74 protein-coding genes and 1 pseudogene are annotated in these 89863 nt (G+C 66.6%); 45 read left to right on the top strand and 30 right to left on the bottom strand.

Features of this window, described 5'->3' with window-relative positions; translation table 11 throughout:
* Positions 1-580 precede the first annotated feature (580 nt).
* The gene (locus WKB25_RS15265) at positions 581-1768 is read left to right on the top strand and encodes a benzoate/H(+) symporter BenE family transporter (protein WP_340571601.1); all 1188 of its coding nucleotides are present in this window, start codon (positions 581-583) and stop codon (positions 1766-1768) included.
* Between the two features lie 5 nt (positions 1769-1773).
* Here the strand turns inward: WKB25_RS15265 and WKB25_RS15260 are convergent, their stop codons facing one another.
* The 4 genes from WKB25_RS15260 to egtB form a co-directional block, all read right to left on the bottom strand.
* The gene (locus WKB25_RS15260) at positions 1774-2550 is read right to left on the bottom strand and encodes a GYF domain-containing protein (RefSeq protein ID WP_340571599.1); all 777 of its coding nucleotides are present in this window, start codon (positions 2548-2550) and stop codon (positions 1774-1776) included.
* Between the two features lie 31 nt (positions 2551-2581).
* Positions 2582-4717: a lytic murein transglycosylase gene (locus tag WKB25_RS15255; protein ID WP_340571603.1), complete on the bottom strand. Its 2136-nt coding sequence runs from the start codon at positions 4715-4717 to the stop codon at positions 2582-2584.
* A gap of 137 nt (positions 4718-4854) precedes the next feature.
* Positions 4855-5832, bottom strand: a complete 978-nt coding sequence (gene egtD / locus WKB25_RS15250) for an L-histidine N(alpha)-methyltransferase (RefSeq protein ID WP_340571597.1) — start codon at positions 5830-5832, stop codon at positions 4855-4857.
* Positions 5829-7100, bottom strand: a complete 1272-nt coding sequence (egtB, locus tag WKB25_RS15245; protein ID WP_340571595.1) for an ergothioneine biosynthesis protein EgtB — start codon at positions 7098-7100, stop codon at positions 5829-5831. The genes egtD and egtB overlap by 4 nt, the downstream gene beginning before the upstream one ends.
* Positions 7101-7243: 143 nt before the next feature.
* On the opposite strand from egtB, the gene WKB25_RS15240 reads away from it, so the two are divergent.
* Positions 7244-8545 (top strand): GGDEF domain-containing protein, encoded by a 1302-nt coding sequence (locus WKB25_RS15240; RefSeq protein ID WP_340571592.1) that lies wholly within the window; start codon positions 7244-7246, stop codon positions 8543-8545.
* On the opposite strand, the gene WKB25_RS15235 is transcribed toward WKB25_RS15240, so the two are convergent.
* Entirely contained in the window at positions 8527-8919 is a 393-nt protein-coding gene (locus tag WKB25_RS15235) for a YchJ family metal-binding protein (protein ID WP_340571590.1), read from the bottom strand. The genes WKB25_RS15240 and WKB25_RS15235 overlap by 19 nt on opposite strands.
* A 72-nt stretch (positions 8920-8991) precedes the next feature.
* Between WKB25_RS15235 and WKB25_RS15230 the strand changes: the two genes are divergently transcribed.
* Positions 8992-9771, top strand: a complete 780-nt coding sequence (locus WKB25_RS15230; RefSeq protein WP_099821649.1) for a TSUP family transporter — start codon at positions 8992-8994, stop codon at positions 9769-9771.
* A gap of 156 nt (positions 9772-9927) precedes the next feature.
* On the opposite strand, the gene WKB25_RS15225 is transcribed toward WKB25_RS15230, so the two are convergent.
* The 4 genes from WKB25_RS15225 to folE all read right to left on the bottom strand — a co-directional run bounded on the left by WKB25_RS15225 (position 9928) and on the right by folE (position 16203).
* Positions 9928-13308, bottom strand: a complete 3381-nt coding sequence (locus tag WKB25_RS15225) for an ATP-binding protein (protein WP_340571588.1) — start codon at positions 13306-13308, stop codon at positions 9928-9930.
* Positions 13309-13324: 16 nt separating this feature from the next.
* Positions 13325-14026: a DUF4194 domain-containing protein gene (locus WKB25_RS15220; protein WP_108264912.1), complete on the bottom strand. Its 702-nt coding sequence runs from the start codon at positions 14024-14026 to the stop codon at positions 13325-13327.
* Positions 14013-15482 carry a DUF3375 domain-containing protein gene (locus tag WKB25_RS15215; protein WP_099821647.1) on the bottom strand — a complete coding sequence of 490 codons (1470 nt, stop codon included), beginning with the start codon at positions 15480-15482 and terminating at the stop codon, positions 14013-14015. The genes WKB25_RS15220 and WKB25_RS15215 overlap by 14 nt, the downstream gene beginning before the upstream one ends.
* A gap of 109 nt (positions 15483-15591) precedes the next feature.
* The gene (gene folE / locus WKB25_RS15210; protein ID WP_025875657.1) at positions 15592-16203 is read right to left on the bottom strand and encodes a GTP cyclohydrolase I FolE; all 612 of its coding nucleotides are present in this window, start codon (positions 16201-16203) and stop codon (positions 15592-15594) included.
* Positions 16204-16813: 610 nt separating this feature from the next.
* On the opposite strand from folE, the gene WKB25_RS15205 reads away from it, so the two are divergent.
* The 6 genes from WKB25_RS15205 (at position 16814) to WKB25_RS15180 (ending at position 22490) form a co-directional block, all read left to right on the top strand.
* Entirely contained in the window at positions 16814-17269 is a 456-nt protein-coding gene (locus WKB25_RS15205; RefSeq protein ID WP_025875653.1) for a MarR family transcriptional regulator, read from the top strand.
* Between the two features lie 108 nt (positions 17270-17377).
* Positions 17378-17587: a DUF1656 domain-containing protein gene (locus WKB25_RS15200; protein WP_340571582.1), complete on the top strand. Its 210-nt coding sequence runs from the start codon at positions 17378-17380 to the stop codon at positions 17585-17587.
* Entirely contained in the window at positions 17584-18501 is a 918-nt protein-coding gene (locus tag WKB25_RS15195) for an efflux RND transporter periplasmic adaptor subunit (RefSeq protein ID WP_340571580.1), read from the top strand. The genes WKB25_RS15200 and WKB25_RS15195 overlap by 4 nt, the downstream gene beginning before the upstream one ends.
* A complete protein-coding gene (locus tag WKB25_RS15190) occupies positions 18498-19958 on the top strand; it encodes an efflux transporter outer membrane subunit (RefSeq protein ID WP_340571578.1) in 1461 nt (486 codons plus the stop codon). The genes WKB25_RS15195 and WKB25_RS15190 overlap by 4 nt, the downstream gene beginning before the upstream one ends.
* 3 nt (positions 19959-19961) lie before the next feature.
* Entirely contained in the window at positions 19962-22001 is a 2040-nt protein-coding gene (locus WKB25_RS15185) for an FUSC family protein (RefSeq protein WP_340571575.1), read from the top strand.
* 93 nt (positions 22002-22094) lie between these two features.
* A complete protein-coding gene (locus WKB25_RS15180) occupies positions 22095-22490 on the top strand; it encodes a hypothetical protein (RefSeq protein ID WP_340571572.1) in 396 nt (131 codons plus the stop codon).
* Positions 22491-22577: 87 nt separating this feature from the next.
* Here WKB25_RS15180 and recD read toward each other — a convergent pair whose 3' ends face one another.
* Genes recD through recC form a run of 3 tightly spaced genes read right to left on the bottom strand, consistent with a single transcriptional unit; the run spans position 22578 to position 31470 of the window.
* Positions 22578-24458, bottom strand: coding sequence for an exodeoxyribonuclease V subunit alpha (gene recD, locus WKB25_RS15175; RefSeq protein WP_340571571.1), 1881 nt, complete (start codon positions 24456-24458; stop codon positions 22578-22580).
* A complete protein-coding gene (recB, locus tag WKB25_RS15170) occupies positions 24455-28129 on the bottom strand; it encodes an exodeoxyribonuclease V subunit beta (protein WP_340571569.1) in 3675 nt (1224 codons plus the stop codon). Before recB ends, recD begins: the two co-directional genes overlap by 4 nt.
* The gene (gene recC, locus WKB25_RS15165; protein WP_340571567.1) at positions 28126-31470 is read right to left on the bottom strand and encodes an exodeoxyribonuclease V subunit gamma; all 3345 of its coding nucleotides are present in this window, start codon (positions 31468-31470) and stop codon (positions 28126-28128) included. The genes recB and recC overlap by 4 nt, the downstream gene beginning before the upstream one ends.
* A gap of 194 nt (positions 31471-31664) precedes the next feature.
* On the opposite strand from recC, the gene WKB25_RS15160 reads away from it, so the two are divergent.
* The 6 genes and pseudogenes from WKB25_RS15160 (at position 31665) to WKB25_RS15135 (ending at position 35748) form a co-directional block, all read left to right on the top strand.
* Positions 31665-32453 (top strand): ATP-binding cassette domain-containing protein, encoded by a 789-nt coding sequence (locus WKB25_RS15160; RefSeq protein WP_340571564.1) that lies wholly within the window; start codon positions 31665-31667, stop codon positions 32451-32453.
* Complete coding sequence (locus tag WKB25_RS15155) at positions 32453-33202, top strand: MlaE family lipid ABC transporter permease subunit (RefSeq protein WP_005414955.1); 750 nt, start codon at positions 32453-32455, stop codon at positions 33200-33202. The genes WKB25_RS15160 and WKB25_RS15155 overlap by 1 nt, the downstream gene beginning before the upstream one ends.
* A 58-nt stretch (positions 33203-33260) precedes the next feature.
* Positions 33261-33725, top strand: a pseudogene (mlaD, locus tag WKB25_RS15150) (outer membrane lipid asymmetry maintenance protein MlaD); the annotation flags it as partial.
* Between the two features lie 56 nt (positions 33726-33781).
* Positions 33782-34444 carry an ABC transporter substrate-binding protein gene (locus WKB25_RS15145; RefSeq protein WP_340571562.1) on the top strand — a complete coding sequence of 221 codons (663 nt, stop codon included), beginning with the start codon at positions 33782-33784 and terminating at the stop codon, positions 34442-34444.
* Positions 34434-34745, top strand: coding sequence for an STAS domain-containing protein (locus WKB25_RS15140; RefSeq protein WP_025875628.1), 312 nt, complete (start codon positions 34434-34436; stop codon positions 34743-34745). The genes WKB25_RS15145 and WKB25_RS15140 overlap by 11 nt, the downstream gene beginning before the upstream one ends.
* A 1-nt stretch (position 34746) precedes the next feature.
* The gene (locus WKB25_RS15135; protein ID WP_340571559.1) at positions 34747-35748 is read left to right on the top strand and encodes a VacJ family lipoprotein; all 1002 of its coding nucleotides are present in this window, start codon (positions 34747-34749) and stop codon (positions 35746-35748) included.
* 105 nt (positions 35749-35853) lie between these two features.
* Here WKB25_RS15135 and WKB25_RS15130 read toward each other — a convergent pair whose 3' ends face one another.
* The 3 genes from WKB25_RS15130 to rmuC form a co-directional block, all read right to left on the bottom strand.
* Positions 35854-36399 carry a glutathione peroxidase gene (locus WKB25_RS15130; RefSeq protein ID WP_340571558.1) on the bottom strand — a complete coding sequence of 182 codons (546 nt, stop codon included), beginning with the start codon at positions 36397-36399 and terminating at the stop codon, positions 35854-35856.
* Between the two features lie 125 nt (positions 36400-36524).
* The gene (locus tag WKB25_RS15125; protein WP_340571557.1) at positions 36525-36926 is read right to left on the bottom strand and encodes a hypothetical protein; all 402 of its coding nucleotides are present in this window, start codon (positions 36924-36926) and stop codon (positions 36525-36527) included.
* A gap of 70 nt (positions 36927-36996) precedes the next feature.
* Positions 36997-38547: a DNA recombination protein RmuC gene (gene rmuC, locus WKB25_RS15120; RefSeq protein ID WP_340571555.1), complete on the bottom strand. Its 1551-nt coding sequence runs from the start codon at positions 38545-38547 to the stop codon at positions 36997-36999.
* A gap of 45 nt (positions 38548-38592) precedes the next feature.
* On the opposite strand from rmuC, the gene WKB25_RS15115 reads away from it, so the two are divergent.
* Positions 38593-39198 (top strand): glutathione S-transferase N-terminal domain-containing protein, encoded by a 606-nt coding sequence (locus tag WKB25_RS15115; protein WP_340571553.1) that lies wholly within the window; start codon positions 38593-38595, stop codon positions 39196-39198.
* 145 nt (positions 39199-39343) lie between these two features.
* On the opposite strand, the gene WKB25_RS15110 is transcribed toward WKB25_RS15115, so the two are convergent.
* Positions 39344-40351 (bottom strand): zinc-binding alcohol dehydrogenase family protein, encoded by a 1008-nt coding sequence (locus WKB25_RS15110; RefSeq protein ID WP_340571552.1) that lies wholly within the window; start codon positions 40349-40351, stop codon positions 39344-39346.
* An 89-nt stretch (positions 40352-40440) separates the two neighbouring features.
* Between WKB25_RS15110 and WKB25_RS15105 the strand changes: the two genes are divergently transcribed.
* Positions 40441-41415, top strand: a complete 975-nt coding sequence (locus WKB25_RS15105) for a LysR family transcriptional regulator (RefSeq protein ID WP_340571551.1) — start codon at positions 40441-40443, stop codon at positions 41413-41415.
* A gap of 12 nt (positions 41416-41427) precedes the next feature.
* Positions 41428-42057, top strand: a complete 630-nt coding sequence (leuE, locus tag WKB25_RS15100) for a leucine efflux protein LeuE (RefSeq protein ID WP_340571549.1) — start codon at positions 41428-41430, stop codon at positions 42055-42057.
* On the opposite strand, the gene WKB25_RS15095 is transcribed toward leuE, so the two are convergent.
* Positions 41995-42963 (bottom strand): LysR family transcriptional regulator, encoded by a 969-nt coding sequence (locus tag WKB25_RS15095; RefSeq protein WP_265952070.1) that lies wholly within the window; start codon positions 42961-42963, stop codon positions 41995-41997. The two genes, leuE and WKB25_RS15095, sit on opposite strands and share 63 nt — an antisense overlap.
* A gap of 99 nt (positions 42964-43062) precedes the next feature.
* Between WKB25_RS15095 and WKB25_RS15090 the strand changes: the two genes are divergently transcribed.
* The 3 genes from WKB25_RS15090 to WKB25_RS15080 all read left to right on the top strand — a co-directional run bounded on the left by WKB25_RS15090 (position 43063) and on the right by WKB25_RS15080 (position 46193).
* Entirely contained in the window at positions 43063-44151 is a 1089-nt protein-coding gene (locus tag WKB25_RS15090) for an aldo/keto reductase (protein ID WP_205404600.1), read from the top strand.
* Positions 44152-44197: 46 nt separating this feature from the next.
* Positions 44198-44611: a hypothetical protein gene (locus WKB25_RS15085; protein WP_100461695.1), complete on the top strand. Its 414-nt coding sequence runs from the start codon at positions 44198-44200 to the stop codon at positions 44609-44611.
* A gap of 154 nt (positions 44612-44765) precedes the next feature.
* Positions 44766-46193 carry an amino acid permease gene (locus WKB25_RS15080; RefSeq protein WP_340571544.1) on the top strand — a complete coding sequence of 476 codons (1428 nt, stop codon included), beginning with the start codon at positions 44766-44768 and terminating at the stop codon, positions 46191-46193.
* Positions 46194-46310: 117 nt separating this feature from the next.
* Here WKB25_RS15080 and WKB25_RS15075 read toward each other — a convergent pair whose 3' ends face one another.
* Positions 46311-47552, bottom strand: coding sequence for a dipeptidase (locus tag WKB25_RS15075; protein ID WP_312705148.1), 1242 nt, complete (start codon positions 47550-47552; stop codon positions 46311-46313).
* Positions 47553-47709: 157 nt separating this feature from the next.
* On the opposite strand from WKB25_RS15075, the gene WKB25_RS15070 reads away from it, so the two are divergent.
* The gene (locus tag WKB25_RS15070) at positions 47710-48528 is read left to right on the top strand and encodes a protein klaA (protein WP_340571540.1); all 819 of its coding nucleotides are present in this window, start codon (positions 47710-47712) and stop codon (positions 48526-48528) included.
* Positions 48525-49391 carry a hypothetical protein gene (locus WKB25_RS15065; RefSeq protein WP_340571538.1) on the top strand — a complete coding sequence of 289 codons (867 nt, stop codon included), beginning with the start codon at positions 48525-48527 and terminating at the stop codon, positions 49389-49391. Before WKB25_RS15070 ends, WKB25_RS15065 begins: the two co-directional genes overlap by 4 nt.
* 72 nt (positions 49392-49463) lie before the next feature.
* Here WKB25_RS15065 and WKB25_RS15060 read toward each other — a convergent pair whose 3' ends face one another.
* Positions 49464-50633, bottom strand: a complete 1170-nt coding sequence (locus tag WKB25_RS15060; protein ID WP_340571536.1) for a class I SAM-dependent rRNA methyltransferase — start codon at positions 50631-50633, stop codon at positions 49464-49466.
* A gap of 350 nt (positions 50634-50983) precedes the next feature.
* On the opposite strand from WKB25_RS15060, the gene WKB25_RS15055 reads away from it, so the two are divergent.
* Positions 50984-51946, top strand: a complete 963-nt coding sequence (locus WKB25_RS15055) for a TerC family protein (protein WP_340571535.1) — start codon at positions 50984-50986, stop codon at positions 51944-51946.
* 107 nt (positions 51947-52053) lie between these two features.
* Positions 52054-52824: a rhomboid family intramembrane serine protease gene (locus WKB25_RS15050; RefSeq protein ID WP_089241925.1), complete on the top strand. Its 771-nt coding sequence runs from the start codon at positions 52054-52056 to the stop codon at positions 52822-52824.
* A gap of 149 nt (positions 52825-52973) precedes the next feature.
* Here WKB25_RS15050 and WKB25_RS15045 read toward each other — a convergent pair whose 3' ends face one another.
* Positions 52974-54089 carry a glycerophosphodiester phosphodiesterase gene (locus WKB25_RS15045; protein ID WP_099819416.1) on the bottom strand — a complete coding sequence of 372 codons (1116 nt, stop codon included), beginning with the start codon at positions 54087-54089 and terminating at the stop codon, positions 52974-52976.
* Between the two features lie 220 nt (positions 54090-54309).
* On the opposite strand from WKB25_RS15045, the gene WKB25_RS15040 reads away from it, so the two are divergent.
* Positions 54310-55392 carry a beta family protein gene (locus WKB25_RS15040; RefSeq protein ID WP_340571534.1) on the top strand — a complete coding sequence of 361 codons (1083 nt, stop codon included), beginning with the start codon at positions 54310-54312 and terminating at the stop codon, positions 55390-55392.
* Here WKB25_RS15040 and WKB25_RS15035 read toward each other — a convergent pair.
* From WKB25_RS15035 to rpmH, 6 genes are all read right to left on the bottom strand, one after another.
* On the bottom strand, positions 55340-55927 hold the full coding sequence (locus tag WKB25_RS15035) for a sce7726 family protein (RefSeq protein WP_340571532.1): 588 nt from the start codon (positions 55925-55927) through the stop codon (positions 55340-55342). The two genes, WKB25_RS15040 and WKB25_RS15035, sit on opposite strands and share 53 nt — an antisense overlap.
* A 69-nt stretch (positions 55928-55996) precedes the next feature.
* The gene (gene mnmE / locus WKB25_RS15030) at positions 55997-57346 is read right to left on the bottom strand and encodes a tRNA uridine-5-carboxymethylaminomethyl(34) synthesis GTPase MnmE (RefSeq protein ID WP_340571529.1); all 1350 of its coding nucleotides are present in this window, start codon (positions 57344-57346) and stop codon (positions 55997-55999) included.
* A 3-nt stretch (positions 57347-57349) separates the two neighbouring features.
* Positions 57350-60019 (bottom strand): polysaccharide deacetylase family protein, encoded by a 2670-nt coding sequence (locus tag WKB25_RS15025; protein WP_340571528.1) that lies wholly within the window; start codon positions 60017-60019, stop codon positions 57350-57352.
* Positions 60020-60149: 130 nt separating this feature from the next.
* Positions 60150-61865, bottom strand: a complete 1716-nt coding sequence (yidC, locus tag WKB25_RS15020; RefSeq protein ID WP_340571527.1) for a membrane protein insertase YidC — start codon at positions 61863-61865, stop codon at positions 60150-60152.
* Positions 61865-62359, bottom strand: a complete 495-nt coding sequence (gene rnpA, locus WKB25_RS15015; RefSeq protein WP_025875580.1) for a ribonuclease P protein component — start codon at positions 62357-62359, stop codon at positions 61865-61867. Before rnpA ends, yidC begins: the two co-directional genes overlap by 1 nt.
* Positions 62360-62364: 5 nt before the next feature.
* Complete coding sequence (gene rpmH / locus WKB25_RS15010) at positions 62365-62505, bottom strand: 50S ribosomal protein L34 (protein WP_006404565.1); 141 nt, start codon at positions 62503-62505, stop codon at positions 62365-62367.
* Positions 62506-62760: 255 nt separating this feature from the next.
* Between rpmH and dnaA the strand changes: the two genes are divergently transcribed.
* The 15 genes from dnaA to WKB25_RS14935 all read left to right on the top strand — a co-directional run bounded on the left by dnaA (position 62761) and on the right by WKB25_RS14935 (position 79608).
* Positions 62761-64092 carry a chromosomal replication initiator protein DnaA gene (dnaA, locus tag WKB25_RS15005; RefSeq protein WP_089241915.1) on the top strand — a complete coding sequence of 444 codons (1332 nt, stop codon included), beginning with the start codon at positions 62761-62763 and terminating at the stop codon, positions 64090-64092.
* A gap of 276 nt (positions 64093-64368) precedes the next feature.
* Complete coding sequence (gene dnaN, locus WKB25_RS15000) at positions 64369-65469, top strand: DNA polymerase III subunit beta (protein WP_005411731.1); 1101 nt, start codon at positions 64369-64371, stop codon at positions 65467-65469.
* 924 nt (positions 65470-66393) lie between these two features.
* A complete protein-coding gene (gene recF / locus WKB25_RS14995; RefSeq protein ID WP_340571514.1) occupies positions 66394-67488 on the top strand; it encodes a DNA replication/repair protein RecF in 1095 nt (364 codons plus the stop codon).
* Between the two features lie 112 nt (positions 67489-67600).
* Positions 67601-70060, top strand: coding sequence for a DNA topoisomerase (ATP-hydrolyzing) subunit B (gyrB, locus tag WKB25_RS14990; protein WP_340571511.1), 2460 nt, complete (start codon positions 67601-67603; stop codon positions 70058-70060).
* 67 nt (positions 70061-70127) lie between these two features.
* Positions 70128-70973 (top strand): CPBP family intramembrane glutamic endopeptidase, encoded by an 846-nt coding sequence (locus tag WKB25_RS14985; RefSeq protein ID WP_340571508.1) that lies wholly within the window; start codon positions 70128-70130, stop codon positions 70971-70973.
* Between the two features lie 72 nt (positions 70974-71045).
* A complete protein-coding gene (locus WKB25_RS14980; protein ID WP_340571507.1) occupies positions 71046-71852 on the top strand; it encodes a M48 family metallopeptidase in 807 nt (268 codons plus the stop codon).
* 131 nt (positions 71853-71983) lie between these two features.
* Positions 71984-73171 (top strand): tetratricopeptide repeat protein, encoded by a 1188-nt coding sequence (locus tag WKB25_RS14975; RefSeq protein WP_176019172.1) that lies wholly within the window; start codon positions 71984-71986, stop codon positions 73169-73171.
* A gap of 254 nt (positions 73172-73425) precedes the next feature.
* Positions 73426-73983 carry an energy transducer TonB gene (locus tag WKB25_RS14970; protein WP_193390920.1) on the top strand — a complete coding sequence of 186 codons (558 nt, stop codon included), beginning with the start codon at positions 73426-73428 and terminating at the stop codon, positions 73981-73983.
* 93 nt (positions 73984-74076) lie between these two features.
* Entirely contained in the window at positions 74077-74838 is a 762-nt protein-coding gene (gene exbB, locus WKB25_RS14965) for a TonB-system energizer ExbB (protein ID WP_164280584.1), read from the top strand.
* Between the two features lie 56 nt (positions 74839-74894).
* Positions 74895-75320 carry a biopolymer transporter ExbD gene (locus tag WKB25_RS14960; protein ID WP_012509603.1) on the top strand — a complete coding sequence of 142 codons (426 nt, stop codon included), beginning with the start codon at positions 74895-74897 and terminating at the stop codon, positions 75318-75320.
* Positions 75321-75323: 3 nt separating this feature from the next.
* On the top strand, positions 75324-75737 hold the full coding sequence (locus tag WKB25_RS14955) for a biopolymer transporter ExbD (protein WP_004132666.1): 414 nt from the start codon (positions 75324-75326) through the stop codon (positions 75735-75737).
* Positions 75738-75940: 203 nt separating this feature from the next.
* A complete protein-coding gene (gene cls / locus WKB25_RS14950) occupies positions 75941-77401 on the top strand; it encodes a cardiolipin synthase (protein WP_340571499.1) in 1461 nt (486 codons plus the stop codon).
* Positions 77402-77441: 40 nt separating this feature from the next.
* A complete protein-coding gene (locus tag WKB25_RS14945; protein ID WP_340571497.1) occupies positions 77442-77702 on the top strand; it encodes a hypothetical protein in 261 nt (86 codons plus the stop codon).
* Between the two features lie 9 nt (positions 77703-77711).
* Positions 77712-78455 (top strand): pyridoxine 5'-phosphate synthase, encoded by a 744-nt coding sequence (locus tag WKB25_RS14940; RefSeq protein ID WP_340571495.1) that lies wholly within the window; start codon positions 77712-77714, stop codon positions 78453-78455.
* A gap of 61 nt (positions 78456-78516) precedes the next feature.
* Positions 78517-79608 carry a PA0069 family radical SAM protein gene (locus tag WKB25_RS14935; RefSeq protein WP_340571493.1) on the top strand — a complete coding sequence of 364 codons (1092 nt, stop codon included), beginning with the start codon at positions 78517-78519 and terminating at the stop codon, positions 79606-79608.
* Positions 79609-79638: 30 nt separating this feature from the next.
* Here WKB25_RS14935 and WKB25_RS14930 read toward each other — a convergent pair whose 3' ends face one another.
* The 3 genes from WKB25_RS14930 to WKB25_RS14920 form a co-directional block, all read right to left on the bottom strand.
* Positions 79639-80349 (bottom strand): 2OG-Fe(II) oxygenase, encoded by a 711-nt coding sequence (locus tag WKB25_RS14930; RefSeq protein WP_340571491.1) that lies wholly within the window; start codon positions 80347-80349, stop codon positions 79639-79641.
* Between the two features lie 108 nt (positions 80350-80457).
* Complete coding sequence (locus WKB25_RS14925) at positions 80458-81474, bottom strand: class 1 fructose-bisphosphatase (protein WP_340571489.1); 1017 nt, start codon at positions 81472-81474, stop codon at positions 80458-80460.
* Positions 81475-81808: 334 nt separating this feature from the next.
* The gene (locus WKB25_RS14920) at positions 81809-83011 is read right to left on the bottom strand and encodes an amino acid aminotransferase (protein WP_025875527.1); all 1203 of its coding nucleotides are present in this window, start codon (positions 83009-83011) and stop codon (positions 81809-81811) included.
* A 171-nt stretch (positions 83012-83182) separates the two neighbouring features.
* Between WKB25_RS14920 and WKB25_RS14915 the strand changes: the two genes are divergently transcribed.
* The gene (locus WKB25_RS14915) at positions 83183-85300 is read left to right on the top strand and encodes a TonB-dependent receptor (protein ID WP_340571487.1); all 2118 of its coding nucleotides are present in this window, start codon (positions 83183-83185) and stop codon (positions 85298-85300) included.
* 110 nt (positions 85301-85410) lie between these two features.
* Here the strand turns inward: WKB25_RS14915 and WKB25_RS14910 are convergent, their stop codons facing one another.
* Positions 85411-85737: a hypothetical protein gene (locus WKB25_RS14910; RefSeq protein ID WP_340571605.1), complete on the bottom strand. Its 327-nt coding sequence runs from the start codon at positions 85735-85737 to the stop codon at positions 85411-85413.
* 141 nt (positions 85738-85878) lie between these two features.
* On the opposite strand from WKB25_RS14910, the gene WKB25_RS14905 reads away from it, so the two are divergent.
* The 3 genes from WKB25_RS14905 to ligD all read left to right on the top strand — a co-directional run bounded on the left by WKB25_RS14905 (position 85879) and on the right by ligD (position 89834).
* Positions 85879-86277: a hypothetical protein gene (locus WKB25_RS14905; protein ID WP_340571485.1), complete on the top strand. Its 399-nt coding sequence runs from the start codon at positions 85879-85881 to the stop codon at positions 86275-86277.
* A gap of 146 nt (positions 86278-86423) precedes the next feature.
* The gene (locus WKB25_RS14900; protein ID WP_340571483.1) at positions 86424-87353 is read left to right on the top strand and encodes a Ku protein; all 930 of its coding nucleotides are present in this window, start codon (positions 86424-86426) and stop codon (positions 87351-87353) included.
* 3 nt (positions 87354-87356) lie between these two features.
* Positions 87357-89834, top strand: a complete 2478-nt coding sequence (ligD, locus tag WKB25_RS14895) for a DNA ligase D (RefSeq protein WP_340571481.1) — start codon at positions 87357-87359, stop codon at positions 89832-89834.
* Positions 89835-89863 lie beyond the last annotated feature (29 nt).

The raw sequence follows: 89863 nt of genomic DNA, 5'->3' as shown, positions 1-89863 counted from the left end.
CTTGCTTTAAAACAATTAATAGTTGCTTGATCAAACGTCTGCAAGATGGACAATCATCCTTCCTGCAGGCGCCTTCACAAGATACCTGCGCATACTTTCAAAGATCCGGGGAAGTGGCCTCAGCGCCGTTCCCGTGTGCTGCGAAGTTTCCTTCGTAGCGAGCCGCCCATTATAGCCGGCTTTTCCGCTTCGTCAACACCTTTTTTCAAGGCTGTCTCACCGGAGTGGACGTTGTTGCCGATGCTGCTTCGTCGTTGGACCCGAGGGCCTTTCGCCGTTGCGAGCCGCCTATTATGCCGGACTTTTCAAGTCCGTCAACACCTTCGTTCGATCATCTCGTCCGGCGGTGGTGGCGTCGCTGTTCGCGTTGGTGGCTTCCGAAGAAGTCGCCGTGCTGCAGCAAGGGAGCGAATTCTAGAGATCCTGCAGAATTCGTCAACTCTTTTTTTCAGGAAGATGACAGAACAGCGCCTGCACCCTGCATGGCTGCTGCTGATACATCGCCGCGGCGTTGCCCGCGCGTTGCGCGGTCAACGCCGCAGGCGCTATCAATACATCGATGCATAGCGAAGAGAAGAGCATGGACACGAAGAAACGACAGGGATGGTGGCGGGATCTTTCGATGCCGGCGATCGTCGCCGGCTTCATCACCGTGCTGGTCGGCTTCGCCAGTTCGGCGGTGATCGTGTTCCAGGCGGCCCAGGCGGTCGGTGCCGACCAGGCGCACATCGCCTCGTGGATGTGGGCCCTTGGGCTGGGCATGGGCGTGACCTGCATCGGCCTGTCGCTGCGCTACCGCGTGCCGGTGGTCACCGCATGGTCGACGCCGGGCGCGGCGATGCTGGTCGTCGGTGCCGGTGGCGCGTCTCTATCCGAAGCCACCGGTGCGTTCCTGCTGGCGGCGGTGCTGGGCATGCTCGCGGGCTTCTCCGGGGTGTTCGCCCGGTTGATGAAACGCGTGCCCATGGCCTTGGCCGCTGGCATGCTGGCCGGTGTGCTGCTGCGCTTCGGCCTGGACGTGTTCGTGGCAATGAACACCCAGCGCGTGCTGGCGTTGGCCATGTTCGCTACCTGGCTGCTGGGACGCCGCCTGTTCCCCCGTTATGCGGTGATCGCCACCCTGCTGGTCGGCATCACCATCGCCGCCAGCCAGGGTCTACTGCACGCACAACAGGTGCACCTGCAACTGGCTGTACCGCAATGGGTCACTCCTTCGCTGTCGTGGACGGCGATGGTCGGCATCGCCCTGCCCCTGTTCGTGGTCACCATGGCCTCGCAGAACATCCCCGGTGTGGCAGTGATGCGCGCCTCCGGCTATGACGCACCGGTGTCGCCGGTGATCGGCTGGATCGGCGTGGTCAACACGCTGCTGGCGCCCTTCGGTGCCTACGCATTGAACCTGGCGGCCATCACCGCGGCGATCTGCATGGGCCGTGATGCCCACGAGGATCCAGCACGGCGCTACACGGCAGCGATGGCGGCCGGTGCCTTCTATATCGTCATCGGCCTGTTCGGGGCCACCGTAGCGGCCCTGTTCGCTGCCTTCCCCAAGGAACTGGTGGCCTGCGTGGCCGGTATCGCCCTGTTCGGCACCATCGGCAACAGCCTGGCCAGTGCATTGGCAGTGGAGCGCGACCGCGAGGCCGCGCTGGTCACCTTCCTGGTGACCGCCTCGGGGATGACACTGGCCGGTATCGGTTCTGCGTTCTGGGGCCTGGTCGCCGGGACGCTCTGCCTGTGGGTGCTGCGGCCGCGGCAGACCAGCTGAAGGGATCAGCCGGTCAACACGGCCCCGACGATGCCCAGGGTGACGGACACGGCGATGGCGATCACAGCACCAATCACGCTGGTATCGCCACGTGCTGCCAGCACGCTGCGCACCGCAACGTCATTGTCCATATTGAGCGACTGGGCGCGTGCGATCTCCCGCTGGCAATGCTGCAGGTACCAGCTGTTGGCGAAGACACCCACGGTAACGCTCAGGCCCAGGTTGATCACCAGCGACAGGGCATCCGGCACTTCGAGGAAGGCCTCGATCACGCTGGATGCCACCAGCACGCCGACCCAGATGGCGGCCATGCGGTACATCTTCCGGTACATCATCCAGATCACGCCAAACAGGAACCCCGGCCAGTGCCAGGTGCCCGCTGCGTTCGCGGTGCCCTGGTCCAGGCGCCAACGCTTGCGATAGATCGGGAAGTTGCCGCCGACAATGGCTGCATACAGACCCAACGGGCCAGGCAGTCCGGCGCCCAGTGGAATGACATCGGGCGTTGCCGCCGCGGCCGGTGCACGGTAAGGGTCATGGCTGGACGCTGCGGCGACGGCGGCCTCACTGGCAGGCGGTGCTGCCGGGCCATCGGCGACGCCGTCGGCACCCGACGCTGGCGTGGCAGTCGACTGCAGCGGCTGCCAGTCAGCCATGCCCTCGCACCAGAGCAGGGTGTGGCCGGTGATGACGCCGTCCTGCTGCAGCCTCTGCAGGCCAGCCAGGTCCACTGGACCTTCACTCTTGCCGTTACGGGCGTAGTACCACTGTGCTTCCTGCATTGAAGGTCTTCCTGTGTGGGCGTTGCGCGGTTTACAGGGACGCGCTGGATAGCGTCTGCACCAGCGTGTGGCGACTGCCGGGAGCGACGGTGATCACATCGGGCCCGGCGTTGGCGGCTTCCAGGCAGACGTAGTCGCGCCAGCCGTCACCGACATCGGCCATCTTCGCGGCAGCGTCGGCGCCAGGGTTCCATGCCACCAGCGAGCGGCTGCCTTCGGTGCGAAGGTCGATGCGGCGCTTGAGCACCGGATCGCGCAGTGCATAGTGCCCGCCGGCCTGGGTGTAGATGCGGTCGCTGCGGCCCGGATCACGCGGATCACGCAGCGACCAGGGGCCCTGCTGCCGGCGAGACTGGGCGTAGTTCTCGAACTTGTCGAGGTAGTCCAGGCCATCGACGCCGTCGACGTCGACCTTGCTGGCGTCACCGACACGGAAGTAGTTGTGCAGCGCCTGGGTGATGGTGGCCGGGGCCTTGCCGGTGTTCTCGGTAACCAGCTGCTGGCGCAGTTCACGACCGATACGGACGGTCATGGTCAGACGCAGGCCGAGGTTGTCCAACGCAGGCGGGGCCAGGGTCAGTTCGATGCTGCCATCGTCGAGGCGGCGCGCCTGCTGCAGTTCCCAGGGCAAGGTGCGCACGAAGCCATGGGCCGGCACGTCATCGCCCTGCCCCTGGCGGCCGAAGTACGGCCAGCACACCGGGCTGCCGCCACGGATGGGCGTGGGCAGTGCCGCACGCTTGGGCGAGAGCCACATCACATCGGGTTGGCCCTTGGGCACGAAGGAGAGCAGTTGACCGCCGAACACACTGATGGCGGCGCTGGCCTGCGGGGTTTCCACCAGCCAGGCATCAAGTCCCTGGAACTGGCCGCTGCTGACGCCCTTTATCTGTTGCACGCTGGATCGACTCCGGATGGCCGGCGACTGCACGGCACTGTAGTTGGCAGGAAGGCTGAAGCGGGTGGGTGTGGCCGGAACCTTCACCTGCGGTCCGCTCTGCAGCGTGCGCAGGATGCGCTGGCCGGCACGACCATCGGCGTCGGCCCAACCGAGCCGGCGCTGCTCGACCTGGATGGCACGACGGCTGGCGGTACCGATCATGCCATCGGCGGCGCCGATGTCATGGCCGCGCGCCAGCAACAGGGTCTGCAGCTGGCGGCGCTCGTCGCGGCCAAGTCCGGGATCATCGGTTGGCCAAGCGGTGACCAAGCCGTTGCCGCCACGCAGACGGTCGGCCAGGGTGGCGATGGCCAGGGCATAGCTCTCGGCCGCGTTGTAGCTGTAGATGGCGTCGTAGTTGCGGAACACCAGCAGCGCCGGACCTTTGTTGCCGGCCGGCAGCAACAGCGCGGCGCGTGCATCGGCAGGCAGGCCGGCCGGCGCCAGCGCGCTGCCGTCCAAGCCGGTCACGCCCAATGCGCGCCAGTCGGCCAGTGCCCGGCGCTGGGTGCGGCCGGCCTGGCTGGCGTTGAAGCCGGCGGGGACGCGGACTTCCATGCCCCAGGGTTCGCCGGTTCGCCAGCCGGCACGCTTCAGATAGTTGGCGGTGGAAGCCAATGCATCGGGAATGCTGCCGACCAGATCGCGGCGGCCATCGCCATCGCCATCAACGGCAATGCGTGCGTAGGTGCTGGGCATGAACTGGGTGTGGCCGAAGGCGCCGGCCCAGGAACCGGTCAGGCCCTGCGCCTGCAGGTCACCCTTGTCGATGAGCTTGACCAGCGCCAGCAGTTCGCCGCGGAAGAAAGGTTGCCGACGGCCAGCACAGGACAGCGTGGCCAGCGACTGCAGCAGCGGGCGCTTGCCGAACACGCGCCCGTAGTCGCTCTCCACACCCCATACGGCGACGATGGTGACTGGATCGACGCCGTACTGCGCCGATACGCGCTGAAGCAGATCTCGATGCTGCTGCAGCATGGCGCGGCCGTCATCCACGCGCTGGCGATCGACCAGCGCGGCCAGGTAGTCCCAGATCGGTGTGGTGAACTCCGGCTGCGCGTCGAGCAGCGGCAGCACGCTGGGATCGGGCTGCAGTCCGGCGGTGATGGCCGTGAAACGGTCAGCGGCAATGCCTTGGCTGGCGGCAGTAGCCTGCAGGCCCGCCATGCAGCGGGCGAACGCAGGGTCAACGGTTGCCGCTGCTGTCGGCGGGGCCGCCGCTGGCATGGCAAGGGCGGCGGCCAGGCCGAGCGTGGTCAGAATGGGCATGGCGTCCTCCGTGTTGCCGGTGCTGGAGCCATGGTAACGCGGAGGGAGAGCAAGGTTGGTCGAGATTGCCGCCCAGCGGCCGGCACTACCTCTGCCTAGGGTGAGGGGCGCAGGAGGCGCAGGCCATAGGCGGGATCGTCCGCGTTCCAGGATGCCGCGACCTCCAACCCTGCCTGCTGCAGCAGGAGGCCGAAGCTGGCGTCGGTGTACTTGTGGCTGTACTCCACGCGGATCGGTTCGCCCGCGCTGAAGTGGAAGGTGCGGCCGTCGAGATGGACGTCCTGCTCACGCTGGCTGACCAGGTCGGTTTCGATGCGCAGGCGCGCAGTGCTGTAACGGGCCTGGTGACGGAAGCCGTCGAGATCGAAATCGCTGCCGACCTCCCGGTTGAGACGCGCCAGCAGGTTCAGGGTGAAGGCGGCGGTGATGCCGTCGGCATCGTTGTAGGCGGCCTCGATCAGGGCAGGATCCTTGTGCAGGTCGATACCGACCAGCGCCAGGCCGTCATTGCCCATCGTCTGCCGCATCGCGCGCAGCAGCGCGATCGCGTCCTCATCAGCGAAGTTGCCCAGCGTGGAGCCCGGGAAGAACAGCAGCCGGCGCGCGGCAGGCCGGTCCGGCAAGGGAACCTGCACCGGCCGGGTGAAGTCGGCACACACAGGCAGCATTTCCACCTCCGGCAGCGCCGGTGCCAGGTGGTCGATGCTGGACAACAGCGCCGCGCGCGAGATCTCGATGGGGGTATAGGCCACCGGATCCTGCAGAGCGGCCAGCAGGCGGGCGGTCTTGCGGCCGCTGCCGCTGCCCAGTTCGACCACATGCACGCGCGGCCCCACCGCCTGCGCGATCTGCGGCAGCACACGATCCAGCAGGGCCAGCTCGGTGCGTGTGGGGTAGTACTCGCGGGTGTGGGTGATCTGCTCGAACAAGCGCGAGCCGCGCGCGTCGTAGAAGTACTTGGAAGGCAGCTGGCGTGAGGCGTGCGACAGACCTGCCACGGCGTCGGCAAGGATCTGCTGGCGGCCGGGGGTAAGGTCGGTCAGCGCCTGCAGCGCGTCCTGGACGGTGCTCATGAAAGATCCCTTGCCAGGCGCATGCCTGAGAACTGCCAACGCGCCGGTGGCATGAAGAAGTTGCGATAGCTGGCGCGTACATGGCCGCGCGGCGTGGCACAGCTGCCACCGCGCAGTACCCACTGGCCACACATGAATTTGCCGTTGTACTCGCCGAGGTTGCCGGCGAAGGGACGGAAGCCGGGGTAAGCGCCATAGGCGCTGCTGGTCCATTCCCAGACATCGCCGAACAGCTGGCGGATGCCTCTGCCCTGCCCTGCCTGCGGATGCAGCTGGTCGTCATCGGCGAAGTGGCCTTCGACCGGCCGCGTGGCGGCGGCCGCTTCCCATTCGAATTCGGTGGGCAGGCGGGCGCCAGCCCAGCGCGCGCAGGCATCGGCTTCGTAGTAGCTGAGATGACAGACCGGTGCGTGTGGATCGAGCTCGCGCCAGCCACCCAGGGTGAACTCGCGCAGCAGGTCGTCATCCCAGTACAGCGGATGCTGCCACTGCTCGGCCTCGCGCAGCGCCCAGCCTTCGCTCAGCCACCAGCGTGGATCGCGGTAACCCCCCGCGTCGATGAAGGCACGGTACTCGGCGTTGCTGAGGGGGCGTTCGGCGATGGCATGCGCAGGAAGCAGCACTCGATGCAGGGGCGATTCATTGTCATAGGCGAAGGCCGCGTGCTGCGGCCAGGCGGACGCACCGATGCTGACAATGCGTTCGCCCTGTTCGACCCAGCCCTGCGCGGTGCCGGCGCTGACGGCGACGGGCAGGTCATCGCGATACGGCGGCTGCAGCGGATTGCACCAGAAGGCGTGCTTGATGTCGGTGAGCAGCAGCTCCTGGTGCTGCTGTTCGTGGTGCAGCCCCAGCTGCAGGTGCTGCAGGGCATCGCTGCCCAGGTCGCCGTCGCGCAGTTGTGCCAGCACCTGCGCATCCACGTGCCGGCGGTAGGCGTGCACCTGCTGCAGCGAGGGTCGCGACAGCAGACCGCGCTGTGGCCGTGCGTGGGCGGGGCCGAGACTCTTGTAGTAACTGTTGAACAGGTAGTCCCAGGCCGGATCCCAGGGTGTGTAGCCGGGCTGGCTGGCCAGCACGAAGCGTTCGAAGAACCAGGTGGTGTGGGCCAGGTGCCACTTGGCCGGGCTGGCGTCGGCCATGCTCTGCAGCAGGGCGTCTTCCGGGCTGAGGGGTGCGGCCAGCTGCACGCTGCGCCCCCGCACATGGGTGAAGTGGCGGGCGAGGTCATGCTGCGGGGCAGCGACGGCGGCGGGTACGCTGTCCATGCTGCCAGCTTCGACCGGGGCCGGTGAGCGCGATGTCATGGCCCGGTGCCAAGATGTTCACACCAGGCGCGCCTTCAAGAAGAGCACCGTTGCGCCGCTAACGGCAGTGCTGCGGCCGCGTCGTGACCGCGCTGGAATTCCGTGTGGCCCATCATCCGCTCCGACAGCCTGTGCACTATCTGTTCGTGCTGCCCGCCGTGCTGGTCGCACTGGCGCTGTGGGCGAGCCTGGAAAGCGATGATGTCGGCCGCGCTGGGCAGCGCATCCTGCCGTGGTTGCTGGCCTGCCTGGGTGCAGGACTGGCGCTGCTGTACAACCAAGTGCGCACGCTGTGCCTGCTGCTGCTGGTGGCACTGGCCTTCGCGCTGCTGCACCAGGATCTGGGGCATTACCTGCGCGATGGGCAAGTAACGGCGCTGACCCCACTGCGCTTCCACGCGATCTCGACCTGGCTGCCGTTGTTGTTCGCCATCCATGCGTTGTGGCCCGAACGCGGGCGCCGCCGCCAGGACCTGCTGCTGAGGGCCACGATCAGCGGTGTTGCCGTGGCGGTTTTCATCCTGTTGGCCGCACAGCAGCCACAAGGCATGCACGACCTGCTCTCGAACCGGCACTTCCCCTGGATACCAAGCGACTGGAACGCGTTGGCGCAGCTGCCTGCCATGCTGTTCCTGCTGGCCACCGCTGCGCTGGGATGGCAGGCGTGGCGCCAGCCCCGGCCGCTGCATACGGCAATGCTGCTGGCCCTGCTGTGCCTGTGGTGGATGCTGCCGCGGATCTTCCTGCAGCCGGTGCTGCTGCCGGCGCTGAGCGTGGCGGCGCTGCTGCTGATGCTGGCCGCGACCCTGCAGGAGTCCTTCCACATGGCATTCGGCGATGAGCTGACCGGGCTGCCCGGCCGCCGTGCGTTCAACGAGACGCTCAAGCGCGCCACCGGCACCTACAGCATCGCGATGATCGACGTGGATCATTTCAAGAAGTTCAACGACGCCCACGGCCACGACACCGGCGATGACGTGCTGAAACTGGTGGCCTCCCGGTTGTCGCGGGTGGGCGATGGCGGCCGCGCGTTCCGTTATGGCGGCGAAGAATTCGCCGTGGTTTTCCTCGACCGACCGGCATCGGCCTGCGTGGACGCGGTGGAGGCGCTGCGGCAGGGCATCGAGCAGAGCCGGATGCAGCTGCGCGACCGCACCACCCGCAGCCGTGACGATACGCTCGGCCAGCAGCAGCGCGGGCGCGGCGGTGGCGGTGCTGTGGTGCAGGTGACCGTCAGCATCGGCCTGGCCGACAGTCGGGTCGATCCGCGCCCTGCCGGGGTGGTCAAAGCGGCGGACCAGGCGCTGTATGCGGCCAAGGAGGAAGGCCGCAACCGTGTATGCGCGCATGGCGGCCAGCGTGTGCTGGCCGTGCGCAGCAGCCAGGTTCAGACGGCGTCGAGGTAGTACCAGCGACCTTCGATCCGCAGGAAGCGGCTGTGCTCGGTCATTTTCACCGCGCTGCCGCCACCGACGCGGTAGCGGGCGGTGAAGCGGACCTCGGAGCTGTCGGTGCCGGTAACCTGGTGATCCTGCACGGTCAGGCCCAGCCATTGGGTGCGCTGGCCCGGGGCATCATCGAGCGACAGTTCTGCGGGACGGGTGTCCGGATGCCAGGTGGCACGCAGATAGTCCGGCAGATGGCGCACATAGGCGCTGTAACGCGAGCGCATCAGACGCTCGGCATCGGGCGCGGCGTCACCGGCATGGAAGCGACCGCAGCAGGCGGCGTAGTCGGCGGCCAGGCCACAGGGACAGGGATCGGGGGCGGTTCGGCTCATGCGGGTATTGTCGCGTGGGCGGGGGCAATGTGACAGGCGTATGCTGTCGCGCCCTCACTTCGATCGATCGCCGTGCTGGAAATGATTCCTCCTGAGTTGTGGTGGCTGGTGGCGATCGCCTTCATTGCCGGCCTGGTTGATGCGGCCGTGGGTGGCGGCGGACTGGTGCAGTTGCCGGGCCTGTTCACGGTGCTGCCGCAACAGACGCCGGCGATGCTGTTCGGCACCAACAAGTTCAGCTCGATGTTCGGTACCGGCGCTGCGGCGTGGCGCTATGCACGCAACGTGCGCTTCCCGTGGAAGCCGGTGTTGTTCGCCGCCGGTACGGCCTTCGTGTTCTCCTTCCTTGGCGCTACGGCGGTCAGCCTGTTGCCCAAGGATGCGGTGCGGCCACTGGTGCTGGTGCTGCTGGTGGCGATGCTGGCCTACACGTTGTGGAAGAAAGACTTCGGCGCATTGCACCGGCCGCAGGAGATCGGCCGCCGCGAGCTGGTGATCGCGCTGGCGATCGGTGCGGCGATCGGATTCTACGATGGCTTCTTCGGGCCCGGCACCGGCAGCTTCCTGATCTTCCTGTTCGTGCGCTTCTTCGGGCTGGACTTCCTGCGTGCGTCGGCAGCGTCGAAGGTGGTGAACTTGGCGACGAACGTGGCGGCGATCTCGTTCTTCGTCCCGACCGGCAACATCCTGTGGCTGTTCGCGCTGCCGATGGCAGCGGCCAACATCATCGGGTCGGTGGTGGGCACGCGGTTGGCGCTGAAGGGCGGCACGCCGTTCATCCGCAAGCTGTTCGTGGGCCTTGTGGTGGTGCTGATCGCGCGGATGGCGTGGGATACGTTCCGAAGTTCGTGAATGAGCGTCATGACCCTGGTAGGTGCCAACCTTGGTTGGCACGCGGTTTCCGGTCGCGGAGAGCAGCCGAGCATGGCTCGGCTCTACAGGTGCACATGATGATTCCGGCCGCAAGCGCCGCCGGGCATGGCCCGGCGCTACCGCAGGCCGAGACGGTCAGGCCTCGGCTTCTTCCGGTTCGTCGGCCTGCTGGCGGCTGCGCTCCGGCAGCTTCAGGCGCTTGCCTTCTTCGTCGTACTCGATGAGCAGGACGCCCGAATCGTGGCGGCCGCTGATCTCGACGAAGCAGGCGCCACCGATGAACGGCTCCAGCGTCATCACCGATTTCAGCGGGGTGGCGACCACCATCTGGAAACCGAAGTTGTCGAAGATGTTCATCGCCAGCGCGGTGAACTCGTTGTCGGCCTTGTCGAAGGCTTCGTCGAGCACGACCGCGGCATAACTGGGCAACTGGCTGTCGGCACCGCCGAGCTGGTAGCGCAGGGCCGCCGCCAGGCAGGTGGTGGCCAGCTTCTGCCGCTGGCCACCCGACTTGCCGGCGCCACTGCGGTAGATCTCGACCTGCTGGCGCGTTTCCACGTCCAGCTCCACGCCGATGAACTCCACGTGCAGGCGCACGTCCAGCACAATCTCGCGCCAACGCTTGTCTTCGCCTTCCTGCGAGCCCAGGCGGTTGACCAGCTGGCGCAGGACGGTGAACTGCGTTTCGGCGACGTCGCGCTGCTCGGTCTGCTGCTGCGACAGCACCTCGCGCAGCTGCTGGTGGAACTCCTGCACTTCCGGCAGGCGCCGGTCGTTCAGCTCGATGGTCAGCAGGGTGCCACGGTTGAAGGGCACCTGCTCCAGGCTGGCGTTGACTTCGTCCAGGCGCTGGCCGATCGACTTGCGGGCCTCGGCACTGTGCCGCTGCAACGCCAGCAGGTTGTTCTTGCTCTGGTTCTGCAGCAGGTCGAAGAAGCGTTCTTCGTGCTGCGGCAGGCCATCGCGTTCAAGACGTTCGAGGCGGGCGAGGAAATCCTCGGCCGAGGCCACCGACACGGTGAAGTCGCCCGATTCCTCCGGCCACTGCTGGATGAAGCGACGGAAGCAACCCAGCAGCAGGTTCTCGACGCGGTTGACTTCTTGCTGCGATGACGACAGCTGCTCGTTCAGCGCGTTGCTGACCTGGCGCATGTGCGCTTCCAGCGTTTCCAGGCTGAGCGGGCCCTGCTCCTGCAGGCGCTCGGCCAGACCGGCTTCCTGGTCTTCGGCCAGTGCCGGCAATACCAGTGCACGGCTCTGCTGGCGGGCCCGGTCCAGGCGGTCGCGTTCGCGCACCAGCTGGCCGCGCTCGACGCGGGTGTCTTCATAGGTGCGTCGTGCCTGCTCGATATCGGCGCGGGTGGCGTCGATCTGCTGGGCGATCCTGGCCAGGTCGGCATTGCCTTCGCGCAGGGCGTGCAGGCTGGCCTCGATGTCGGCCAGGCGCTGTTGCGGCGCGGCGACGTCGATTTCATTCCAGCTGATGCCGACCAGCTGGTGGCAGGCCAGGCGACGTTCGTTGTCGCGGTCACGCTGGCTGCGCAGGCGCGCGATATCGGTATCGCAGCTGGCGATACGGGCGGCCAGCTCCTGGGCTTCCTTCTCGAAGACGGCGAGCTTGTCGCGGTTGCTGAAGCCCAGCAGCCAGCGGCGGCGATCGTTCACCGCACTGCGGTCGTCCTTCTCGAAGCGGTCGCCCGGATGCTTGACCTGGCCTTCGCGGGTGATGCCGCGGTCGACGTTGCGCAGCTGCTTGGCGTCCACGCATTCGTAGTCGAAGCGCTTGCCCAGTTCGCGGCGCAGCCAGCTTTCGAACACGTGGTCGCGCAGTTCCAGCTTGTGCAGCAGCGACTTGGCGGAGGGCTCGCGAGCGAACGCCTCGTCATTGCGGCGCACGCGGTAGTAGGTGAAACGCATGCCCAGGTGAGTGCGGTTCACCCATTCGGCGACGTCGTTGTAGTGCTTGTCGTCGACCAGCAGCGATTGCGCGAAACCACCGAGCACACGCTCGATCGCGCCCTGCCAGCTCTGCTCTTCCGAGCGGACCTGGATCAGTTCGCCGACGAACGGCAAGGCCGCTTCGGAGATACCGGTTTCTTCGGCCAGGCGAGCGCGCAGCTTCTGCATCGGCGCAGGGATGCTGGAGGGCGTGCGCTGCATCGCCTCCAGTTCGCCACGCACTTCGGAGAAGCGCCGCTCGTCGTCGCGCTTGCCGCCGAGCCGTTCGCTGATGGCGTCGTCCAGAGCGCTCGAAGCGCGCTGGCGGTCTTCCAGTTCGGACTGTGCCTGTTCGACCAGTTCGGCGAAGCCATGTGCATCCTCGGGCAACGCCGTCTGCAGCTTCTGTGCGGCGTCACGAGCCTGCGCCTGCTTGGCCAGGCGGCGATCACGTTCGGCTTCGGCGCGGCCCTGCTCGCGTTCCAGTTCCTCGATGCGCTCACCACCCTGCTGGCGGCGCTGCAGTTCCAGCTCGGCCAGGCGTTCGGTGTGGTTGTCCAGCGCCGCGCGACGCTGCGCCTCTTCACCCAGCAGGCCACGATCCCGCGTGTCCATCTCGCGCAGACGCGCTTCGATCAGCAACTGGCGGCGACTTTCGCGGAAGCTGTCGATACCGAGCTTGAGCGCTTCGTCGTCGCCGCGACGGCGGCTCATCGCCTGCAGGTCGCGGTAATGTTCGCGCGCCGGCTGCAGGGTTTCGACCTGGCGCCGCGCAGTGACCACGGCCTGGTGCGCGCCATCGAGTTCGGCGAAGTCGCTGACCAGTCGTTCGGCAGCGTCGAAGGTCTTCGGCGTGTCGAGCATGAAGTCGCGCAGGAAGACGTTCAGGTCACCCAGGTTCTTCGCCGACTGCGTCTTGTGCAGCAGGCGCAGCGCCATCTCGTTGTCGATGCCGAGCAGGTGGCGGAAGCGTTCGGCGTAGCCGGAGAACGTGTCGAAGTGATGGACGTCGGCCAGCTTCTGCTTGAGCTTGCGCAGATCCAGGTCGAAGCCGCCCAGATCCTTGGCGATGTCGAACGGGCGCTCGGCGATCATGTAGTGCTTGCGCACGTCACCGGCAGAGGTGCTGCTGCCGGCGATCCAGAGCAGGCGTACCAGGCTGACCACGCGGCCATCACCGGCGCGGTACTCCAGCACCAGCGCGGTCCAGGTCGCGCCCTTGCGCAGGTACTGGGTGGCGATTTCACCGGTGCCACTGTCCTGCTGGTCGGCCCACGCGCCGCGCACGTAGGACACCAGGTTGCGGTCGCGGCCGCTGCGTTCGGCTTCTCGCGCAGCAGCGTTGAAGTCGACGATGGCCGGTGGCGTCAGCAGTGCGGACATGGCATCGAGCAGGGTCGACTTGCCCGAGCCGGAGCGGCCGACGAACAGGAAGCCGCGCTCGGCGATCGGCACTTCGGTCAGGCCGTTGAACGTGCCCCAGTTGTGCACCTGCAGGCGGCGCATGCGGAACTGCTGCAGGCGCGGGTCCGGCAGGCCGTCGTTGAACAGGGCGGGAGTGTGCTTGGAAATGGCCATGCGGTGCTCGGGTCTCTCAGGCTTCAGCGGCCGGGGTTTCGCGCAGCTGGCGGTAAACCGCCGACAGCTGGGATACGTCTTCGGCGGAGAACAGCAGCTTCAACGCCGGCGAGACTTCGTGGCGGTCTTCCTGGCCGCCGAGGCGGGTCAGGATGTGGTTGTCCTTCATCTTCTGCACCGCCGAGGCGACACGGCGGTTGAAGCCGGCGCGGTCGGTGGACAGGTTCTTCTCGTAGATGGCCAGCGCCTCGGCCATTTCAGCATCGGCGACCACGGCACGATTGCCACGTGCATCGGCTTCGCCCAGCTGCTGGCGCAGGTACAGCAGCAGCACCGAATCGATGAAGGTCAACGGCGAGGTGCGCAGCAGTACCGGCGCATCGACGTCTTCGGTGTCGGCCTGGCGGGTGAACGCCACGCCACTGTCACGGTCGAGCACCAGTTCCAGGAACAGGTCCGACAGCGCCGAACGGATGCCGGCTTCGCTGCGGATCAGTGCCGGCCACAGCTTGGCGTGACGCAGCTGGTCGATGCTGGGGCCGATCAGCAGCTGGCACAGCGCGCGGCGCGCATCCAGCGGCAGGCGGCCGGTATCGCCCATGTAGTAGACATCGTTGCCGCGCCGCGGCTGTGCCACGGTCGTCACCGGCTCGGCCTGGTAAGCGTCTTCGGCCAGGTCGGCATGCGGTGCGTCGATGGGGTCTTCATGCCAGCTCATGGCGTCTCTCCTGGGTAAACCAAACCAGCGGGATGCGGGCGCGACGGATCTGCCCGTCGCCACCACGCCATTCGGCGAGCTCCTGTTCGCCGGCGATCACGCTGCCAAAGCGCGTGCCCAGCGAGAGGTAGCCGATGACACTGCCCAGCCCCTGCGGTGCTTCGCGCTGCGACAGGGCCTGGGCGATGCTGAGTTTCGGCTGCGCATCGAGCAGGTCGTGCAGGTCGCGGCGCAGGGTACGGAAATCGATTTCCGACGACGCCACCAGGTCGCCCACGCTTTCCAGGCTGATGCTGGCCGCATCGTTGTATTCGACGTTGCCATCGACCTGGGCGCTGCGCGGGTCGTGCAGCTTCCACTGCGACCACGAGCGCAGGCGGCTGGTGGTCAGCTGCAGGTCGCGGCCGATGGCGCGCTGCGCCGGGAAGTCATCGCGCAACGCCAGTGCTTCGGATTGCGCCTGTTTCAACAGCTGGTTGAGGCGGCGCTGTTCAAGGTAGCCACGGCTCTGCACGAAGCCGCGCAGGCTGCGCGCGAAGTTCTGCAGCACGTCATGCACCTGGCCACCACGCTCGAGCATGGTGCTGGTGAAGCCGCGCAGGAAGTTGCGCTCGTTGCGGTCCAGCCGCCGGGCGAAGCCACGGGCCAGCAGCGTCTCCAGCGCAGCATCGAGCTGGGCGCTCTGTTCGGCGTCGTTGAGCAGGCGCCAGAAGGCCTGAAAACTACGGCCCGCGTCGCTCTCGCCGATCACGTCAACGCCTTCAAAGAGCTTGGACAGCACGTCGCCGCGCTCACCCTCGTCATCGATGATGCGTTCGCGGAAATCACGGTTGAGCTGTTCGAAGTCGTCGCGCACGCGGCGGAAGTCTTCGGTCAGTTCGTCGGCCAGGCCGATGATCTGCCGCGTACGTTCCAGCGCGCGCTTGCCATCCAGCGCGGTCACACGACCGGCACCGACACGGGCGATCTCGGCATCGATGCGGTCACGCTCGTCGCGCAGTGCGGACAGGCGTGCGTCCGGATCGGCCTCGGTCTGCGCGGCCAGCTGCGACAGCTGTTCGATCACCAGGGCCAGACGGCTCTCGGTGGCAGCCACGCGGGCCTGCTCCATGCTGTCGGCGAAGCGGATCGCCTGCAGCGCCTGGGTCGATAGCTCGTACTGCTCCTGGTCGGCGCCTTCGGGCAGCCGGCGTTCCAGCCAGCCCTGCGCCAACCAATGGGCGACGTAGGCCTGCGCGGTCCGCGGCAGCTCGCGCGACAGCTCGTCACCGTTGAGCTGGTCCAGCGCGCGCTGCAGGCGCTCGTTGAGGACCGATGCAGGCAACGTGCGATCGCCGTCCATCAGCAGGCCCTGCAGCAGGCCGATGATTTCCGGTGCGTGGTCGGCGGCGAGCAGCTTCCATTGCGGCTGTTCGCGCAGGTGGCGGTAACGGGTGATGCGTTCGCGGTGCTTCATGCAGCGAGATTGGTCCGAAGGGCGCGGCGGCCAGCGCGCGCGCGCAGGCGCGGCGCAGGCACGGCGAAAGCGGCGGCCACGCGGGGCCGCCACCGGGAGGCGACGGCGCTCAGCGCTTGCCGCCCACTTCGATGAAGCGCAGGAACTCGGCGCGGGTGCGGGCGTCCTCGCGGAAGCTGCCCAGCATCTTCGAGGTGACCATGCTGACGCCACGCTTGTGGATGCCGCGGGTGGTCATGCACTCATGGGCGCCTTCGACGACGACGCCGACACCGACCGGCTGCAGCACATCCTGGATGCACTGGGCGATCTGCGCGGTCATCTTTTCCTGCACCTGGAAGCGGCGGGCGTAGGCTTCGACCACACGTGCCAGCTTGCTGATGCCCACCACCTTGCCGGCCGGCAGGTAACCGACGTGCACGCGGCCGATGATCGGCGCCATGTGGTGCTCGCAGTGGCTTTCGTATTCGATGTCGCGCAGGACGATCAGTTCGTCGTAGCCGGCCACTTCCTCGAAGGTACGCTCCATGTAGGCGCGCGGGTCGTCGCGGTAGCCGCTGAACCAGTCGCCATAGGCTTCAGCCACGCGGCGCGGGGTATCCAGCAGGCCTTCGCGGGTGGGGTCCTCACCGGCCCAGCGCAGCAGGGTGCGCACGGCATCCTCGGCCTGGACCTGGGTCACTTCGCCCTGCGGGGCGGCCTTTTCGTTGTTCTTGCTCATTGCATACAGCGCCCGAACGGGGGGCGAGCATCGTACCCGACCGGGGGGTGGGTCGTCCTCTGGGGACGGTTCATCGGGGGTGACGCGCGGCGCCGGACTGCTATCGGTTTGAAGCGGGACGGGCGGCAGGGCAAGACACGCCGAAAACCCATCCCTGGGGGCTCGGTCGGCGCATCCCTGCGCCTCACGGTCCTGCCCTGCCGCCCTTCCCGCTCCCTGACAGTTCCCTGCGGGCGCGGCAGCACCGCCCGAAAGCAGGGTCAAGAGCTGGGGTTCATGGCTTCGGAAGCGGCGCGCCGCTGCCCTGGTGGGTGCGGACCGTTGGTCCGCACTGCTTCTGCACTTGCCTTTAAAGAGCCAACCCTCCGCGCTCGCGGGGTGATGGGCGGGTGGTGGAGGGCCGGGCGGGGCAGGGCCGTGAGGCGCATGGATGCGCCGATCGAGATTACAGGGACGTACTTAGGGACGTACTTGCAGCGTGTCCTGCCCCGCCCGGCCCTCCGCCACCCCAACCGATAACCAGCAGGCGCACCGCTTTCCTCACTACACCCCACCCATTCAGCAAAACCTATTGATAGGAATGAAATTAGTAGTATCCTATCTATTACTTATGGACCGACCCCTCGACGAGCGCACCGTGCTGCAGATGCAGCTCAGCTCCGGCCTGCTGTACGCAGGGCGGCAGTGGCAGCGCCTGGCCGACAGCCGCTTGGGCAGCTACGGCATCTCCACCGCCTGCACCATGCCGCTGTTGATGATCGGCCGCTCCGGCGGTGGCATCCGCCAGGTCGCGCTGGCCCAGCAGCTGGGCATGGAAGGCCCGTCGCTGGTGCGCCTGCTGGACAAGCTCTGCGCCAGTGGGCTGGTCCGCCGCGAATGCGATGCCAGCGACCGCCGCGCCAACCTGCTGTGGCTGACCGAGGAAGGCCAGGCGTTGGTGCGCGAACTGGAAGATCAGTTGATCGGCCTGCGCCAGGACGTGTTCGGCGAACTGTCCATGGATGAACTGCATGCCGTACTGAAGGCATGGCGCCTGCTGGCCGAGGCCGCCGACCGCATCACGTAAGACCGCTGTCCCCGAACACCGCCGCTGCCGTGCACACGCCAGCGGCTTTTACCCGTTGCCGTTGTTTCGTTGTACCTCCCCTCCCCCTCCTCGCCCCCGCCCCTTCCGATGCCCGGTGAATTCAGTCTCCACGGAGTGTTCGTCCCGACCCTGCTCGGGTTGATGGTGTTGGCCTACCTGGTCAACAGCGGCCTGCACGCGCTGCTGCAGCGTGCCGGCGCCTATCGCCACGTATGGCACCCGGCGCTGTTCAACCTGGCCTTGTACGGGATCGTGCTGGGCGTGCTGTTCCACCTCCTGCGTTGGATGCAATCGTGAACAAGATCGTGAAGAAGACCCTGCCGGTGCTGCTCACCTGCGCAGCCGTGATCGTCGCCCTGCTGGTGCTGCGCCAGCTGTGGGTCTACTACATGGATGAGCCGTGGACCCGCGACGCCCACGTCGGCGCCGACGTGGTGCAGGTGGCGCCGGATGTGTCCGGCCTGGTCGAAACGGTGCAGGTGGCCGACAACCAGGCCGTGAAGAAGGGCGACCTGCTGTTCGTGGTCGACCGCGCGCGCTACCGCATCGCGCTGGAGCAGAGCCGCGCCAGCCTGGCCGAACGGCAGGCGTCGGTCGCGCAGCTGCGCCGCGAGATCGGCCGCGACCGCAGCCTGCAGGACCTGGTTGCCGCCGAGGATGCCGAAGTGCGCCGGGCCAAGCTGCAGGCCGCACAGGCCGCACTGGCCACCGCGCAGGCCGCGGTGGACCTGGCCGAACTCAACCTGGCCCGCACCGAAGTGCGTGCGCCGGCCAATGGCCGGGTCAACGACCGCACCATGCGCGTGGGCGACTACGTGGTGGCCGGCAAGCCGGTGCTGGCGCTGCTGGATACCGGTTCGTTCCGCATTGATGGCTACTTCGAGGAAACCCGCCTGCGCGGCGTGGCCCCGGGGCAGCGCGTGGACATCCGCCTGATGGGCGAGGACACCCCTCTGCACGGCCATGTCCAAAGCATCGCCGCCGGCATCGAGGATCGCTACCGCAGCAACGGCAGCACCCTGCTGCCGAACGTGACCCCGGCCTTCGACTGGGTGCGGCTGGCGCAGCGCATCCCGGTGCGCATCGCCATCGACGAAGTGCCTGCCGGCGTGGAGCTGATCGCCGGGCGCACTGCCACGGTGACCGTGGACACCGGTCGCCACGCGCAGAACAAGAAGGCCGGCGCTGCGCCGACACAGGCGGGTCTGTGAACGCCGCCCTGCCCCGCCTCGGCCTGATCGTCGCGCTGGCCAGCCTGGCCGCGTGCAGAACCGTCGGCCCGGATTACGCGCTGCCCGAGGGCTCGGCATTCAAGCGGCCGCAAGCAAATGCGGCCTTCATCGACACCCAGAATCCGCAGGTGGCTGCCAACCAAGCGCTGCCGGCACGCTGGTGGTCGCTGTACAACGACCCGGTGCTGGATGGGCTGATCACCCAGGCGCTGCGCGACAACGTCGAACTGAAGGCCGCCGATGCGCACCTGCGCCGCGCTGCTGCGGTGTACGAGCAGGCGATGGACGCCGGTGGCTTCGAGTACGAGGCCGAAGCCGGGGTCAGCCGCGCACAGTTGTCGGCCGAGTCGTTCCTGCAGGAGCACGAGCTGCCGGTGATCAACCTGGCCGACGGCAAGTTCGCGGTCAGCTACCAGTTCGACCTGTTCGGCAAGCTCAAGCGCGGTGCCGAAGCCGCCCGCGCCGACGAACAGTCGGTGGCCGCCGCACGCGACCTGGCCCAGGTGAGCGTGGTGGCCGGGGTGGCCGACAGCTATCTGGAGATCTGCCACGCCAACCATGAGCTGCATGTCGCCGAGCACTCGCTGCAGCTGCAGCAGCGCAGCCGCTCGGTCACACAGCGGTTGATCAGCGCAGGCCGCGGCACGCCGCCGGAGCTGGCCCGCGCCAATGCGCAGGTGGCCCTGTTGGAAGCCGCGCTGCCGCCGTTGCGCGCGCAGCGTTCGGCCGCGGCCTATTCGCTGGCCGCCCTGCTGGGCCAGACCCCCGGCCAGCTGCCGGCCGGGGTGATCGACTGCGCGCACGCACCGACCCTGGGCCAGCCGCTGCCGGTCGGTGATGGCCGCGCCCTGCTGCAGCGCCGTCCCGACATCCGCCAGGCCGAACGCAAGCTGGCCTCGGCCACCGCGCGGATTGGCGTGGCCACTGCCGAGCTGTACCCGGACATCCGCCTGGGCGCCTCGGTCGGCGCCGCCGGCCTGCTGGAAGACTTCGGCCAGCCGATGACTCAGCAGTGGTCGTTCGGCCCGCTGATCTCGTGGACGCTGCCGTCCTCGGGCACGCATGCACGCATCCACGCCGCCGAGGCTGGCGCCGATGCGGCCCTGGCCGAGTTCGACCACACCGTGCTGCAGGCGCTGCGCGAAACACAGACCGCGCTGGACCGCTATGCACAGGATCTGCGTCGCCTGCAGTCGTTGAAGGTGGCGCAGGAGCAGGCGGCGCTGGCCGCCGAGCAGAACCGCCGGCTGTACCAGGGCGGCCGCACACCGTACCTGTCCAGCCTGGATGCCGACCGCAGCCTGGCCAGCAGCGATGCCACCCTGGCCGCGGCCGAAGCCCAGGTCTCGCGCGACCAGATCCACCTGTTCCTGGTACTGGGCGGTGGCTGGCAGGACAGTGCCGCTGCCACGGCTGCGCCGACGGCGGCGAGGTAAGCGATGAACGGGCTGACCGACCGCCAGGCCTGGCTGTTCTCGATCAAGACCTACCTGGCAGCGATCGTCGCGCTGTACATCGCCATGGCCGGCAACCTGTCGCGCCCGTACTGGGCGATGGGCACGGTGTACATCGTCAGCCAGCCGTTGCTGGGCCCGACCCGGGCCAAGGGCGTGTACCGCATCCTCGGCACCCTGGCCGCCGGCCTGGCCACCCTGTTGATGCTGCCCGCACTGGTGGAAACGCCCTTGGTGCTGAGCGCGGCGATGTCGATCTGGCTGGCCGGCTGCCTGTTCCTGGCCCTGCTCAACCGCGGCCCGCGTGGCTACGCGTTCCTGCTGGCCGGCTACACCACTGCATTCATCGGTTTCCCGGCGGTGACCTCGCCGGAGACCATCTTCGACACCGTGGTGGCGCGCAGCGAGGAGATCATCCTCGGCACGGTAGTGGCGGTACTGTTTGCTTCGCTGCTGTTCCCGGCCTCGGTGCGGCCGATGCTGGGCGCGCGCATCGGCAACTGGATGGAGGACGCGGCGCAGTGGTGTCGGCAGATCCTCGAACGCGGCCGTGCGCATGCGCCGCGCAACCGGCTGGCCGCCGACCTGGTGCAGTTCGAGGCGCTGATCGAGTTCCTGCGCCGCGATGACCCGCGCCACGCCGGTGCCGCGGTGTCGATGGAGCGCCTGCGCGAACGCATGCTGTTGCTGCTGCCGGTGCTGTCATCGATCGCCGACCGCCTGAGTGCGCTGCGCAGCGATGGACAGACCCTGCCCGAGGGCCTGCCGACGCTGGTCGATGACATCCACGACTGGATCGACACGCCGTCCAGTGCCAGCGACTACGCGCGCCTGCGCGCACGCATCAGTGCGCTTAAGCCACAGGTGGACCGCGATCTGCAGCACCTGCAGCTGGCCAGCCTGCTGCTGCGCCTGGAGGAGCTGGTGGACCTGTGGCAGGACTGCCGCACCCTGCAGCACGCGATCGACCAGGGCACCGCGCCACTGGACCGTGCGCACTACCGCATCCGCACCGAACGCACCGCCACCGACAAGCACATCGACTACGGCATGGCGCTGTTCTCCGCGCTCAGTGCCGGCGTGGCGCTGATGAGCTACTGCGTGCTGTGGATCGGCCTGGGCTGGGAGGGCGGTGGCAACGGCGCGATGATGGCCGCGGTGACCGCCGCGTTCTTTGCTGCACAGGATGACCCGGCGCCGAGCATGGTCTCGTTCCTGGTGTGGGCGATGGTGGCGTCGCTGGTGGCCGGCGTGTACCTGTTCGGCGTGTTCCCCGCCGTGCACGACTTCGGGCTCCTTGCGCTGGTGCTGGCGGTGGTGTTCCTGCCGCTGGGCCTGCTGCTGCACCACCCGAAGAGCGCGCTGTTCGCGCTGCCGCTGACGGTCAACCTGGCCGCACTGCTGAGCCTGCAGAACACCTACAGTGCCAACGTGCAGACCTTCGCCAACTCGTCGATCGCGATGTTCATCGGCATTGGTTTTGCCGTGGTGATGACGCGGTTGTTCCGCTCGGTCGGTGCCGAATGGACCGCGCGACGGCTGGTACGGCAGGGCTGGACGACCCTGGCTGAAGCGGCCGAAGGCCGCGGCCAGCAGGACCGCCAGCGCTTCGCCGCACGCATGCTGGATCTGCTCGGTCTGCTGGCACCGCGCCTGGCGGCGACCCCGGAGGGCAGCGACATCGCGTCGGTGGACATGCTCAACGAAGCCCGCATCGGCCTGAACATCCTGCAGCTGCGCCGCGCGCGGCTGGAACTGCCCGAGCGCAGCCGCGAGGCGGTCGAGCACATCCTGGAGGAAGTGGCCGTGCACTATCGCCGGCAGATCGCCGCACGCAAGCCGATTGTGGCGGCCGAGGCGCTGCGCGAACGGCTGGACACGTCCTTGGGGCGGGTCGGCAGCGTGGCGGCGTGCAAGGCCCGCGATGAGGCGCTGATGGGCCTGGTCGGCCTGCGGTTTGCGCTGTTCCCCGAAGCGAAGGCGTTGGCGCCGGGACTGCTGGCAGCCGAGGGGCCGCAGCCGTAGCACGCTACCCTGTGCACCCATAGACCCCGCACCGGGGTCGGATCCTTCGCCTCGGGCGAGGGCTCCGACCCCTGCGCTGCACAGGACGGTTCAATGAGTTACGACATGATGGTGTTCGAGGCCAGCGTCGCCCCGCGTGAAGCGGCGGCCTTCATCGCCTGGTTCGAGAAGCAGGCGCAGTGGGGCGAGCGCCACGAGTACGACGACCCGGCGGTCAGCAGCCCGGCGCTGCAGGCATGGTTCGCGGAGATGGCACAGGAATTTCCGCCGATGAACGGCCCGCTGAGCAATGACGATGATGATCGCGCCGAAGTGACCGAGTACAGCATCGGCCGCGATGTGATCTATGGCGCGTTCGCGTATTCGGTGGCCGAGCGTGCGCACGGGCGGGTGCAGGACCTGGCCGAGAAGCACGGCGTGGGGTTCTTCGATGTCAGTGCCGATGAAGCGGCGATCGTGTATCCGGATGGGCTGGTATTGATCGCGTAGATCCACGCCATGCGTGGATGCATGCTCGGCTCCGTGACCTATCAGCCGAGCATGGCTCGGCTCTACAGGAAGCGCATCGCACTCGATTCAGAACAACGTGCCCTGCACCGTGGGCTGTTCGATGGTCGCTGGTGCTTCGGCCACCTCTTCCGCGCCCAGCCGCCAGGCCAATCCACCGAGGCGACTGGCATGCCGCTTCAACGCGGCCTCCAGTACCTCAGCGCTGCCGGCCACATGCAGCACCTGGCGGGCACGGGTGAGGCCGGTGTAGACCAGCTCGCGCGAGAGCACGCGGCTGTCCTGCCTTGGCAGCTGCAGCCACACCTCATCGAATTCCGAGCCCTGTGCCTTGTGCACGGTCATGGCGAAGGCGCTCTCGTGTGCGGGCAACGCTGCCGGGTGGAAGGCACGTGGCTGTTCGGCGGTCTCGCCGGGGAACCAGGCCACCATCGCGCCGCTGCCATCGCGCAGGCAGATGCCGATATCGCCGTTGAACAGGCGATGGCGGTAACTGTTCTCGGTGATCAGCAGCAGCCGGCCCTGGAAGTAGCCCGGGGTGTTGCCAGCCAGCAGCTGTTCGATGCGGCTGTTGAGGCCGCGAGCGCCCTGCGGGCCTTCGCGCAATGCGGTCAGCACGCGCAGGCGACCGGCCTGCTGCAGTGCCTGCGCCGGATCCACCACGTCGGCCAGCGCGCGCCAATGATCGAGCAGGTGCTCGCGCTGGCCGCGCAACGGATCGGCTTCGTCTTCATGGAAGCGGACGCCGGCCAGTTCACCGCTGCGCAGCAGGCGCAGGGCGGTGCCACTGTCGCCGCCGCGCACGGCCTGCGCCAGCGGTGCCAGGTCCAGCGCATCACTCTGCCGGTAGCCCCGCTGCAACTGCACGCGGCGACCAGCAAACGCGCGCGGGGGTGCCTGTGGCTGCAGCGTGGCCGCTGCCAGCAGGCCATGCAGCGCCTGCGCATCGTCGGCGCGGGTGCCGATGCCATCGCCGCTGGCGCGCAGGATGGCGCTGAGCACATCGCCGGCTTCCACCGACGGCAACTGGTCGGGATCGCCGAGCAGGATCAGGCGGGTGCCGCTGGCGATCGCGTCGACCAGCTTGGCCATCAACGGCAGGTCGATCATCGAGGCTTCGTCCACCACCACCACGTCCACCGGCAACGGGTTGTCGGCGTGATGGCGGAAGCGCGGTGAATCGGGAATCACCCCGAGCAGGCGATGCAGGGTGGTGCCGGTGCTGGGCAGCGCGGTGCACAGCGCCGGGTCCAGCCCCTGCTCCTGCAGCCGCTGTACGGCCAGGCGCAGGCTTTCGGCCATGCGCTCGGCAGCGCGGCCGGTAGGCGCTGCCAGCGCCACCTTCGGCACGGGCAGGCCCTGGTGCATCGCCTGTGCGGCCAACAGCAGCAGCAGACGAGCGATGGTGGTGGTCTTGCCGGTACCGGGGCCACCGGTGACCAGGGCCAGCGGGTGGCGCAGGGTCACGCCGGCAGCGCGTGCCTGCTGGTCTTCGCTGGTAGCGGCCTGCGGGAACAGGCGCGCGAACAGCGGGGCCACGGCAGCCATGTCCGGTGCAGGCAGCGGATGGCGGCCGATGCGCTGCAGGCCGACCGCCAGCTGCCGCTCGTACTCGCGGTAACGGCGCAGGTACAGCAGGCCGCTCTCCAGCACCAGCGGTGCTTCCTCTGCGGCGGCGCTGGCGTCCTGCGGCGTCGCCACCCAGGGCGAGGCCTGCAGCTGCGCCAGCCACTGTGCAGGCTCGGGCCACGCTGGTACGCCGTCGATCAGGCGCTGTGGCTGGCGCGGATCGAAACCCGCGTGCCCCTGCGCCACGGCCAGCGAGGCCAGTGCGGTCGCCAGCGCCACGTCGTCCGGGGTGTCCTCGCGCAGGCGCTTGAGGCTGGTGGCCAGGGCGTGGTCCAGGGTGCGCAGCTGGCCACTGCGATGCAGATCGCGCAGCAGGTTCATGCGGTTTCTCCGCGCGCGCGCGCCGCCATCTCGGCCTGGGCCGCTTCGCCGCCGGCAAACAAGGCATCCAGCGCATCCACCAGTTCCGGTGCGAAGCGCTGCACGTGCACGCCGTTGCCGGCAACGTCCAGACCCCGGCAGAACAGATAACGGATACCGCCCATGTCGCGCGCGTAGTCATAGGCCGCGCCCAGGCGGAAGCGCAGCCAGCGATGCAGTGCGACGGTGTAGATCAGCGCCTGCAGGTCGTACTCGCTGTGGCGCATGGCGATCTCCAGCAGGTCAGGGCTGTAGCCCGGCAGCCGGTTGGATTTGTAGTCCAGCACATACCAGCGGCCGTCACGCACGTAGGTCAGATCGATCTTGCCGGTCATCAGGCCTTCCAGCCTTCTGCGCAGCCCGAAGCCACGCCGCGCGCTGGAGATGCCGTGGTCGTGCAGCAGTTGCAGCAGCACCGGCACCGCGGTCGGCTCGATGGCGAAGTGGAACTCGATCTCGGCGCGGCGCTCATGCTCGGGCACGCTGCACAGCGCACCACCTTCGGGCAGCGGCACGGTGAGGGTGTGGCCCACCAGCGGCACCAGCACCGCCACGCCATCGTCCAGATCCTCGTCGGCATAGCCTTCGTCGTGCAGCGAGCGACGCAGTACGTCGGCCTGTCCCTCCGGCGCCGGTTGCTGCGGCTGCCAGCCGCTCCACAGTGCGAAGTCGACGTTCTCCAGTGCATCGTGCAGCACGTTGCCGAAGCGGCTGCCCATGAAGCGTGGATCGGGCGGCGCGGTGTCTTCCGCAGCGGCTTCCGGCAGTGCTGGTTCCAGCGGCAGCTCGGCACCGGCGGGTTCGTCGGCGGCCGGTGCCGGCAGTTCGGTGGCCGCCGCTTCGATATCGTCGCTGTTGCCAGCGTCGGCATGCGCCAGCTGGGTGAAGCTGTAGACCCACCAGTCATGGGGCACACGCCGGGTCAACGCACGCACTGCGGGCAGCTCACCCTCGGTTTCGGCCAGCAGCTGCGGCAGGCGGGCCGGCAACGCGCTGTCATCCAGCTCCACGTCCGCGTGCGTGCGCAGCGCCTGCAGATCGCCCAGCAACGGTGCCAGGCGGGTCTTCGCATGGCCAGCCAGATCGCCGGTGGCGATCCACAGCGCATGCTCGGCGCGGGTCAATCCCACATACAACAGGCGCGCGTCTTCTGCCCGCTGTTCGCGCTCGCGCTGGTTGCTGGCCGCTTCCCACGCATCGTTCTTGTCCAGCTTCCAGTGCAGCTGGCGCTCGCCCTGCAGGTGCACGGTGCAGTGGGTGGCGGTGTTAGGCGCGCCGCCATCGATCCCCACGAACGGCAGGAACACCAGCGGATATTCCAGGCCCTTGCTCTTGTGCAGGGTGATGATCTGCACCCGCCGCGCGTCGGACTCCAAGCGCAGCAGCTGCTGCTCATCGTCCTGGTCGGCGTTGGCCATCTGTCCCTGCAGCCAGTCCAGCAGGCCGTGCATGCCCAGTGCCTGCGCCGAGGCTTCCTGCAGCAGCTCGCCCAGCTGCAGGTAGTTGGTCAGGCGCCGCTCGCCATCGATCAGCGCCAGCAGGCGTTCGCCCTGCGCCGCGCAGACATCGGCAACCACCGCGAACGGACCGCCTCGCTGCCAGCGTTCACGCCAGTGCAGCAGCTGCGACTGGAACCCGCGTTGCAGGTCCCCTTCCCGTTCCATGCTGGCAATCGCGCTTGCGCGCTGCCCCAGCAGCACGGTTGCCAATGCGGTGCGCAGGCGCCCTTCGTCGGCCGGTTGCAGCAGGGCCAGCAGCAGCGCACGCAGGTCACGGGCCTCGCTGGTGGCGAACAGGCTCTGCTTGCCGGCCGCCACTGCGGGAATGCCGACCGCAGCCAGCGCGCGCTGCACCAGCGTGGCTTCGCGATGCGAGCGCACCAGCACGGCGATATCGCCAGGCTGCAGCGGACGCCCGCGCAGCAGCGCGGTGCCGGCACGCGCTTCCAGCAGGATCTGGTGGATCGCGGCCACGCAGGCCTGGGTCGCCGCGTCGCGCGAGGCATCGGCGCTGAAGGCCTTTTCACCCTCGCTACGCAACAGGCGCAGGGTGAGTGCAGGTGCGGCCCGGCCATCACGCAGGTAATCCTCATCGGCACGCACGCCACCCGGGCGCACCGGCTCGAACTGGATGTCGCGTTCAAGGAAGGCGTCTTCGCCAGCGTTGTCGTACAGCGCCTGCAGCGCGCGCAGCACGGATGGGCGCGAGCGGAAGTTCTGGTCCAGCGCCGGTGCCTGCTCGGCCACCTGCTTGGCTTTCAGATAGGTATGGATGTCGCCGCCGCGGAAGCCATAAATGGCCTGCTTGGGGTCACCGATCAGGAACAGCGCCGGCTGCAGCCCCAGTTCGTCCACCTCCGGCGAGGCGCCGAACACGGTATGGAAGATGCCCCACTGGCGGTCGTCGGTATCCTGGAATTCATCGACCAGGGCGATGCGGTACTGCGCACGCAGCTGCTTCACCAGGGTCAGCCGCTGCGGGCCTTCAAGTGCGCGGGCGACGCCGTCGATCAGATCGTCGTAGGTCTGCACGCGGCGCAGGCGCTTCAGGGCCGCCAGGCGCTGGCTGGCATCCTCGCGCAGCGCATGCAGGAAGTTCAGCGCACTGGCCCGCAGCCACTGCTCGCGCTCGGCGAGCAATGCGACATAGCGCGCCAACGGGGCCTGCAGCGGCGAAGACGGTGTGCGCTCGGTGAACTTCTTGTTGGTCTTGGCTACCAGCGCATCGGGCAGCAGCGCCGGCAGGCGGTCGCTGGACAGCAGTTCGGCAGCGTCGCCGCGCTCGGCCCAGCCCAACAGCTGGCGGCCCAGCGGGTGCAGCCAACCCAGCTTGTAGGAGACGCCGTTGATCCACTTGTTGTCGACCGCTTCGCACAGGTCCAGGAAGAAGCGCTCACCGTGCTCGCGCACGGCAGCAGCCAGTTCCACCGCGGCCGCTTCCAGGGCCGGGCGCGGGTCGTCCACCGCCAGCGGCTGCGGCCGCGGATGCAGCGGTGGCGAAGCCAGCAGCGCGCGCAGGTCAGCCGCCAGCGCATCCGGGGTGGACCACAGCCAGGTCAACGGTTCCAGCGTTGCCGGGTCGTTGGCATGCACGCGCCAGAGATCGGCAGCCAGTTCTTCCAGCAGCTCGCGATCGCTGGCCAGCAGTTCCGGCGGGTCGAAGGTATGCCCGCTCTCCAGCGCATGTTCGCGCAGCACGCGGGTGCAGAAGCCGTGGATGGTGAAGATCGCCGCCAGGTCGATTTCGTCGGCAGCCACCTGCAGGCGCCGCTTCAACGCCTTGGCACTTTCCGTGCCGTCCTGTAGATGGCGTTGCAGCACCTGCCGGGTCAGCACTGCGTCGGGCGTTTCATCATCGCCGGGCGGCAGATCGACCAGGCGTGCGGCCAGAGCCAGGCGCTCGCGGATGCGCTTGCGCAGCTCCTGGGTCGCCGCATCGGTGAACGTCACCGCCAGGATCTGGCCGATACGCAGGCCCTGCTCGACCACCAGACGGGTGAACAGTGTCGCCAGGGTGAAGGTCTTGCCGGTGCCGGCACTGGCTTCGATCAGTCGCGTGCCGTGCAGCGGCAACGCCAGGTAAGGGTCGGGCAAACGTGTGTCGATGGAAGGGTCCTCGGCAACGCGGCTCATGCGTGGCCTGCCTGTGGATCAGTGCCGAAGCTGCGGCCTTCGCGCACGGCGCTGAAGACCACCTGGCTGTTGCGCAGCAGGTCGGCATAACTGGCGTCGTCGGCAAATGGATCGGCGCCACGCAGCAGCAGCTGCCACGCATCACTGTTGGCTTCTCCCCAGCTGCGGTCGCTGCCATGCCATTGCTTCCAGCCTTCGCTGCGCTGCTTTTCCACCGGCGCGTTGAACAGCACCCAGCCGGTGTAAGGCGCGAAGCGAAGCGGCTCGCGCAGGCCGCGCTGGCGCAGCTGCAGCAGCGCGCGCAATGCCGCGCGGGCTGCAGGCACGGTCAGCGCAGGCAACACATGCGGACCGGGGCCGGCATCACCACCATCGTGGAACTGCACCAGCGGCAAGGCATCGCCGGCGGCGTTGGCCAACAGCCAGTCCAGGCCCTGGCGGATCACCGCGTTGCCGTTCAGCGCACCAGCGCGCAAGCGCACCAGGCCCTCGGGATGGCGATCGCCGACCCGGCCATGCAGGCGCACCCCGTCGATCTCCACTTCATAGCGGCGGCTCTCCAGCGGCATGCCCTGTAACCAGCCCAGCATGGCCGTGGCGTACGGGCGGGTCTTGAGCTGCTCCATTTCGAACTGGCGCTCGCCGAGGATGCCCGACGGCAGCAGCCCGCGTGCGCGCAGCCGCGGGTACAGCGGCTCGCTGTCGCCGGCCAGGGTGGCCTGCACCACGGCCAGCTGCACGCTGCGCTTCTCCGGCCCGCGCGAAGACAGCACCAGCGGCTCCAGGTCGTCGACGTCCTCGACGTCGTCAGGCAGGCGCAGGCCCAGCGACTGCGCGAGGAACTGGCCGGCCGGATCGCAGAGGAAACGACGCAGGCTGTCCAGCGAGACCTCTTCTTCTTCCACCGCGTCGTCCACCGGTGGTGGCAGCGGGGCATCGAACCAGGGCAGCAGGCTGCCGCGCTCCCCCCCCAGCCGCCCGGCGGCCGGATGCCACTGCCGGCGGTAGCTGAAGCGGCGCGGGTCGCCGTCACCGAAGGCGGCCGGCGAGAACGGCTGCAGCGCATGGCGCACGGTGAAGTCCCGCGTGGCGGTCGGCGGATCAAGGTGATAGGCCGCGGCGGCATCGATCAGTTCGCTGACCAGCACCGACGGCTCCCGCACGCTGCCATCGCGCGGGTCTGCGCCGAGATAGCTGAGGTAGAACACGTCCTGGGCGGCAGCGAACAGCTGCAGGAACAGGAAACGATCATCTTCGCGGGTGGAGCGGTCGCCCGGGCGGCGGCGCGGCGTATCCAGTTCGGCGGTGAGCTGGTTGAGGCCGGCGGCGGGATCACGACGCGGGAAATCACCATCATTGAGGCCGAGCACGCAGATCACCCGGAACGGCAGCAGGCGCATCGGCACCATGCGGCCGAAGCTGATACCACCGGTCAGCAGCGGCGCCCGCGTATCGGCCTCGGCCAGGGCACCGGCGAAGTGCGCACGCACCACCTCCGGCGGCACACCGTCGGCGAACCCGGCCTTGTACGCATCCTCGGCGAACTGGTTGAGCAGCTTGCGCAGGCGTTCCAGCGCACGCTGGCTGTTGGGAGAGCTGGGCGGCGTCGGCAGCAGCGCATCGAGCAGCGACAGCAGGCGTTGCCGCCACTGTGCCGGGGTCAACAGCTCGCCGAGCCGGCGCTGGTAGTCGGCCAGCACGCGCAGCAGGCGCAGCAGCCGGTCCAGCGCATCCAGCGCCCCGCCTTCCAGCTCGATCCACGGCGCCACCCCGGCCAGGTCCACCTCGCTGCCGGTGGCGTGGCCCAGCAGCAGGCGATCCAGCGCGAACTGCCAGGTGTAGGCGTCATCGCTGGGGGCCTGCAGCTGGCCGCGATGGTCGGCATCCAGGCCCCAGCGTGCGCCGGCCTGCTGCAGCCAGCCATGCAGCCGATCGAAGTCGACCGCTTCCAGACCGGCGGCCTCGGCCAGCGGCGCACTGGCCAGCAGGTCCAGCACCTCGTTCAGGCCGAAGCGCGAAATCGGCAGGCCCAGCAGGTGCACGAACACATCAGCCAGCGGCTCGCCGGCCAGTGGACTGCTGTCGGCCAACGCATAGGGAATGTGCTCGTCGTCGCCGCCACGCCCGCCGAACACCGCTTCCAGATAGGGCACATACGGATCGATGTCCGGCGCCAGCACGGCGATCTCGCGCGCCTGCAACGGCGGGTCGAAGCGCGGGTCCTGCAGCAGGCTGCGCAGCTGGTCGTGCAGCACCTGCAGCTCGCGCAGGCGGGTGTGGCAGGCATGCACCTGCAGGCTCGGGTCGTCGCTGCGCAGGCCGTCGCGCAGTTCGCCCGACGGCAATGCGCGACGGTGGAACAGGTCGCGCTGCATGCGATGCAACAGGCTGTCGGACAGCCCGCCCTGGTCCAGGGTCGGCCGCGCATCTTCCTCGGGGTCGGAATAGGCGGCGATCTCGCCGGCCGGATGCACCACTTCGTAGCTGCCCAGCACCGCCATGAAATCGCGGCCGGCCGCACCCCACGCTTCCAGCAGGCGGTTCTCGCCGGCGGCCTCGCCGAACGGGTCCGGCGCGCCGCTGCGCAGGCGCTCTGCCAGGGTCTGCAGGTCGCCCCAGTAGGACTGCACCGGCGTGGGCAGGTAGAAATGCAGTTCGCCCACCCGCGACTGGGTGGCCATCACCCGCAGTACGTCGGGCGAGATGTTGAGCGTGGCAAACGCCGACATCCGCGGTGGCAGGCCCTTCGGCAGCGGCTGGCCGGCGCCCTCGAAACGGTCCAGGTAGGCCTGGATGCGGCGTGCGCGGTAACCATGGCCCGTGGCGATGCTGCGCCACAGGATGGCCTGCGGATCGGCCGCATCGGCGCCGGCCTCCCAGCGCAGCAGCCAGTCGCGGCGCCAAGCCTGGTACTTCTCGAACACCGACGCCAGTTCGCCGGCCAGGGCCCAGGGTTTGAGCGCGTCGCCACCGGCAAGATAGGACTGCAGCGCACGCATGGGGGGCTGCGCCAGCAGGTGCGGGTCGCGCAGGGCCTGGTACAGGCGCCAATGCAGGGCCGCCGCATCCAGGTCGTCGGCTTCGCCATCGACATTGGCGTTCAATGCCCGGGCAACGAACTCACCGGGGGTGAGGAATTCCAGATTGGCGGCCACGCCATACTCGGCGGCCAGGGTTGCCTGCAGCCAGCGCCGCATTGCCACCTGCGGGATCAGCACCACCTCCGGCGCCAGCAGCGGCTGTCCCGGCACCGGCACACGCACGTTGCGCGCCAGCAGGGCAGCCAGCACGTCCAGCGAATTGGAATGGTAGAGGCGGAAATCGCTGCCCGGGTCACTCATCGTGCACAGTGTGCAGCACACCCGGCCGTATTCAATGCCGGGATACGGTGATCGCGACGGATTGTTCCGGTCGTTTCAGGAATTGTCCCGGTCTGGCGGCGGTCCGGCCGTGCAACAATACTGGACCGTCCAGTCTGCTTATGTTCAGCAGTCTGACCCGATGCTTCAATGTCGAAAAAACGTTAAGGGTGCCCATGTCGGCTTCCACCTCCAGTCTGGTGCAGTTGTCCAACGTCCGCATCGACCGGAGCGGGCGCACGATCCTGCGCGACGTTTCGCTGCAGGTGCCCAAAGGCAGCATCACTGCCGTGCTTGGTCCGTCCGGGAGCGGCAAGTCCACCCTGCTGGCGGCGCTGACCGGCGAACTGCGCCCGGTTGCAGGCGACATCACCCTGTTCGGCAAGCCGATCCCGCAGCGCACCTCCGAACTGCTGGAGATGCGCAAGAGCGTAGGCGTACTGCTGCAGGGCAATGGCCTGCTGACCGACCTGACCGTGGCCGAAAACGTCGCCCTGCCGTTGCGCACCCACACCCGCCTGCCGCCACCGGTGCTGCGCCGGCTGGTGCAGATGAAGCTGCATTCGGTCGGCCTGCTGGCCGCCGCCGATGCCTGGCCGCGTGAACTGTCCGGTGGCATGGCCCGTCGCGTGGCCCTGGCCCGCGCATTGGCCCTGGACCCGCCGCTGATGATCTACGACGAGCCGCTGACCGGGCTGGACCCGATCGCCTCGGGTGTGATCATGAGCCTGATCCAGCGCCTCAACCACAGCCTGGGCCTGACCAGCATCATCGTCAGCCACCACGTGCACGAGACCCTGCCGATCTGCGACCAGGTGATCGCGATCGCCAACGGCGGCATCGTGTTCCAGGGCACGCCGGAGGCGCTGCAGTCCAGCCAGGACCCGCTGCTGCGGCAGTTCCTGCACGGCCAGCCCGACGGTCCCATCCCGTTTGATGCCGCACCGCGCGCGAGGGTTGCCTGATGCCGTTCGTGCAAGCCACCCGCTCGCTGGGCCGTGCCGGCCTGTTCTCGCTGACCGTGCTGCGCGGTTCGCTGCCGACCCGTGATTTCCTGGCCGAGCTGACCCGCGAGATCTACAAGATCGGTGCGCGTTCACTGCCGATCATCGCCGTCGGCGGCGCCTTCGTCGGCCTGGTGCTGACCCTGCAGGGCTACCGCACGCTGACCACCTTCGGTGCGGCCGACGCACTGTCGACCCTGCTCGGCCTGTCGCTGTACCGCGAACTGGCACCGGTACTGACCGCGCTGTTGTTCATCGGCCGCGCCGGCAGCTCGATCGCCGCCGAACTGGGCCTGATGCGCGCCACCGACCAGATCAAGGCGCTGGAACTAATGGCGATCGACCCGGTGGCCAAGGCCGTGGCGCCGCGCTTCTGGGCGGCGGTACTGACCGTGCCGCTGCTGACCGGCATCTTCTGTTCGCTGGCGATCAGCGCCAGCTATTTCGAAGCCGTGCACGTGCTGGGCCTGGACAACGGCGTGTTCTGGTCGGCACTGCGAAACAGCGTGGACTTCTGGGACGACTTCGGCGTGGCGATGCTGAAATCGGCGATCTTCGGTGGCACCGCTGCTCTGGTTGCCGCCTATGTCGGTTTCCACGCCGAACCGACCATCGAAGGCACCTCGGTGGCCACCACCCGTGCGGTGGTCAACGCCTCGCTTCTGGTGCTGATGTTCAACTTCGTGCTGTCGGCAATGTTGTTCACCTAACCCCTCCATCGGCGGCGCGCATCGGCGCGCGGCCACCACGACTGATCAGGTAATCCACATGGCCATCCGCGGTCCCAGACTCGAATTCTCCGTCGGCGCTTTCCTGCTGCTGGCCCTGGCCTCGCTGATGGTGCTGGCCGTCGCCTCGACCAACCAGCGCTGGAGCTGGGGTGGCGAAGGCTATGAACTCAAGGCCCGCTTCTCCCAGGTCGGCCAGCTGCGCAAGCAGGCACCGGTGAAGATCGGCGGCGTCACCGTCGGCCAGGTCGCTTCCATCGAACTGGACCCGGTGAAGTTCGAATCGATCGTGACCCTGCGCATGGACAGCAAGGTCAAGGACCTGCCGGCCGACACCTCCGCCGGCATCTTCACCAGTGGTTTGCTTGGCGAGAGCTATATCGGTCTGCAGCCCGGCGGTGATCCGGACGTGCTCAAGCCCGGTGAGGAAATCGTGTTCACCCAACCGGCCGTGGACCTGCTGCAGCTGGTCGGCAAGTACATGTTCAGTGGCGGCGCCGGTGGTGGCGCTGCTGAGAAGCCCAACGATGGCGCGCAGGCGCCTGCAACGGAACCGCAACCATGAAGATGAAACTGATCCCGGCCCTGCTCGCCTCGTCGCTGCTGATGGCCACCCCGTTCCTGGCCCAGGCGCAGGCCGCCGCCCCCGCTGCTGCTGCCCCCCAGGGCCAGGCCGGCAAGGTGGTGATCGACGCCAGCACCCGCATCCTTAATACCCTGCAGCAGCGCCGTGCCGAATTCAGCGGCAACCCGGCCAGCCTGCGCAGCTACATCGACAGCGAGCTCAACCGCACCTTCGACCGCGACTATGCCGCGCGCCTGGTGCTGGGCACGCACGCCCGGGGCGCCGCCGACGCGGACATCAAGCTGTTCGCCAATGCGATGGCTGACAACCTGATGCAGCGCTATGGCTCGACCCTGCTCAACATCCAGGGCAAGCCGAGCTTCCGCCTGAAGGGCGAAAGCCCGCTGCCGGGCAACCGAGGCGTGCGCGTGAGCACCGAGCTGGTGCGTGCCGGCAGCGAGCCGACGCCGGTCGAGTACTGGATGCGCAATGAAGGCGGCCAGTGGAAGATCTTCGACGTCAACATCGAAGGCATCTCCTACGTGCAGACCTTCCGCAACCAGTTCGATGCCCCGCTGCGCCAGAAGGGCATCAAGCAGGTGGCCAACGATCTGCGCAGCGGTAGCATGCAGGCCGGGCCGGCCGGCAATGGCAAATAAGGCGCTGGCGCTGCTGGAAGGTGACACCCTGCGCCTGCGCGGGGTGCTCGACCGTGCAGCGGTGATCGCGCTGTGGCCGCAACTGCAGGCCCTGCCGGCGCAGCTGTCGCGGCTGGAACTGGCGGAGGTCGAGCGCGTGGACAGCGCCGGCCTGGCGTTGCTGGCCGAGCTGGCCGCGCGCGCGCGCCAGGGCGGTCATCCGCTGACGATCTCCGGCGCCCCCGCCGGCTACAACGAACTGAGCGCGGCCTACCGGCTGTCGCCCGACCTGGACTTCAACGCTACTTCTGCTGCGAGCTGACATGAACGTCGTGCGCGTTTTCCCCCTGATCCTCCTGGCCGCCGCGCTCAGCGCCTGTGCCGGCAAGCCGGCACGCAGCGATGCGCCGGTGGCCGACACCGTGGTGCCGGCGACGAGTACCGCCCCCGTCGACAATGCGGCTGGTGCCGATGCACCTGCTGCGAGCGTGGTTGCCGACGCCCCCGTACCTGCAGCGGCCACGCCGGCACCGGCGGTCGCTTCGCAGGGTGCAAGCGGCAATGATGCCGCTGCCACCGCTCCGGGCGGCGATGACGACTTCGACGCGTTGTACGGCGCCAACGGCAGCACCACCAGCACCGCTGCGTACGACCCGTGGGAACCGTTCAACCGCAAGGTGCACGGGTTCAACAATGCGGTCGACCGCGGTATCGCCCGCCCGTTGGCAACCGCCTATACCCACGTGGTGCCGCGCTTTGCCCGTACCGGCGTAAGCAACTTCTTCAGCAACCTGCGTGCACCGCTGACCATCACCAACCAGCTGCTGCAGGGCCGCCCGGCCGATGCCTGGGACAGCCTGGGCCGGTTCCTGATGAACAGCACGCTGGGCGTTGGTGGCCTGTTCGATCCGGCCAGCAAGGCGATGGTGCCGCGTCGCAACGAGGACTTCGGGCAGACCCTGGGTGCCTGGGGCTGGCGTCGCTCGCGTTATGTGGAACTGCCGTTCTTCGGCCCGCGTACCGTACGTGATGTGTTCGGCCTGGCCGGTGATATCCCGTTGTCGCCGATCCGCCGCATCGAAAGCGACAAGTACCGCATCGGCCTGCAGGGCCTGCAGCTGGTCGATACCCGTGCACAGCTGCTGGCGATCGACGACCTGCGCGATACCGCAGTTGACGAATACGCCCTGGTCCGCGATGCCTGGATGCAGCGCCGCAACTACCAGATCGAGAACGACCTGCGCGGCAAGCGCGAGCGTGGCAGCGACGATGCGAACTCGCCGATCCCGGTCGATGCGATGCCGATGCCGCAGTGGACCAACTGACCGCTGCTGGTAACGCATGAGAAAAACCCCGCCTCGGCGGGGTTTTTTGTTTACCGGCATCCTCCCACCTTCCGGTGGGTGCCAACCTTGGTTGGCACGTCGTCTTCAGGCCGCCAGCGCCGCCTCGACCGCTTCGCGCAGGCGCGCGTCATCTGCGGCCACGTCCGGGGCAAAGCGGGCGATGACCTTGCCATCGCGGCCGACCAGGAACTTCTCGAAATTCCACAGCACCGCCGGTGCCGGGTGGATCGGAATCTCCTTGCTGGCCAGACGCTCGCGCAGCGGGCCTTCGCCAATCGCCTGCGGCTGCGCGGCAGTCAGCTGCTGGTACAGCGGGTGGGTGTCTTCACCGGCCACGCTGATCTTGGCGAACATCGGGAAGCTCACATCGTAGGTCAGCTGGCAGAACTGCTGGATCTCCGCCTCGCTGCCCGGTTCCTGGCCGAGGAAGTTGTTGGCCGGGAAGCCCAGCACTTCCAGGCCCTGCGCGTGCTTTTCCGCGTACAGCGCCTGCAGGCCTTCGTATTGCGGGGTCAGGCCGCACTTGGACGCGACGTTGACCAGCAGCAGCACCTTGCCCTGGTAGTCGGCAAGCGAGGACGGCTGGCCGTCGATGGTGGTGAGGGGAATATCCTGGATCGGGGTGCTCACGCGGGGCTCCGGCTACAGCGGGGAAAGGCCCACCAGCATACCGCCGCACGCGCTGTTGTAGAGCCGAGCCCATGCTCGGCTGATGCCACGGTAGCCGAGCATGGGCTCGGCTCTACAGGACATCCTCAATCAACGCAGATGGTGCCTTGTGCCTTGCCACCGTCGATGCGCTGGCGGCAACCGAAGTTCTGGCTGACATCACGCTGGCAGGTGCCGGTCGCTACCGCGCCGGCAGCCACCTCACCCGTCGCCAGGCACTGGCCGCTGCAGTCGCTCTTGCTGCCGCAGGACTTGCCGGCGTCGGCATAGGGAATCACGCACTGCACCCGCTGCAGGCGTCCCAACGGCTGCAGCGTGCCACCCGCAGCGCGACAGTCCACATCGCGTGCTTCTTCATAGGCTGCAGCGGCTTCAGGGCTGTCGGCCGCCGTGGCTGCCACGGCTGCGTCTTCACTGACCGGTGGGGTGCTGCTGCAGGCGGCAAGGAGCGCGCCCAGGGCAAAGCTGGCAAGGAATCGGAGGCGCATGGCGGTACCTGAAGGGTGTGGACGGCGCCAGCATACGCACCCGCCCATGCAGGTGGCGTGTCAGCCGGTTTCAGGCGTCCTCACCCTCGCCTTCTGCCACCTCTTCGTCGCTGGACACTTCGCCCAGGTCGCCCAGCAGGCCCTGCGCCTGTTCGGTCGCCAGTGATTCCACACCACGCAGTCGGCGTTCGATGGTGCGGGTCTTGCGGCTGGCCTCGCCGATGCTGCGGCCCACGGTGGTGATCTGCTTCTCGGCCTTCTCGAGGATGCCGGCGAACTTGCCGAACTCGCTCTTCACTGCGCCCAGCAGCCCCCACACTTCGCTCGATCGCTGCTCGATGGCCAGGGTACGGAAGCCCATCTGCAGGCTGTTGAGCAACGCGGTGACGGTGGTCGGGCCAGCCACCACCACGCGGTGCTCGCGCTGCAGCAGGTCGACCAGGCCCGGGCGCCGGATCACCTCGGCGTACAGCCCTTCGGTGGGCACGAACATCACCGCGAAATCGGTGGTGTGCGGCGGCACGATGTACTTTTCGCTGATCGACTTGGCCTGCACGCGGATCGCGCGTTCCAGCTGGATGCCCTGCAGGCGCACGCCCTCGGCATCACCCTGTTCCTGCGCATCGAGCAGGCGCTCATAGTCTTCGCGCGGGAACTTGGAATCGATTGGCAGCCAGACCGGCGTGTCGTCGTCGCGACGGCCCGGCAGGCGCACGGCGATGTCGACCATCTCGTTGCCGTCAGGACGCACCTTGACCCCGCGCGCGTACTGTTCCTGGGTGAGGGTCTGCTCGAGGATGTTCTCCAGCTGCACTTCCCCCCAGCTGCCGCGGTTCTTGACGTTGGTCAGTACCCGCTTCAGATCGCCCACGCCGGTTGCCAGCTGCTGCATTTCACCCAGCCCACGCTGCACCTGTTCCAGCCTTTCGGACACCAGCTTGAAAGAATTGCCCAGCCGCGTTTCCAGCGTGGACTGCAGCTTTTCGTCCACGGTGTGGCGCATCTGCTCAAGCTTCTGCGCGTTGTCGGCCTGCAGCGCTCGCAGCTGTTCTTCCAGGGTGGTGCGCATTTCCGAGATGCGCTGTTCGTTGCGCTGGGTCAGCTCCTGCAGGCGCAGGCCCAGGCTCTCGGTCAGGCGCTGCTGCGACTGCGCGCCTTCTTCGCGGCCCTTGCGGGCATCCTCCACCAGGGCCTGCCGCAGCGCACCGAACTGGGTATCGGTACGGGCGGTCAGTTCCTGCAGCTGCTGGCCGAAGGCATGGATACGCGCCTCCTGCTGCTGGCCGAACACATCCAGCTGCACGCGCAGTTCCTGCAGGCGTTCGCCCAGCGAGACGGCACTGCGCTGCTGGCTGTCGGCCGCCTCGGCGCGGGCCTTGCGCGCATCTTCGCCCAGCGCTTCGCGCAGCAGATCCAGACGCTGATCGGTACGGGTGGACAGATCGGTCAGCGCGCGCGCGAACCCATCGAGCTGCTCACGCAGCTCGCTGCGGCCGGCGCGTGCTTCATCACGCACGGCCTGTTCCAGGCGGTCGTGGGGCGGGCGGCGCAGCAGCGCCACCAGTTGCAGGATCAGCACGACCAGCAGCAGGCCGGCGACGAGGAGGAATTCGGTTTGCATGTGGCAAGTGTAGGCTGGCCCAGTCTCAGCTGCTGAAACGAGCCCATGTTTGTTCTGTACGGAAAGCCCACCTCGATCAACGTACGCAAGGTGCTGTGGCTGTGCGCCGAACTCGATCTCGCGTTCTCACATGATCCGGCACCCGCGCCGGACCTGCTGGCCACGCTCAACCCGAACCGGCAGGTGCCGGTGCTGCGCGACGGCGACTTCGTGCTGTGGGAGTCCAACAGCATCTGCCGCTACCTGGCCGCCCGCCAGGGCCGCGATGACCTGCTACCCACCGTGGCGCAGGACCGCGCCAGGGTCGAGCAGTGGATGGACTGGCAGGCCACCGACCTCAACAGCGCCTGGCGCCACGTGTTCATGGCCCGCGTGCGCCAGCACCCCGACTTCGCGGACGACGCACGCGCCGAGGCCAGCCTGATGCACTGGAACCAGCTGATGGGCACGCTGGACGCGCAACTGGCGGCCAGCAACGCCTACGTGGCGGGAAGCACCTTCACCCTCGCCGACATTGTCCTCGGCCTGTCGACGCAGCGCTGGCGCAGCACCCCCGGTAGCAAACCGGCGCTGCCCCACGTGGAAGCATGGTTCGAGCGCCTGCGACAGCAGCCGGGTTTCACCGCCTACGTGGACAACGGCGTGGCCTGAGGAGAGGTTCTCGCCGCTGTTGGCAGGTGTCGACCTTGGTCGACACGTCGGAAGGTACGTGTGTAGAGCCGAGCCTATGCTCGGCTGAACGGCATGTGCCAACAGCAGCCGAGCGTGGGCTCGGCTCTACAGGAAGGGCGTGGCCTTACCAGCCTTCCAGCACGATCTTGCCCTTGGCCCGATGGCTCTCCAGCAGCGCGTGCGCACGGCGCAGGTTGGCCGCGTCGATGCGCCCGAAGTGCTCACCCAGCGTGGTCTGCAGCACACCGGCATCGACCAGTTCGGCCACCCGGTTCAGCAGTTCGTGCTGCCGCTGCATGTCCGCGGTCCTGTACAGCGGCCGGGTGAACATCGATTCCCAGTGCAGCGACAGCGCCTTGCGCTTCAGCGCCATCACATCGATCTGGCCCGGATCATCGATCAGCCCCAGCTGCCCCTGCGGCGCCAGCAGCTCGACGATCTGTGCGTAGTGCTGGTCGGTGTGGGTCAGGCTGGCCACGTGGTCCACCTCGGTGATGCCCAGCCGGGCCAGGCCCTCGGCCAGCGGCCGGGTGTGGTCGATCACATGGTGCGCGCCCATCGCCTGCACCCAGTCCTGGGTCTCCGGGCGCGAGGCGGTACCGATCACCGTCAGCTTGGTCAGCCGACGCGCCAACTGCACCAGGATCGAACCGACGCCGCCCGCTGCACCGATCACCAGCAGGGTCTTACCGTCGCCACCGCCTTCGGCGATGCGCAGGCGGTCGAACAACAGTTCCCATGCGGTGATCGCGGTCAGCGGCAGCGCCGCCGCGGCGGCATCGTCCAGGCTGGCCGGCTTGCGGCCTACGCTGCGCTCGTCCACCAGCTGGTATTCGGCATTGCTGCCCGGGCGATCGATCACACCGGCGTAGTACACGGCGTCGCCGGGTTGGAACAGGGTCACCTCGCTGCCAACTGCATCGACCACGCCGACCGCATCCCACCCCAGCACGCGTGGGCCGTCGGTGGCAGCGCCGCGTCGCACCTTGGTGTCGACCGGGTTCACCGCCACCGCGCGCACCGCCACCCGCAGGTCGCGTGGGCCCGGCTGCGGCAGGGGCAGGTCGAGGTCGATCAGGGCCTGCGGGTCGTCGATCGGCAGGCCGGCATGGGTGTAGGCAATGGCGCGCATGGGGGAGATCCAGTGAGGAGAGGCCACAGCGTGCGCCGTGCGCAGGGGGGCAGAAAGGCGCAGAATCGGTCAACACTTTCACTGCAGCAATGAAAATGGTCCGTTTCGACGATCTGCAGCTGTTCGTCCGTACCACTGCGCTGGGCAGCTTCTCGCAGGCCGCGCGCGAGGCCGACCTGCTGCCGGGCCAGGTGGCCGCGGCGGTGGCACGGCTGGAACGCGAACTGGACCTGCGCCTGTTCGTGCGTACCACCCGCAGCCTGCGGCTGACCGCCGAAGGCGCGCTGTACCTGCCCTATGCACAGGACGTTCTGACCACCCTGCGCGAAGGCCAGGCGCGGGTGCAGGGCGAGGATGCGGAACTGCACGGCACCCTGCAGTTGTCGGCGCCCTCGGACTTCGGCCGCAACCTGCTGCTGCCGTGGCTGACTGCGTTCCGTGCCGCACATCCACGGCTGCGCCTGCACCTGCGCCTGTCCGACGAAGTGGCCGACGTGTTCCGCGACCCGGTCGACGTGGCCATCCGCATCGGTCACTTCGACGATGCCAGCTATGTCGCCCTGCCGTTGCTGGAAGGCAACCGGCGCGTACTCGCCGCATCGCCCGAGTACCTGCGGCGGCGTGGTGTGCCCTCACGGCTGGAGGATCTGCGCGAACACGATTGCCTTGTCTACCAGCTCGGCGGGCGCGCCTACGATCGCTGGTCGTTCGAGCTTGAGGGGCGCCGCGTGGTGACCCCGGTGCGCGGGCCACTGGTCTGCGACGACGCCGACGTGGTGCGGCGCTGGGCGGTCGCCGGCGAAGGCATCACCTACAAATCCTGGCTGGACGTGCGCGACGATGTGCTGGGTGGACGCCTGCAGGTGCTGCTGGATGGCATCGGCAGCCACATCCCCCTGCAGTTGGTGTGCCCGCACCGCAAGCAGTTCTCACCGGCCGTGCGGCAACTGCACGCGCAGCTGCGCCAGTACCTGCAACCGCTGCTGTCCGCGATGCCCGGCCATGGCGACGTGCCCCTGTCGCCTGCAACGCCACTGGCCGACAATGGTGCTCCCCCGTTGTAAGAGAATCGCGCCATGCCGTGGATGGGCATCCAGGACCTGTGGACATTTCTGGTCGCCGTGCTGGTGTTTCTGGCCCTGCCCGGACCTGGCACCTTCACCCTGCTGACCGCCACCGGTCGTGGCGGTGTGCGCGGCGGCTACACGGCGCTGGCCGGCCTGCTGATTGGCGACCAGATCCTGATGTGGCTGGCATTGGCCGGCGTGGCCGCGCTGCTGAAGGCCAATCCGACGGTGTTCCATGCCGTGCAGTATCTCGGCGCGGCGTATCTGGTGTGGGTCGGCATCAGCCTGCTGCGCACGCCCAAGGGTGACGGTGCCGAAGTTGGCCCGGTGCGCATGCAGCCGGGACGCTACTTCCACCAGGCGATCCTGGTCAGCCTGCTCAATCCGAAGGCGATCCTGTTCTACATGGCCTTCCTGCCACTGTTCATCGACCCGAAGGCCCATCAGGGCATCGCCACGTTCGCCGCGCTGGCCGGGATCATCTTCGTGGTCAGCATCGCCTACTGCTCGCTGCTGATCTGGGTCGGCAACCTGGCCCGCCGTCGGTTGATCCAGCACCCGCGGGTCAGCGATGCGCTACGGCGTGTGGCCGGCCTGTTCCTGGTCGGCTTCGGCATCCGCCTGGGCCTGAACGGCTGAGAGCCCGTCGGCGCGGAGTGCCGCGCGCAGGTGGTCGATGAACACCCGCAGCTTGGGCGCCATATGCTCGCGCGCCGGGTAGTACAGATGAAAGCCGGGGAACGGCGGCTGCCAGTCCTCCAGCACGCTGCGCAGGCGGCCGGCAGCCAGGTCGTCGGCGACCAGCGAAGCGAAGCCCTGCGCCATGCCGAGCCCAGCCAGCACCGCCGCATAGGCCAGTTCGGCATCGTTGAACACCAGCCGCCCGGCGACGGCTACGTCCAGGTCACGCCCCTCACGGCTGAATTCCCAGGGCATGAGCCGGCCATTGGCGCGGCGATGGACGATGCAGTCGTGGCCCTGCAACTCCTGCGGGCTCAGCGGCACCCCGTGGCGCGCGAAGTAGCCCGGCGTGGCCACCACCACCTGGCGCTCGGGTGGCCCGATCGGCACCGCGATCATGCCCTGCGCCAACGATTCACCCAGGCGGATGCCGGCGTCGAAACCCTCGGCGACCAGATCGGTCAGCGCCGGCTCCACGCACAATTCCACCTCTACCTGCGGATACCGGGCCAGGAAGGACGGCAGCGCCGGCAGAACCCGGCGTTCGGCAACGATGCGTGGCAGGGTGATGCGCAGCCGACCGGCCGGCACCGTCCGCGCGCTGTCCAGGTCGTCGAAGGCCGATTCGATCTGTGCCAACCCGCCACGCACGCGCTGCAGGAAGCGTGCGCCGTGCTCGGTCAGACCCACCCGGCGCGTGGTCCGTTGCAACAGGCGCACGCCCATCCGCGCCTCCAGCGCACGCACGCTCTGTGACAGCGCCGAGGTCGAGACACCCAGGGCATCGGCGGCGCGGGTAAAGCTGGCGTGGTCGGCCACGTGGACAAAGGCAACCACCGCAGACAGCGGTGCGGAGGGATCCATTGTGAAGCCTTCCTTCATTGTCAGTTCGACTGCATCCAGTTTATCCACAAGATCATCGGACGGATGCTTGGCCTCCCGGCGGAACACCCGCCTCCTCCGATGGAATGCCACATGTCACTTGATCACTACCGCCTGCTCGGCCGCTCCGGCCTGCGTGTCAGCCCGATGGCGCTGGGCACGATGACCTTCGGTGCCGACTGGGGTTGGGGCGCGGACGAAGCCGAGGCCCGCCGCATCTTCGATGCCTACGTCGAACGTGGCGGTAACTTCGTCGATACCGCGAACAACTACACCAATGGCAGCGCAGAGACCCTGCTCGGGCGGTTCGCCCAAGGCCGCCGCGAACGGCTGGTGATCGCCAGCAAGTACACCCTGGCGACCGTGCCGGGCGATCCGAACAACGCCGGCAACCATCGCAAGAGCATGATGCGCTCGGTGGAGGACAGCCTGCGCCGGCTCGGCACCGACTACCTGGATCTGCTGTACCTGCACGCCTGGGACGACACCACCGGCGTGGACGAGGTGATGCGCGGTTTCGACGACCTCGTGCGCAGCGGCAAGGTGCTGTACGCCGGCATCTCGGACACGCCAGCCTGGCAGATCGCGCGCATGCAGACCCTGGCCGATCTACGCGGCTGGTCGCCATTGGTGGCGCTGCAGATCGAATACAGCCTGATCCAGCGCAGCGTCGAACACGAACTGCTGCCGATGGCCGATGCGCTCGGGTTGGGCGTGGTGGCGTGGTCGCCGCTGGGCAGCGGCGTGCTGACCGGCAAATACAGCGCGGCGGACCTGGCCGCAGCCGAGACCGCCGAGGCCGCGCCGGGTGGTTCCAGACGTAATGTCGCGCTCATCAATGGCGCGTTGACGCCGCGTTCGTTGAACATCGCCGGGGAAGTCGCTGCGATCGCGGCAGAGCTGTCGCACTCGGCTGCGCAGGTCGCTCTGGCCTGGTTGCTGCAACGACCCGCGGCCGGGGCCATGCCGATCGTCGGTGCACGCACCCTGGACCAGTTGGAACACAACCTGGCGGCGCTGGATCTGGCGCTGCCGGCTGAGGCGTTGGCACGGCTGGATGCGATCAGCGCGGTCGCGCCGGCCTTCCCGCACGACTTCCTGCAGATGCCGCTGCCGCGCATGCTGATGAGCGGTGGTACGCGTCTGCAGCCACGCGCACCGGGCAGGTAATACCGGGGGCGCGCTATGCTGGCGCCCCATGCTGGAAGGAGGCGCCATGGCCGCAACACCAACGCTCGCGGTCGCTGCAGCCCTGGTGTTGCTGCTTGCCAGTGGATCGGCCACGGCCGCACCTGATCACCGCTGCCTCACCGGCGGTGCCAACGGCACGATCCACCTGGAATGGCGCTGGCTGGACGATGGCCGCGCCGACGTGCGCTACGCCGGGCACCGCGAGCGCCTGCCGCTGCACCGGGTTTCCGAAGAGACCACGGTGCTGGACGAAGACCGCCCCTACCAGTTCGATACTGTCTGGGAAGAGCGCGTTGAGGGCCGCATCAACGGTCACTACACGCTGAGCACGCAGGGCGCACGGATCTACAGCTTCAGCTACGTGCGGGCCCGAGACGGTCGCCGCACGGATTTCGAAGAAGACTTCAACGCCTTCCAGGACGACGGCTGTCACTGGTAGCCGCCTGGACTGAGGCCGTTTGTGCCGATTCCGGCAGCGTGCCCACAGTCCAGCGCGCGCTGTGCCGGCCATGACCCCCGTCAGTGGCAATGCTGCGCTGCGTTCGGTCACACTCGGGGACTTGTCGTTCTCAGTCCCCCCTTCCGAGGCCTGCATGTCCCTGCTCCGGCGCAAGTCCCTAGATTCCGTCACCGTCCACGAAGCCGGCCGGCGCCTGGTCCCGACCCTCAGCTGGCCGCACCTGATCGCGCTCGGCATCGGCGCCATCGTCGGCACCGGCATCTACACCCTGATCGGCGTCGGTGCCGACCGCGCCGGCCCCGCCGTGCTGATCTCCTTCGCCATCGCCGGCGCGGTGTGTGCCTGCGCGGCATTGGCCTACGCCGAACTGTCCACGATGATGCCGGCCGCCGGCAGCGCCTATACCTACAGCTACAGTGCCCTGGGCGAAGTCTTCGCCTGGGTGGTGGGCTGGAGCCTGATCCTGGAGTACTCGCTGGTGGTGAGTACCGTGGCGGTCGGCTGGTCGGGCTATTTCGTCGGCTTCCTGGAATGGGTGCATACCCAGTTCGGCTGGGACCTGCGCCTGCCGGCCATGCTCGCGGCGGGCCCGCACGTCGATGGCGGCATGATCAACCTGCCCGCCATCGTCATCACCTGGCTGGTCGCCCTGATGCTGATGGCCGGTACCAAGGAGAGCGCCACCCTCAACGCGATCCTGGTCGTGTTCAAGCTGATCGCGCTGGCCATCTTCGTGGCGGTGGCCCTGCCGGCGTTCGACGCCAACAACCTGCAACCGTTCATGCCCTATGGGTTCGCCAAGACGCTGGGACCGGATGGCGTCGAGCGCGGCGTGATGGCGGCAGCGGCGATCATCTTCTTCGCGTTCTACGGCTTCGATGCGATCTCCACCGCCGCCGAAGAAACCAAGAACCCCGGCCGCGACCTGTCCATCGGCATCATCGGCTCGATGGTCGGCTGCACCATCGTGTACGTGCTGGTGGCGCTGGCCGCGATCGGTGCGATGAGCTACACCGTGTTCGGCCAGAGTGCCGAACCGCTGGCACTGATCATGCGTCAGCTGGGCCAGCCGACCGCCGCGATGCTGATCGGCGTGATCGCGATCATCGCCCTGCCGACCGTGCTGCTCGCGTTCCTGTATGGCCAGAGCCGCATCTTCTTCGTCATGAGCCGCGATGGCCTGCTGCCGCGTGGCCTGTCCAAGGTCAACGCGCGCACCGGCACGCCGGTGGCGACCACGCTGTTCACCGCCGTGGTGGTGTCGGCGCTGGCCGGTGTGGCGCGCCTGGACGAGATCGCCGCGCTGGCCAATGCCGGCACCCTGGCCGCGTTCACCGCCGTTGGCATCTGCCTGGTGGTGCTGCGCGTGCGTGAACCGAACCGCGAGCGCACCTTCCGCACGCCGTTGGCGTTCATCGTCGGCCCGCTGGCGGCACTGGGCTGCATCTACCTGTTCATCAGCCTGCCGCACACCACCCAGCTGTACTTCCTGGCGTGGAACGTGGTCGGCCTGGTGCTGTACTTCGCCTACAGCCGTCGCAACGCGCTGATCGCGAAATAAGGGCGCCGCCGGGCATGACCCGGCATCGTTCTGGTAGTGCCGGCCGCTGGCCGGCAACCTCCGCATCAATTGGCTGCATGCAGTTGCCGGCCAGCGGCCGGCACTACCGCAGGGCGGCTAGCCGCCCTGCTTTGCCGCGTAGTCCTGCGCCTGGCGCATCACCCGCAGCAGGTTGCCTCCCCAGATGGCGGCGATCTGCTGCTCGGTGTAGCCCTTGCGCAACAGCCACGCGGTGATCTTCGGCAACTGACTGACATCTGGCAGGTCGCTCAGGCCACCGCCACCATCCCAGTCCAGCCCAATGCCGACGTGCTCGGGGCCGACGACCTTGAGGATGTGCTCGAAGTGGGCGAAGAAGTCGTCCAGGCTGGCATGGCGCACCGGATGTTCGTGGTCCAGTGCCTGCTCGGCCTTCTGCAGCGCCACGCCCTGTTCGATGGTCATGCCTTCCCAGCCACCCAGCTGCTTGCTCAGGGCCTCTTCGGCCTGCTTGCGCTCGGGCGACTTGGCGGTGTCGATCAGGTAGCCGCCATACGCGTTCACCTGGATCACGCCGCCGGCCTTGGCCAGGCGGCGCAGGCGCGCGTCATCGAGGTTGCGTGGGTGGTCGTAGATCGCCTTGGCCGAGCTGTGCGACAACACGAACGGCACCGGCATCATCGCCAGCAGATCGTCGAACACGGCATCGGAGGCGTGCGACTGGTCGATGACGATGCCCAGCTTCACCGCCTGCCGCACCAGGTCCTTGCCGGCCGGGCTCAGGCCTTTCCACTCCGCGCCCTTGGGGTCGGTGGCCGAATCGGCGAACTCGTTGTTGGCGAAGTGCACGGTGCTGAGCAGGCGCAGCCCGGCACGGTGATAGAACGAGAGCAGGCTGGGATCGGCCACCAGCGGGCTGGCGTTCTCCATGCTGATGTAGACCACGCGCTTGCCGGCGGCCTTGATGCGCGCCGCGTCATCGGCGGTCAGCGCCAGCGCGAAGCGCTCGGGGTTGGCGGCCAGCATTTCGCGGATCTCCAGCAGACGCTGCAGGCCGTGATCGCGCTCGGCCAGATGCGCAGCAGCAGTGCGATCGCCCTGGTCGGTGTAGATCGCAAAGAAGCCGCCATCCAGCGCGCCTTCGACCATGCGCGGGTAATCCACCTGCGAGAGCGCATTGCGGTCGTGCCGCTGCTCGATGTCGAAGCCGTCGCGGCCGAAGTTGGCCGGCGTATCCAGATGGCTGTCCAGGGTCAGCAGGCGCTGCTGCAGTGCCTTGGCCCGGGCCAGTTCCTGCGCGCTGAAGTCGATGGCATGGGCGGACAGCGGCGCACTCAGCGCCAGCGCGAGCAGCAGGGAGAGACGACGCAACGACGGCATGGGCATCCACCGGCAATGGGAAGGACACGACCATAGCGCCGGGACGACCAACGCGGGTAGTGCCGCATTGGCCAGCCGGCTCCATTACACTCGCCCGCAGCCGATAAAGGCAGCGTGCGGCACCGCGTGCTGCGTCGACCATGGAATGGAAACACCGATGTCGAAGTCCCAGCCTCCGGCGCTGCCCGTGCAGGACGAAGCGCCTGTCCCCGCCAGCATGGTCACCGTTGAACAGCTCAAGCGTGATGTGCTGCCAACGTTGTTTGCCGGGCGCACCGACATCGGCCGCTATGGTCCGGCCGACCTGGCCAACGCCAGCGCCGAGCCGGCCTGGCAGGATGGCAGCGCCAACGCGCTGGCGCAGGCGCTTGCTGAGCTGGTCAGCCGGCTGTCCGAGCACGATCCCAATGCCCTGCTGCAGCGCGCGGGGTGGTGGCAGCGGTTCACCGGTGCCGATATCGAAGAACGCCTGCGCCGGCGCATCGCCATGGGCAGCAACGGCGATGTACTGGCCAGGATCGAGCGCGAGGCCATCGCCGTGCGCGCCAGCGTCGATCGACTGGATGCGCAGCTGCTCGAGCATGACGTGCAGGGTGTGCGGCTGCAGGTGTACATCGATGCAGGCGTACAGTTCCTGCAGGAACTGCCAGCCACCGTCGACAGCGCCGATGATGCGCCGGTGCTCGACCGTCCGGTCGAGCGGCTGCAACGCCGCGTAGCCAACCTGACCGCGCTGCTGGCCAGCCATTCGATGAGCCGGATGCAGGTGCAGATGGCACGCAGCCATGCCATCGACCTGCTGGACCGTTACGGCGAGACGGTGCAGATCCTGTTGCCGATCTGGCGCCAGACCATCCAGGCGCTGCACAACAGCGACAATGCCAGCCCGCAGATGATCGCCAGCGCGGCACAGGCACAGGACCAGCTGAAACAGGCCCTGCAGCAGTTGCTGCGCACATCGGCGGTGCCGGCATGAGCGCGCCGGTACGCGATCCGCTGCAGATCCCGCCGGATCTGCAGGCGCGGGCGGAAGCCGTTCCGGGCCTGCGCGCGTTCTACCGGCGGGCCTCGCTGCTGCGGGTCTTCGGCCTGGCCTGCATTCCGCTAGCGGCCACGGCACTGTCCTACATGGCGCTGGCCTTCACCGGCACCGAACTCGGTCCGCCTTCGTGGGCGCACGTGCCGGCCGGCCATGGGGGGAAGGACACAGGAAAGCAGCTGCTCATCCTGCTGGTCATGACCCCCTTGCTGCTGGTGTGGATGTACTTCGGTGTGCGCGACCTGCTCGGCCGCCATCGCGTTCGCCGCTTCGCCTGGTCGTTCGCGCTGGGTTCGATGCTGCTGTGCGGTGCGTGGGGAAGCATGGGCATCACCGCACCCGCCATGGGCCAGGGCGATCGGCTCGACCATCGGCAGCTGGACGCGCTCATCGCCAGTCCGGACTTCAGCAGTTTCAGCCCGCAGTGGCAGGCCTATCTGCGTGCACAGCAGGAGCTGCCCTACGGCGTGGCCTCGCCAGCCGTGGTTGCCACCGCACGCGCGCTGGCCAATGGCGAGGACATCGGCGTTCCGGTATCGCCGGCAATGCAGTCCCGCTTCGAGAATGCAGCAGGGCTGCCCCGCTCTGAACGGTCGCAGCGATGGCATCAGCAGCGTCTGCTGGGCTGGCTTCTGTTCGACGTCGGCTGGGTGCTCGCGCTGCTCGCGGTACCGGCGCTGCTTGCATTGGGTGCGGTGGCGATCGTGCTCGGCCACCATCTGCGGCGCAGGTCCGAAGTGATCAACGGGTTGCTGCAGCAGCTGCAGCCGGTTCCTGCGCCGCCCCGCGCGCAGCCCTGAGGCCGGCGCGCGGGGGCAGTCTTCGGCGCTGTGTGGGGGAGCCGGGCATCGCCCGGCTCCACACCCCGTAGGTCAGTCCACCACGCGGCAGAACACGGCCTTCAGGTAACGCGATTCCTGCACGTGGGCCATGAACGGATGGTCCGGACCAGCGCCGGCCACCTTCAGGATCTGGATGGTGCGGCCGGAGAAGTACGCTGCACGACGCAACATGTCGAGGAACTGGTCCTCGGCCACCAGGCCGGTGCAGGAGAACGTGGCGAACAGGCCACCGGGCTTGACCACGCCCAGCGCCAGCTTGTTCATGTCCAGGTATTTCTTCAGCGCGGTGATCACCTGCTCACGGTCGCGGGTCATCTTCGCCGGGTCCAGGATCACCACGTCGTACTGCTCACCGCGGTTGGCCGCATCACGCAGCCACGGGAAGATGTCGGACTGGACGAACTTCGGGCGCACGTTGTTCAGGCGCGAATTGCCCTTGGCGATCTGGATGACGTCTTCATCGATGTCGATGCCGACCACTTCCGATGCACCGCGCGCGGCCGCATACACCGCGAAACCACCGGTGTTGCAGCACAGGTCAAGCACGCTCTTGCCTTCCACCTGCTGGCTCAGCCACTCACGGTTCTCGCGCTGGTCGGCGAAGAAACCGGTCTTGTGCGCACCGGCCGGGTCGGCGCGGAACTTGATGCCGTACTCGGTGATCACCGATGCTTCGGTGGTGGTGTTGCCGTGGAAGTCGAAGCTTTCCTGCTTCTGTACGTGCTCGTCGGCGAAGCTGTGGAAGCGGCAGCCCGGGAACTGTTCGCGCAGGGCGTCGTAGATCCACTCGCGGTGGCGGAACATGCCGGCGGCGAAGAACTCCACCACCACCAGGTCGTTGTAACGGTCCACCACCAGGCCGGACAGACCGTCGCCTTCGCTGTGCACCACGCGCCAGGCGTCGGACACCGCATCGAGCTTCAGCACCTCACGGCGCAGCGATACCGCCTGGGCGATCTTGCGCGAGAACCAGCCGGCATCCACCGGGATCTGCGGGTCGGTTTCGAGGATGCGTACGGCAATACGCGAATGCCCGTTGTAGAAACCACGGCCGATGAACTCGCCATCCACGCCGACGACGTCGACGAGGGAGCCGGGCTTGGGCCGGACGGTCGGCTTCTCGACCAGTTTCTGGAAGATCCACGGGTGGCTGGAACGCCACGCGTTCTTGAGGCGGACAACGGGAAGGGGGGTATTCATCCGCCCATTGTAAACCGGGCGCTGGGGTCAGATCCCCACAGGGGCTCTGACCCCCGGGCCGGTGTGCCAACCAAGGTTGGCACCTACCAGAGCTGGCCCGGCCCCAGGGCATTTGACGCCGGCCAGGCCAGGCCGCAGAATCGGCGGCAGAAGGGGAGTAGCTCCCAGACGTTGTCGCCGTCAATTCGAGCCCGCAGGCTCCGGTGCAACGGCAGTTCCCGCCCATCGGAACTGCGAGCGAGACCTTCGCCGTACTGGCGAAGCTCTGTCCCCGGATCCCCTCCCGATCCTCCGTTGCAGATCCTCGCCGTCCGGCTTGAGGCATTTTTCATTTCCCAACGGACAAACCCATGCAGACGATCGGTAATTTGTGGTTGTGGGGCGGCTTCGCAGCGGTGGTGGTCATCGCCCTGCTGGTCGACCTCGTATTGATGCGCCATGGTGGCCCGCACAAGGTCACCTTCAAGGAGGCCCTGTGGTGGTCCATCGGCTGGGTCGCGCTGGCGCTGGCCTTCAACGGCGGCCTCTGGTTCTACCTGAACGAGACCGCCGGCCAGGTCGTGGCCAACAAGGTCGGCCTGGAGTTCCTGACCGGCTATCTGGTCGAGAAGGCGCTGGCGGTGGACAACATCTTTGTCTTCCTGATGATCATGAGCTACTTCGCGGTGCCGGAGGAACAGCGCCAGAAGGTGCTGATCATCGGCATCCTGGGTGCGATCGTGCTGCGTACGATCATGATCTTCGCCGGTAGCGTGCTGATCACCCAGTTCCATTGGCTGCTCTACGTGTTCGGCGCCTTCCTGCTCTTCACCGGCTGGAAGATGTGGTTCGCCGCGGGCCAGGAGCCTGACCTGGAAGCCAATCCGGCCTTGCGCTGGATGCGCAAGCACCTGCGCCTGCTGCCGGATTACGAAGGCAACGCGATGAGCGTCAAGCGCGACGGCGTGCGCTGGTTCACCCCGCTGTTCGCGGTGCTGATCCTGATCGCAGTAACCGACGTGATCTTCGCGGTGGACAGCATCCCGGCGATCTTCGCGATCACCACCGACCCGTTCATCGTGCTGACCTCCAACGTGTTCGCGGTGCTCGGCCTGCGTGCGATGTTCTTCCTGCTGGCCGGCATGGCCGACCGCTTCCACCTGCTGCCGTACGGCCTGGCGCTGGTGCTGGCCTTCATCGGTATCAAGATGATGATCATCGACCTGTTCAAGATCCCGACCCCGATCTCGCTGGGCGTGGTCGCGGTGATCATTGCCACGACCGTGGTGCTGAGCCTGAAGTACCCACCGAAGGAAGGCGAAGGCCAGGCCTGAGCCTGACCTGTTGAACGGCACGGCCGGTTGGATTGTCCCGCCGGCCGCCCCCACTCTCCCGCAGCGGTGGCCTTGGTTTCGCGCCGGCCACCGCCATTGCTGAGGGTATGAACACGAACGCGCCCCTGCCCGCCGGCGACGCGCCGGCCGATCGCAACGACCGCACGCGTATCCTGCGCGCCTTCAACGCCAGCCTGGCCGCCGTGCTGGTGCTGGTGGCCGTGTTCGCCCTGCAGGACCATTTCGACTGGCGACCCTGGGCCGTGGCACCGCTGGAAGCCAAGGGCCTGCTCGGCCTGATCGGCGGGCCGCTGCTGCATGCCTCGGTCGAACACATCGCCGCCAACAGCGCCGCGATCCTGATCCTCGGCACCCTCGCCGGCAGCGTTTATCCGAAGGCCACGCTACGTGCCCTGCCCCTGCTGTGGGTCGGTTCGGGCATCGGTGCGTGGATGCTGGGCAACCCCGGCAGCTTCCATCTCGGCGCCAGTGGCGTCACCCACGGCCTGATGTTCCTGCTGGCCAGCCTCGGCCTGCTGCGCCGCGACCGCGCGGCCATCGCCACCGGGCTGATCGGCATGCTGTTCTACGGCGGCATGCTGATGACCGTGCTGCCGCACGCCGACGGCGTGTCCTGGCAGTCGCACATGGGCGGTGCCTTCGCCGGCATCATCGCCGCGCTGCTGTTCCGCAATGCCGACCCGTTGCCGCCGCGCCCGCGTTACAGCTGGGAAGACGAGGAAGAAGAGGTCGAGCCGCTGGCCGACGACGAACTCGAGCCGCCGTCGCCGCAGCGCGTACCGGTGCTGTGGCAGCCGCGCGAAGGGCAGGACTATGTGGTCGTCCCGTTCCGGCGGCCGGAAGACCCGCGCGGCTGAGCGGTGGCGGGGTCGGATCCCCGAAGGGGCTCTGACCCCGATCACCGATGACCCGGCAGCCGCCGACCTTGGTCGGCGCTCCTGCCTCCGGCGTTCATGACCCCACGGCGACCGCGTGCCAACCAAGGTCGGCATCTACCACCGGCGTATCAATCCGCCGCGTTTCCCGCCGCGCCCATGCCATCCACCGCCTGCCGGCCCAGTGCCGGGTCATCGGTGAAGAAGGCATCGATGCCGGTCGCCAGGTAGGCGCGCATCTCGGCGATCGACCCCTCCGCATTGCGCGCATTGTCCGCGCCCTTGCGCAGGTTGCTGGCCTGGAAGTGGTTCTCCGGGCGGAAGGTGTACGGGATCACCATCAGGCCCACCGCGTGCGCATCGCGCACCAGCGACGTCGGCGTGCCCAGCGCACCGTTGGCATCCAGCGGGATGATCGAGCGCAGCTCCGGGCCGATGCCATCGGCATAGGTCGCGATGTCCTTCAGACCTGCTGGCGTCATCATCTGCGCATAGGTCAGCGCACCGCCGGCCTTGGCGATGTCGGCCGGCTGGGTGTCGCCTTTCCACAGCAGCTGCAGCAGGCGGATGTTGCTGCCACGCGGGATCTTGCCGCGCAGGTAACGCAGGTTGGCGGTCTCGAACGACTGGATGGTGACCGGGCCGACGTTGGTATAGGCGTTGCCACGCAGCGCAGCCAGCACCTTGTCTTCCATCGGCAGGCCGATCGACTGGAAGTAGGTTGGATGCTTGATCTCCGGCACCAGGCCGATGCCACGGTTGGCACGACCTGCCTGCTGCACCAGGAACGCCAGGATCTCGTCCAGGCTGGCGATGCGGAACTGGCCGTCATACGCGGTGCTGCGGAACTCCGGCAGGCGCTCGCGAGCGTACAGGGTCTTCAGCTCGGCCAGGGTGAAGTCTTCGGTGAACCAGCCTTCGACCGTCTGCCCGTCGATGACCTTGCGGGTCTTGCGCTTGGCGAATTCCTTGTGCTCGGCCACATCGGTGGTGCCGCCGATCTCGTTCTCGTGGCGGGCCACCATCACCCCGTCCTTGGTCATCACCAGGTCCGGTTCGATGTAATCGGCGCCGTCGGCGATGGCCTGCGCATAGGCCGCCAAGGTGTGCTCGGGCAACAGCGCGCTTGCGCCGCGATGACCGTAGACCGACACCTTGGGCGCGGCCGGAGGGGAGGATTCAGCACTCATGGCCACCGATGGTGCCACGGCCAGCGACAACAGCAACGCACGACCCCACGACTTCACTGCGACTTCCCCAAGCGGTTTGTGATGGGCGTCAGTATGCGGCGGGAATGTGACAGGTTGGGGGAGCCGGTATTCGGCTGCCTGCGGTCGGCCAATGATCGCGCTGATCTCCATTCGGATCCGATTCTGCAATTTTTCCGATTGAACCGCGGAAAGGACGGGTCATAGCCTCGACTGACCAACACCGATGTTGGCAGAGGACCAGACCATGGAGAAAACAATGTACGTGCCCATCCTGAAATGGCGGCAAGGTGAGTACCTCGCTGTAGGTCGTACACGCGAGACCATCAAGGACTGGATGTATCCCCTGTTCGAGATCCCGGTCGAGCAGTGGGACTTCGAGAACGATGCACCCGCCAAGTCGCTCGACGACCATCTGAAGAATGTCGGCAGGCGATTGAGCACCAACTGGAAGAAGCGCCGCTGCCTGTTCGATTCACCACATCTTGCCGGCGACGACACGATGGCCAATGGAGACCATCACCTCACGCGCGTCTTCGATCTCGCGCGGACGTCGGCCTGCCAGGCTATCCCTGTCACCGGTCTCGGGCGGCATCTGGCGTATCAACAGGCAGTCGCCAGCATCATCGCCCAGGATGGTCGTGGATGCGCACTGCGCTTGATTCCCGATGACCTGGAAGGCAATCCTTCGGCAAAGATCGACGGCTTGATGCATCTCCTGGGCGTAACACCAGAACTGGTGGACGTCGTTCTGGACAGCGCGGCAGATGTCGCAGATTCTCCGACACTGCAGGCATCGATTTGGCAGGCATGGATCGCGGCACTGCCATACATCAGCCGGTGGAGATCGCTCACCGTGGCCGGCGGAAGCTTCCCTGCAAGCCTGAACCCGTCAGCAGGGTATCGTCCTCATGGAGATGTTCATCGTCGCGAATGGCGTGGGTACACCCGGCTCGCTGCCAGTACCCCGCTGCGTCAGCCATGGTTCGGTGACTACGGATGCGCGTCACCACAGACCGAGATGATGGACCCACGTCTGTTCGATCCGAATGCAAAGATCAAGTACACGATCGATGACCAATGGCGGATCATTGTCGGCACCCAGGTCAAACGCAATGGCCGCGACCAGTATCGCGACCTGTGCAGGCACCTGATCTCTGATCGTCCTGTGGTATTCATGGGGCGAACTTACAGTGCTGGCGACAAGTACATCGAAGATTGCGCCAACAGCGTCGCCAGCACGGGCGGAAGTTCAACCTGGCCGACGGTGGCGACTAACCACCACCTGACTAAGGTTGTTCGCGACCTCGCCAATCTGTCCGGCGCTTCAACTGTTCCCTGACCAGCGTGCGGATCTCGGCGAGGCTGTACACCTCTGCAAGCCGCTCGCACAGCGCTGTGCGGTTGCCGCGCAGCGCTGCCTTGTCCGGGTTCCTTGCACAGATCAGTGTTGTGATCTCATCACGCCAGAGAAGGGCGGCAACGTCCATCCCATTGACCGACGGATTGAGTCTGGCGGGTCGTAAAAGCTCCATTCGCACCGCATTGCGCGCGCCGCGCGATACCCTACGTACGCCCCACCAATCCGGCAAGACGTCCAGTGCGTGGTCAAGATGCCGCTGCCCCACGACAATCGTCGCTTTGTCGAGAACATTTGAATAGAACTGCTGCTGCACAGGGAGCCTGCGCAGCGTGTCGACGTCGCTCTTGATCTCGTATCCGTGCAGATGCCCATTGATGACACAGACATCAACACGGCAGGCGCCGCGGGCGAGCCCCATCTCCTCCACGACCAGCGTATGGGGATTGGCCACATGCTCGGCGATCACCTTGCGAAGGAGCGCGGATCTGACGTCGCTGTCGGTTATCGGGTCCATTGTCGAATCGTACCAAGAGGGAGTCGCTGTACTGCATGAAACCCAGGCATGTCGCAGTTCACCGCGGCACTACTTGCCGATGCAGAAACTGGAGAAAATCCTTCCCAGCAGGTCATCCGCGCTCATCTGCCCGGTAATCTCGCCCAGCGCATCGTGCGCCAACCGCAGCTCCTCGGCCGCCAGCTCCAGGTGCTCGTGCACCAGCTCTGCATCGGCACGCTGCGCATGTTCCTGCGCGCGCTCGATGGCATCCACATGGCGGGTGCGCGCGGAGAACTCGCCGTCCACCTGCTCGCCCGCACCGGCCGAGGCGATCGAACGCAGGCGCGCATGCAGGTCGTCCAGTCCCGCGCCGGTCGCGGCGGAAACGAACACGCGGTCCGGGTCGTCCTGTTCGGGCGTTGCCAACAGTAGATCCGACTTGTTGTGGATGTAGACCTTGTGTGGCACGCCGGCCACGGCATCGCCCAGCGCCGCTTCACCCGCCGCCGGGTCACGCGCGTCCAGCACGATCAGCGCCAGGTCGGTGCGCTCGATTTCCACATGCGCGCGGCGCATGCCTTCGCGCTCGATGGCATCACCGCCATCGCGCAGACCGGCGGTATCAACCAGGGTCAGTTCCAGTCCGTCCAGGCGGATGGTCTCGCGCAGCGTGTCGCGGGTGGTGCCGGCGATGTCGGTGACGATGGCGCGCTCACTGCCGGCCAGCGCGTTCAACAGCGAACTCTTGCCGGCATTCGGTGGGCCGATCAGCACGGCATGCAGGCCATCGCGCAGGCGACGGCCGCGCTCGGCATCACGACGCAGCAAGGCCAGGTCGCTGCGGGCTTGCTCCAGCCCGCGTCGCACCTGTGCACCGCCCAGCGTATCCAGCGGCTCATCGGCGAAATCGATGGCCGCTTCCACGTGGATGCGCAGCAGTACCAGCTGTTCGACCACTGCATCGATACGACGCGAGAACACACCATCCAGCGAACGGCGTGCAGCACGTGCGGCGCGGTTGTCACCGGCGGCGATCAGATCGGCGATGGCTTCGGCCTGCGCCAGGTCGAGCTTGCCGTTGAGAAACGCACGCTCGCTGAACTCGCCCGGCCGCGCCTGGCGCGCGCCAAGTGCGATGCAGCGCGCGACCAGTTGCTGCAGCAGCACCGGGCTGCCATGGCCCTGCAGCTCCACCACTTCTTCGCCGGTGAAGCTGTTGGGTGCCGGGAACCACAGCACGATGCCATCGTCGATGACCTCGCCATCGGCATCGCGCAGGCGCGCGTAATGTGCATGGCGCGGGCGCAGCGTCGGAGCGCCGAGCGCGTTGGCAATCGCTGTGGCGCGCGGGCCTGACAGGCGCAGCAGGCCGACGCCACCCGCACCCGGTGCGCTGGCAATGGCCACGATGGTCTCGGTGCGGGTCATCTCGTTCATCGCTCAGAGCTTCTCCAGCTGCGCGCGCGCCTGCGCCGCACCACTGCCCTGCGGCTGCAGCGCCAGGTAGGTGCTGTAGGCCTGCTTCGCCTTGGCCTTGTCGCCCGCGTGGAAGTACGCATCGCCCAGGTTCAGATGGGCCACCGCGCGCGACGGATCGATCTTCAGTGTGTTCTCCAGCCAGCGCGCCGCTTCGGCGTAGCGTTGTTGGCGGTAGTAGACAAAGCCGAGGTTGTTGGCCGCTTGGGCGAAGTCCGGGCGCAGCTTCAGCGCCTCGGTGAACTGGAGGGCGGCTTCGTCGTACTGCTTCTCGCGGTACAGCTGCAGGCCACGGTCATTGGCCTGCTGCGCGCGTTGGCGGTCGGAGGCCGGGCCGGCGGTCGGCACCACCAGCTTGGCCTTGCCGCCCTGCAGGTCGGCCACGGTCACCGGCGCCTGGGCGCCCTTGGCATCCTGCGCGGCATCAACCTTGTTGTTCAGGGCGATCGCATCGGGCGTCAGCTGCCGGGTATCGGCGTTGAGGTATTCCTGGCTGTCCGGCACCTGGAACACGAACTCGCCGCCCTGCGAACCGGGCAGGCTGCCGAACGCCGGCGTCTGCTGCGAGACCGCCGACACCGCCGGCGCCACATAGGCGGCCAGCTCGGTACCGGTGATCAGGCCATCGCCATTGAGGTCGCCCTTGCCGGCCAATGCCTGCAGCAGCACCCAGGTAAACACTGAGTGTCCGTTCGGGCCGGCATCGGCCACCTGCTGGTCGGCACCGCCGGCGGTCAGCATCTGCCGCGCGCTGCGGCGCGCGTTCTCGCGCAGGAACGACGACGACGAAGGACCGCCGCGGGTCAAACCGAGGCCGCTGTAGCAGGCATCCATCACGAACATCACATGCTTGGCCTGCATGCTCTCGGCGATGTTCTGGATGTCGGTCATCGCGATGGCGTCGGTGGCGAATTCCTTCGGGTCCGAATCGACCGGGATGATGTAGCCCAGGTCACGACCGGAGGCGAGCTGGCGCGTCGCGCCATGGCCGGCGAAGAACACGAATACGCGATCATTCCTGCTGGTGCGGTCATCGGACAGGCGGTCGTGGAAGGCGGCCAGGATGTTGTTGCGGGTGGCCTGCTCGTTCTTCAGCACGATCACCTGCGAGGACGGGAAGCCGAACTGCCCGGTCAGCGTATCGGCCACGGCCTGCGCATCGTGGCTGGCATACTCCAGCTTCGGCCACTTGGCGTAGTTGTCTATGCCGACCACGATCGCCCACGATTTTTCATAGCCGGTGGTGACGGTGGCATCGCGGTCGCTGCCCTTGCGCGGTCGGGCGACGCTGAAGTCGCGGCCATTCCAGCCGGCGAACTGATAGCCATCGGCGATCAGCCGATCCAGGATCTGCGGCAGTGCCTTCACCGCGCGGTCGTGGATATCGTGGAACAGGATGATGCCGCGCTGTTCCTTGTTCACCTGGTCGAGCACGCGCTGCACGATCGACTCAGGCACCGGGTCGGCCCAGTCCATCGAATCGATGTTCCACATGATCGACTTCAGGCCCGCTTCGTTCAGCAGCTGCAGGCCTTCGGCGTTGCGCGCGCCATACGGGAAGCGGAACAGCGGTGCACGCTTGCTGTCCACGTCCTTCAGCAGGGTGTCGGTGTCCAGCACCTGCTGGCGCAGCGCATCGCCGGTGGTACGCGACAGCTGCGCATGGGTCAGGCTGTGGTTGCCGACGGCGTAGCCCTCTTCCATCAGGTTGCGGCTGATCTTCGCCATCGGCCCGAGGCTGACCTTGCCGTCGGTCTCGACCTTGCCGAGGTTACGGCCGACCTCGAAGAACACGCCCGGTACGTCGTAGCGCTTGAGGATGGCCACCACTTCGTCGGTATAGGCCTTGTGCGGGCCATCGTCGAAGGTCAGTACCACCGTCTTCGGCGGCAGGTCGCGGCCGAAGATCTCGCGGTCGCTGTCCTTCATCGACATCGGGTACGGCTCGATCACGCCGTAGTCGCGCAGGATCGCTTCGCGGCTGTAGTCCTTATGCAGGTGCGCGATGTAGTCGTCCCACTTCTCGCGCTTCAGTTCGATGGCACGGGTGCGCTCGAAGCGGCTGAAGATGCGGGTCAGTTCCTGGTTGTAGTTGCGCTCGATCTCATCCAGCGCTTCAAGGTCTTCGCCGATGCGCTGGTGCAGCTTCACCGCCGGCAACGAGGAATCGGCGCCGATGCGTTCGTGCAGGTCGCGCAGCACCTCGCGGAACGCCAGGCGGTCGGCATCGAACAGTTCCGGCGCCGACTCGATGTAATCCAGCACCGTGCCCAGGGCAGCGAAGCGCTGCGGGCTGCTACCACGCAGCAGCGTGTCGAACTGCGCGGCGATGGCGCTGCGCTGTTCCAGGCCATCGTGGAACAGCTGCTGGCCGATGCGGGTGGAGGTGGAGCGATCGGCCGCGGACTGCTTTTCCTCATCGGCCAGCAGCACGATGATCCGGCGATAGCCGTCGAGCTGCTTCTGCAATGCGCCAAGCAGCGGGGCTGCGGCCGGGTCGGCGGCAGCGGCAGCCTGTGCGCTCGGCTGGGTGACCGCCGCCGGTGCCTGCGCGTCCTTGTCACCGCAGCCGGCCACGAGCAGGGTCAGCAGCAGGCTGGGCAGGAACAGGCGGAACGACGGCGCACGCGGCATGGGGGACTCGAACAATGAGGAATGGTGTGCCGGCGATTCTAACGCCGCATGCGAAAAGCCCGCCTTGCGGCGGGCTTTTGCTGGGTCGATCGACCCTGGGGAGCAGTCGACCAAGGTCGACGTCTACCTCTTACTTCTTCTTGGCCGGGGCGGTGGACGCCGTGGCCGGCACCGGGTCGCTGCCATGGCGCTTGGTCATCCACCACTGCTGCAGCAGGCCCAGACCACCGTTGACCACCCAGTACAGGACCAGGCCGGACGGCATGAAGGCCATCATGACGCCGAACACCAGCGGCATGAACTGCATCATCTTCTGCTGCATCGGGTCCATGCCCGGTGCCGGCGTCAGCTTCTGGGTGAACCACATCACCGCCACGTTGATCACCGGCAGGATGAAGTACGGGTCGCGGGCGGTCAGGTCCTGGATCCAGCCGAACCAGGGCGCCTGGCGCAGTTCGACCGATTCCACCAGCACCCAGTACAGGGCGAAGAAGATCGGCATCTGGATGAGGATCGGCAGACAGCCGCCCATCGGATTGATCTTTTCCTTCTTGTACAGCTCCATCATCGCGGTCTGGAACTTCTGGCGGTCATCGCCATAGCGTTCCTTCAACTGCGCGATGCGCGGCTGGAAGCGACGCATCTTGGCGCCACTCTTGTACTGCGTCGCCGACAGCGGGTACAGCACGATCTTCAGCAGCACCACCAGGCCGACGATGGCCCAGCCCCAGTTGCCCACCAGCTTGTGCACCTGGTTGAGCACCCAGAACAGGCCCTGGCCGATCACCGCCATCATCGAGAAGCGGCTGTAATCGACCACGCGGTCCAGACCCGGCACGTCTTCCTTGGCGATCAGGTTGACCAGCTTCGGGCCGACCCACAGGCGGGCCTCGGTGCTGGTGGACTGGCCCGGAGCCACGGTGAAGGCCGGGCCGCGCGCTTCGATCAGGTCACGACCGGCCACCTGCGACAGCACGTAGTGTGCGGTCTGGTCCTTCTGCGGGATCCAGGCGGTGAAGAAGTGGTGCTGCAGCATCGCCAGCCAACCACCGGTGATGTTCTGGTTCAGCGCGCCATCGTCCAGGTAATCCTTGAACGCACGACGCTGGTACTTCTTGTCGTTGTCGTACCAGGTAGCACCGTTGAAGCTGAACGAGTCCGGGTTGGTCATGCTCCGCGACAGGATCGTCGGGGTGCGGTCCAGGGTGCGGTAGACATAGCCGTTCCATGGTGCGGCGCCGGCGTTGCTGACTTCGTCCTTGAAGCGGATCGCATACTCGTTGCGGCCCACGATCAGGGTGCGCTTGATGGTCACGCCGTTGTCGGCGGTCCACACGAACGGGACCTGCAGTTCGTTCTGGCCATTGGCCAGCACGAAGTCGCGGGTATCACCGACCAGCTTGAAGCCGTCGACGCCCGGCACCGGGGTGTTCTTGTCTTCGCTGGCCCAACCACTGATCGCGCTGTACGGATGCGCGGGATCTTCGGTCAGCAGGCGTACCGGCGGGCTGCCTTCGTCCTTGCTCTGCGGGAACTGCAGCAGTTCGGCATCGAGCACGCGGCCACCATCGAGCACCAGGCGCAGCACGTCGGTGGTGATGGTCACGCGCTGTGCGGACGGGGTGGCGCTGGCCTGGGCCTGTACAGCGGGCTGGCCCGGGGCACCGGGAACCTGCGCGCTGGGGATGCTGCCCGGGGCTGCACCGGGGACGCTCTGTGCAGCGGCCGGGGCCGAGCTGGTCGTCGGCGCCGGGGTCGGGGCGGACGTCTCACGGCTCCACTCCATCCACAGCAGCACGGCCACCATCAGCCAGGCAAAGATCAGGAAAACACGGGTCTGGTTCATCAGCAGGCAGGCTCAGCGGGGCCGGGACGCGGTGCCGGCTCGGTGACGGAGGAAATGGCAATGCCATCAGGCGGCGGCATTGTGCCGTCCACGCCCGGCGCGGGCAATGCGCGCAGGCGCCGCAACAGGCGCAGGAAGGCCTGGCGGATATCTTCGTTGCTGGCATGACGCGCAGCAGTACGAGCCACGACGACGAAGTCGCCTGGCTGTATGTCGGTTCGTGTCTGACGCAGGGCATCGCGCAGGACGCGCTTGATCCGGTTACGCCCAACGGCGTGAGGATCGACCTTGCGGGAAACCGCCAGACCCAGCCTGGCCGGCCGGTCAGCCGGTAGCCAGTGCAGGGTCATCAGCGGATCGGACACACGGCGGGCGCCGTTGAAGACCGTTGAATATTCGGCACGCGTGCGAACCCGCGCAGAGCGAGGGAATCGCTTGCGCGGGTCTGCAGTATTCACTGTCGAATGGATTGCGTCTGCCGCTGGATGCGGCATGGCAATCAGGCGCTCAGGACTTTGCGGCCCTTGGCGCGGCGACGCGACAGGATCTTGCGGCCGTCAGCGGTCTTCATACGGGCACGGAAGCCGTGGTCGCGCTTACGCTTGAGGTTGCTGGGCTGGAAGGTGCGCTTGGTGGCCATGTGGGCCTCTCGTATGAATGGGACGGAAAGAACCGGAAATTTTAGAGAGGTGTCCCCCCTCCCGTCAACCCCTGTCTGCTACGCCAATTCACTGGGCTGTGCAATAGCTGTGGATCTTTTTGTGAATAAGTAGGGGACAAGCATTCCGAAGGCGGGCGCTCGGTGGTAGGCTGAGCCATCCATTTCCCCCCCTTTCAGGCCTGTGTTTGGGCGCCTTTTCGCGCCTATGCATCGGCCACCGGACAATTATTGCTGATGGATGCCTGGTCACGTAGTCTCGAGCGACTCGAGGCGGAGTTCCCGCCCGAGGATGTTCACACCTGGTTGAAGCCGCTGCAGGCCGATCTGCGCGCTGACAGCCTGGTGCTGTATGCACCGAATGCCTTCATTGTCGATCAGGTGCGCGAACTGTACCTGCCGCGGATCCGCGAGCTGGTCACCCACTTTGCCGGTTTCGGCGACGTTTTTCTTGAAATCGGCTCGCGCCCGCGTCCGGTGGACGCGCAGATCGCGCCGGTTTCCAGCCATTCGGCGCAGGCGCCGGTGCAGCCGCAGGTCCCGTTCGCCGGCAACCTGGACAACCACTACACCTTCGCCAACTTCGTCGAAGGCCGCAGCAACCAGCTGGGCCTGGCGGCAGCATTCCAGGCGGCACAGAAGCCGGGCGACCGCGCGCACAATCCGCTGCTGTTGTACGGGGGCACCGGCCTGGGCAAGACCCACCTGATGTTCGCCGCCGGCAACGCGATGCGTCAGGCCAATCCGGGCGCCAAGGTGCTGTACCTGCGTTCGGAACAGTTCTTCAGCGCGATGATCCGGGCCTTGCAGGAAAAGACCATGGATCAGTTCAAGCGCCAGTTCCAGCAGGTCGACGCGCTGCTGATCGATGACATCCAGTTCTTCGCAGGCAAGGACCGCACCCAGGAAGAGTTCTTCCACACCTTCAACGCGCTGTTCGATGGCAAGCAGCAGATCATCCTGACCTGCGACCGCTATCCGCGCGAGGTCGAAGGCCTGGAAGCGCGCCTGAAGTCGCGGCTTGCCTGGGGCCTGTCGGTCGCGATCGAGCCGCCGGACTTCGAGACCCGCGCTGCGATCGTGCTGGCCAAAGCCCGCGAGCGTGGTGCCGAGATTCCCGATGACGTTGCGTTCCTGATTGCCAAGAAGATGCGCTCCAATGTGCGCGACCTCGAGGGCGCGCTGAATACCCTGACCGCCCGCGCCAATTTCACTGGCCGTGCGATCACCACCGAATTCGCCCAGGAAACCCTGCGCGATCTGCTGCGCGCCCAGCAGCAGGCGATCAGCATTCCCAACATCCAGAAAACCGTTGCCGACTACTACGGGCTGCAGATCAAGGATCTGCTGTCCAAGCGTCGGACCCGGTCGCTGGCCCGTCCGCGCCAGGTTGCCATGGCGCTGACCAAGGAACTGACCGAACACAGCCTGCCCGAAATCGGCGACGCCTTTGCCGGTCGCGATCACACCACGGTGCTGCATGCCTGCCGGCAGATCCGCACCCTGATGGAAGCCGACGGCAAGCTCCGCGAGGACTGGGACAAGCTGATCCGGAAGCTGAGCGAATGATGCACGTACGCCGATGAGGCGTCACCGCATAAAACGGTGCAGAATCCGGTAGCAAGCGCGGGACAGGGTGTGGATAAAAATGCCGTTGGAATTCGCGGAAGATTTATCCACAGCTTTCCCCACCCCTTGGGGGCTGGTAATGCAGAGGGTTTCGAAGCCTGAAACCCTTTTGTTTACAAAGACTTAGCTGTGTTTTCCAGCGATTCTGGCTCTACCAGCACCACCAAGCTTTTGATTTATTCCACATTTTTTTAAAGCATAGGGGCACGGAACCACATGCGTTTCACACTGCAGCGCGAAGCCTTTCTCAAGCCGTTGGCACAGGTCGTCAACGTGGTCGAACGCCGCCAGACCCTTCCGGTTCTGGCCAATTTCCTGGTGCAGGTGCAGAACGGCCAGCTGTCGCTGACCGGTACCGACCTGGAAGTGGAGATGGTGTCGCGGATCGCGGTTGAAGATGCCCAGGACGGCGAAACCACCATTCCCGCCCGCAAGCTGTTCGAGATCATCCGCGCACTGCCCGATGGCAGCCGGATCACCGTCTCGCAGACCGGTGACAAGATCACCGTGCAGGCAGGACGCAGCCGCTTCACCCTGGCCACCCTGCCCTCCAACGACTTCCCGTCGGTGGACGAGGTGGAAGCCACCGAGCGCGTTGCCATCGGCGAAGCCACCCTGAAGGAGCTGATCGAGCGCACTGCGTTCGCAATGGCCCAGCAGGACGTGCGCTACTACCTCAACGGCCTGCTGTTCGACCTGCGCGGCGATGCCCTGCGCACCGTCGCGACCGACGGTCATCGCCTGGCACTGTGCGAAACCGATCTGGCCAAGCCCAGCGGCTCCAAGCGCCAGATCATCGTGCCGCGCAAAGGCGTGACCGAACTGCAGCGCCTGCTGGAAAGCGGCGACCGCGAGATCGAGCTGGAAGTCGGCCGCAGCCACGTTCGCGTCAAGCGCGACGATGTCACCTTCACCTCGAAGCTGATCGATGGTCGCTTCCCGGATTACGAGGCAGTGATTCCGATCGGTGCCGACCGTGAAGTGAAGGTCGACCGTGAAGCACTGCGTGCCTCGCTGCAGCGTGCCGCGATCCTGTCCAACGAGAAGTACCGCGGCATCCGCGTGGAAGTCTCGCCGGGCAACCTGAAGATCAGCGCGCACAACCCGGAGCAGGAAGAAGCCCAGGAGGAAATTGAAGCCGACACCACGGTCAGCGATCTGGCTATCGGCTTCAACGTGAACTATCTGCTGGATGCCCTCTCCGCGCTGCGCGACGAAGAAGTGATCATCCAGCTGCGCGACTCCAACTCCTCGGCGCTGGTACGTGAATCGAGCAGCGAGAAGTCGCGTCATGTGGTGATGCCGTTGCGTCTCTGACCTTCGCGCAGTTCCACGTGGAACACATGGACGCTCGGGATTTCCCGGGCGTCTTTTTTTTTGTTCCACGTGGAGCATCGGTGCCAGATCTTTCTGGCACCTTCGGGCTTGCGGTTGATAAGACGTTTCTGGCTTCCGCGCTCTTGCGTGAGATTCGCGCTGTGGTGGACCCAGCCGAGGAGTTCCAGCCCTTCAGGAATGCTGAGACCGCTTGGATGCGATCAGGGAGCGGTCTTGGATCAAGCGACCTGACCTGCGTACTGACCTCTCTGTCCACAGGCCTCGTTCGCGGAAAGTCAGGCCCTCCCTAGCTTCTAAATCTGGGTATAAATCAAAAGCTTGGTGGTGATGGTAGGGCCAGATTTCATGTAAAAGTAGGCTATGTTGTTGAATTAAAATAACTTTATAGGGCTGAAACCCCCTGTATATAGGCCATCAAGCCTGGGGGGGAACCTGTGGATAGTTCTGACGCGAGGGAAAAGTGGCTTTTTTATCCACAGTTCGCCCACACCTTGTGTATAAGTCATACAGTCCCGCTGTGGATGGCGTGGAACGGGTGCTTCGATTTTTTTGAAATCTGTGGAACCTGGCAGGGCCGTTGTCAGCAGATTTCAAAGAATTTTCGGAGTACTGACGGTCACCGCGGCGCACCGTCAGGCCTGATGCGCGTGCAACGGCCGCCGGATTCTTGAAATCTGGGCTCCTTGAGCCTTGGCGGGCTGCTGGATCTGAACGATTTCGGTCGCTGTCCCATCGTCTGTCGCTGGCAGCCACCCCCGATCACGTGAAACACGAGGTTTCCGGCGTCGCCAGGGCTCACCGTTCGCGGGCCGCGTCCAGCCATGACGGCTGGCTTGACCAATGCAGTAAGCTGGGTGATTCCCCGCCCTTCTACCGCCATGTGCGGATGGTCTGTCGCATCCCATGCAGATTCGTCGTCTTGCCCTCCATCAGTTGCGTCGATTCGATGCGGTGGAGCTGTCGCCCCAGCCAGGGGTGAATCTGCTGACCGGTGACAACGGCGCTGGCAAGACCAGCGTCCTTGAGGCGCTGCATCTGATGGCCTATGGGCGGAGTTTTCGCGGGCGGGTACGCGACGGCCTGGTGCGTCAGGGCCATGAAGCATTGGAAGTCTTCGTGGAATGGGACGAACAACGGGGGGATCTGCCCGCGCAGCGTCGAAAAGCGGGCCTGCGCCATAGTGGACAGGAGTGGAAGGGGCGCCTGGATGGCGAAGACGTTGCTCAGCTCGGAAACCTGTGTGCCGCTCTGGCGGTGGTCACCTTTGAACCAGGCAGCCATGCCTTGGTGAGTGGTGGTGGTGAACCGCGCCGGCGTTTCCTCGATTGGGGCCTGTTCCACGTGGAACCAGACTTCCTTTCCCTGTGGCGGCGCTATTCGCGGGCGTTGAAGCAGCGCAATGCCCTGCTCAAGCAGGGCGGGCCGTCGCGGATGCTCGATACCTGGGATCACGAGCTGGCCGAGGCGGGAGAGCCGCTGACCAGTCGTCGGCAGCACTATCTGGAGCGGCTGCAGTCCCGGACGATCGCATTGGCCGAGGCATTGGCTCCTCAGCTGGGAATTGTGGGCCTGAATCTAAGCCCGGGCTGGCGCCGAAGCGAGGTTCCACTGGCAGATGCACTGCTGCTGGCACGCGAACGCGACCGTCAGGCGGGCTATACCTCGCTGGGCCCGCACCGGGCGGACTGGAGCGTGGCGTTCCATAGCATTCCAGGTCGCGATGCGCTCTCGCGAGGCCAGGCCAAGCTCACCGCCCTCGCCTGTCTGCTGGCTCAGGCGGAGGATTACGCTGAGCAGCGCGGCGAGTGGCCCGTCATCGCGCTAGATGATCTGGCTTCGGAGCTGGATCGCACCCACCAGGCCCGGATACTGCGCCGCTTGTTGGCGGCGCCGGCGCAGATCTTCATCACCGCAACAGAAACGCCTGCGGCACTGGAGACCCTGAGCGACATCACCCGGTTCCACGTGGAACATGCACAGATCGTGGCTGTGCCATAGTGGGCACGGCAAGGCCGCTCAGCCCCGGCTGGTATAATTCAGGCTGCTATCCCTTCATTCTCGGCACATCGCTCAACGCGGTGTCCGACCTGCGGAGCCTACGGCAAGCGCAATGACCGACGAACAGAACACCCCGGCAAACAACGGCAACTACGACGCCAACAGCATTACGGCCCTGGAAGGCCTGGAGGCTGTCCGCAAGCGCCCAGGCATGTACATCGGCGATGTCCATGACGGCACCGGCCTGCATCACATGGTGTTCGAGGTCGTCGACAACTCGATCGACGAAGCCCTCGCCGGCCATGCCGACCACGTGTCGGTGACGATCCATGCCGATGGCTCGGTGGGCGTGTCCGACAACGGCCGCGGCATCCCGACGGGCAAGCACGAGCAGATGAGCAAAAAGCTCGATCGCGACGTGTCGGCAGCCGAAGTCGTGATGACGGTCCTGCACGCAGGCGGCAAGTTCGACGACAACAGTTACAAGGTTTCCGGCGGCCTGCACGGCGTGGGCGTCAGCGTGGTCAACGCGCTGTCGCAGAAGCTGGTCCTGGATATCTACCAGGGCGGTTTCCACTACCAGCAGGAATACGCCGACGGCGCAGCTCTGCATCCGCTCAAGCAGGTCGGGCCCAGCACCAAGCGCGGTACCACCCTGCGCTTCTGGCCCTCGGTAAAGGCTTTCCACGACAACGTGGAATTCCACTACGACATCCTGGCCCGTCGCCTGCGCGAACTGTCCTTCCTCAATTCCGGCGTCAAGATCGTGCTGGTGGACGAGCGTGGCGATGGCCGCCGCGACGACTTCCATTACGAGGGCGGCATCCGCAGCTTCGTGGAGCATCTGGCGCAGCTGAAGACGCCGTTGCATCCGAACGTGATCTCGGTAAGCGGCGAATCCAACGGCATCACCGTGGAAGTGGCGTTGCAGTGGACGGACTCCTACCAGGAGACGATGTACTGCTTCACCAACAACATTCCGCAGAAGGACGGCGGTACCCACCTGGCCGGCTTCCGTGGCGCGTTGACCCGCGTGCTCAACAACTACATCGAGCAGAACGGCATCGCCAAACAGGCCAAGATCAACCTGACCGGCGACGACATGCGCGAAGGCATGATCGCGGTGCTGTCGGTGAAGGTGCCAGATCCCAGCTTCTCCAGCCAGACCAAGGAAAAGCTGGTCAGCTCGGACGTGCGCCCGGCCGTGGAAAGCGCGTTCGGCCAGCGTCTGGAAGAATTCCTGCAGGAAAACCCGAACGAAGCCAAGGCCATCGCCGGCAAGATCGTCGACGCTGCCCGTGCCCGCGAAGCGGCTCGCAAGGCGCGCGACCTGACCCGCCGCAAGGGTGCGCTGGATATCGCCGGCCTGCCGGGCAAGCTGGCCGACTGCCAGGAAAAGGATCCGGCGCTGTCCGAACTGTTCATCGTCGAGGGTGACTCGGCAGGTGGTTCGGCCAAGCAGGGCCGCAACCGCAAGAACCAGGCGGTGCTGCCGTTGCGCGGCAAGATCCTCAACGTGGAACGTGCGCGCTTCGACCGCATGCTGGCGTCCGACCAGGTGGGTACGCTGATCACCGCGCTGGGCACGGGCATCGGTCGCGACGAGTACAACCCGGACAAGCTGCGGTACCACAAGATCATCATCATGACCGACGCCGACGTCGACGGCGCACACATCCGCACCCTGCTGCTGACGTTCTTCTACCGTCAGATGCCGGAGCTGATCGAGCGCGGTTATGTCTATATCGGCCTGCCGCCGCTGTACAAGATCAAGCAGGGCAAGCAGGAGCTGTACCTGAAGGACGATCCGGCACTGGACAGCTATCTGGCCAGCAGCGCGGTGGAAAATGCTGGGCTGGTGCCGGCCAGCGGCGAGCCGCCGATCGACGGCGTGGCACTGGAAAAGCTGCTGCTCGCCTACGCTGCCGCGCAGGACACGATCAACCGCAATACCCACCGCTACGACCGCAGCCTGCTTGAAGCGCTGGTCGATTTCATGCCGCTGGAGCTGGAAAACCTGCGCACTGCAGGTCCTGGCGAAGGCCTGGACGCGCTGGCCAAGCACCTCAACCAGGGCAACCTCGGCAGCGCCCGCTTCACCCTGGAACTGCAGGAACCCAACGAGCAGCGTCCGGCTGCAGTGCTGGTCACGCGCAGCCACATGGGCGAACAGCACATCCAGGTGCTGCCGCTGTCCGCGCTGGAAAGCGGCGAACTGCGCGGCATCCACCAGGCAGCGCAGCTGCTGCACGGTCTGGTCCGCGAAGGCGCGGTCATCACCCGTGGCGCCAAGTCGATCGAGATCGACTCGTTCGCGCAGGCCCGCAACTGGCTGCTGGACGAAGCCAAGCGCGGCCGTCAGATCCAGCGATTCAAGGGTCTGGGCGAAATGAATCCGGAACAGCTGTGGGATACCACCGTGAATCCCGATACCCGTCGCCTGCTGCAGGTGCGTATCGAAGATGCGGTCGCCGCTGACCAGATCTTCAGCACCCTGATGGGCGATGTGGTCGAACCGCGTCGTGACTTCATCGAAGACAACGCGTTGAAGGTCGCCAACCTGGATATCTGACACAATCGGATCGTGGCCGGCGCGCGGGGAGGTGCGCCGGCTTTTGTCCCTTGATCGCAGGTAATCGATGTCCGCTTCCGCCCCGGTTTCCGCTCCGCCGCCGGTCCCGCCGGCAACCGCAGCCGCCCGCGCCTCCTCGCCGCTGGCAGGTTTCTTCATTGACATGGGCATTGCTGCCGTCACCCTGTTCGGGTTGAGCCTGGTGAGTGGTCTGGTGTGGGGGCTCTACCGTGGCATCGTGGTGGGTTATGCCAGCGCCAAATCCGGCGGCGGTACGCCTGATGCGGCAGCGGTTGCCCAGCAGCTCGGCCAACCCGGTGCGCTCGGGCAGATCCTGATGGCACTGGTCGCTACCGGCGGCGCAGCGCTGCTGGTGTATTTCTGGCGCCGACCGGCCAACGCTGCCGAACGCCAGCGTTCGCGGGATGCACTCCGTCGCCCCTCCACCTGGGGTTGGACCCTGCTGGTTGCCAGCGCGATCGTGATCGGCAGCAACGGCATCGCGTTCGTGGCCAAGCAGATGGGCATCGAGCCGGTGCCGACAAACCTCGAACTGATGCAGAACGCGGTTGCCCGCTTTCCGCTGTTCCTGACGTTGTTTGCCGTGGTGCTTGCACCCGCCTACGAAGAACTGCTGTTCCGCCGGGTCCTGTTCGGGCGTCTGTGGCAGGCCGGACGGCCGTGGCTGGGGATGATCCTGAGCAGCCTGGCGTTCGCGCTCATCCATGAAATTCCCGGTACCAGCGCCAATGGCCCGGCCGAGATCGCACAGCTGTGGCTGGTTTACGGGGGCATGGGCGCTGCATTCTGCTGGCTGTACCGCCGCACCGGCACCTTGTGGGCGGCGATCGCCGCACATGCACTGAACAATGCCGTGGCGCTTGCAGCCCTGGTGTTTTTCGGGGCAACGTAAGGCGCTGTCCGCTTGACGAAAGATTAAGCAGACCCGTTACACACTGGGCTTTCTGAACACGGGGGTGGGTCCATGAAACAACTGCTGCTGGCCATCGTCATCACCACTCTGGTCAGCGCCTGCGCGACCACCACCTCACCCACAGGCCGTCGGCAGATGGTGGGCGGTGTGTCGCAGGCTCAGCTGGACCAGCTGGGTGCGCAGGCGTTCGCCGAAACCAAGCAGAAAGAGAAGATCAGCAGCGACGGCCGCCAGAACGGCTACGTGCAATGCGTGGTCAACGCGCTGGTTGCACAGCTGCCATCACAGTACCGTGGCGTACGGTGGGAAACGGCCGTATTCGTCGACAAGGAACCCAACGCCTTCGCCTTGCCTGGCGGCAAGGTCGGGGTCAACACCGGCATCTTCAGCGTCGCCAGGAACCAGGATCAGCTGGCCGCGGTGATCGGCCATGAAATCGGCCATGTGATCGCCCGCCACCACGAAGAGCGCATCACCCGGCAGATGGGCGCGCAGACCGGATTGGCGGTGCTGGGGGCGTTGGCCGGCGCGTATGGCGGCGAAGGCGCAGCCAGCACGGTCAACCAGCTTGGCGGGATGGGTGCGCAGACCGCGTTCCTGTTGCCCGGCTCACGGACCCAGGAGAGCGAGGCTGACGTAATCGGTCAGCGATTGATGGCCGAGGCCGGATTCAACCCTGCCCAGGCGGTCGATCTGTGGCAGAACATGATGGCCGCCAGTGGCGGTCGCAGCCCGCAATGGTTGTCCACCCATCCCGATCCAGCCAACCGGATCAGGGAGTTGCAGCGTGATGTACCGGCGCTCGGCCCCGTCTACCAGCAGGCCCAGGCGGCCGGACGCCGGCCAAAGTGTGGCTGAGTGCGCAGATTCATGCTGTATTGCAGCACATAAAACGATTTCTCACGCCATCTGTTTCTGATACGTTTGGCGGCTCAGATTTTTCTGACAGTCCGACTTTGCCGCTACCGGCGGTTCGATCGAGGTGAACGATGATTTTCCGTAACCACAAAGCTGTGCTTTCCGTCCTCATCGCCACTGCCCTGACCGGCGCCGTGGTCACCGATGCGTTCGCGCAGTCCTCGCGTTCGTCCGAGCGTGGCAACCGTGGCGGCAAGCAGGCCAAGGCCGAAGTGCTGTTCCCGAACGCGACCCGCCAGGAACCGGCAGCGAAGTCGTCGGCCAAGCTGGGCAGCAAGCTGCAGAAGATGATTGACAGCTACAACAAGGAAAAGTTCCCGGAGACCCGCACGCTGGCCGACGAGATCCTGGCCAACGAAGGCGCCAACGAATACGACAAGTCGCTGGCCGCGCAGCTCGCCTCCCAGGCCGCCTACCAGACCGACGACACCGCAGCCGCCATCGCCTACCTGAAGCAGGTGCTGCAGTTCAACGGCCTGGACAACAACGGCCACTTCCAGTCCATGCTGATGCTGGGCCAGCTGCAGATCCAGGAAGACAAGACCGCTGAAGGCCTGGCGACCCTGGACAAGTACTTCGCCGAGAGCAAGTCGACCAAGCCGGAAGAGCTGATCATCAAGGGCCAGGCGCTGTACCAGCTGGAGCGCTACCAGGAAGCGATCCCGGTGCTGAAGCAGGCCATCGCCGGCGCTGCCGAGCCGAAGGACAACTGGAACCAGCTGCTGATGGCCGCGCTGTCAGAAGCCGGCCAGACCGGTGAAGCGGTGCAGGCCGCCGAGGCACTGGCGGCCAAGAACCCGAATGACAAGAAGGCGCAGCTGAACCTGGCCAACATGTACATGCAGGCCGACCAGATGCCGAAGGCCGCCGCGGTGATGGACAAGCTGCGCAGCAGCGGCCAGCTCACCGAAGAGCGCGAGTACAAGCAGCTGTACTCGATCTATGCCAACACCGAGAACAAGGAAAAGGACGTCATCGCGGTCATCAACGAGGGGTTGCAGAAGGGCATCCTGAAGCCGGATTACCAGGTCTACCTGGCACTGGCCCAGTCCTACTACTACTCCGACCAGGTGCCGCAGGCGATCGATGCGTGGCAGAAGGCTGCCCCGCTCTCCAAGGACGGTGAGACCTACCTGAATCTGGCACGCGTTTTGCACAGTGAAGGTCGTGTCCCGGAGGCCAAGCAGGCCGCCCAGCAGGCGCTGGCGAAGGGCGTGAAGAACCAGGCGGATGCCAAGAAAATCATCAACCTGAAGTAAGTAGGAATAACGCCTGAACGCCTGCCCAGTTGATGCGCAAGCGCTCAGGATTGGTATAAGCTTGGAGGTTCCTGCGGTGTCATGCACCGCTGATCAGGGATCCCGCCCCCGGGATTCCGGCCCCACTATTGAGCTCTTGGCGCATGACGGAACAACTAGTCGTTCACCGGTACGAACAACCTGATGACAAGGGGCTGAGCTGGCCTCGCATCGTCGGTATCGCGTTTGTAATCGCCCTGCATCTGGCCGCCTTCATGATGCTCCTGATTCCTGCCGTGGCTCCCAAGGCCGTGGCGGAGAAGGAGCGCAACGTCATGGTGACCATCGTCGACGCACCGCCGCCGCCGCCACCGCCGCCGCCGCCGCCGCCGCCGCAGGACACCCCGCCGCCGCCGGTCAAGAATCTGTCGCCGCCGAAGCCGTCGCCCGTCCCGCCGCCGCCGCAGGCGCCGGTCGTCGACGTGCCGGAACCGCGCCCGAACGATATCGTTACCCCGCCGGCACCGCCTGCGCCGCCGGCACCGCCGACCTCGATCGAGGCCAGCGTGGACATCTCGTCGAAGGCCATGAATCCGCCGCGCTATCCGCCGGCCGCCTTCCGCGCCGGTATCCAGGGCGAAGTGATCCTGATCATTGATGTCGATGCCAACGGCAACGTCACCAATGTCACGGTGGAAAAGTCCAGCCGTAACCGCGACCTGGACCGTGCTGCGATGGAAGCTGCCCGCAAGTGGCGTTTCAACGCCGCTGAATCTGGCGGTAAGAAGGCTGCTGGCCGCGTTCGCGTCCCGGTCAACTTTGCGCTGAACTGACGTGCCCGGGTGGCCGCCTGGCCACCCTCGCCGCCAGTTCGATTTTTAGCTTAGCTACACCCTTTATCACCACACACAACAAAGGTAAGCGTCATGCTGCAGGAAATTTTCATCGCCGCTGCTGCCGGGGGCAATCCGTCCAATGCCCTGTCGCAGATGGGCTTCGAGCACCTGATCCACGAAATGACCACCAAGCCGGGTGATTTCGCGGTTTCCTGGGTCGTGCTGCTGACCCTGGTCATCATGTCGGCCATGTCCTGGTACTGGACCGTCATCAACATCTTCCGTGCTACCCGCCTGAAGAGCGCCGCTGATCGCGTCGTCAGCCTGTTCTGGGATACCCCGAACGCGCAGGACGCCATCCGTGCAATGGAAGAGCAGCCGGCTTCGGAGCCGTTCTCGAAGATCGCACTGGACGCTGCCCAGGCTGCTGCGCACCACCAGCGTGCTGAAGGCGGCGCTGTCGGCGGCGTGGGTGAGAACCTGAGCCGTTCGGAGTTCGTCGACCGTGCTCTGCGCCAGGCCGTGACCCGCGAAAGCAACAAGCTGCAGTCGGGCATGACCCTGCTGGCCACCGTCGGCGCAACCGCTCCGTTCGTCGGTCTGCTGGGTACCGTGTGGGGCATCTACGGCGCGCTGATCAAGATCGGTGCCACCGGCTCCGCTTCGATCGACGCCGTTGCTGGCCCGGTGGGTGAAGCACTGATCATGACCGCCATCGGTCTGTTCGTCGCGATCCCGGCCGTGTTCGCCTTCAACTTCTTCAGCAAGATCAACAGCGCGACCATCAGCAAGTTCGATACCTTCGCGCACGACCTGCACGACTTCTTCGCCACCGGTTCGCGCGTCCGCTAATTGCGACGCGCTGTACCCGCGAGAACGTAGTCACCAAGATCTAGACGGAGCCCGTTATGGCTTTCAGTAGTGGTAACAGCGGCGGCCCCATGGCCGACATCAACGTTACGCCCCTCGTGGACGTGATGCTGGTGCTGCTGATCATCTTCATCATCACGGCGCCGCTGATGTCCCACAAGGTCAAGGTGGATCTGCCGGAGGCCAACCTGGTCCAGAAGCCGGACGACACCAACGACCGCAAGGGTCCCATCACCCTGGCAGTCAAGGAAGACGGTTCGATCTACTGGAACGACGAAGAGATCAACAAGCAGACCCTCGAGTCGCGCTTGGCGACCGCCGCCCAGCAGACCCCGCAACCGCCGTTGAACCTGCGTGGTGACCGCACCACCAAGATGCGTGTCATCAACGAGATGACCAAGATCGCGCAGGAACAGGGCATGCTGGACGTCGGCTTCGTGGCGACCAAAGAGAAGGGGCAATAAGCCATGGCATTCAGTAGTGGTGGTGGCAAAGGCCCCATGGCAGACATCAACGTCACGCCCCTCGTGGACGTGATGCTGGTGCTGCTGATCATCTTCATCGTCACCGCGCCGATCATGACGTACCCGATCGCCGTGGACCTGCCGCAGCGCGTGCTCAACCCACCGCCGCAGCTGGTCGAACCGCCGCCGCCGATCGAGTTGAAGATCGACGCCAGCAACCAGGTCTCGTGGAACAACAGCCCGATCAACGCAAGCGAGCTGCAGCAGCGGATGGAGCAGGAGGTCCAGCGTGACCCGACCAACCAGCCGGAACTGCGGATCGATGCCAGCCCGGATTCGGAGTACGACGTGATGGCCAAGGTTCTGGCCGCCGCGAAGAATGCTCAGATGAAGAAGATCGGCTTCGTGCAGCAGTAAATCGCTACACCGTAATACATCAGTCATGACGCGACTGCAGACGCCCCTGGAAACAGGGGCGTCTTTTTTGTGCGCGATGGAGGAGTCTGCCGGGCTGCGCCCGGTCCCGAGGTGGATCCACGCCATGCGCGGATGCGTCTTCCTGGGAATGCGTCTGGGAAAGAATGCCGCTGTCCGGTGCGTGTCCCCGCTATGATCGGCGGATGCTCGCCCTCTTCGATTCCGTGCGCCATTGGCTTGATGGCATCGCCCACCTGGGAACCATCCTTGCGGTGGCCTATCTGCTCTATCTGCTGGCGTTGACGGGCTGGATCATGCTGCAGAAGCGCGAGCCGGTGGCCACGCTGAGCTGGATCCTGTCGCTGGCACTGCTGCCCTACCTCGGCCTCTTCATCTACTACCTGCTGGGGCCGCAGAAGGTGAAGCGGCAACGACTGCGACGTGGTCGTGCGCGCTCGGGCATGGAGCACTACAGCGATGTCTGCCCGCCCGATGCCGACTGCACCGAACTGGCCAAGATCGCGCAGGCGACGACCGGGCTGGCGCCAAGCACCGCCACCGAAGTGACCTGGCTGGTCGACGGCGCGGCCACCTATGCTGCGCTGTTGGAAGCGGTGGCACAGGCCCGTGACCACGTGCATCTGGAGTACTACATCTTCAATCCCGACCACGCCGGCACCGCGTTGCGGGATGCCTTGGTGGAACGGGCGAGCGCCGGTGTGCAGGTGCGGCTGCTGCTGGACGCGGTAGGCTCCTCCGCCGTGCGCCAGCGCTTCGTGCAGCCCCTGCTGGACGCCGGCGCGGAAGTGGTCTGGTTCCATCCGCGGCAACTGCTGAAGCCTTTCAAGCGACCCTGGTTGAACCTGCGCACGCACCGCAAGCTGGTGATCGTCGATGGCCGGCTGGCCTTCACCGGCGGCATCAACATCACCGACGACGAGGACGAAAGCCGCAACCCGAATGCCTACCGCGATCTGCACATGCGTCTGCGCGGGCACGTGGTGCGCAGCCTGCAGCTGGTGTTTGCCGAGGACTGGCTGTACGCCAGTGGCCAGGACCACTCGCGGTTCGATATCGCCCGGCTGTGGCCGAGCGACATGGCCCTGCGCGGCGACGGCACGATCGACGCGCAGGTGCTGGTCTCCGGCCCGGATTCGGGATGGGAGACGATCCACAGACTGCATGTGGCCGCCATCCAGGAGGCACGTGAGCGGGTCTGGCTGGTGACTCCCTACTTCGTACCCGGCGAGGCGGCGCGGATGGCGCTGACCTCGGCTGCACTCGGCGGACTGGACGTGCGCCTGCTGGTGCCGAAGATGAGCGACTCCTGGTTCGTCACCCAGGCCGCCCGCTCGTATTTCGACGAACTGCTGCATGCAGGAGTGAAGATCTACGAGTACGGTCCGCGCATGCTGCATACCAAGGCGTTCATCGCTGACGACGATGTCTGCATCGTCGGCAGCGCCAACTTCGACCACCGCAGCTTCCGGCTGAACTTCGAGCTGTCGATGATGATCAGCGATCGTGGCCGGGTAGCGGAACTGTCCACGTTGCTGCAGTCCGAGTTCGAGCGTGCCAACCGCGTACACGACCAGGCAGGACGCTCGCTGTGGCTGCATCGGTTGCCCGAGGCCTTCGCGCGATTGGCCTCGCCGCTGCTGTGAGGCAGCGCTACACTGCGGCGGTGGCCCGGGGAGACTGACAATGTACTGGCTGTACCTGCTGCTGGCACTGGGCTGCTTCGCCTTTGCCCTGAAGACACCGAACATGGGCGTGATGTCACTGGCCCTGCTGGGCGCCCTCGCCTTCCTGCTGGCGTGGGTGCGTGGCCGTTACGCGGCACGCTTTGGCGACCTTCAGCGCGATCCGGCGACACTGGTGGACAGCGATGAACTGCGGCGGCTGCGCGAACAGGCCAAGGTGACTCCGACCGATGGCAGCGACCCTCCCTCCCACTCCCCGTAGTCCCGTTCCATGACCCAGCTCAGCGTCAACGTCAACAAGATCGCCGTCCTGCGCAACTCGCGTGGCGGTGCCGAACCGGACGTGGTGCGTGCCGCCCAGGCCTGCCTGGATGCAGGCGCGCATGGCATCACCGTGCACCCGCGACCGGACCGCCGCCACATCACCGCCGAGGACGTGCTGGCACTGTCGGCGCTGACCCGCGCGCGCGGCGTCGAGTTCAACATCGAAGGCAACCCGTTCGCGCCGCCGCGCGAGGGTTACCCCGGGCTGCTGCCGCTGTGCGCGCAGACGCGCCCGGCACAGGCCACGCTGGTTCCCGATGGCGATGGCCAGATCACCTCCGACCACGGTTTCGACTTCGAGCGCGACGCGCAGCGACTGCGCCCGCTGGTGGCCGAGCTGAAGGCGATGGGCTGCCGGGTGAGCCTGTTCGTGGATGCCGGCAACCCGCTGCTGGAACAGGCGGCCGAGGTCGGTGCCGACCGCATCGAGCTGTACACCGGCCCGTATGCCGAGGCCCATGCTGCCGGCGACGCCCGGGCCATGCTGGCGCTGTTCGCCACCGCCGCACGCCGTGCACAGGCCGTCGGCCTGGGTGTGAATGCCGGACACGACCTGTCGCAGGACAACCTGCGTGACTTCCTGGCCGATGTGCCCGACGTGCTGGAGGTCTCGATCGGCCACGCCCTGATCGGCGAAGCCCTGTACGACGGCCTCGATGCCACGGTGAAGGGCTATCTGGCACTGCTGTGAGGCCGACGCTACTGATGTTGTTGTCGCAGCCGTTGAGACGGCCGCGACGTAACCTGCGGCAATGGGTATTGCGATCAAAGGCCGAGGTTCCACGTCCCACCTTGCCGGGCGCTTCGAAAGCACCGTCAGCGAGGCGGTGGACGACGGCTGGGCGATGGACGAGAGCGAAGAATTCCTCGCCCCGCGCCTGCGCACCGAAGTACGCGCGGAGACCGCTCGCAGCATCATCAGCCGCAACAACTCCCCGGACGTCGGCTTCAGCCAATCGGTGAATCCGTATCGAGGCTGCGAGCACGGCTGCTCCTACTGCTTCGCGCGCCCCTCGCATGCCTATCTGAACCTGTCGCCTGGCCTGGACTTCGAGACCAAGCTGTTTGCCAAGACCAACGCGCCACAGCTGCTGCGCAAGGAACTGTCGAAGCCAGGCTACGTGCCGCAGCCGATCGCGCTGGGCATCAACACCGACGCGTACCAGCCGATCGAACGCAAGTTCAAGCTGACCCGCCAGCTGATCGAAGTGATGCTCGAAACGAAACATCCGTTCTCGCTGATCACCAAGAATGCGCTGGTCGAGCGCGACGTCGATCTGCTCGCACCACTGGCGGCGGAGAACCTGGTCAGCGTGCATTTCTCGGTGACCTCGCTGGATCCGCACCTGTCGGCGAAACTGGAGCCGCGCGCCTCGGCACCCCATGCACGGCTACGTGCGATGAAGCGCCTGCACGAAGCGGGCATTCCGGTGGGTGTGATGGTGGCGCCGGTGATCCCCTGGATCAACGACAGCGAACTGGAAACCGTTCTGGAGGCTGCGCACGATGCCGGCGCCAGTACTGCAGGCTACGTGCTGCTGCGCTTGCCGCTGGAAGTGGCGCCGCTGTTCCGCGATTGGCTGGATACCCATCATCCAGATCGCGCCGCACACGTGATGAGCACCATCCAGCAGCTGCGCGGCGGCAAGGATTACGACAGCCAGTTCGGCACGCGCATGCGTGGCCAGGGCGTATATGCGGAGCTGCTGAACAACCGCTTCAAGCTGGCGCGCAAGCGGCTGGGCTTCAATGCGCAGAACAGCCACTGGCCGAAGCTGGACTGCAGCAGGTTCTTGAAGCCGTTGACGCCGAAGGTGGACACACCGCAGGGCAGTCTGTTTTAGGTAGCGGCGGTCGCAGCGCGGTGCTGCGCATCAGCCCCCCCCAAACAACTTCTGCGCGCTTTGGAACAGGATCCAGCTGGTGGCGATGAACTTGTCGCCCCCCTGCGGCCGGTTGCCACGATGGGTATGGGTGAACGCCGTCGGCGCAATCAACAGACTGCCGGTGCGCGGTGCGATCTTCCGCCCCTGGAACAGGAACTCGGTTTCGCCTTCGTCGAAGTCGTCGTTGAGGTACAGCGTCCACAACACATGCCGGTGCAGGGTCTCGGCCTGCGCGTCCTTCGGGTACAGCTCGCAGTGCCAGTACGGGTAACCACCCTCGCCCGCTGTGTACCACTGCAGGTTGATCGCGCCCGGGCGCAGGCAGGTGCGCGCCAGATCCGCCAGCTGCTCCGGCGCCATGTCGGGGAAATCCTCGGCCGACAGGCGTCGCGGCTGGCCGTTGCTGTCCTGGATCTGCAACATCAGCGGCGCGATCAATGCCTGTGGATAACGGCGTAGATAAGTCTGCAGACCGGCAAAAACCGCCTGTTGCAGCTGCTGGTCCACATCCTGCCAGCCCTCCACGCCGCTGATCCGCAGATCCTTGCTGTGCTTGAGTTCCGGGAACACACCGCTGCCCACCGCACCGGGTTTCAGGCCCTGGCTTGCACGCATGCGCGCGACGATCGCAGCGCACACGTCGCTGGGGACGGCGTTGTGGATGACCTCGATGAAATCGATAGGGCCCGGCTCGTGCATGCGTGCATTCCTTCGACGGCAAGGGCTTGATGGTGCCGTTTGCTGCCACTGCTGTCACCCTGCGGTCATGTCATCAATCTGCCATGACCGCTGTAGGGATGGCCGCTGTCAGACGCTCTTCGCGTCATGCTCCTGGTGATAACGCACGGCCTCGGCGACCTCTTCGCGCGAACCGAGGAACACCGGCACGCGCTGGTGCAGTTGGTCGGGTTCCACGTCGGTGATGCGCTCGCGACCGGTCCAGGCCGCACCGCCCGCCTGCTCCACCAGCAGGCCCATCGGGTTGGCTTCGTACATCAGGCGCAGCTTGCCGGCCTTGCCCGGTTCCTTCTTGTCCCACGGGTAGATGAAGATGCCGCCGCGGGTCAGGATGCGATGCACGTCGGCGACCATGCTGGCGATCCAGCGCATGTTGAAGTTCTTCCCGCGCGGGCCTTCCTTGCCGGCCAGCAGATCTTCCACGTAGGCCTGCATCGGCGCTTCCCAGTGCCGCTGGTTGGACATGTTGATGGCGAATTCCTGGGTGGCCGCCGGGATCTGCATGTTCTCGGTGGTCAGCAGGAACTCGCCGGTTTCGCGGTCGAGGGTGAAGGCGTGGGTACCGTGGCCGACAGTCAGCACCAGCTGCGTGCTGGGCCCGTAGATGCAGTAGCCGGCGGCGATCTGCTTGCTGCCCGGCTGCAGGAAGGCGTCATCGCCAGGCAGTTCGACGTTGGTCGGGCAACGCAGCACCGAGAAGATGGTGCCGACGGAGACGTTGACGTCGATGTTGGAGCTGCCATCGAGGGGATCGAACAACAGCAGGAAATCGCCACGCGGGTAGATGTCCGGCACCGGCTGGCTGTGGTCCATTTCCTCCGATGCGCAGGCAGCGAGGTGACCACCCCAGGCGTTGGCTTCCAGCAGGATCTCGTTGCTGATGACATCCAGCTTCTTCTGCGCTTCGCCCTGCACGTTGCCGGTGCCGGCCTCGCCGAGCACGCCACCGAGGGCGCCCTTGCTGACGGCGATGGAGATGCTGGTGCAGGCGCGGGCGACGACCGCGATCAGCTGGCGCAGGTCGGCGTTGATGCGGCCGGCGTGCTGCTGCTGGATCAGGAAGCGGGTCAACGAGGTACGGGACATGGGCGGGCAGGTCTCGGCAACGGGGAAACGCCTATTGTCGCTGGTCTGACTTGCGCGTGGGTGAGCGGGGAAGGCGTAATCGTTTCCAGAGGCGTTGCGGTCGTGGCGCCTTCCTTTCATCGAGGCGCGTGGGAGGGGGAGGCAATGCAGGACACGCTGCAAGTACGTCCATGTAAGCTCGATGGCGCCATCCATGGCGCCAACGGTCCTGCACTGCCTCTCCCTCCCGCGCGCTTCAGGGTTGGCCGCGAGCGCGGTGGTTTTGGCAAAGGCAAAAGCAAAAACAAAGGCGCCTTGCGGCGCCTTTGTTTCCACTGCTTGCTGGAGTGGTGCTTCAGCCCTTGGCGACGGTGGCCACGGCCTTGGCGACGTATTCCAGGTTGTTCTGGTTCAGCGCGGCCACGCAGATGCGGCCGGTGCCGACGGCGTAGATGCCGAACTCGTCGCGCAGGCGCTCGACCTGTTCGCGGCTCAGGCCGGAGTACGAGAACATGCCGGCCTGCTCGTTGATGAAGCCGAACTGCGGGGCGCCGGCGGCGGCCAGCTTCTCGACCAGGCCCTGGCGCAGGGCGTGGATGCGCTCGCGCATCTCGGTCAGTTCCTGCTCCCACATCGCACGCAGTTCCGGGTTGGTCAGCACACCGGCAACCAGTGCAGCACCGTGGGTGGACGGGCTGGAGTAGATCGTGCGGATCACGCGCTTGACCTGCGACTGCACGGCCTTGGCGTCAGCGGCGGTCGGCGCCACCATCGACAGCGCACCCACGCGCTCGCCATACAGCGAGAACGACTTGGAGTACGAGTTGGCGACGATGAAGCTGTCGATGCCGGCCTCGGCGATGATGCGCACCGCGGCGCCGTCCTGCTCGATGCCCTTGTCGAAGCCCTGGTAGGCCATGTCGATGAAGGGGAACAGCTGGCGGTCCTTCAGCAGCTGCGCGACCTGCTTCCACTGGCTGACGGTGAGGTCGGCGCCGGTGGGGTTGTGGCAGCAGGCGTGCAGCAGCACCACGGTACCCGCTTCCAGCTTGCCCAGGTCGGCCAGCAGGCCGTCGAAGTTCACACCGTGGGTGGTCGGGTCGAAGTAGGTGTAATCCACCACCTCGAAACCAGCGGCGCTGAACACGGCGCGGTGGTTTTCCCAGCTCGGGTTGCTCAGCGCGACGGTGGCGTGCGGCAGCAGCTTCTTCAGCACGTCGGCGCCGACGCGCAGCGCACCGCTGCCACCGACCGTCTGTGCGGTGGTGACGCGGCCGGCGGCCAGCAGCGGCGAATCCTTGCCGAACACCAGCTCACGGGTGGCCTGGGTGTATGCCGGCAGGCCATCGATCGGCAGGTAGCCGCGCGGTTTGGCTTCGTTGGCGAGCTGCTGCTCGATCTGCTTGACGGCGCGCAGCAGCGGAATGCGGCCGCTCTCGTCGTAGTAGATGCCCACACCCAGGTTGACCTTGGTCGGGCGGCTGTCGGCGTTGTACGCCTCGGTCAGGCCCAGGATCGGGTCGCCTGGGACCAGTTCCACGTTTGCAAAGAAGGACACGGCGGTACTCGTTCGGTAGACGGAAAGGGGGAGGAATTGCGCCACGCGGCTTGCGGCCTGTCGGCCGAAACCGACCCATCGTAACAAAGCCTGCCGGGGCTGGCCGCCGCCATCGTCATCCGCCTGCCCGTACCATGGCGTGCGTTGCCGCCCGATCCATCAACCTGAATCATGAATCCCGCCGCACGACGTCATTGCCTGCTGCTGTCCGCCCTGCTGCTGTCGCCTTTGGCGGTGGGGGCCGCGCCCTCGCCGACTGCGCTGCCGGCTGTGCAGGTGCAGGCCGCGCGGGTACCGGGCGTGGATCCCTTCGCCCTGCCCGCCAGCCTGGATACGGTGTGGATCGATGCCGATCGTACCGGCGCCAACGCGCAGCTGTCCGAGGCGCTGGGCGGGGTGCCGGGCCTGCTGGCCCGGGACCGGCAGAACTTCGCGCAGGACACCCAGCTGTCGATCCGAGGCTTCGGCGCCCGTTCGACCTTTGGCGTGCGCGGGGTGCGGGTGTTGATCGATGGCGTGCCGGCGACCATGCCCGATGGCCAGGGCCAGCTGTCGCATGCCAGCCTGCTCGGTGCCGAGCGCATCGAGGTGCTGCGCGGGCCGTTCTCGGCCCTGTACGGCAACTCGTCCGGGGGCGTGCTGCAGGTGTGGAGCGCGCAGGGCCAGGCCGGTGACCCGTGGAGGCTGCGGGTGAATGCCGGTGCCGACAACACGCTCAGCGTCGGCGCGCAGCTGCGCGGGGCGGGCAAGGGCATCGACTACAACGTGGCCGCCAACCATTTCAGTACCGATGGCTGGCGTGACCACAGCCGTGCGCGCCGCGAATCGTTGAACGCGCGGCTGGGCACCGAGCTCGCTGGCGGCCGCGTGGAACTGCTGCTCAACGCGCTGGACGCGCCCAACGCGCAGGACCCGCTGGGGCTGACCCGCGCGCAGGTGGCGGCCGACCCGCGCCAGGCCACGGCGGTGGCTGAGCAGTACAACACCCGTAAATCGGTGCGCCAGCAGCAGGCAGGCCTGCGCTGGACCCGTGAAGCCGGTGCGCAGCGCTGGCAGCTGATGGGCTATGCCGGGCAGCGCGCGGTGAGTCAGTACCTGCCGATTCCGCCCAGCGCACAGCGCAACAGCGAGCTACACGCCGGTGGCGTGATCGACCTGGATGGCGGTTACGGCGGGCTGGACGTGCGCTGGGGCTGGAACGGCGATCTGTGGGGCCGCCCGCTGGATCTGGTGGTGGGCGTGAATGCCGATCGCCAGCGCCAGCATCGCACCGGCTACGAGAACTTCGTTGGCACCACCGTGGGGGTACGCGGCCGCCTGCGTCGCGACCAGATCGACATCGTGCAGAACGTGGACCAGTTCGCGCAGGCGTGGTGGCAATGGAGCCCGCGCTGGTCGCTGCTGGCCGGGCTGCGCCACAGCTCGGTGCGCTTCGAATCGGATGATCGCTACATCGTCGGGCGCAACCCGGCCGACAGCGGCCGCCGCCGCTACCAGGCCACCACGCCGGCGGCCGGTGTCAGCTTCGAGGCAAGCCCGCAGTGGCGCCTGCACGCGGCCGTGGGCCGTGGTTTTGAAACCCCGACGTTCAATGAGCTGGGCTACCGCGCCGATGGCCAGGCCGGGCTTGCGCTGGATCTTGCGGCCGCCCGCAGCCGCAGCCTGGAAGTGGGCAGCAAGTGGCGTGCGCAGGATGGAAGGCAGCTCGATGTCAGCCTGTTCCGTGCAGATACCGACGATGAGCTGGCCGTTGCCAGCAATACCAACGGTCGCAGCACTTACCGCAACATCGGCCGCACCCGTCGCCAGGGTGTGGAGTTGCAGTACCGGCAGCCGCTGGCCGAGCAGCTGGACCTGCAGTTGGCCTGGACCTGGCTGCAGGCGCAGGTGCGTTCGTCGTACCTGGCCTGTGCGGCCAGCAACTGCGCGGTGCCCGACACCGTGGTTGCCGCCGGCAGCCGCCTGCCCGGCGTGCCCCGGCAGCAGGCGCATGCCCGCCTGCAGTGGTCGCCGGGGGACTGGCAGTGGGCGCTGGAAGCTGCGGCCAGCAGCGACGTGGTGGTGAACGACATCGCCACCGAGCGCGCGCCGGGATATGCGCTGCTGAACCTGGAGGCCGGCCACAGGTGGACGCTGCAGTCCGGTGACCTGCGCGCATTCGCGCGTGTCGACAACGTGCTGGACCAGCGCTACATCGGTTCGGTGATCGTCAATGACGGCAACGGCCGGTTCTTCGAACCCGGGCCGGACCGCCGCGCCAGCGTGGGCTTGCAGTGGTCATGGCGCTGAAGCGGTAGTGCCGGCTACTGGCCGGCATCGCTCCGTGCAGGAGTCAAGGAGGTTGCCGGCCAGCGGCCGGCACTTACCCGTAGGCCGGAGGCCCTGGCCGGCACGCCAAGTCAATCCGGGGCCTTGGCTGGCACGAACGGCGAGGTCGGGTCGCTGGCCGGGAAGGTCTCTTCCAGCGCCTCGTCCTGGTTGTCGCTCGCGTGCTGCTTGCGCTCGCGTCGCTTCAGCGGGCTTTCCTGGCCACCGCGATTGCGGTCACCGCAGTCCTTGCGATCCTGGGCGGCCTGTTCAGGCCGGCGCACGACGGGCAATGCGCCCTCGTCCGGTGTCGACATGCCGGCGCCACGGTCCTCGGCGTCGGCCAGATCGTGTTTGCCGCGCTGTTCGCCCGGCTCGGGGGTGTGGTTCTCACGCAGGGGGTCACGGGTGATGGTCATGGGGCGTTCCTCCGGTAGGCCCCCACTAGAGCGCGGACAAGGTAAAGCCACTGCGAACCTGGCGTCATGAACATCTTTGTCACGACTGGATAACGGCAGCGCGCGTATTCCTGCCCACCCGCCCTGCTGCAGGAGCCGGCCATGCCCCGTCTTGAACGCCCCGCCCCGTCCGTGTTCAACGCCCTGCTGGATCCGCTTGGCCAGCGCAGCGCGCAGCGCCGGACCCGCCGCACGGAGGACCCCCAAGCGGTGGCGCAGGATTACCTGCAGTACATGCTGAGCGACTACGAGGAACGTCGCGGACAGGGGCATCGCAACTGGCGCGATCTGTGCCCGGTGTATGCCTTCGCGCTGACCACGCACGCCGCCGACTGGCCGCGTGGCGGTGGCGCCGATACCTGTGGCGAACTGGCCGAGCACTGGGACCAGATGCGCGGACAGTCGCGCCTGAACTGGGCACAGGCGCAGCCGGTGGTGGAAGATGCCTGGCGCGCGCTGGACCATATCCCGGCCGCTGCGGTGAGGCCACTGCTGCAGTAGTGCCGGCCGCTGGCCGGCATCCCCAGTATTGAACGAGCGGCCGGCGAGCGGCCGGCCCTACCCGCACGGCGTGCACGTTGCCGACACGGTTGTTTCACGGTAGCCGGCCGAAGCTGGCTACCCCTGCTGAAACCCAGGTGCGCATCATGGCCCGCCCGATCTGGACCGGTACGCTTTCCTTCGGCCTGCTCAACGTACCGGTCTCGCTGATGTCCGGCGAGCGCAAGGTCGACCTGCACTTCCGCATGCTCGATTCGCGCGACCGCAAACCGATCCGCTTCGAACGGGTCAACGCCGATACCGGCGAGGAAGTGCCGTGGAAGGACATCGTCAAAGCCTTCGAGTACGACAAGGGCAGCTATGTCGTGCTGGAGGAAGACGATATCCGTTCGGCGGCGCCGGAAAGCCATGAGACCGTGGAGGTGGAGACCTTCGTCGACGCCAGCCAGATCGATCCACGCTACTACGAAAAACCCTATCTGCTGGTGCCCGGGAAAAAGGCCGAGAAGGGCTATGTGCTGCTGCGGGAAACACTTCGCAGCACCGGTAAGGTCGGTATCGCACGGGTGGTGGTGCGCACGCGCGAGTACCTGTGCGCGGTGATGCCCAACGACGCCGCACTGGTGCTGATGATCCTGCGTTACCCACAGGAACTGGTCGAGCCTGACGACTACAAACTGCCCAGTGGAAAGCTGGTCGATTACCGCATCACCAGCAAGGAAACGGCGATGGCCGAGCAGCTGATCGAGTCGATGGCCGGCGACTGGGATCCGTCGCAGTACCACGATGAATTCCGCGAACGCCTGCAGCAGGTGCTGAACAAGCGCATCAAGTCCAAGGGCGGCACGACCAAGGTAGAAGACGAGCCGGCACCGCACGAAGATGCCACCACCAACGTGGTGGACTTCATGTCGCTGCTGCAGAAGAGCCTGGATGCCAACAAGCGCACGCCGGCGAAGAAGGCGGCAGCGGGCAAGGCATCGGCCAGGAAGACAGCGGCGAAGAAGTCACCGGCAAAAAAGGCCCCTGCGAAGAAGGCTGCAAAGAAGACCGCCGCGCGACGCAAGGAAGGTTGAGCGATGTCGTTGCATCAGTACCGGCGCAAGCGTCGGCTGGGCGGAGGCAGCGGACAGACCCCGGAGCCGGACGATGCAGCGGCACGAGGCAATCCGCAGCGCCGGCCGATCTTCGTGGTCCAACTGCACCACGCCAGCAGCCGTCACTACGATTTCCGCCTGGAGATGGATGGCGTTCTGAAGAGCTGGGCGGTGCCGAAGGGACCGTCGCTGCGGGTGGGTGAGAAGCGCCTGGCGGTGGAGGTGGAAGACCATCCGCTGTCCTATGCCGGCTTCGAAGGTGACATTCCGGAAGGACACTACGGTGCTGGCCACGTCGTTGTATTCGACCACGGCAGCTGGGCCTGCGAAGGCGATCCGCTGCAAGCACTGGCGGCCGGCAAGATCGACTTCGTGCTGCATGGGCAGCGTCTGGCCGGTGGCTGGAAGCTGGTGCGCACGGCGATGAAGGGCCGCCAGGTGCAGTGGTTGCTGATCAAGCGCGATGACGAGCAGGCACGGGATGCCGAAGCGGACGATCTGCTGCACGCGCCGACCCGGAAACCTGCGAAGACCACCCGCGTTTCTGCGAAGAAGGCGGCGCCAGCGCCGCGTACCGCACATCCACGCAAGGCCGATGCACGCTGGCGTGCGCGCGCGCTGAAGCTGGACGGGGCGCATGACAAGGATTATCCGCATCAGTTCAAACCACAGCTCACCGATCATCGCGACAGCGCGCCCGACGGCGAGCGCTGGCTGCACGAGATCAAGTGGGATGGCTACCGGCTGCTGGCCGATCTGCACGCGGGCGAGGTAAAGCTGCGCTCGCGCAATGGCCTGGACTGGACCGCGGATTTTCCCGAAGTGGTGCAGGCCGTACAGGCGCTGCCGGTAAGCGATGCGCGCCTGGATGGGGAACTGGTGGTACTGGATGACAACGGCCGCAGCGACTTCGTCGTGCTGCAGAGGGTGATCGACGGCAGCTCGAAACAACCGCTGCGCTACATCGTGTTCGATCTGCCGGGCGTGGCCGGCGTCGATATCAGCCGCGCGCCACTGCTGGAACGCAAGGCACTGCTGAAGGAACTGATCGGCGACGCAGTTGGCACGCTGGCCTTCAGCGAGCACGTCATCGACCATGGCCCGGCGGTGTTCGACGCCAGCGGCAAGGCGGGTTTCGAAGGCATCGTCAGCAAGCAGATCGACGCGCCCTATGTGAACGCCCGTGCACGCAGCTGGGTGAAGGTGAAGCACGAGGACACCGATGAATTCCTGATCATCGGCCACACCGCGCCAAAAGGCTCGCGGGTGGGATTTGGTTCGCTGCTGCTGGCCACGCCGGACAAGGGCGGCTTGCGCTATGTTGGCCGGGTCGGTACCGGCTTCGACGATGAAGGTCTGCGCGCGCTTTCGGCCACGCTGGCACCGCTGGCGGTGAACGCAGCGGTGCTGCAGCTGCCGTCGCATGTCCCCTTCCGTGCGGCCAGCGTGCGCTGGGTGAAGCCGGTGACGGTGGCCGAGGTCGCGTTCCGTGGCTGGGGCAAGGAAGGATTGCTGCGCCAGGCCAGTTTCAAGCGACTGCGCAGTGACAAGAAGAAGGAGGATCTGGCGATGAGTGCAGCACCGGCCGATGATGGCGACGACGTGGCCATCACCCATCCCGAGCGTGTGGTGTTTGCGAAGAAGAAGCTCAGCAAGGGTGACGTTGCCGACTACTACCGGCAGATGGCGCGCTGGATCCTGCCGGAAATCAGTGGACGACCGCTGTCGCTGCTGCGCTGTCCCGATGGCGTGGGCAAGGCCTGTTTCTTCCAGAAGCACCACGGCCAGGGCCTGGGCGACGCCGTGCATGCAGTGCCGCTGCAGCAGAAAAGCGGGCGCGAGGACTATGTCTATATCGATGACGAACGCGGGCTGCTGCAGCTGGTGCAGATGAACACCCTGGAGCTGCATCCCTGGGGGGCGACGGTGGCCGATCCCGTACATCCCGACAGGCTGGTGTTCGATCTTGATCCGGGTGAGGGCGTGAGCTGGGCCGACGTCAAGCGCGGCGCGCGCGACGTGCGCGATCGATTGCAGGAGACCGGGCTGCAGAGCTTCGTGCGGTTGTCGGGTGGCAAGGGCGTGCATGTGGTGGTGCCGCTGCTGCCCAAGGCGGACTGGGAGGACGCGAAAGCGTTCTGCGAGGCGTTCGCGCAGGCGATGGCCGAACAGGCCCCGGACCGCTACGTGGCGACGATGAGCAAGGCCAAGCGCAGCGGCGTGATCTTCATCGACTGGCTGCGCAATACACGCGGCGCGACCAGCGTGTGTTCGTGGTCGCTGCGTGCGCGAGCGAGCGCGGGCGTGGCGGTGCCGCTGCGCTGGGAAGAGCTGGCGCGGGTCGGCGCTGCCGACGCGTTTCCGATGGACAAGGCATTGGCGCGGGCGAAGCGTTTGAAGTCGGACCCGTGGCAGGGCATCGACGCGTTGAAGCAGACGCTGCCGACGCTGAAGCGGTAGTGCCGGCCGCTGGCCGGCATCCCCAGTAT

Source organism: Stenotrophomonas sp. G106K1 (assembly GCF_037969685.1).
GTDB classification, from domain to species: Bacteria; Pseudomonadota; Gammaproteobacteria; order Xanthomonadales; family Xanthomonadaceae; genus Stenotrophomonas; species Stenotrophomonas lactitubi.
This window is presented reverse-complemented; position numbering and strand designations above follow the sequence as displayed.

Bases quoted from the DNA above. Each gene is read 5' to 3' on its own strand.
- WKB25_RS15265 (WP_340571601.1), top strand. From the start codon at position 581: ATGGACACGAAGAAACGACAGGGATGGTGGCGGGATCTTTCGATGCCG.
- WKB25_RS15260 (WP_340571599.1), bottom strand. From the start codon at position 2,550: ATGCAGGAAGCACAGTGGTACTACGCCCGTAACGGCAAGAGTGAAGGT.
- WKB25_RS15255 (WP_340571603.1), bottom strand. From the start codon at position 4,717: ATGCCAGCGGCGGCCCCGCCGACAGCAGCGGCAACCGTTGACCCTGCG.
- egtD (WP_340571597.1), bottom strand. From the start codon at position 5,832: ATGAGCACCGTCCAGGACGCGCTGCAGGCGCTGACCGACCTTACCCCC.
- egtB (WP_340571595.1), bottom strand. From the start codon at position 7,100: ATGGACAGCGTACCCGCCGCCGTCGCTGCCCCGCAGCATGACCTCGCC.
- WKB25_RS15235 (WP_340571590.1), bottom strand. From the start codon at position 8,919: ATGAGCCGAACCGCCCCCGATCCCTGTCCCTGTGGCCTGGCCGCCGAC.
- WKB25_RS15225 (WP_340571588.1), bottom strand. From the start codon at position 13,308: ATGGCCATTTCCAAGCACACTCCCGCCCTGTTCAACGACGGCCTGCCG.
- WKB25_RS15220 (WP_108264912.1), bottom strand. From the start codon at position 14,026: ATGAGCTGGCATGAAGACCCCATCGACGCACCGCATGCCGACCTGGCC.
- WKB25_RS15215 (WP_099821647.1), bottom strand. From the start codon at position 15,482: ATGAAGCACCGCGAACGCATCACCCGTTACCGCCACCTGCGCGAACAG.
- folE (WP_025875657.1), bottom strand. From the start codon at position 16,203: ATGAGCAAGAACAACGAAAAGGCCGCCCCGCAGGGCGAAGTGACCCAG.
- WKB25_RS15205 (WP_025875653.1), top strand. From the start codon at position 16,814: ATGGACCGACCCCTCGACGAGCGCACCGTGCTGCAGATGCAGCTCAGC.
- WKB25_RS15200 (WP_340571582.1), top strand. From the start codon at position 17,378: ATGCCCGGTGAATTCAGTCTCCACGGAGTGTTCGTCCCGACCCTGCTC.
- WKB25_RS15185 (WP_340571575.1), top strand. From the start codon at position 19,962: ATGAACGGGCTGACCGACCGCCAGGCCTGGCTGTTCTCGATCAAGACC.
- WKB25_RS15180 (WP_340571572.1), top strand. From the start codon at position 22,095: ATGAGTTACGACATGATGGTGTTCGAGGCCAGCGTCGCCCCGCGTGAA.
- recD (WP_340571571.1), bottom strand. From the start codon at position 24,458: ATGAACCTGCTGCGCGATCTGCATCGCAGTGGCCAGCTGCGCACCCTG.
- recB (WP_340571569.1), bottom strand. From the start codon at position 28,129: ATGAGCCGCGTTGCCGAGGACCCTTCCATCGACACACGTTTGCCCGAC.
- recC (WP_340571567.1), bottom strand. From the start codon at position 31,470: ATGAGTGACCCGGGCAGCGATTTCCGCCTCTACCATTCCAATTCGCTG.
- WKB25_RS15160 (WP_340571564.1), top strand. From the start codon at position 31,665: ATGTCGGCTTCCACCTCCAGTCTGGTGCAGTTGTCCAACGTCCGCATC.
- WKB25_RS15155 (WP_005414955.1), top strand. From the start codon at position 32,453: ATGCCGTTCGTGCAAGCCACCCGCTCGCTGGGCCGTGCCGGCCTGTTC.
- WKB25_RS15145 (WP_340571562.1), top strand. From the start codon at position 33,782: ATGAAGATGAAACTGATCCCGGCCCTGCTCGCCTCGTCGCTGCTGATG.
- WKB25_RS15140 (WP_025875628.1), top strand. From the start codon at position 34,434: ATGGCAAATAAGGCGCTGGCGCTGCTGGAAGGTGACACCCTGCGCCTG.
- WKB25_RS15135 (WP_340571559.1), top strand. From the start codon at position 34,747: ATGAACGTCGTGCGCGTTTTCCCCCTGATCCTCCTGGCCGCCGCGCTC.
- WKB25_RS15125 (WP_340571557.1), bottom strand. From the start codon at position 36,926: ATGCGCCTCCGATTCCTTGCCAGCTTTGCCCTGGGCGCGCTCCTTGCC.
- rmuC (WP_340571555.1), bottom strand. From the start codon at position 38,547: ATGCAAACCGAATTCCTCCTCGTCGCCGGCCTGCTGCTGGTCGTGCTG.
- WKB25_RS15115 (WP_340571553.1), top strand. From the start codon at position 38,593: ATGTTTGTTCTGTACGGAAAGCCCACCTCGATCAACGTACGCAAGGTG.
- WKB25_RS15110 (WP_340571552.1), bottom strand. From the start codon at position 40,351: ATGCGCGCCATTGCCTACACCCATGCCGGCCTGCCGATCGACGACCCG.
- WKB25_RS15105 (WP_340571551.1), top strand. From the start codon at position 40,441: ATGAAAATGGTCCGTTTCGACGATCTGCAGCTGTTCGTCCGTACCACT.
- leuE (WP_340571549.1), top strand. From the start codon at position 41,428: ATGCCGTGGATGGGCATCCAGGACCTGTGGACATTTCTGGTCGCCGTG.
- WKB25_RS15095 (WP_265952070.1), bottom strand. From the start codon at position 42,963: ATGGATCCCTCCGCACCGCTGTCTGCGGTGGTTGCCTTTGTCCACGTG.
- WKB25_RS15090 (WP_205404600.1), top strand. From the start codon at position 43,063: ATGGAATGCCACATGTCACTTGATCACTACCGCCTGCTCGGCCGCTCC.
- WKB25_RS15085 (WP_100461695.1), top strand. From the start codon at position 44,198: ATGGCCGCAACACCAACGCTCGCGGTCGCTGCAGCCCTGGTGTTGCTG.
- WKB25_RS15080 (WP_340571544.1), top strand. From the start codon at position 44,766: ATGTCCCTGCTCCGGCGCAAGTCCCTAGATTCCGTCACCGTCCACGAA.
- WKB25_RS15075 (WP_312705148.1), bottom strand. From the start codon at position 47,552: ATGCCGTCGTTGCGTCGTCTCTCCCTGCTGCTCGCGCTGGCGCTGAGT.
- WKB25_RS15070 (WP_340571540.1), top strand. From the start codon at position 47,710: ATGTCGAAGTCCCAGCCTCCGGCGCTGCCCGTGCAGGACGAAGCGCCT.
- WKB25_RS15065 (WP_340571538.1), top strand. From the start codon at position 48,525: ATGAGCGCGCCGGTACGCGATCCGCTGCAGATCCCGCCGGATCTGCAG.
- WKB25_RS15060 (WP_340571536.1), bottom strand. From the start codon at position 50,633: ATGAATACCCCCCTTCCCGTTGTCCGCCTCAAGAACGCGTGGCGTTCC.
- WKB25_RS15055 (WP_340571535.1), top strand. From the start codon at position 50,984: ATGCAGACGATCGGTAATTTGTGGTTGTGGGGCGGCTTCGCAGCGGTG.
- WKB25_RS15050 (WP_089241925.1), top strand. From the start codon at position 52,054: ATGAACACGAACGCGCCCCTGCCCGCCGGCGACGCGCCGGCCGATCGC.
- WKB25_RS15040 (WP_340571534.1), top strand. From the start codon at position 54,310: ATGTACGTGCCCATCCTGAAATGGCGGCAAGGTGAGTACCTCGCTGTA.
- WKB25_RS15035 (WP_340571532.1), bottom strand. From the start codon at position 55,927: ATGGACCCGATAACCGACAGCGACGTCAGATCCGCGCTCCTTCGCAAG.
- mnmE (WP_340571529.1), bottom strand. From the start codon at position 57,346: ATGAACGAGATGACCCGCACCGAGACCATCGTGGCCATTGCCAGCGCA.
- WKB25_RS15025 (WP_340571528.1), bottom strand. From the start codon at position 60,019: ATGCCGCGTGCGCCGTCGTTCCGCCTGTTCCTGCCCAGCCTGCTGCTG.
- yidC (WP_340571527.1), bottom strand. From the start codon at position 61,865: ATGAACCAGACCCGTGTTTTCCTGATCTTTGCCTGGCTGATGGTGGCC.
- rnpA (WP_025875580.1), bottom strand. From the start codon at position 62,359: ATGCCGCATCCAGCGGCAGACGCAATCCATTCGACAGTGAATACTGCA.
- rpmH (WP_006404565.1), bottom strand. From the start codon at position 62,505: ATGGCCACCAAGCGCACCTTCCAGCCCAGCAACCTCAAGCGTAAGCGC.
- dnaA (WP_089241915.1), top strand. From the start codon at position 62,761: ATGGATGCCTGGTCACGTAGTCTCGAGCGACTCGAGGCGGAGTTCCCG.
- dnaN (WP_005411731.1), top strand. From the start codon at position 64,369: ATGCGTTTCACACTGCAGCGCGAAGCCTTTCTCAAGCCGTTGGCACAG.
- recF (WP_340571514.1), top strand. From the start codon at position 66,394: ATGCAGATTCGTCGTCTTGCCCTCCATCAGTTGCGTCGATTCGATGCG.
- gyrB (WP_340571511.1), top strand. From the start codon at position 67,601: ATGACCGACGAACAGAACACCCCGGCAAACAACGGCAACTACGACGCC.
- WKB25_RS14985 (WP_340571508.1), top strand. From the start codon at position 70,128: ATGTCCGCTTCCGCCCCGGTTTCCGCTCCGCCGCCGGTCCCGCCGGCA.
- WKB25_RS14980 (WP_340571507.1), top strand. From the start codon at position 71,046: ATGAAACAACTGCTGCTGGCCATCGTCATCACCACTCTGGTCAGCGCC.
- WKB25_RS14975 (WP_176019172.1), top strand. From the start codon at position 71,984: ATGATTTTCCGTAACCACAAAGCTGTGCTTTCCGTCCTCATCGCCACT.
- WKB25_RS14970 (WP_193390920.1), top strand. From the start codon at position 73,426: ATGATGCTCCTGATTCCTGCCGTGGCTCCCAAGGCCGTGGCGGAGAAG.
- exbB (WP_164280584.1), top strand. From the start codon at position 74,077: ATGCTGCAGGAAATTTTCATCGCCGCTGCTGCCGGGGGCAATCCGTCC.
- WKB25_RS14960 (WP_012509603.1), top strand. From the start codon at position 74,895: ATGGCTTTCAGTAGTGGTAACAGCGGCGGCCCCATGGCCGACATCAAC.
- WKB25_RS14955 (WP_004132666.1), top strand. From the start codon at position 75,324: ATGGCATTCAGTAGTGGTGGTGGCAAAGGCCCCATGGCAGACATCAAC.
- cls (WP_340571499.1), top strand. From the start codon at position 75,941: ATGCTCGCCCTCTTCGATTCCGTGCGCCATTGGCTTGATGGCATCGCC.
- WKB25_RS14945 (WP_340571497.1), top strand. From the start codon at position 77,442: ATGTACTGGCTGTACCTGCTGCTGGCACTGGGCTGCTTCGCCTTTGCC.
- WKB25_RS14940 (WP_340571495.1), top strand. From the start codon at position 77,712: ATGACCCAGCTCAGCGTCAACGTCAACAAGATCGCCGTCCTGCGCAAC.
- WKB25_RS14935 (WP_340571493.1), top strand. From the start codon at position 78,517: ATGGGTATTGCGATCAAAGGCCGAGGTTCCACGTCCCACCTTGCCGGG.
- WKB25_RS14930 (WP_340571491.1), bottom strand. From the start codon at position 80,349: ATGCACGAGCCGGGCCCTATCGATTTCATCGAGGTCATCCACAACGCC.
- WKB25_RS14925 (WP_340571489.1), bottom strand. From the start codon at position 81,474: ATGTCCCGTACCTCGTTGACCCGCTTCCTGATCCAGCAGCAGCACGCC.
- WKB25_RS14915 (WP_340571487.1), top strand. From the start codon at position 83,183: ATGAATCCCGCCGCACGACGTCATTGCCTGCTGCTGTCCGCCCTGCTG.
- WKB25_RS14910 (WP_340571605.1), bottom strand. From the start codon at position 85,737: ATGACCATCACCCGTGACCCCCTGCGTGAGAACCACACCCCCGAGCCG.
- WKB25_RS14905 (WP_340571485.1), top strand. From the start codon at position 85,879: ATGCCCCGTCTTGAACGCCCCGCCCCGTCCGTGTTCAACGCCCTGCTG.
- WKB25_RS14900 (WP_340571483.1), top strand. From the start codon at position 86,424: ATGGCCCGCCCGATCTGGACCGGTACGCTTTCCTTCGGCCTGCTCAAC.
- ligD (WP_340571481.1), top strand. From the start codon at position 87,357: ATGTCGTTGCATCAGTACCGGCGCAAGCGTCGGCTGGGCGGAGGCAGC.